Genomic DNA, 115,343 nt, shown 5'->3' with positions numbered 1-115,343 from the left:
AGAGCTGGCGGAAAAAATATCGTCCGACCAAGTAATCTGTGCTCGTTTGCTGCGCATGGCTAACTCGGCCCACTTTGGTGGTCAAAAGAGTATTTCATCCGTTAACGATGCCATCATTCGTGTGGGGATGGGGGCGGTGAAAACCTTAGTTGTCGCGTCGTTTCTATCAAGTGCCTTTCCTAAAGTCGACACGCTCGATATGGAAACCTACTGGGTGGATACCTTTGAAGTGTCCGTCATCGCGAGTAAAATTGCCGACCAAAACAACATGGACGCCAACGAAGTCTTCACCACTGGGCTCCTGCACAACATTGGCGAGCTGATGATTCACACTCTAGTACCAGATCAAGCACAGCAAATTGCCAAACGTACCGAAATGGGTGAAGACCCTATCGCCGTTCAAGAGGAGCTACTTGATACCTCAGCACCATCATTAGGGGCCATGCTAGCTAAAGCCTGGAAGTTCCCACTGACTATGGTCGATGCCATTGCGAATGCCCATGATCCTCGAAATTCAGAAGTCGCACCACAAGTCGCGACAACCTTGCACTTAGCCAAAGCGATCAATAAAGATTGGGACGATTTGAGCCAAGAGAAGAAACAAGCGTTCATTGCAAACCATCCAGACTCTAGACTCCTCAACCTCTCTGACAGCTTCGCCGCGATCATTGATGGCGTGAGAGGCAACGGACGAGAGCTTGCAGCACAATTGAATGGTTAACCTTCGCAAATAATAAAGCCATGTTTAGTTTCGACTAAACATGGCTTTTAATTATGAGCGTCCGCTACCTCTAAAATACCTACTCTAGAAAATAGGCATTACTGTATTCTCTAACTCCTTGAAGGGTCGAAAGCAGCATGATCTCTGCTCGAAGCTATTGCTCCTTCAAATTCAGCAACTCGAGCGAGAAATGCTTCTCTGTTTTCATCGGAAATCGAAGTCGCTAAAGGCAAATCAGCCTTCATTGGATCCACAGCCCGATTACGCACTAGCACTTCAAAATGTAAATGAGGACCGGTTAAGCGCCCTGTTGCCCCCGCTTTGGCGATCTCTTGACCACGTTTCACGTAATCTCCTTTCTTGACCAAGAATCGATCTAAGTGCAAGTAGCGAGTGGTATAGACGCTATTGTGCTCAATCACTAAGTACTTACCCGCATACGGGTGGCTTCTCACTCCTACCACTCGACCATCACCCGTCGAGTAAACCGGAGCGCCCACAGGCGTGGCAAAGTCGGTGCCATTGTGAGGCGTAATTCGCCCAGTTACGGGGTGTTTACGCCTAGGATTAAATGGCGATGTGATTCGACGATACTGCTTGTCAATCGGGTAACGAGTAAAAGCCCGTTCTAAACTATTACCTTCGCGATCATAGAATCGACCGTCCTCGCTAAAAATGCCGATACTATGCCGTTACTCAATTCAAAGGAGACAGCTTGAATCTCACGATTTCCAGTTGGGTGGTCGCCTAAAAACTGTTCTCGGACTAAAACATCAAAGCGATCGCCAGCGCGCAGGGTGCGAGCGAAGTCAATTTTGTCACGGAGTATGCGAGCGATGTTTCCAATATGGTTCGACGACAAACCAGCTTGATGAGCAGAAAGTGAGAAGTTGCCCCTAATTTCACCTGAATAATGACGCTCTCGCCACTCACCCTCTTGCTCTAGGAATGTGTATTCAAATTTGCCATCTTCTTCACGAACATAATCCGCTTGCTCAACCAAGCTAATGTTAAACACCAAGCGCGATAACTGTTTGGTCTCTGGCTCCAACACAAACTCTAAGTGATCTCCCGGCTTTATCGTATCAAGCTGCAAAGGCACTTGGTCGGCAATCAGTATTTCCTGAAGGTCTTGATAAGAAATACCGAGCGATGAAAAAACGCCACTTAAGGTATCGCCTACTTTAACAAAGTAGTGAACTCGGATGGGTGAAGGTTCAACGGCCGCTTCGATTGATTCAATAGCGTCAGTTACAGTCACCGTTTGTTCTACTTCAACCAAAGAATTAAATGCGGTGGAGTCGACAACAGCATCAGATTGCTGGGGATCCAAAGAGACCTGATCTTCGTTTGAAGGAGCAATAACGGATAATATAAGTGCACCAGAGAAGGCGGCAACAGCAATGGTAGCTAGGATTTTTTGAGATTGCTTCATGGACGAATTTGCTGCGAAAATTTTTGTTATGTAATAACATAATACCCAGGTTCATTCTTCATGTTATCTTTGATATTGTTCACTCAACTCCATATTTTTTATGTTCAATTTGTGACAAAGTGAAACCAAGTGAACATTCAAACTCAATAATGCAAGGAAGGAATTCGACACTATGATTAACTTTGATCAAGTGCTGCTGGTTGCGGGAACCCATGGCAACGAGCTATCTGGAATTTATATCAACAAACTGATTAAAGATGGGCTTTATCAAGCCGATCGCTCGAGCTTCAAAACTGAATCAATCTTAGCCAACCCTAACGCCATTGAAAAAAATGTCCGTTTCGTCGACTGTGATTTGAATCGCCAGTTCACGCCAGAAAACCGCGCTTTGGAACACTCTAACCAAAATGAAGTCAATGTTGCTAAAGAGTTGATGAGCAAGTACACCGATGTTGATAACCAATTAGTGATAGACCTGCACAATACCACCAGCAACATGGGCGCGACTTTAATCCTGCTCGCAACCGATCCCTTCTATACAAAAATGGGCGCATACGTAAAAGAGAAGATGCCGGAAGCGAACATTCTATTTGAAGACCGCAAAGAGTGGGCAGAGCAACCGTATCTTTGCTCCCTTGGACAACATGGCGTAATGATAGAAGTGGGCGCACAGGCGCACAGTTCATTGAAGTTTGAGACTCTAGAATTAATGAAGACGATGCTCACCCACTTATTAGACTATGTTGAGCTTCATAATCAAGGTGCTTTGGGTGAACTGAAGGGTTACGAAGGCTATTTCTATACAGAAGAAGTGACAGTGCCATTAGACTCGGATGGTATGAGAGCTGCTATTGTACACCAAGATATCTGCGGTAAGGATTTTGAAGCAGTTCAGCCAGGGCAACCGCTTCTCAAGCGATTTACTGGCGAAGACATTCTTTGGGAAGGCAGCGAACAAACTTACCCACATTTCATCAATGAAAGTGCCTACTGTGCAGCAGATAACGCAATGGCGTTAGCGGATAAAAAGTTCGTCGAAGTCGCATAGGCCAAGTAAATACCAAAGAAGCCAATTACAAAAAGAGTGTGGTTGCGACACCACACTATTTTCTATTTTTCTAGGCAGCTCAACAACCTACCTTCAAGGTCTTCGCTGATCTCCTCTGCTATCAGCTCAATCCGGCTCTCCATGCAGTCATCGAGCTCGACTTCTGTCAAACCATCGGGTGTTAGGTTGTAGCCAAACACTCCGCTCTCGGTGATGAATACACCTTTCAAGCGTTCAACTCGTAAACGCGTGAACAAGTTAATCAGGCCTGCACGACCAAACACTTTGTCAGGTGAGAATCGCCACCCCACACTTTTGAAACCTTCCCCTTGATTGGTCGCGCTCAGTACGCCGTTCTCCGGTAACGGAAGCTCTGATGCAAGCGGCTTATCTGAATGGTGATGATCATGGCTATGCTCGTGGTCATGGTCATGGTCATGGTCATGGTCATGGTCATGGTCATGGTCATGGTCATGGTCATGGTCATAAGATGGTTCCGTCGCATTGGACTGAGTCAAACCATCAAAGATTTGATGTTCGATAATGCCTTGCTCGGTAAACAGTAACTCAACACCCCTTAGACCCACTTTTTGCACAAATTCGCTCAAGCGCTCTTTGTCGCCATTTTGGTATAAATCGGTCTTATTCCCGACGACGACATCTGCAATCGCGACTTGCTGAATAAAGGTTTCGTGTTCAGTGTAGCGCTCATCCTCTAGTTTCCGAGCATCAACTAACGTTACCGTCTTTTGCAGCGACAGCACCTCTTGATAGTACTCCGAAGACAACGTCTCCAACACTTCTTTCGGGTGCCCTAACCCTGTAGGCTCAATAAGCAATCGGTCCGGTTTTGCGGTAGTAAGCAGCTGATTTAAAGCAATTTGCATTGGCAAGCCTGCCGTACAGCACATACAACCGCCCGGAACCTCACTAATAAAGACTTGTTTATCAGAGCCACCTTTACCGTCAACTTTTTCACTATCAAGCGATGCGCCATGAATCAACGCACCATCAATGCCAATTTCACCAAATTCGTTCACCAAGACAGCCCAGCGCTCGTTAGCAGGTTTGCTTTTCAATAAGTTCAGAATCGCGGTTGTTTTCCCCGCCCCTAAAAAGCCCGTTATGATATTAGTTGGCACACTTTGTATCTTGTCTTGATTCGTGCTCATGTTAATTTCCCAGTTAAGAGTGTCAGTCAGCACCATCATTCAAGCAGTGCCAAAGGCGTCAAACCCAAAGTGCGAGCCAGCAAGGCTCGCACGTTTCTTTGTTGTTAATCGTTATTGCAAACAGATATCGCTGTGAAAGTTATCGGTTAAACAGCATTCGCATGCCACCTTTAGGCTCAGCTGCCACGTTGCCATCGGCATAAACTTCTTCGCCATTCACCCAAGTAGAGACAATACGCGATCTAAACGTGTGCCCTGCAAAAGGTGACCACTGACAATGATACAGAACATTATCGTGAGTCACTGACGTCTCCCCTTCTAGATCAACAAGCACCAAATCCGCATAGTAACCTGGATTCAAGTAACCGCGTTCTTTTATAGAATAGCGTATCGCAGGATTATGCGCGGTTTTCTCAACCACTTGAGCCAATGTCATTCTTCCATGATGAGCGTGGTCAAGCAGTGTTAGCAATGCATGCTGAACCAAAGGTAAACCTGCTGGTGCTTTGTCGTAGTCTTGCACCTGCTTTTCTTCCCAAGTATGCGGGGCGTGGTCGGTTGCGATGATATCAATTTGGCCGGTTTGCAGCGCTTGAATCAGCGCCTCTCGGTCACTTTCATATTTCACCGCAGGGTTACATTTAATCAAGTTACCTTTTTCAGCGTAATCTTTGTTGCTAAACCACAGGTGATGAACACAAGCCTCGGCGGTAATGTTTTTACCTTCGATCGGGCCTGCTTCAAACAGCTCTAATTCCTTCGCCGTCGTAATGTGTAAAACGTGTAACTGGCTGTTGTGCTTCTTTGCCAGTCCCACTGCGAATGAAGAGGAGGCATAACACGCTTCATCGTCGCGAACTACGGGATGATCTTCTATTGATAGCTCGGATTTGTTCGCCAATACCTTTGCACGATTTTCAGCAATAACAGCGCCACTTTCACAATGCGTCACAATTAGGACTGGTGAATCTCTGAAAATCTCATCCAGCGCTTTAGGATCTTCGACCAGTAAATTGCCGGTTGATGCACCCATAAACACTTTTACACCACAGTGTTTCGTCGGGTCGAGCTTTCTAATCTCTTCAATATTCTCTTCTGTTGCACCCAAGTAGAAAGAATAGTTCGCCACAGAGCTATTCGAGGCAATCTCAAACTTGCTCTCAAGGGCTTCTATAGTTGTCGTCGAAGGGTTCACATTAGGCATTTCCATAAAGCTTGTGATTCCACCCGCCACTGCGGCTCTCGATTCGGAAGCTATGGTACCTTTATGGGTTAATCCTGGCTCACGGAAATGAACCTGGTCATCAATCATGCCTGGTAGCAGATGCAGACCTGTCGCATCAACAACGCGTTCGCCTTCCTTTGGCGTCAGACTCGTGGCTACTTCAGCGATACGCTCGCCTTCAATACGGACATCTTGCTGCGTAACAGCACCTTCATTCACAACAAAGGCGTTTTTAATCAATGTGGATGACATAGTGTCTCTATAAGTCCTTCTATTAACTTGAGTATCATTTTCTTGGGGGTAAGCAGGCCAAGCTTATGGGAATGGTTAGCTACGCTGGCATCTGCTTTAAACAATCATCACAAATGCAATTGATTTCGAGCTGAGGCTGCATAACGGTAAAACCATTTTTTCGAGCTTGGTTCTTTAAATCTAAAATAAGGGAGGATTCGAGCGGTTGCTCACTGATCTTGTTACATTCGGAACAGATGAGAAACTGAGGGGCTTTGTGTTCGTGGTCGCAATCAATATGCTCACAAACTATGTACTTATGGGATGAATTCAACTTATGGACGAGGCAGAGCGATTCTAGAAACTCTAAGGAACGATAAACCGACATCGCTTGGAGCTTCTTGTTGCAGTTCTCCTTTGCATAGTCGACAAGTTCATAGGCAGAGAGCGGCTTCTTTGCATGGAGCAAGGTATAAAGGACGTTACGTCTGGTCGCCGTTAGCGTTTTACCCTGCTCTTTTAGCTTCTTTTTCACCTTCTCTAGAAGCGCTTCAAAACATGTGCCCTTGCTATCCATATTGCCACTCGTAAATCTCAAATCCAATTTTGTTATGTTATAACATCTTTATTAGCATTACCAACGAGACAAGTAGCAAAGCCAATGAGGAAAAGACTCGAAAAGATAACCGATTGAAACTTCTGAGGTGATAAAACGAGAAAACCCCAGCATTTCTGCTGGGGTTTTGAATGTGGCGGTGAGTGAGAGATTCGAACTCTCGATACGTTGCCGTATACACACTTTCCAGGCGTGCTCCTTCAGCCACTCGGACAACTCACCGTATTTTGTGTTAGCGCCTTGGCTAACGAGGCGCTAATTTAATGATTCTATTGGGCTTGGTCAAGGGGCAACTGCGAAAAATCGGCCTTTTTGCGTTTATTTAGTTACTAAGTAACCAAAAAGCCCACTCTTTCAACAAATTATGCTTGCTGGTAATAACCTGGAACCTTAAACCATTTGCGGCACTGATCTAGGAAGTAGCCGTACAAAACGCCCATGCCACAAGAAACGACTGCGTTACTCGCGACAGCGGTGATGATCTGATCGGTAGACGCACCAACTGTAAATAGAATGGCTGCATATACCGGAGATTGGAACAGTACGTAAGCGACCAAATCCGCGACATTTTTCATGAAGCCAGTGTCTGAAAGGCGCTTGCCCTGTCTTAGCATGAAGTCTCTGAACATGCCGTATGGCCATGCAATTGCGATATTCACCGGAATCGACAAGGTTCGCGACGCTAATGATTGCTCAAACGTCATACCTGATATGAAGATCTCTATGATCATTCCTGTGATAAAACAAAATACTACCATCGCAAAGGTATCCGCTGCTGCGTTACGAATACAGAATGGGCCTCGGGACTTCATTTACGCCTTCTCCAGCAAAATAAATAACTACAATTAAAGTTAAATAACAACACAGAAAACTAGCGGAACAATTTAACACTAGATTTTCGCGCCATTAAATCACAACATTTATAGTTTTACTCACCAAAGATTTTATCCGGGTCTGGATTTTTGACCAAATACAAACAAAAAAGCAGTCACAACCACCAATAATGTGATTTATGACTGCTTTTCCATTAAGTTTAAGAAATTAAATTACAGTTTTCTCGGCTAACAAGACAGTTAATAGGTCCATAGTTTCACCACTCGGTTGTACTCCATTGATCAATGACTCGTTCATGCCATCGAGCAATGTTTTGAGCTCGTCACTTTGCGCGACCACACCCAAAGAAAGCATGCGAACCACCAGCTGTTGCGCGTTTGGGTAATCTCGATTTTCAACAGCAATGCAAAGCGATATCAAGGCTTCTTCTACATTGAATGGTGTGCTCGCCTGACCTTGATTCCTGCGGTATTGAAATAACTTATCCGAGTAACGGTACAAGGCGTCATCAAGTTCATTCTCGTCGATCGGTTTCGCAATAATGTAATTTGCACCCGAAGCCAACATCCTCTCTCTTGTCTCTCTAAACACATCGGCCGTACAGCCGAAAACAAGTACATTAGCTGAATCTGACGACAGCGCTCGAATGGCGGTAATAGCCTCTACACCATCCATAACAGGCATGTGGTTATCCATCAGAATAAGGTCAAACTGCTCCTCAGCGACTTTGAGTACCGCCTGTTCGCCATTCTCGACACAAGTACAATCAAAGCCTTTCCCTTTCATAAAGGTATCTATGATCAAGGTGTTCGTGCGGTTATCTTCCACAATCAACACTCTAAGTCCGTCATAGCTTAGCTTTCTTGCTACCGGAATTTCGACATGACCCGAGGAGCAAATTTCGGTTGCCACTTTCACATGGAAATTGGTGCCAATCCCAAGCTCACTGGTTACAGAAATGCTTCCTCCCATCAGCTCGGTGATTTGCTTAACGATCGCTAAACCCAAGCCAGTGCCGCCAAATCGACGAGTGGTCGACGATTCCGCTTGCTCGAACGGCCTGAATATCTTGTCTTGCGCTTCTTTAGCGATACCAATGCCCGAGTCCCTCACTCGGATCTGCAAATACGTTTGTTCGTCTTCGACTAGCTCTTGAAGGTAGACTTCCACAAAACCTCGCGAAGTAAACTTCACGGCGTTATTTAGGAGGTTAAATAGAATTTGCCTAACGCGGGCTTTATCTGTGTTGTACCAACGATCATTTGGCACTTCACTGTAGACTTTAAACTCCAGCCCTTTCTCAGCACATAAGGTGTGGTACACACTGTTTACACTGCCAATGATGGAGTCAATTGGGAACGGGCTGTTGTCGAGCTCTAGATGTCCTTGTTCGATCTTAGAGAAGTCTAAGATTTCATTAAGCAGCGCCATCATGTGGTCACCGGAATCGTAGAGGCTCTTGAGATGTTTACGCTGCTCAGCAGTAAGATCGCTTTTCAAAAGAATCTGTGCACTGCCAAGCACGCCATTCATTGGTGTACGAATTTCATGGGAAAGGGTCGCCAAAAATGCACTCTTCGCTTTGGTAGAAGCCTGCGCTTTGATCTTTTCTTCTTCAAGATAGACAGTCTTTTGGTTGAAGCTATCGATAAGCTGACGAATCTCATCATTACTGTGATACGTCATGTCGATAATGCCACCATGCTTAGAGTTATTCAGTTTCTTAGCAATGATAACGACAGGCTTGATGAGGTACTGATTTATTAGGTAATAACCAATCAGGATACAAGTCAGCATGATCGGGATGATGCCAAGCTCTACGCTGGTCACCAAATCATACACCTCTTCATTGACTAAACGTTTCGAGTTGACCACATCGACCGACCAATCAAACTCACCGAAGCGATGTGTGCTGATATAGATGTTTTCGACAATATTGAAATTGTGCTCCGATATAAGTTTGCCGTAGCCATCTTTAAGTAATACGCCCAAGTCGTACTGCTCCGCTTGCACAGCAACAAAGTCAATCAAGTCGCTTAATGCGATATCTACCGTTGCCACACCAGAAAACTGATTATTGATGTAATACGGCGATGATGCGGTAATCATCTGAACATGCGTGTAAGCATCAATATAGACTTCAGACCAAGTGACTGTTCCTTTGGGCTGGTTCGCAGCCGATGAATACCAGTCCTGCTCGTTGTAGCCACCCAGCTCTTCGTTGTTCCATGAATAGATGCGGTCAACTTGCCCATCTGATGCCCGATTGTAGAACATACTCATGTAGGGAACATTTGGATCGACTGAATATGGCTCAGGCCACAACCCTCCGCTTACTGCGACGCCATCAATGTCTTCGAAGAGTGCGAATAAAAGTACATTTTGCTCATCTTGGCTGGTTTCCGTACCCGCAATACTGACAAGCGTCTGCAACACGCCTAACGCGCGATTAATTGGCGCTTGAATTTGTGTCGAAAGAAGCTCGGTACGGATATCGAGGTTGTCTTGAAGTTTTGAACGGACGGGAGGCTCTACCACAAGGTAGCTGACTGTACCGATTGTAGTGATTAAAAAGCACAAGTAGATAGCGAGAGTGAAAAAGCTTTTTCTCTTCAGAGATGAGCGTATGTACATGAATTCACTTTATTAGTCCGTTTGTTAAAAATTATAGTGGATAACCTTGTATATCAAGCTTTTTATAGGGAAATGCTATGGTAATATGAGGCGTTTTTTATCACTTACGGTACCTATTGTGACGTTAACTGAAATACTATCCCTACCGGAGCTTGAAGGTAAGCTGCTCAATGAAGCTAAAACACGTGGTTTTGTAACTGCGATGGCTGCGGCTCCTCACCTATTACCACCGAATGAATGGTTGGCGTTTTTATGGGGTGGTGATGAAACCGCACCATTTACTGAAGGTGCTCAACTAGAGAACTACGCAGAACAAATCGTTGAGATTTGGAACAACGCGCGCCCTGCTTTGCTTTCAAACGCTTGGGTTTGGCCAGAAAACTGCGCTTTAGATGAAGAAGAGATTGTTAACGAAGCGGCTCGTGACTTCTGCGAAGGCTTCTTACAAGGCTGGCAACTTGCCCGTGACGACTGGGAAACCTTAATGCCTGAAGATAGCGAAGACAGCGCACTACTCGGCGGTGTATTGCTATCCATCAGCATGCTTTACGATCCTGAAACCTCTATTGCGACACTTGCAGAGCAAAGCATCGAAGGCCTAGAGCAATTCACAGAGATCTTTAACGCGATTCCAACTATGATCTGCGGTTTGACTATTCGTGGTTCACTGCTGGCTGACGAGCAATAAGTCTCAGCGAATATTGCTAAAAGGGGGCGTCTGCCCCCTTTTTGTTTATCTTTATCTAGCCGATTTTTGCCCAGTCAAAGAAATCTATTCGCTCATCCGCAATGTAAAAGAGCTTGTGTTTGGGTTCTACCAATACATCGAGTTCAGGGTTGAGCTCAATCCCATCTCCTCGGTCGATGCCAATCAGCGTTGATTGATAGTCTTTTTTCATAAAGTGGAACAGAGACTCCAGTGACCTATTTCTTTCACCTTCTGGGTAAACAATAGAATACTGTGTCATCCCTTTGGTTGAGGCCAATAGCTCCTGATGCAAAGCGCTCGATCCCGGGTCGACTGCCGCTTTTGCCAACATTTCCGCACCGACCGCTGGGATACATTCCGCATTCGGACAATGTTGGCTGAGCAGCGACTTAAGGCTTCATCTTTGAAATAAGCCAGTAAGTGGGCATTTGGGTTCTCATTTGCACAATAGAGCGCCGCTGAGAGCGTGATATCATCTTCTAAATTGTCGACCACAATGCAGCTAGCACTCGATAAGTTGGCATTTTTCATTTCAAGTTCGTCGGTATAGCTTGTTACTCGAACAAATCCGATCTCACCAGGTAGCGGGTTTTCGATATCAGAGCGGCTACATAACACAATCGGGCGTTTACCCGTTTCCTCATGCTGAAGCATACGAATAAGGTTCATGGTACGTTGACCATTCCAACCCAACAGCAGAATATGATTGTCCATTTTAAGCTTCCTTTTACCCAATACGCCTGCGCGCCAATAATCAATCGCAACGGTCGCGATTCTTCCCAATAGCGCCGCAAATAAGCTCAACCCACCGGGAATGATAAATAAGATGACTATCCATTTTCCTGCACTGGTTACGGGCGAGTAGTCGCCATATCCTACAGTCGAGGCCGTTACCATCAAGTAGTAAAGGAATAGCGTGATATCTGAGGTGAGTTCTTGCTCACCAGCCCAAACCAAAAGTAACCAAGAGATGATGATATAGAGCAGCAACAAAACCACTAGGTTTCGGTTATTCAACTCAAACAGCTTGTTACCCATCCATCGACGAAGTTGTAGCCAAATAGCCATTGTGTTCCCTACCGCCGCTTTATTCTTAACAACATCTTGCCATAGCTAACAAAAAAAAAGCTAGCCCCAAAGGCTAGCTTATTGATAAATCGATTAGATTCTATTTTGGGAGACTATGCGTTACCCTTCACTTTCATGTTAAGTTCTTCAGCAAACTTTAGCATACGATTCAAAGGGATAAGCGACTTAACTCGAAGATCTTCATCGACAAAGATTTCATGTTCTTTGCCCCCTTCTTTCAATGCCGCTTCGATCGCTTTAAGACCATTCATCGCCATCCAAGGGCAATGCGCACAGCTACGACATGTAGCACCCGCGCCTGCTGTTGGCGCTTCAATCAGTTCTTTTTCAGGAACCAACTGTTGCATCTTAAAGAAGATACCTTTGTCGGTAGCAACAATAAGCTGCTTGTTAGGTAGCTCTTTTGCTGCCTTGATCAACTGACTGGTTGAACCTACCGCGTCTGCTAGCTCAACTACGCTCGCTGGAGATTCAGGGTGAACAAGAATCGCAGCATCTTCGTAAACCGCTTTCATTTTACGCAGTGCATCGGCTGAGAACTCGTCGTGAACAATACACTCACCTTGCCATAGCAACATGTCTGCACCAGTTTGATTCGCAATGTAAGAACCAAGGTGGCGGTCTGGACCCCAGATAATTGGCTTATCTTCTGAATCTAACTGTTCAACGATCTCAAGAGCAATACTTGATGTGACTACCCAATCCGCACGCGCTTTAACGGCCGCAGATGTATTAGCGTAAACAACCACTGTGTGATCGGGGTGCGCATCACAAAACTCAGTAAACTTGTCGGCTGGGCAGCCTAGGTCAAGCGAACACTCAGCTTCGAGTGTTGGCATTAAGATGGTTTTTTCCGGCGTTAAAATCTTCGCCGACTCACCCATGAAACGAACACCGGCAATGATTAAAGTGCTGGCTGGATGACGATTACCAAACTTCGCCATTTCCAATGAATCGCCAACAAAACCGCCAGTCTCTTCTGCTAGCGCTTGAATCTCAGGATCGGTGTAGTAGTGGGCAATCAATACCGCATCACGCTCTTTTAATAGAGACTTAATAGACGCAAGGTATGTCTGACGCTCGTCGTCAGTCAAAGCGATGGGCTTAGGAGGAAAGGGGTATACAGTTTCGATTTTATCTAAAATGTGGCTCATTGCTCTTGCTCTACGCAACTTCTTTTTAATCCGAGCATTGTACACCCTAACGTTAGCTTGGATCAAAGGCGATTGAGCGCAAAAAGAAAGAGGTGCTTAGAGCACCTCTTCATCAACATAATAGGCGTCTAATTCATGCGGCTTTCGGCAAGCTTTGCCGAAGCGCTAGTTGGGTGCTCATCAATTACTTGTTGATAGTACTTTTTAGCGGCTTCAGCGTTGTTGTTGCGAGCGGCCAAATCACCGAGCTTAACAAGGGCATCCGCTCGCTTGTTAGAATTCTCATAGGTAATCACGGCAGCAAAACTCTTTACTGCTTCTTTGTCTTGCTTCTTAGCAAAGTGAAGCTGGCCTAGCCAGTAATGGGCATTAGGCGCAAATGCTGAATCCGGGTAGTCTTTTTGGAACTGTTGTAACGCAACAATCGCACCAGAGTAATCACGCTTGTCTAGAATCAGGTCAACGGCATTCTGGTAAGCAGTTTGCTCGTCAATGTCACTACTAAACGTTCCTTGAGGCTCTTCTACCACTTCGCTAGGAGATACCGCTGCCACTGGTGGCGCAGAACGTAGTTTATCTAACTCAATAAACAACTCTCTTTGACGTTGTAGCATTTGCTCCATGTCGAAGCTGTTTTTTTCAAGTAAGCCGCGTAACTCGCTAATTTCAAGCGACATTTCGTCGATCTGTTGCTGCATTTGCAACTGAACACGGTTACGGTTTTGTAGGAGACGTTCTAAACGTTCAACATCAGTTTCAGACCCGCTCGCACGTGTCGTTGCTGATGCTGTAGAGGAAGTTGTGGTGCTGTTGAGATCAGATACTGGAGCTGGTGCAGCGAACACATGGCTCGCTGCACTTGCCAGTAACGTCAGCGTTACAACGCGCTTGAAGTTACTGAACATGAGGTCGGTCCTCGATTAGTACACTAGAACTGCGCGGCGGTTCTTAGCGTAAACTTCTTCAGATTGACCTAGAAGAAGTGGTTTCTCTTCACCGTAGCTTACGATAGAGATTTGGTCAGCTTGAACACCTAGCGCTTGTAGGTAGTTAGCCACTGCTTGTGCACGACGCTCGCCTAGTGCGATGTTGTACTCTGGAGTACCACGCTCATCAGCGTGACCTTCGATAGTTACGCTTAGGTCAACGTTTTTGCTTAGGTATGCAGCGTGTGCAGACAGCATTTCTTCGTAATCACCAGCGATTGTTGAGTTATCAAAAGCAAAGTAAATTGTTTGAGTTTCACGAAGCGCTTGCTCTTTAAGCTCTTGTTCTGTTAGCTGTGCGTTACCGTCGATTGGTGAAACAACCGTAGTATCAACACCGTTCGCTGAACCTTCTGCTGATTGGTTAGTTTCTGCGCCAGACGCGTTTACAGCATCATCGCTTGAGCTACATGCAGTTACTGCAAGTACTGGTAGCGCAATCATTAGCCCTTTAAGAACTTTATTAAGTTGCATCTTATATTTCCTTACTATTTCTAAATTTACTTGCTATAAAAACGGAGACCATGCGGGTGCGCGTACACGCCCATTCGTGGCCGGTAATCTAGCTTTAAATCGCCCATCTATCGACACCATGGAAAGCACGTTTGTCTTGTTATAGATAGAACTGTATATGACCATACCGCCATTTGGCGCAATACTAGGAGACTCGTCGAGCAAAGTCTTAGTTAGAGTTTGTAGAGCTCCTGTCTCCAAATCTTGTCTTGCCAAATTGAAACCAGAATTACTGCGATTCACCATTACTAGGAATCGGCCATCCGGCGTAATTTGACCACCCAAGTTTTGGCTACCTTGCCAAGTTAAGCGTTTGGTCGAATTGTCGCTCAAATTTACTTGATATATTTGCGGTTGACCACCCCGATCAGACGTAAAAATCAAGGATTTACCGTCTGGATGCCAAAATGGTTCTGTATTATTTGATCTGCCGCGCGTTATCTGAGTTAACTTCTTGGTGTTTAGATCGAACACATAGGTGTGCAAGCTACCCGTTTTCGAAAGAACTAACGCTAACTGACTGCCATCAGGGGAGAATCTTGGCGCACCATTATGACGAGGATATGACGTTACCTTTTCACGTTCACCCGTATAGATATTCATAATGAAGATTTCAGCTTGACCGTTTTGGAAACTTACATAAGCCAATTTTTGTCCATCTGGAGACCATGCTGGTGACATCAGAGGTTGCTTTGAACGCAGAACTAAACGTTCGTTATATCCGTCGTAGTCAGCTACGCGCAATTGGTACGGGTACTGGTTTTCGTCCTGAACAACAACGTATGCAATACGAGTTAAGAATGCACCACGCTCGCCCGTTAGCTGTTCATAAACTAAGTCTGAAATGCGGTGAGCATATTCGCGAAGACGCGGACCAGGAACCGTAGCGCGTTTATTAAACAGTACGTGATCTTTAGAACTCACAAGCTGACCATCGCTTAAAGCTCTGCTTTGACCATTGGTCAACTGACCACGAACAACATCAACTAATTGATAGTTAATCGTGTATGAACCTTCCGCCGTTTGAGTGATGCTACCAGTAAGCAACGCGTCTACACCTAACGCTGTCCAAGCTTCAAAATCAACTTCTGACTCGCTAAATGGCGTTTGAGGCATACGGTTAACATCAACTGGGCTGAACTTACCACTGCGTTGAAGATCCGATGCAATAACGGCAGAAACATCTTGCGGCAGTTTCCCTTCACCTTCCCAACTAAACGGAACAATGGCAATTGGTCTCGCGGAATCAATACCATCGGTAATGACCAGCTCGAGCGCCGCGTTAGCGATCTGTAAGCTACTTGCTACAAAAAATAAGCAGCTCAATAGCATCCTTTTTAATGTGACTTGCTTTAACACAGGACGATTCCTTTTACTCTGGTGTTACTGTTAGGTTGATGTTTTTTAATTGCTCAACAACATCGGGCTCATTGTCTGGCAATGGAAAGGTTCGTACTTGAGCAACCGCACTTTTCGTTGCAGCGCATAGGCGATTATCACCTTCCATTACGTTGAGACTGCTCAAGATTGCGCCTGAACCCGTTGGAATCAAGCGCAGGTTAACTCGACAGGACTTTCCCCGAAAGCTGTCCTCGATTAATAAGTGCTGCTGAATCATTTGCGTATAAATCGAGCCGTAATGAGCAATTTGGTCGTTTACAAATCTCGCCCGAGCAGAGTTGTTATTCGCCGCTTCAGACTCAAGACCTGCAAAGATGTCATTTAATGCGGCTTCTTGCTCCTTACGCTCTCGCTCAATTCGCTCAAGGCGTTCTTTTTCTTTACGCGCTTTCTCTGCCGCTTCTTTGGCAGCTTTTTCCTTCGCTATACGTTCTTTTTCAGCTCTTTCTGCAGCTTCTTTTTCACGTTGCGCACGCTCAGCGGCCTCTTTCGCGGCTTTTTCACGCTCAATGCGTTCTTGCTCTGCTTTGGCAGCAGCCGCTTCCTTAGCCACTCGCTCTTGTTCTGCTTTGCGAATTGCTTCTTCTTTCTTCTTCCGCTCAGCTTCTAGCTTCTTAGCCTGCTCGCGTTCTTTACGAACACGTTCTTCTTCCGCTTTGCGCTCTTTCTCTTTTTGAACACGTTGTTTTTCAGCCTCGCGCGCCGCTTTTGCTTCTCGAGCTTGCTGCTCTTTTAGCTCGCGAATGCGCTCTTCTTCTGCACGACGATTCTTCTCAAGTTGCTCGCTTTCGCGTCTTAACTTATCAAGACGCTCTTGCTCTTTTTTCGCAGCCGCTTCGCGCTGGCTTCGAATCTGTTGAGCCTGCTTTCGCACAAGATCTGGGTCGATAACAACGGCTTGAACCATCTGCCCACTTGGCTCGGGCTTAGACATAGTAAAGTCTGTTCCCCAAAGCAAAGCGGCAATCAGTCCGGCGTGGAGGCCAAACGAGATCGCAAGTGGCTTAGTGTAGCTAGTTTTGGTTGATTTGAGGCTTTTCATAAATCCTATGAAACTACTGTCCAATATCCGTTATTTAATGTCCGTAAGAAGACCAACCTTCTCGATGCCTGCTTGGTTAAGCTCATCAAGAATCAAGACCACTTCTGCGTAAGGCGTCATCGCGTCTCCGCCGACTGCTACGGGTGAGTCTGGCTTAAGTGATAGCTCAGCACGCACGCGTACAATAATGTCTTGCAGCGAGAGTCCGCGCTGAACTTCATTGTCATTCACGCTAAGACCTAGGTTTCCGTCGCGATCGATCTCTACGATGATAAAGCTACTTTCGCTTTCACCCGCTAGGTCACTGGCTGGAGTCGAAGAGAGGTCTTTGGCAGCTCGACCTCAACGCCCTGAGTAATAAACGGTGATGTCGCCATAAAAATGATAAGAAGTACCAGCATGACATCAATGTAAGGTACTACGTTGATCTCTGCCGTCATCTTACGCTTTTTACGCTGATAACCTGCCATGCTTACTCCCTGCCAGCCATTGCTTGGCGATGAAGAATGCTATGGAACTCTTCTGAAAACGTCGCGTAGTTATGCTCAAGCTTACTTACACGGCTACTAAAGCGGTTGTAAGCCATAACAGCAGGAATTGCAGCAAAGAGACCCATCGCCGTTGCGATCAAGGCTTCTGCAATACCTGGGGCAACCATTTGCAGCGTTGCCTGCTTCACTTCACCCAGAGCAATAAACGCATGCATGATGCCCCAAACCGTACCAAATAGGCCGATGTATGGGCTGATGGAACCGACTGTGGCAAGGAAAGGTAGGTTGGTTTCCATATCATCCACTTCACGCGCCACAGCGACACGCATCGCGCGGCCTGTTCCTTCCATTACGAAATCTGGTGATGCAGAGTTTGTCTTTCTTAGGCGAGCAAACTCCGTAAAGCCTGAATAGAAAATCTCTTCAGTGCCTGAAAGCTCGTCTTTACGCTTTTTCACATCTTGATAAAGCACAGACAAGTCAGAGCCAGACCAAAACTTATCTTCAAACTCATCCGCGTCTTTCGCGGCTTGAGAAAGTACTTTGCTGCGTTTGATGATCATCGCCCATGAAACAACTGACATGCCCATCAGTATTGCCATGACCAGCTGAACTAGAATGCTGGCTTCAAGGAATAGGTCTAAGAAAGAAATATCAGCGGTCACTTGAGGTAAACTCCAATACGATTGATTGAGGGATAGCGGTAGGTCGCATTCGTTGATTATCGATACATGCTACCTTAACCATTGCTTTACACAATATTTTGCCATTAGGATTTGCGATCTCCTGACAAAATGTCAGCGAGGCCTTCTTTAATTCAGAAATTGTCGTTATTACTGTGAGGTGATCGTCAAGTCTTGCACCTTGCAGGAAATCAATGTCCATATGTCGGACAACAAACCCGATGTTTTGTTCAAGCAACACTTGTTGAGAAACTCCAATACTTCTTAAAAGCTCAGTTCGGGCGCGTTCAAAGTACTTGAGATAGTTAGAGTGGTATACGACACCGCCTGCATCTGTGTCTTCATAATATACGGTAACAGGCCAGCGAAATGTGGAATTCTGTGAGTCCAAAACAATTCCATTTAGATAACAAACAATTGGTGAATACTATACCGCAGTTTATTGGGGAGAGTGCAAGTTCTATTGACGGTTTTCCGACTAGAAAGGTAAAAAATTAGCACTAACTCATAGGAGTAGTGCTAACTTGAAAAATTTATCGCCACAGAGTGTCAATAATTGTTACGAGCTGTGTTGTTAGAGGCAAAGGTTCCCTACGTTGAGGTAAGCAAACCTAGAGTAAGTAGGCCGCCGTCAAGTACAGCAAGATGAGTAAGCTAAAGATTGGGCTAAAGAATAGTTGCCACACCCAATGTCTTGGAGTGAAACCGATGCCAAACACCATGCTTGAGCAAAATGCCCAAATCATCAGCGGTGATATGGTGCTATTAAAGCCCCCAATCGCCTCTGAGTAAACTCTAGGTTCCCACATCAGCATAGCGACATGAAAGAAACCCAAGATTAAGGATAAAGCTCGAAACAGAGCTTTATCCAAAGGCTGGTGAACCTTGGCAATCTTTTGCGCCAAGTTACTCACTATCTTTATCCATCATCTCTGAATGCTCTAGCCATAGAGCGTTAATGATGCCGAATGCACAAGCTAGAAGTACACCCAAAATCCAAGCGAAATACCACATAATTTAGCTCCTAGTACAGTGAGTTCTTGTTGTCTTCAATAAACTTATCGTTCAGACGACCAAACATTTTGTAGTACGTCCACGTCGTGTAGCCCAAGATAACTGGAACCATAACAAACGCAACGCCTGTCATCAGATTCAGCGTCAGCTCAGATGACGTCGCATCCCACATCGTCAAGCTGTGGCTTGGCTCCAAACTTGAAGGCATGATGAATGGGAACATCGCAAGACCTGCTGTAAAGATCACACCAGCATTACCTAACTCGATGTTAGGAACGCAAGGCCACACTTTTCAAAGCGAGATGCCAATACGGCTAGCAGTGGCATAACCACACCCAACGCTGGTGCTAACCACATCAGTGGGTAGGCTTCGAAGTTACGCATCCACGCGCCCGCTTCTACCGCAACTTCTTTATTTAGTGGGTTTGACGCTGCGCCAGTATCCAATGCGCTCGTGACAACGTAGCCGTCGATGTTTTGAATCCAGAAACCGGCTGCTACAAACGTCGCTACTGTCAAAAGCCCCATTAGCTGAGCAACACTGCGTGCACGCGTATGAACTTCGTCGGTTGTCTTCATTTGAAGCCAAGTCGCACCTTGTAGGATGATCATCGACAAGCTCACCACACCACATAGCAATGCGAACGGGTTTAGTAGGCCAAAGAAGGAACCATGATACGTTGGCATCAGGAATTCATTCAATTGGAATGGTACACCTTGTAGAAGGTTACCAAATGCCACACCAAAGATGATTGGTGGAACAAAGCCACTGATTGAGATACAGATATCCCAAGTGCTACGCCATTTTGGATCTTCAATTTTTGAACGATAATCAAGACCAATTGGGCGAAGCCACAATGCCGCAAGCGTTACGTACATCGCAAGGTAGAAACCTGAGAATGACATTGCGTAAACTAGAGGCCAAGCGGCGAATAGCGCACCACCAGCGGTAATTAACCAAACTTGGTTACCATCCCAGTGCGGCGCGATTGAGTTAATCATAACGCGACGCTCGTTATCCGTTTTACCGATAACAGGTACTAGGCACCCACGCCCATATCAAATCCATCTGTCACCGCGAAGCCTACTAGAAGAACACCAATAAGGATCCACCAGATTAATCGCAGAATTTCGTAATCAAACATTATTCTCTCTCCTTACTTATGCTTCTACTTGGCGGCTAACTTTGTCAGCAGCAGAGTGTTCACCTTGCTCGAAGTGGTAGCGACCGGTTTTCAGGCTGCTTGGACCTTTACGAGCAAATTTCAGCATTAAGTAAACTTCTGCAATCAGGAACACTGTGTAGAGCGCGATGATTGCAAATAGGGATGTCCATATTTGGCCAGCTGTAAGTGCAGACGCAGCAACGTGAACAGGAAGAATTTCACCTACCGCCCATGGCTGACGGCCATATTCTGCAACGAACCAACCCGCTTCAACCGCGATCCATGGGAGAGGTAAGCTGAATAACGCCGCTTTAAGAATCCATGGTTTTTGTTCGATCTTCTGACGACATGTTTGAATGAACGCCGCACCAAATACGAATAGCATGATCATGCCGCAGCCAACCATGATACGGAACGACCAGAACAGAGGCCAAACTGTTGGGATTGAATCGTCAGCAGCAAGTTGAATTTGTTCTTCTGTCGCATCTACAACGTTTTCTGTGTAACGTTTTAGAAGTAAACCATAACCTAGGTCGTTCTTCACTTCGTCAAACGCTGTCATGTTCTCTTCTGACTTGTCACCCGCACGCAGTTTCTCTAGCAATTCGTATGCGTACATACCATTGCGAATACGTACAATGTGCTCGTCACGGAGATCACGCAGACCTGTCACCTCTTCATCAAGAGAACGCGTTGCGATGATACCCATTAGGTATGGGATCTTAATGGCGTAGTCTGTTTCCATCGTTTCTTGGTTAGGAATACCAACAACGGTAAAGGAAGCTGGTGCTTCTTGCGTGTGCCACTCTGACTCAATCGCCGCAAGCTTAACGCGCTGTACATCACCTAACTCGTAGCCTGACTCATCGCCAAGTACGATAGTCGACAAGATAGCAGCCATACCGAAAGACGCAGCAATGGCGAATGAACGACGCGCAAAAGCAACATCACGACCTTTCAGTAGGTAGTAAGCACTGATACTCAATACGAACATGGCACCCGTTGTATAGCCTGATGCTACGGTGTGTACAAATTTAACCTGAGCAACTGGGTTTAGAACAACTTCAGCAAAGCTCACCATTTCCATGCGCATGGTTTCGAAGTTGAATTCAGCACCCACTGGGTTTTGCATCCAGCCGTTTGCTACAAGAATCCACAATGCAGAGAAGTTAGAACCTAGCGCAACTAACCAAGTTACCGCTAAGTGCTGACGCTTAGATAAGCGGTCCCAGCCGAAGAAGAATAGACCAACAAAAGTAGACTCTAGGAAGAAAGCAACGAGGCTTCAATCGCAAGCGGCGCACCGAAAATATCGCCTACGTAATGAGAATAGTAAGACCAGTTCGTTCCGAATTGGAACTCCATGGTTAAGCCAGTGGCAACGCCCAAAGCGAAGTTAATACCAAATAGCTTACCCCAGAACTTTGTCATGTCCTTGTAGATTTGCTTTCCGGTCATTACATAAACTGACTCCATAATGGCTAGCAAGAAGGCTAGACCTAAAGTCAGTGGTACGAATAGGAAGTGATACATCGCGGTAATTGCAAACTGCAATCGCGACAGATCAACAACATCAATCATGGTAGCTCCTATGTGTCGGCTGACAGACACGCATGTACATATGTGCATTTACGGAGTATTCATCCTACCCCTTTCAGTTGTTAAATCTATGAAACAACTGTTGCATACATGATTATTAATAGTTAGTTTTTTGTTAAGCTGTAGCTAATGTAGCTGACACTAATATTAATACTTAGAGAAATCACTTTCAAAAGTTTCGGACTGAGTGTCGCTTTGATTTAAATCAACAATTGACACGCCAAAATGGGACAAAAAACCACCAACTTGATTTAAATCAACTTAGATCTCACTTGGATTGTTACACCCATGTTTCACCATGCGTAAAGTAGGGATACTCGCACAACATCTGCACAACATTTACTCACAGCATGTTACTCATAAAGAGGTAGGCTAAATTGCAATTGCGTGATTTGGATCACAAAACATAAAAGCCAAGCAATATTGCTTGGCTTTGGAAAATGATTTTTCAAAAATGAGAAAAAGGCAAAAAAGCTACTGTTTATCGATACCGAAGTGGAGATAAGCTCTATCTGTCGCGATACGTCCTCGCGGTGTACGCTGCAAATACCCTTGTTGAATTAGGTAAGGTTCCAACACATCTTCAATCGTATCTTTCTCCTCACCGATCGCCGCCGCCATGTTATCTAAACCAACAGGCCCACCGCCAAACTTTTCCATGATCGCAAGCAGTAGCTTTCTATCCATGTAGTCAAAGCCTTGTGCATCAACGTCGAGCATGTTCAGAGCCTTGTCTGCCACGTCTGCGCAGATATGACCATTGCCTTTCACTTCCGCGTAGTCACGAACACGGCGCAATAATCGGTTGGCAATACGCGGTGTACCACGAGCTCGACGAGCCACTTCTAATGCCCCTTCCGGATCCATAGATAGGTTTAAACAGTCAGCACTACGCTGCACGATAGTTTGAAGATCGGCGATTTTGTAGTACTCAAGCCTTTGCGTGATACCAAAACGGTCACGCAGCGGAGACGTTAATGAACCGGCACGCGTCGTCGCCCCAATCAGAGTGAAAGGAGGCAAATCTATCTTAATCGAGCGCGCAGCAGGCCCTTCCCCAATCATGATATCGAGTTGATAATCTTCCATTGCCGGATAAAGGACTTCTTCAACCATTGGGCTTAAACGATGAATTTCATCGATGAACAACACATCATTTTCTTCAAGATTGGTCAACAAAGCCGCTAAGTCCCCTGCCTTTTCAAGCACAGGGCCAGAGGTTGTACGAATATTTACTTCCATCTCATTGGCAACGATGTTGGCCAATGTAGTTTTACCTAGCCCTGGAGGACCAAATATCAGTAGATGATCTAAGGCTTCATTACGTAGTTGAGCCGCCTTAATGAAGATTTCCATTTGATCACGCACATGATCTTGTCCTTGATAGTCCGCTAACTTCTTTGGACGAATCGCTCTATCAATAACATCTTCTTCTTTAAAAACCGGACTGTCCGGTGCAATTAGGCGATCTGCTTCGATCATATTGTGTTCCTAATGGGCATTCGCTAGAGGTAATAATGGATATAGTGACACTGGTGCGTACAAAGCTAAAGGTTAAACCATCGACTTCAATGCTTCACGGATCAGCATTTCGCTGGTCATCTCTGGCTTAGCGATCTGAGACACCACTTTGGAGCTTGCGTTGGTTTGTAGCCAAGCGCCAACAGCGCACTCACGGCTTCATCCACGGCGCTCTCTTCACTTGGTGCGCCGCTGTCCATTGGTGCTGCGTCTGTTGCTGGAGTAAACAGATCACCCTCGCCCCATCCTTTCAAGCGATCTTTCATCTCAACAACCAATCGCTCTGCCGTCTTCTTACCTACACCGGGAAGTTTCACCAGCGTAGAAATATCTTCTCGTTCAACGCAAGATACGAATTGCATTGCCGTCATACCGGACAAGATACCCAGACCCAACTTTGGACCTACACCGTTTGCTTTGATCACTTCTCTAAATAAAGCGCGCTCTTTAACTGTATTAAAACCATAAAGTAGCTGAGCATCTTCGCGAACCACAAAGTGAGTATAGATGATGGCCTCTTCACCAACATTTGGCAGCTCGTAAAAGCAGCTCATCGGCATTTGTACTTCATAGCCAACGCCATTCACTTCAATTAATAGTTCAGGTGGCTGTTTCTCGATAAGCGTACCGCGCAGACGTCCGATCAAAATGGAATCCTTAGTTCTAATTCTGTATTTTTAGCGATGATAATAAATAACTGGATGGATAGCCAGTAGAAGTCTATGTCGATTGACTCTCTTGAATAAAAATAAAAAAGGGCTCACACAAAGGTGAGCCCTGACATTATTTGGAATGACTTATTTGGTTGAACGTTCGTTCGACACGATTAAGCAGACTGGCTAAGACCTTTTAGCTTATCGAAGTAATCTGGGAACGTCTTCGAGGTACAACCAGGATCGTTAATGGTTACTGGAGTATCACTCAATGCGACTAACGAGAAACACATTGCCATACGGTGATCATCGTACGTGTCGATTGCTGCGTGCTGTAGGTTATCCGTTGGCGTCACCACAATGTAATCATGGCCTTCTTCAACTTCAGCGCCCACTTTACGTAGCTCTGTTGCCATCGCCGCAAGACGGTCAGTCTCTTTCACACGCCAGTTGTACACGTTACGGATGGCTGTTGTGCCTTTTGCAAACAAAGCCGTTGTCGCAATCGTCATCGCTGCATCTGGGATATGGTTGAAATCAAGATCAACCGCTTTAAGCTCGCCAACACGAGAGATAACGTAATCATCACCCCACTCGATTTCAGCGCCCATCTTCTCTAGTGCATCTGCAAATTGAATATCGCCTTGGATACTATTGCGGCCAATACCGGTCACTTTAATTTCGCCACCTTTGATCGCCGCTGCCGCGAGGAAATAAGAAGCTGATGACGCATCGCCTTCAACCAAGAAGTCGCCCGGCGCTACGTAAGTTTGGCCACTTCGAATAACGAACTCTTGATAGTCGTTATTTTCCACATCCACGCCAAATTGCTTCATGATGTGAAGCGTAATATCAATGTACGGCTTTGAAACCAGTTCACCTTCGATCTCAATCGTAACATCCGATTGAGCAAGAGGAGCAGACATCAAAAACGCGGTCAAGAACTGGCTTGAGATTGAACCATCAATCTTAACTTTACCGCCTTTTAGGCCCGTACCTTGAATTTTTAGTGGTGGGTAGTTTTCGTTTTCTAGGTATTCAACCTGAGCACCTGCCTCACGAAGCGCATCGACAAGGTGACCAATTGGACGTTCTTTCATGCGCGGTTCACCAGTAAGTACATACTCACCCGTGCCCAAACAAAGTGCTGCAGCCAGTGGGCGCATTGCCGTACCCGCATTGCCTAGAAAAAGCTCAAGCGCTTCTGGAGCAGCAAACGCTTTTCCTAATCCTTGTACTTCACAGACTGTTTTGTCTTCAGACAGTTTATATTCGACGCCAAGTAGTTTAAGCGCATTTAACATATGACGAATATCGTCACTATCAAGCAAGTTAGTTAGACGAGTTGTGCCACTTGCTAGCGCTGCCAGTAGCAACGCTCGGTTAGATACACTTTTTGAACCTGGCAAATTGACTTCGCCATTAACTTTAGAAATTGGTTGTAACGTTAGGCTTTCCATTAATGCTGTCATTCCTTGGTCATTCACTCGTCTCCGGTTAAGTGAATGATGAATAATTCTTCGTACTTGCAGACTATCGAACTTTGGTTTTTAACTCCAGACCCAATCCACGAAATAAGCTGAATATTTACTCACTTAATTTGATTACAGCTTAATCAAGGGGGTTCTAGTACGTAATGTCCACCCTTACACCATCGCTAAAGTACAAAATTCTTACTGGATTGCCTTTTTCAAACAGCATTTGATTGTCGAAATCTTGGATAACATTAACAAGCTGGCCAGATTCGGTTTCGATTAGAAGTTCCACCAGACGGTATTCCACCACTCTGTCGCGATTCCAATTGCTGCTCGCAACCGATGCCCCCGCAACCGCACCGACCGCCGTCGCTACCTCTTTGCCTGTTCCGCCACCAAACTGATTGCCTACTAAGCCACCAATAACAGCACCAAGTAAGGTGTTCCATCCATTAGTTCGAGACTCAATGACTTGCTGCTCACTGATGTAGCGAACGGAATCTACTTGACCAAATACGACTTTTTCCACCGGCCTTGCTTGGTTGCGTTGATAGGCAGCATTGGCAAACAGTGGTAAAATCAACAAGATCCAAAGCCACTTTTTCATATTTCCCTCGTTTACTATATTTATAAGCACAACTATTTATTAGCATTATGGCGATTTATCTTACCGAGCTCGATAGCCGACACGTATTCCCATCCCCTTTTGAAGCACTTGATGAGCCTAATGGCCTGCTTGCTTTTGGAGGAGACTTATCGCCTCAGCGTATTTTAGCTGGTTACCATAATGGTATTTTCCCATGGTACGGCCCAGGTGAACCTATCCTATGGTGGAGCCCAGCTCCACGCGCCGTCTTTAATCCTAAGACATTCATTCCAGCAAAAAGTCTTAAAAAATTTCAAAGAAAGCACCAATACCGCATCAGTATTAACCGAGCAACCGACCAAGTGATTGAACAATGTGGCGCTGTTAGACCGATTGAAGAAACTTGGTTGGATGAAAACATGCAATCGGCCTATCAAGAGCTAGCTCGCCAAGGGCATTGCCATTCTGTTGAAGTATGGAATGAAGAACGCCTAGTAGGTGGCCTTTACGGCATTTCAGTCGGCCAACTTTTTTGTGGCGAATCTATGTTTAGTTTAGAAACCAATGCATCAAAAATTGCACTTTGGTATTTTTGCCACCATTTTTCTGCGCATGGTGGAGAGCTAATTGACTGCCAAGTGATGAACGACCATCTGGCATCACTTGGGGCATTTGAAATTGAACGAGAGAGCTTTCTGAAATCCTTGCTATCTTTAAAAGAACAGCCTTTATCTAACGGCTGTTTTGAATCTCAATGGCTGTCATCCCCAATGAAGGAGTCACAATGATCTCTGATCTACAGCAGATAAAAATTGGTTTAACCGACAGCCATGACTGCAGTTACCTGAAAGATCGTAAAGAGCGCGTTGCCGTCGCGCTCGATGAGAGAATGCACTCTGCTTCTAGCTATGAAGTCCTTTTAGCCAATGGGTTTCGTCGCAGCGGCGATACCATCTATAAGCCTCATTGTGATCACTGCAACGCCTGCAATGCGTTGCGAGTCTCTGTGCCCGACTTTGTCTTGAGCAGAAACCAAAAACGCCTCGTTAAAAAAGCGTCGAATCTCCAATGGCAATTTAAGAGTGAGCTCGATGAAGATTGGTTTGACCTTTATTCTCGTTATATCAATGCACGCCATCACGATGGCAGCATGTATCCGCCCAATAAAGAAGTCTTTCATCAGTTTGCATTGTGTTCTTGGCTAAATACTCAGTTCATGCATATTTATGATGGAGAAAAACTCATTGGCATTGCCGTCACTGACATTCTGAGTAATAGCGCGAGTGCCTTTTATACATTTTTCGACCCCGACTACACTTTGTCTCTAGGCACCTTGGGCATTCTAATGCAGCTAGAATATTGCCAACAACAAGGGAAACAGTGGCTATATTTGGGCTATCAAATCGATGAATGCCCTGCTATGAACTACAAAGTCCGATTTCAACGTCATCAAAGGCTAGTAAATCAGCGTTGGCAAGGGTAGAATACGCCCCAACTTTACTTAATTCATTTTTGTCGACATTTTTCTTCGGCAAAAATTGTCCATTTTTAAAAGAGGATTAAATGGCTAAAGAAGACGTAATTGAGATGCAAGGCACTGTCCTTGATACTCTACCAAACACAATGTTCCGTGTTGAGCTAGAAAACGGTCACGTAGTTACTGCTCACATCTCTGGTAAAATGCGTAAAAACTACATCCGTATTCTTACTGGTGACAAAGTAACTGTAGAGATGACTCCATACGACCTATCAAAAGGCCGCATCGTCTTCCGTGCTCGTTAATCTGTGATTGCTTTACGCAGTCCGATATAATCGAACACAAACAAAAACCGGAGCCAATGGCTCCGGTTTTTGTTTTACGTTATTTACATTGAAGAGATGGCTATTTACCCAACGCCTCTTTGTAGTGCTGACGACATACCGAAACGTAACGATCATTGCCACCAATCGCCACTTGATCACCTTCTGCAATCGCTTTTCCATTTTCGTCCGTTCTGATCACCATGTTCGCTTTGCGGCCACAATGACAAATCGTTTTCAGTTCAATCAGCTTATCCGCCCAAGAAAGCAAATATTTACTGCCTTCAAACAACTCACCTAAGAAGTCTGTGCGTAAGCCATAGCAAAGCACCGGAATATTCAGCTTATCGACCACTTCAGTTAATTGGTAAACCTGCTCCTTCGACAAGAACTGGCATTCATCCACCAAAATACAGTGGCGTTTTGCTACTTCATTCAGTGTAGAGATAACATCAAACAAGTTGGTGTCAGTTTGGAAGAGTTGCGCTTCAGATTGAAGACCAATACGCGAGCTCACCTTCCCTACGCCATAACGATCGTCAAGTGCGGCAGTGAAAATCACCGGATTCATACCACGCTCTTGATAGTTAAAAGAAGATTGAAGAAGAGTTGTCGATTTACCTGCATTCATCGCAGAGTAATAGAAGTACATCTGTGCCACAGAGGGTGCCTTTCTAAATTTTTGTAAAGAAAAAGGGCTGAAACCAGCCCTTTAATATAATAATCAGTTATTTACGACGCCAAGTGGTGCCCTCTGCACCATCTTCCAGCACAATGCCCATCTCAGTTAGCTTGTCGCGAGCCATATCTGCATTTGCCCAATCTTTTGCTGCACGCGAATCGTTACGCAGTTTGATTAGCGCTTCAATTTCTGCAACTTCGTCGTCATCAGCACCAGTCGCACCACCTTGTAAGAAAGCTTCTGGCTCTTGGTGAAGAATACCGATTACGTCGGCAAGTTCGCGCATTAAGCTGCCCAGTTCACTCGCTTTTTGAACGTCTTCCGCTTTCAGGCGGTTTACTTCACGAGCCATATCAAATAGCACTGAGTATGCTTCTGGCGTGTTGAAGTCATCATTCATCGCTGTCGTGAATCGAGTCACGTACTCTTCGCCACCTGCTGCTGGAACATTCAAATCCAAACCACGCAATGAGGTGTATAGACGTTCTAGTGATGCACGTGCTTGATTCAAGTTGTCTTCACTGTAGTTTAGCTGGCTACGGTAGTGACCAGACATCAGGAAGTAGCGAACCGTTTCTGAATCGTAATGCTCTAGAACATCGCGAATAGTGAAGAAGTTGCCTAGCGATTTTGACATTTTCTCACGGTCAACCATCACCATGCCACTGTGCATCCAAGTGTTTACGTACTGGGTGCCATGCGCACAGCATGATTGAGCAATTTCATTCTCGTGGTGAGGGAACTGAAGATCCGAGCCACCGCCGTGAATATCGAAATGGTTACCTAGAATTGAAGAGTTCATCGCTGAACATTCAATGTGCCAACCCGGACGACCCGCGCCCCATGGAGATTCCCACGTTGGCTCGCCTGGCTTAGACATCTTCCAAAGAACGAAATCCACTGGGCTGCGTTTTGCTGTGTCGATATCAACACGAGCACCTGCTTGAAGCTGGTCTAGGTCTTGACCAGATAGCTTGCCATACTCATCGTACTTGCTGACTTCAAACATCACATCGCCGTTATCGGCAACGTAAGCAAAGCCACGTTCGATCAGCTTCTCTACCAGCTCAATGATCTCTTGAATGTATTCCGTCGCGCGCGGTTCTACGTCTGGGCGCTTCATGTTTAGCGCATCAAAGTCAGCGTGCATTTCGCCAATCAAACGCTCAGTCAATGAATCACAAGACTCACCGTTTTCCGCCGCACGCTTGATTATTTTGTCGTCGATGTCGGTGATGTTGCGAACAAATTTTAGATCGTAACCTAGGTAGCGTAGGTAACGAGAAACAACATCAAAAGAAACGAAAGTGCGGCCGTGACCGATGTGACAGAGATCGTAAATGGTTACCCCACAGACATACATACCGACTTTACCAGCGGTGATGGGTTTGAATTCCTCTTTCTGTCTTGTAAGTGAGTTATATATTTTTAGCATGATCTCTATCTAATACTTGGTGAAATAAACAGTGCGTCAGTATATCAAGTGTTGTTTAGATACGTAATCCCAACACAAGCAAAAAGTCAGCTTTATATCCTCTATTCCCTTGTTTCCATCAAACACACCTACCCTTTTCGGGCGGATCCACTAGGTTTCTTATATTAGGAGTTGGTCTGTAAGAATAAGTTACGTTAGAATCGCAGGCTCTAATTACAAACATCAGTAAAGGAACGCGTCATGATCACCCTTCACACAAACTTTGGTGACATCAAAATTCAACTAAACGAAGAGAAAGCACCAGAGACTAGCGCAAACTTTCTACAGTACTGCCGCGACGGTTTCTACGACAACACGCTTTTCCACCGTGTAATTGATGGTTTCATGGTCCAAGGTGGCGGCATGGAATCTGGCCTTCAAGAGAAACCTTCTCGTGCTCCAATCAAAAACGAAGCAAACAACGGCCTAAGCAACAAAGTAGGTACATTGGCGATGGCTCGCACAATGGAACCTCACTCAGCGAGCTCTCAGTTCTTCATCAACGTAAACGACAACACATTCCTAGACTTCCGTAGCGAAAGCCTAGACGGTTGGGGTTACTGTGTATTTGGTGAAGTTATCGAAGGCATGGACGTAGTAAACAAAATTAAAGGTGTAAGCACAGGTTCTTACGGCATGCACCAAGACGTTCCTCTAGAAGACGTGCTAATCACTGGCACAACAATCGAAGAGTAATTGATTAGGAGAGCATGGATATGCTCTCCTTCTTCTAAGGCCTTTATACCTCCTATGACTACGTTATTTATTTCCGATCTTCACCTCACCCCGCAAGCTCCAGAAATCACCGACTGTTTTACTCAATTTATGCGAACGGAAGCGATCCACGCCGATGCCCTGTACGTACTGGGTGATTTGTTTGAGTTTTGGATCGGTGACGATGACACTTCAGACTTTGCGCAGCAAATTCGAGATGAATTTAAACGCCTAACTGACTCGGGTGTTCCTTGCTACTTCACGCAAGGAAATCGCGATTTTTTGGTAGGGAAACGTTTCGCCCAAAAAACCGGCGTGCAGTTGCTTGGTGACGAGACGGTCATCGACCTATACGGAAGAAAAGCGGTCGTTCTGCATGGCGATACATTATGTACTCGCGATGTGAAATATTTGGAGTACCGCAAGAAGGTCCACCAGCCTTGGCTACAGTGGGTATTCAATCGCATTCCATTTTTCATTAAGAAAAGAATCGTCAGCAAGGTGCAATCTGATATCAAACAGGACAAACAATCAAAATCCCTTGAGATTATGGATGTGACACCCGAAGAGGTAGTCAGAGTTATGGCACATCATGATGTCGATTTAATGATTCATGGCCACACTCACAGGCCTGCCGTGCATGAGATTCAAAGCGAATCGGTGCCCAAACAGCGCATCGTACTTGGGGATTGGTACACACAAGGCTCAGTATTGGTCTATGATCAAAAAGGATTTGAGCTGCAAAACCGACCATTTCGCAGCAATTAGATCTTTCGTTTGAGTTTTCTTTGAATCAACTCAAAGATTAATTCCTTGAAATCACTATCATCAAACACATCAATTGGATAGATAGAAAGCACATTGAAGTATTCATATATTGCTAGGCAGCCCATTTTAGACTGCGATAAGAAAACCATCGGATATGAGCTGCTGTTCCGCGACGGGCCTAAGAACACCTTTCCTGAAATCGATGCGGATCAAGCAACGAGCAAACTGCTTTCTGATCACTTTCTGTCTACTCACTACAGCACACTAGGTGACAATTTAGGTTTCGTTAATTTCCCGTATCAAAGCTTAATCAATCGCGTGCCGACTCTCTTTCCCGCAAGCAATCTAGTGGTCGAAATTCTCGAAGATTGCCAACCGACAGATGATCTTCTTGAAGCCGTTAGGGAAATGTATCACGCGGGCTACACCATTGCGCTCGATGACTTTGTACCGAGCCCTGAGTGGAAAAAGTTTCTACCTTACGTCTCTATCATTAAGTTCGATATTAGAATCGTATCTATTGAGAAAGCGCAGCGATTTATCCAAAAACTCAAAGCCACTAAAATTGAGTTCCTTGCTGAGAAAGTGGAAACTCACGAAGAGTTTTCGCTCGCGAAGCAAGCCGGATTTAAGTACTTTCAGGGCTACTTTTTTAGTAAGCCTGAGCTGATTCAAAGTAAGTCTCTCGAGCCTTCGTTTCTTACTATTGTTCAGCTGTGTAAGGAAGTGTCTAAGAGTGAAATTGATTACCGTTCAATCGAAGAACTGGTCTCACAAGACGTTTCGCTTTCCTACAAACTGCTTTCCTTTGTGAACTCTTCAAGTCATATCTCGACTAGGATTCAATCCTTTAAGCAGGCTCTGGTTTATCTAGGCGAAGAGAAGCTAAGGAAGTTCATCTCTTTGGTCGCGATTGCCTCAACTCAAGACTCGAAACCAGATTATTTATACGGTCTGTCGATACAAAGAGCACGCTACTGTGAGTTAATCTGGTCTCAGTTTGATACCAAAGGGGAAGAAGGTTCTGCGTTTCTAACCGGAATGTTCTCGCTGCTTGATAGTTTATTAGATCAGCCACTGGATCAACTACTGCAAAAAATCGCCATCGATGAGGCGGTAAAAGACGCACTCATCGAAAGAAAAGGCACGTTGGGTCAAATCCTAGACCTTGCTATTTGCTACGAGAAAGCAGATTGGGATCAAGTGGTTAGCCTAAGTGAGGAACTTGAACTGTCAGAGCAGACTCTCAAAGATTGCTACGACAAATCCGTTCAGTGGACACAAGAAATTCTTTCTGTTGTTCACTAGATAAAAATGTACACTATGCCAAAAGTACATTTTTAGAGAATAACCATGAGCCAATGCCCTTGTGGTTCGCAACTTAGCTACCAGCAATGCTGTGAACCTATTCATGCTAACCCAACCCAAGCTCAAACACCTGAAGCACTGATGCGCTCGCGATACAGTGCTCACGCGCTTGGTTTGGTCGACTATGTTATCGAAACCTATCACCCTAGTTGCGATGCTGCTTCTCAACGCGAAGGTATTGAAGAGTCGATTAATAGTAATTGGCTTAAACTGGAAGTGCTCTCTACTGAGCCTAGTAGTCATTCAGATGAAGGCTTTGTGACGTTTAAAGCTTACTTCGCTGACGATGGTCAGGAGTATTGCATGCAAGAGCGCTCGAGATTCGTGCGAGAGAATGGTCAATGGTTTTACATTGACGGCACTTTTCCAGATTCCGAACCTGTGCAAGAGCTTGAACCTCAGCAAGCGCTTCTGAACACGCCAGTGAGTTCTATTAAGGTAGGCCGAAACGACCCTTGTATCTGTGGAAGTGGCAAGAAATTTAAGAAGTGTTGTGGCTAAGAGAAATCTCACTTTCCGATAGTAACAATAGCAACAACAAAAAGGCGCATGATGCGCCTTTTCTGTTTTTGTCTGGCTCAGCCTTACTGGTCTTTGCAGTAAGCTTCCCATAAAGACAGCGCTTTACTGTTCGCTAACTCTCGATCGTTTGTTTCAGTGAACAACAATGCGGCCATTGTCGAAACAACAGTATTAGCCATTAGCTCATTATCTTCCACAGGCGTACCCATACGGTCTCGATTCGTACTAGGCAGCTCTTCTGACATCTGCTCTTCCCAATAATGGGATTCAACGCCTTCATTATGGCTCAACCAAACGGTCTGACTCACTTTCGGGTTGTATTCTGACTCGCCAGATAGTCCTTTAAACGAGATTACACCATGGGAGGTTTTACCCATCACATTCTCAACTTCAGCATGTAACTGCTGAAAGCCTGGGTGATAACTTCCTCGGATACCCAGTTTCGCACCACCCGGATTCAACGCGCGTACAACGGTATTTATCGGCGTTCTCAAACCATAACGAGCTCGCCATGCAATCATCGTCTTCGCTTGTGGGGCAAACGCTTCCAGAGGTAAGTAGCAATGCCATCACGTTCCATGATCGCTTTCGCTTCTTCTGGCGAAGATGCCTTCTGAATACCCAGCTCTTCCAAATAGTTCACTGCGTGTTCACGATCCGATGCGCCATCATAGTATCCATGCATCAAGGTCTTATATCCTGCGTTGGCTAGGATCTTTGCCGCAAGCAAGTGCCAAGCTTACCTGCTGAAGCACGTTTACCCGCATAGCAAGGCCAATCAATATCAGCGCCTAAGTCTGGTACTCGTGATTGGAACGCTTTTACAAAGCCTGCAATCTCGGCATTCGTTTCATTCTGGACACGGATCAGCATTAGCAACATCGCCATTTGATCATCGCCGACTTGCCCATCTAAGTATTCATCCATTACTTGATAAGCCTGCTCAAAACTTAGCGGCTTCCTTCCTCGTTCACCGCGTCCTACGGTGCGAATACATTCAATGATACTGCTCATTTCAATTCCATTTATTCTCTGATGCGCCACACGCCTCGACTACTCAAGAAAGTGTGCCGATTAAGCATCGATTAATCAATAACATGTTCTATTTATTTGAGGCACAAAAAAGCCGGCGATAAGCGGCTTTCGGAACAATCAGTGATTAACCGATGTGTGTCGCGCCACCCATGTATTTCTGTAGCGCTGTTGGAATAGCAATACGGCCATCCGCTTCTTGGTTGTTCTCTAAAATCGCAACCATAGTACGACCAACCGCTAGACCTGAACCGTTTAGAGTGTGTACAAGCTCTGGTTTCTTCTCGCCTTTACGACGGAAGCGTGCCTGCATACGACGAGCTTGGAAGTCCCACATGTTTGAGCAAGATGAGATTTCACGGTACGTCTCTTGCGCTGGTACCCATACTTCTAGGTCGTAAGTCTTACGAGCACCGAAGCCCATATCACCAGTACATAGAACCACTTTACGGTAAGGAAGCTCTAGAAGTTGTAGAACTTTCTCAGCGTGACCTGTTAGTTCTTCTAGCGCATCCATTGAATCTTCTGGTTTAGTGATTTGAACCAGTTCCACTTTATCGAATTGGTGCATACGGATAAGACCACGAGTGTCACGACCGTAAGAACCTGCTTCAGAGCGGAAACAAGGAGTGTGCGCCGTCATCTTAAGTGGTAGATCCGCTTCATCAGAAATTGTGTCACGAACCATGTTGGTTACTGGTACTTCTGCCGTTGGGATCAGCGATAGACGACGTGGTTCTTCATCACTCGCCTTCTCTTCTAAAGGCTCTGTGTGGAAAAGATCTTTACCAAACTTAGGAAGCTGACCGGTACCGTATAGGCTGTCTGCATTCACTAGGTATGGTACGTACATTTCAGTGTAACCGTGCTCTTCTGTATGAAGATCTAGCATGAACTGAGCAATCGCACGGTGTAGGCGTGCAAACTGACCTTTCATTACGATGAAACGTGCACCAGTAATCTTTGTCGCGCTCGCGAAATCTAGCCATCGCCCATTTCACCTAAGTCTACGTGATCTTTCACATCAAAGTCGTAAGACTTTGGCGTGCCCCAACGAGAAACTTCTACGTTGTCTTCTTCGTCTTTACCGTCTGGCACATCGTCAGCAGGTAAGTTAGGCACAGACAGTGTGATGTCTTCAAGCTTAGTTTGAATCTCAGCCAGCTCAACTTTCTTCGCTTCAAGATCGCTACCTAGCGTACCGATCTGCTTTTTGATCTCTTCAGCACCCTCTTTGTCGCCAGCAGCCATTTTTTGGCCGATCTGCTTAGAGATGGAGTTACGAGTGGATTGTAAATTTTCAACTTCTACTTGAATGGACTTGCGTTGTTCTTCAAGTTCACGGATAGCCTCTACGTCTAGCTTAAAGCCACGACGCGCCAGTTTTGCAGCTGTTTCATCCAGCTCTGTACGAAGTAATTTAGAATCCAGCATTGTTAATCCTATGCTTTGGGGTTATTAAAAAACGGATGAAAACCTTTCATCCGTTATTGAAACTTTGTCACCGTAAAGATAACGAAAAGACGCTATTTTTCATAGCGCTTTTGTGGGCTTTTTGCGTCTAAAGTAGCCAAGTAATCTAACTTTTCGCCAATTTTGGTCTCAAGCCTCTGTTTTGAGGAATATAGTAACGAGTATCGCTCATTTCTGGCGGTAAATACCTTTCACCAGCCGCATACGCTCCAGGCTCATCATGAGCATATCGGTACTCTGCCCCATAGCCCATGTCTTTCATTAAGCTGGTCGGCGCGTTACGCAAATGATGGGGCACTTCATACTCAGGAAGGTCTCTGGCATCCCGAAGAGCTTGCTTCCAAGCGTTATACACTGCATTACTTTTTGGTGCGCACGCAAGGTACACGACTGCTTGTGCAATTGCACGCTCACCCTCTGCCGGGCCAATTCGAGTAAAACAGTCCCAAGCATCCATGGCGACTTGCATTGCACGTGGGTCGGCATTGCCGATGTCTTCAGAGGCAATAGCCAAAAGCCTGCGAGCGATGTACAGGGGATCACAACCCGCCGTGATCATTCGTGCACTCCAGTACAAAGCGCCGTCAGGGTTAGAGCCTCGGATAGACTTATGCACAGCTGAAATCAAGTAGTACCAAATATCGCCCTTGTTATCAAAGCGAGACACTTTCTCACCCGCCACTTCCGCCAGCAGCGGCAATGTAATTTGCTTAACGCCTTTTTCATCTTCTTCTGCCATGTCATACAGCAGTTCTAGATAGTTGAGTGACATTCTTGCATCGCCGTTCACCAGCTCAGCCAAGCGTTCAAGAGTATTGTCATTGAAGTGGGCTTCGACTTTACCAAGACCTCGCTCTGGGTCTTGAATCGCCTCATTCAAAGCATCGAGCACTTCTTGTGTCGATAACGAGGTAAGCTTGTAAACACGTGCTCGCGAGAGCAGTGCGTTGTTAAGTTCAAACGACGGGTTTTCGGTTGTTGCGCCAATAAACGTTACGGTGCCATCTTCAATGTGTGGAAGAAAAGCATCTTGCTGAGATTTATTGAAGCGATGGACTTCGTCTACAAACAAAATAGTACGACGGCCAGCCAGTTTATTCTCTCGCGCTCTTTCAATCGCTGCGCGAATATCCTTCACCCCGGAAGTCACAGCTGATACTCGCTCGACTTCTGCATTAGCGTAGTTGGCCGCCACTTCCGCAAGCGTGGTTTTTCCTGTACCTGGCGGACCCCACAAGATCATAGAATGAATATGGCCAGCTTGAAGCGCTTTGCGCAAAGGTTTTCCCTCGCCCAAGATATGAGTTTGACCGATATATTGCTCTATGGTCGTCGGGCGCATTTTCGCCGCAAGCGGGCGAAAATCTTCTTCTGAGCCGAAATCTAAACTGTAGTTACTCAAGATCAATTCCTTTGATCGTCAACTTCTACGCCGTCTGGAATAACAAAAGTAAATCGATCCGCTTTTGGCTTATTCAACTCTACGTTTTCAAACACAAATAGGCCACGTTGACCATCTTGCTCGATGATATTGAAGCCTTTCACCACGCCCTTCTCGTCAATATCAATTTGGAACTGACCTTGATTCGAAGACTCAGATTTGGGAGCAAGCGTGAATCGATCGTCTTGCTGTGTAACGACATAGTTTTCCCAATCACTCTCTTGATTGCGAGTCAGTAGCACAAACGGCGTTTGCTCAGCCGCTTGTTCTTGCCAAAAAATACTCACCTGCTCGATGAATGGGCTGTAATACCACAGTGTTTTGCCATCAGACACCAGTAGGTTTTCATCTGGTAACGTGGTTTCCCAACGGAACAAGCTAGGGCGAGCGATCTCGACACTTCCCTGCCCTTCCATGACAATCTCCCCTTCTGGCTGATCACCTGCTGGTCAAACGTAGCGCTGAACCCATCATTGAGCGACAAACGCTCGCTCAGTTCCTCTTTTGGCCCTGCGAATACTGAAAAACTTGCGGCCGTAATGCTAGCTACGACTAACGAGAAAACTTTGTTCATTAAATACTCCGATTAATGCACGTCGAGTAAGTGCCTCACTCGACGTCGGTATAGGGTTATCTTAGCACTTGCCGATTTAGTATCGTCAACGGATTGTTCTGATTACTTTCTACTTGAATGCTGAGTTATTTTGAAAGCAAATGAGCGAAGAAGTTCACTTACTCCCTATCTCTCATTCAAAATGACAAAGTTTGAAAATCAAGCTTTACCACAACACTGTTTAAATTTCTTACCACTGCCACATGGGCATGGATCGTTACGACCGATGTCTTTAAATGGGTTCACACTTTGGCTCTTCCCACCAACCATCAACTCGTCTGCAGCGTGCGCAACTTCTGTCACCATGACATCGATTTGCTCAACCATGTCTGCAAGGTTTGGCGGATTATCAATACCCGCTAGTTTCATCTGCTCCTGAGTAGATGCTTCATCAATCGCCAACATCAGAGTCGTGAGCAAGCCTTGCAGCATACGCATTGTGCCGTCACCAATTTGAAACTCAGACCACTGCTCTTCCACCGTCGGCCAGAGTGTCATAAAACCTTCAGCAAAGTCAGCAAGGTTCTCTTGCTTGCTATCACCTTCGACAAGCGAAAGCAGTGAGTATTCGCTGCGCTTTAGTAAGTTGAACTGTGCATGGATTTGACTCACTACCGACTCTTTCAAATCACTGGCGGAGTCACCCAACACGCTCTCTAACCAAGACTCCGGATCGAGCGGTTTCGCAGCAAAGTTTGCACACAGCACGGCCCCTTCGATGAAGAAGGTTGACTCGTTGTGTGTGTCGCTATCGAGAGAAAGAAGTTGGTAAGTCATGAAGTAGCTCTGATAAATCTATTGTAATGCTGCGCATTATACCTAACTTTAACTCGATATGTTTCTTTCAAACTTATCTAACTTTAAATTGTCTCTAGTGGATGAAGCCAAAGGTGACAATATCATCAGAACCCACTACAATCGCGCCTCCTGAGTTACACGAGCAACATTTCATGAGAGTTATATTAGGCCCGATGGAGGGCGTACTGGATCATTTGATGAGAGAGATCTTAACCGATCTCAACGACTATGATCTTTGCGTCACTGAATTTGTTCGTGTTATCGACAGGAAACTTCCCGACCATGTGTTTTATCGGCTATGTCCTGAACTTGAACAAGGCTCGCAGACCAAATCAGGTGTGCCTGTTCATATTCAGCTATTAGGTCAGCATCCTGAATGGATGGCAGAAAATGCTCTGCGTGCGGCGGAGCTGGGCGCTCGTGGCGTCGATATTAACTTCGGTTGCCCAGCGAAGCTTGTGAATCGCAGCCGCGGTGGCGCAGCCCTGCTTCAACACCCAGACATTATTCATAACGTTGTCAAAGCGTGCCGTGAAGCGGTGCCTTCTCATATCCCAGTTTCGGCCAAGATTCGATTAGGCTGGGAAAACCCTGACGACTGTTTTGAGATCGTCGATGCCATTGAAAAAGCTGGTGCAGATGAGCTGACGGTTCATGCTCGCACAAAAGCAGGCGGCTACAAAGCCAGTGAAATTAAATGGGACTACATCAATCAGATCCGTCAAAGAACCTCTTTACCTTTGATTGCTAACGGCGAGATCTGGAACTACGAAGATGGTCAAGCGTGCATTAAAACAACGGGTGTTGATTCTTTAATGGTGTGTCGTGGTGCGTTCAACGTGCCTAACCTCGGCAACGTGGTAAAACACAACCAAACCATCATGCCGTGGAAAGATGTCGTAGATTTGCTGATCGTTTATTCTCAATACGAAATGAAGGGCGACAAAGGCCTTTATTATCCAAACCGCGTTAAACAGTGGTTTGCGTACTTGAGACAGCAATACCCAGAAGCAGCTCAACTATTTAGAGAGATTCGCACCTTTAACAAGGCGCAACCTATCGTTGACTACATTGAGAAATATCGCACTGAGCTTCAGTTAGAAGCTGTCGATTAACCAAGCGGCATTTACCTAAATTGGAAACAGAATCGAAAAAGCCAGAACCGTTCGTCGGTTCTGGCTTTTTAATTCTCGCTCAATACCTTGTCACCTAACTCAGTAATAAACTGTCGTCGGCAAGCTCTTCACCACGCACCTTACTAAACATTTCTAGCAAGTCAGGCACCTGCATGTTTGCTCGTTGCTCACCAGCAACGTCTAACACCACCTCTCCTTGATGGAGCATCACTGTGCGATCGCCACACGCCAAAGCGTCTTTCATTGAATGAGTCACCATCATTACTGTTAGGTTGAACTCTTTCACGATCTTTTTCGTCAAATCGATAATAAAAGCCGCCATTCTTGGATCGAGCGCCGCAGTGTGCTCGTCAAGCAGCAGCAATTTGCTTTCTGACAGCGTTGCCATAACCAGACTAACCGCCTGACGCTGACCACCCGACAAAAGACCAATATTGTCACTCAAACGATCTTCTAACCCTAAACCTAATATGCTGATGCGCTCTTGAAAGAGCTTTCTACGCTTACTTGACAGTGAAAGCGTCCAGCCACGTCTTTTACCACGCATGTAAGCAAGAGCCATGTTTTCTTCGATGGTAAGATCGCCACAGGTTCCCGCTAGCGGGTCTTGAAACACACGTGCACACTGCTTAGCCCTTTGGTCAACGGTAAGGTGTGTAACGTCAGTTCCATCGATAAGAACTCGACCACCAAGCATAGGCGTTTCACCCGTCACAGCGCCCAGCAAAGTTGATTTACCTGCACCGTTAGAGCCAATCACGGTTAAAAACTCATGCTCCGGCACCTCTAACGACACACCTTTGAGAGCACGGTTTTCCAATATAGTGCCTGGGTTAAAGGTCACTTGAATATCTTCTAACGCGATCATTCTTTGTTACCTCCCGATGCTAAATCTTGGCTTTCTCAGCACTCGACTGAGCGCGTTTCTTAGATTGAATATTGCTCTTTATCTTGGGGGCGATCAGTGCAACAGCAACCAAGACGGCCGTAACTAGATTAAGATCAGAGGCTTGCAATCCAAACATGCCAGAGCTCAATGCAAAGGCAACCGCCAATCTGTAAAGTACAGATCCAACAATCACCGCCACAACCGCAACCCAGATTTTTCTGCCTGGGATTAAGGTTTGACCCAAGATCACCGCCGCGAGACCGACAACAATCGTACCAACACCCGATGTGACATCAGCAAAACTGTTTGTTTGGGCAAATAAAGCTCCCGCAAATCCAACAAAACCATTGGAGAGCGCCAAACAGAAATAGGTATAAAATGACGTGCTGCCGCCTTGAGCAGACACCATACGTGCATTCACACCGGTCGCTCTTAACCCCAGACCAAAATCACTGTTCAAAAGTCGAATAACGCCCCAAGCCGAGATTAATACTAAGACGCCAACCACCAGTGTGCGTATGTACAAAGCATCTCCTAACATCTCGAACGGGGTTAAGATTGTATCCTCACCTAAGAGAGCGATGTTCGGGCGGCCCATAATACGAATATTGATCGAAAACGCCGCAATCATGGTCAGAATTGAAGCCAGTAGATGAAGAATCCCGCATCGCACAGCAAGAAATGCAGTGACCCAGCCCGTCATGGCACCAGCCATAATCGCCATCGCCGTCGCCAACCACGGGTTTATGCCAGATACGATCGCTGTCGCTGCTACCGCGGCTCCCATCGGAAAGCTGCCATCAACACTTAAGTCAGGAAAATCGAGAACACGGAAAGTAAGATAGACACCTAGCGCAACTAGTCCATAAACGAGGCCGATTTCTAATGCACCAAAAAACGCAAAAGCGGACATGATAACTCCTTTACCAACAATCAAAGCCAGCAGTTACGCTGCTGGCTTCAAACATGGCTATCGCCCTACTTATTCACGGTAGTCGCACGTGAGACTAATGACTCAGGTAGTGTGATACCTAGTGATTGACTCGCACTGGTGTTAACCACCAAGTCAGAACCTTGCGCAACTTTCACATCCAATGCGCCTGGCTGTTTACCTTGCAAAATGGCCACAACATAATCTGCCGTTTGAACACCAACTTGATAGTAATCGAAACCTAAACTCGCAATTGCGCCTTTTTCAACGTAGGAAGTTGCTCCGCCGAAAACGGGTGTCTTGGATTGATTTGCCGCAACGATCATACCTTCAATCGCGCTCGCCACAGTGTTATCAGTTGGCGCATAGATAACATCAGATTTAGCGGCAATTGCTTGAGTCGCGGACTGAACATCCGCACTCTTAAGCGCTGTTCCTTCCACAACCGATAGCCCATGCGCTTTGGCGCTTTCTTTTAACAGAGCGACGAGTGTTACTGCATTCGCCTCACCTGGGTTGTAAACCACACCAATGGATTTGGCGTTTGGTAGAATTTCTTTAATGAGTTCAACGTGCTGCTCAACAGGAGAGAGATCCGACAGACCCGTCACGTTTTTACCCGGCTGCTCCATGCGCTTCACTAATTTAGCACCAATTGGGTCAGTAACTGCGGTAAAGACAACAGGGATACTGCGGGTAGATGAAACCAAAGCTTGCGCACTGGGGGTAGCAATTCCCACTAAGACATCGGGCTTCTCGCCGACAAACTGCCTAGCAATTTGCACCGCAATCGCAGGGTTACCTTGCGCCGTTTTATAGTCAAACTCTAGGTTCTTGCCCTCTTCATAACCTTGCGCTTTTAAACCATCCAGCAAACCCTGACGCGCAGCATCTAACGCTGGATGCTCTACAATCTGTGAAACCGCTACTTTCGCAGTTTCAGCGCTTACGATTGGTGAAGAAATAAGTGCAACGCCAGATAATACTGCCGCCACGATCGCTTTGCGTGCTTTCATCTTAACTCCTTGAAGTCAGCCACTATATTTAGGTGGTTCGGCAAATAGCCGTACAGATACAGTCCAATTTCTGTACAACCATTATTATCAGCAAGCTATTGCAAAGGAAAGTGAGATTTAACAAAAAAGCAACAAAGTTTGAGTTAGGTAGCCCTTCAAGACGTTTTTTCTGCGTGAATTAGGAGGTTACGTGGCGTCACTTCGCGCGAGCAGAACTGTTTAATACTGACTTGATAGCCATTTTGCTCAAGATATAGAGACTTATCTAGCGCAAGCCAAAGCTCTAATGGGCGACGGAAAATCTGCTGAACCAGGCTTAATCGCTCCATGTTCCAAAAGCGCGCTTCCGCTTTTTCTAAGTAATATTGAAAATCGACGCCAGTAAGGTTAAAACCCTTCTTTTCAGCAGCCCATAAACAAAACGCTTCAAAGCCCTCATCTAATTGCGATTTCTTGATACTTGGTACAGGTACGTACTCGGATATGCCTAACGTTTCGCGAAGTAGCAAATCGAGACCAAGACGAAACCTCATCTCTAAATTACGATGACGATGAACACGCGCCCCGCCGGTGACGGTTTCCTGAAGAGGAATGCGCAGTTCCGCTTTAGTCAGAGACAAACATGACGCTTTCGCTACATCTGACATTGGCTTGTAACGTTCTGTTTGTATCAAGTGATAGCAGCAAGGCGATAAGGTCATAGCGGGCAACTGGGCATCAACACCTTTGCTGATTAAGGAAACGTGAAGATCTCCGCAAGCATGCAGTGCGACCGCATGCTGATTGCAGTTAAACACGGCACGCGAAGTGTCTGACAACGCATCACCTTGAACAAAGGTCATATCGAGCTTCATTGCATCGGCGTCAGCCTGACCTCGCTCACATAAAGGCTGCTGAAATTCGAAACTCGTTACTGGCTGTTGAGTTTCGTGAGCAAGGATTCGCCCTAAAAAGCCTTTACCCGAGCACCATTCAAGCCACTCAGAGCCCTGATGTTGCCCGATAGCCGCGCTGCCCATTGCGACGATTTGATTCAGTTTTCGACCAGGAATGCCATTATCTAGTCCCGTCGGAAGTGCAAGATCCTCGACCTCTGCAGCCTCGACGTTGCAAATGTCATTAACGGCAACGACCTCGGGCAAAAAACCTTGAAATTGAGCGACGAGTTCCGCGGGCTCAGACTTAAAGTGTTCGATCTCTTTTGGTAAGAGATTGATTAGCCACTGACAAAGTTCAGGGTGAGTATCATGCCAAGGAAGTAAATCGAATAAGCTTTGATGGAAGGGCTCAAAACGCCAATAGTCTTGATGGTCAGATAGAAATGTATCGAGTATTTTAAATTGCTGTTTCATGCTTCCCCCACTCACTTTGCGCATTGTAGAGGGAAGCCATTAGCTGTCAATAAACAGTGACGTTCATCAACAGCAAAGTTCTCTATCGTACAGGCAAGTCGATGTCTTTAAACATCTCTTCAATCTCACTGTTTGATTTCAGGGAAATCGCTTGCTCTACGACAGGTCTTGTTAGGTGTGGGGCGAAACGCTCCATAAAATCATACATGTACGAACGCAAGAAAGTCCCGCGGCGGAACCCAATACTGGTAGTGCTTGAACCAAAGATATGGCTAGCATCAATCGCCACTAAGTCTGTATCGAGGCTTTCATCAATTGCCATGCTGGCAATCACACCCACACCAATACCCATCCGAACGTAAGTCTTGATGACATCGGCATCCGTTGCCGTAAACACGACTCGTGGCGTTAGACCTACTTTATTGAAAGCAGTATCTAGCTCCGAACGCCCAGTAAAACCAAATACGTATGTCACCAATGAGTATGCAGCCAGATCTTCAATCGATACATGGCTCTTGCGTGCAAGTGGGTGATCTTTAGGAACGACGATAGAGCGATTCCAATGGTAACAAGGGAGCATGATGGCATCTTGGTATAGATGAAGCGCTTCTGTTGCGATTGCAAAGTTAGCCGTACCTTTAGCAACAGCCTCAGACATCTGACTCGGCGTTCCTTGGTGCATGTGAAGAGAAACTTTCGGATAACGAGCAGTAAAGCCTTTAATGACGTCAGGTAAAGCGTAGCGTGCCTGAGTATGAGTCGTAGATATGTTCAGCGTACCAATCTCTGGATGAGTATGCTCGCCGGCAACGGCTTTGATACTTTCTACGCGCGACAAAATCTCTTGTGAGATTCGAATGATGTCTTCACCAGCGTTTGTAACCTGAGTTAGATGCTTACCACTACGTTCAAATATTTGAATACCAAGTTCGTCTTCCAATAATCGAACTTGTTTACTGATACCCGGCTGTGAAGTATAAAGCTCTCTGCTGTCGCCGAGACGTTCAAGTTATGGTTTACAACTTCTACGATATACTTCAGTTGCTGTAATTTCATCTTTGACCTCGTGTTCAATCCCTTGTAGAAAACTCCCAAAAAACCGCTTTATGTCTATTATCTAAATAGAAAGGTTTATGCAGATGCAATATGCCGCAATTTTTATGATAGTTTATAATTATTAGTTATAACGTGTTATACACTTAATTAACAGCGAAAAATGACTCATCTCGACAAGGATCTGCGCTCAATTTGATTCGCATAGGTATTTTTTGCAATCCAGTGCGCAATTTATTGTTTACAGTAGGGGTTTTGCTTAGAGTTAACGTCTTATCACGTAATAATAATGAAGCCCTATTTTCTGGTACTGCGTGCGCGAAGATTCGTGTATCCTTACCGATTAGCCATTCAATATAAGATACGGAATTTATGAATATTGGTTTGATCATTGCGTTAGTAGCCGTCTTGCTAGTGCTCGTCCTTGGCTACAACATCATGCTGCAATACAAAGTAAAAGTAGAAACAGCGAAGAAGCAGGAAAGCGCTAGGCATGTAGCTATTATCGATGCGACAGAAGACCTTATTGGCAACGCTCATCACATGCCATTTAGCAAGGCTCTATTGATCTGTTTGAACGTGCGAATTCTAGATGCGCTCGAAAGCATGTTTGAGCTAGATCCTAAGAACAAACAGCTGGCTCAACGCATTGAAAATATGAAGCAGCAGATCAAACAGCTTCAAGACAATCACAACGGCGCGGAAAGTACGCCTTTCAAAACACCAACCAGCGATAAGCAAGCAATCATGATGCTGAAGTTGGTGAAGCGATTAAGAGACACTATTCGCAGTGAGCACAACAAAGGCCGTTTTGATACCCAAGCCTATGTTGAAGAAAATGCTCGCTTAGAAACCATTCAAGTTCGTATTAATATCGAAAATGTTATCAAACGTGCGAAGGATGCAATCGTTCGCGGTCAACCGGGTACGGCAGTACAACTTCTGCGTAAGGGCCTTGACGCTCTAAGTACTAAAAACGACAACTACTCCAATCAGGCTCGAGAACAACTTCAGAAGATGTACGATGAACTTGAGCAAAAGCGTCAATCGAAAAGCGCAGAAGAGCTCCAACAGATGGAAGAAAAAGAGCGCGAAGACGATATGGACGCGCTATTTGGACAGAAGAAAAAGTGGTAGTCGCCCTTTAACTATTTACACCGTAATTAACAATAGCAGTAAGGCCGCAAATGCGGCCTTTGTTTTATGTGGTCAACATGCTAGAAAAATACCAAGATTTACTGACTCCTATTCATCAATTCCTTCATTGCGAAACACCCCAGAGTTGGATTGATGAAGCGAAAAAACCAAGCAACCTTAAAACCATTCTTATTGACCACTTGTTGTGTGAATTGAAAGCAGGTCAGTCAGCGATGCTGCTCATCAGAAAGTATGCTATTGCCCCTCAAAGTGCCACCACGCTTTTAGACTGGTTCAAGCCTTATGAAGACTTTGCTTATCGCAAAACAGGCAGCCTAGAAACCTTGAAGGGGAAGAGTCAGATTTCTAAAACCATTATGGCGAAGTCCGATTCACCGTATAGCCAAGATCTAATCGATAAGATGGTACTTCTGATAAAAGAAGAGTTACATCACTTCTACCAAGTATTGGAGATCATGGAAAAGAAAGGCATAGCCTATGAGCCTGTTCCGGCAAGCCGATACGCAAAAGGTATGTTATCGAAAATGGCGACTCATGAGCCCAAACACTGGTCGATAAACTGATTATCGGTGGCTATATTGAAGCTCGCTCTTGTGAGCGTTTCGCAAAACTGGCCCCACACCTAGACGACGATATCGCTAAATTCTACATTTCATTGCTTCGCTCAGAAGCACGACACTATGAAGACTATCTTTCTCTAGCACAGGAGATCGCAGGTGAAGATATTTCTGAGCGAATCGACTACTTCGGCAAAGTAGAAGCAGAGCTAATCACTTCGCCAGATCAAGATTTTAAGTTTCACAGCGGATCTCCGGCCTAACTCTGAAGTCCCCCTTTGCTTAAGCCTAGAAGCACGGTTAGACCAAGCTAAAAAAGCCAGCGACGCTGGCTTAAAAGAAGGGGGTCAATTTAGGCTAAGCTTGCATTAATCTCAGCAAGAACAGTAGCTGGGTCTGGCGCTTGCGTAATAGGACGGCCGATAACTAGGTAGTCAGAACCCGCTTGAATCGCGTCCGCTGGCGTCATGATACGTTTTTGATCACCTACAGCTGCGCCTGCAGGACGAATGCCTGGAGTGACCAGTTTGAACTCTTGGCCTAGCTCACTCTTCAGCATAGAAGCTTCCTGTGCTGAACACACCACACCGTCTAAACCTGAGTTTTTAGTTAGAGTGGCCAAGCGAATCACTTGCTCTTTCGGCTCTAAATCTAAGCCAATACCACGTAGGTCACTTTGTTCCATACTCGTCAAAACTGTCACGCCAATAAGTAGGGGACGATCTTTGCCATAAGGTTCTAGGATTTCGCGTGACGCCGCCATCATTCGCTCACCACCACTCGCGTGAACATTCACCATCCATACACCCATTTCCGCAGCAGCGCGTACCGCTTTAGAGCAAGTATTTGGGATGTCGTGAAACTTAAGGTCTAGGAAAACGGAAAACCCACGTTTGTGCAACTCTTTAACGAAATCAGGACCAAACAAGGTAAACATCTCTTTACCTACTTTTAAACGACAAGAACTTGGGTCAATACGATCTACGAATGCAAGTGCGTCATTTTGATTGTCGTAATCCAGTGCCACAATGACTTTTTGGTCGATCATTTCATCTCCTAATAGTGGTTATACGGTGAGTTGATACAAAAAATGCAGCCTATTATAAGCTGCATCGTTACTATTCTCCATCCAATCCGCGAATTGGTTTAATGGTTCCCCAACCTTTACACGATGGGCAGTGCCAATAAAGCGAATGAGTCGAAAACCCACATTTACGGCATCGATAATGCGGCTTAACCTTAAGCTGTTCGCCAACCATTTTCTGTAATGTGGTTAAACTTGCTTTCGCCCTACCCTCTTCCGCATCAGCAAGATGATAGTCCATTAGGCGATAGAAGCCTTTCATGGTCGGGTTCTTAATCAACTGGCGAGTAAGAAATTCTTGAGCCGCGGTCACACCTTCATGTTGTGCGACTATCTGCGCGAGCATCAGCTCAGTAGATACACCAGCTTTACGCGCCATACACGCCTTTAAGAACTCCAAAAGTTGGTCTTCAATACCGAGGTGATGATAGCACTCTGCTAACGTAGGAAGTACTTCACCGACGAAATCGACATCTTGCTCAAGCACACTCTCCATGTACTTGATCGTTGTTTTGTAGTCTTCAGCTTCAAGATACAACCTACCCAATGAGATACTAGCTCGAACACACTTCGGGTCTTCTTTTAATGCTTGCTCAAACTGATGTATCGCTTTTGCACGGTCGCCATCAGACTGAGACAAGATAGCCAGTTCACACCAAAAATGAGCAATAGAAAGCTTCATACGTCGCTTACCAGACTTCACCAACATCGACGCATAATGAATCGCTTTGTTCCATTCTCGAGTCTGCTGGTAAATGGATACTAACTGCTGTAAGGCTTGCTCTTTATGATCGGGCTCATCCACTAGCTGCTCAAAGATACGCTCTGCTCGGTCCAAAAAGCCGGACACCATGTAGTCTTTTGCTAACTGTTGCAGCGCAATATTTTTCTGATCAATGCTCAAGCCCGAGCGTGAAATTAGATTTTGGTGAATGCGAATAGCGCGATCAACCTCGCCTCGTGATCGAAACAGGTTACCCAAAGCGAGGTGAGTATCAATCGTTTCATTGTCGACCTGAAGCAGTTCAATGAAGTGATCGACCGCCTTGTCTGACTGATCAGATAGAAGTAGGTTTAGACCCGTTACGTATTGACGAGAAATTTGATTGGATTGATTCTGCTTATCTTGCTGAGCACTACGATTACCCATATACCAGCCATAGGCGGCGGCGATAGGTAACAGCAAGAAGAGTATCTCTAACATTCAGTAGAAAGCCTTTCGATTTTAAGCCTTGCTCTCAGCGACCACTTCTGGCCCTGAAACTTTTTTCAATTTTTTATTGAGTTTACGAACTTGATGCTGGGACTTGAGGTACAGGCTACCAAAGATAACCCAGGCCAAGACAAAACCGCTAACGAAAACAACACCCAACAGTGTTGAGAGGTGGAAGTCACCTTGAGCCAATAAGTAGTTAAATGTGACAACTGCTTGATTTTGCGAGCCTAACGCTAATGCGATAAGAAATAATGCAAGGACTACAACGATTTTTATAATTTTCATTACTCATCACCTTATTGGGTATTCCGCCTTGATTATGCAGCAAAACGCCCAAACAAACCACGATTAGAGCTAACTATCTAAGTAATAAAAAGCGGCACACTAAACTAGCATGCCGCTTTTTGTATCTAAACTGAATTAGAGGCTGTTATTAACGCGCTCTCTAAGTTCCTTACCTGGTTTGAAATGAGGAACGTACTTGCCCTCTAACTCAACCTTATCACCCGTTTTAGGGTTTCGGCCTACACGAGGCTCTCTGTAGTGGAGAGAGAAGCTGCCAAAACCACGAATCTCAATACGGTCACCCTCTTCCAAAGTTGATGCCATATGCTCTAGGATATCTTTCACTGCATCTTCAATTTCTTTGGCTGATAAGTGAGTTTGTTCAGCACAAAGCCTTTCAATTAGTTCCGACTTAGTCATAGTTTTCCTCATCGAGTATTTTTTTACTCATTATAGTAAGTAATGCTGATTCCAACAAACACTGAAAGTAAATTATTGTTAAAAATCCATCACTTGGATCAATATCAATACGATAAGTGTAGATTTAGTTAGCCGAGGTTCAAGTTTATCGGGCTAAATTAATCCGTTTATTGAGATAAGCACTGAATTTTAAGCAAAAAAAAGGAGCCTTACGGCTCCTTTTCTAAGACGTCTATTACTCGCCTTTAGCTGCTTTGAAAGCGTCAGCCATAGCGTTACCGAACGCGCCTTCTTCAGACTTGTTCAGTGAAGCCATTGCTTCTTGCTCTTCAGCTTCGTCTTTAGCTTTGATAGATAGGTTGATTACGCGGTTCTTACGGTCTACACCTGTGAACTTAGCTTCAACACTGTCACCAGCGCTTAGGATTAGAGAAGCATCTTCAACGCGGTCGCGTGATACTTCAGAAGCGCGGATGTAACCTTCAACGCCGTCAACTAGCTCTACTGTTGCGCCTTTAGCGTCAACTGCAGTTACTGTACCGTTTACAAGAGTACCTTTCTTGTTTTCAGCAACGTAAGCATTGAATGGGTCATTTTCCATTTGCTTAACGCCTAGAGAGATACGCTCACGCTCAGCATCTACTGCTAGAACAACTGCAGAGATCTCGTCACCTTTCTTGTACTCACGTACAGCTTCTTCACCTGGAACGTTCCAAGAGATGTCAGATAGGTGAACTAGACCATCGATGCCGCCTTCTAGACCGATGAAGATACCGAAGTCAGTGATAGACTTGATCTTACCAGTAACTTTGTCGCCTTTAGCTTGAGCTTCAGCGAATGACTGCCATGGGTTAGCTTTACACTGTTTCAGACCTAGAGAGATACGACGACGCTCTTCGTCGATTTCAAGAACCATAACCTCAACTTCGTCGCCAACATTAACAACTTTAGATGGGTGGATGTTCTTGTTAGTCCAATCCATTTCAGAAACGTGTACTAGACCTTCAACGCCTTCTTCGATTTCAACGAAGCAGCCGTAGTCAGTAAGGTTAGTAACACGACCAGAAAGCTTGTGACCTTCTGGGTAACGCTTAGCGATTGCTACCCATGGATCTTCGCCTAGCTGCTTAAGACCTAGTGATACGCGAGTACGCTCACGGTCGAACTTAAGAACTTTAACTTGGATCTCGTCACCAACGTTAACGATCTCAGAAGGGTGCTTAACGCGCTTCCAAGCCATGTCAGTGATGTGTAGTAGCCATCAACGCCACCAAGATCAACGAACGCACCGTAGTCAGTAAGGTTCTTAACGATACCTTTAACTTCGCTACCTTCTTGTAGAGTTTCAAGAAGCTCATCACGCTCAACGCTGTTTTCAGATTCGATAACTGCACGGCGAGAAACAACTACGTTGTTACGCTTCTGGTCAAGTTTAATAACTTTGAACTCTAGCTCTTTGTTTTCTAGGTGAGCAGTGTCGCGGATTGGACGTACGTCTACTAGAGAGCCTGGAAGGAAAGCACGGATACCGTTTAGTTCAACAGTGAAACCGCCTTTAACTTTACCGTTGATGATACCAACAACAGTTTCAGCTTCTTCGTAAGCTTTCTCAAGAACGATCCAAGCTTCGTGACGCTTAGCTTTCTCACGAGAAAGTTGAGTCTCACCGAAACCATCTTCAACAGCGTCTAGAGCTACGTCTACTTCAGCGCCGATTTCAACTTCAAGTTCGCCAGCAGCGTTCTTGAACTGTTCAGCAGGGATAGCAGATTCAGACTTAAGACCAGCGTCAACAAGAACGAAACCGTTCTCGATAGCTACTACAGTACCTTTAACGATGCTGCCTTGTTGGAATTCTGTTTCGTTTAGAAACTCTTCAAAGAGTTGAGCAAAAGATTCAGTCATTTATTTAATCTTCAATAAATTAAACGTCCACGGGTATCCTACCGCATGGGGTTATTAAATTCGCCAATCATCATCCTTGCGACCGACGTTCTGTGCTGACAGAGTATAGACTACTCTGCCAACTTAGATTCAATATATTTCAGTGCTTCTTCTACCACTTGTTCGATAGTCATCGAAGTAGAATCAAGCACGAGCGCATCCTCTGCAGGGCGTAATGGAGCACTGGGCGATTACGATCTCTATCGTCTCGCTCTTGGATCTCGCTCAAAAGGTCGTCAAATTTAACATCTAACCCTTTATCTTGCAACTGTTTAAGCCGTCTCGTTGCACGCTCATGAGCACTCGCATCTAAGAAGATTTTCACTTCAGCGGATGGGAATACAACAGTACCCATGTCTCGACCATCTGCGACTAGACCTTCACCTTCGGCAAATGCTCTTTGTCGACGTAACAATGCCTCTCGAACACGTGGAAGTGCGGCTACTTTTGAAGCCGCCATGCCCGTTTCTTCTTTACGCAACTCACGAGAGACATCTTCGCCTTCAAGAATGACTTTAACTAGGTCACCTTCTGCGACAAACTGAACATCGAGGTGTGTCGCCATAGGAACAAGGGCATCTTCTGACTCAAGGTCTAGACCGTGATGGATCGCTGCAAGCGCTAATACACGATAGATCGCGCCTGAATCGAGTAGCTGATAACCTAGCTTATCAGCTAACAGCATGCATAGTGTGCCTTTACCTGCACCACTGGGGCCATCTACGGTAACGACAGGTGTATGAGGGGACATCTTCAACTCCACGTTGTTATCAGTTGCAAAGGTACATATACCTGAGCATTTATCGACGCAGAATTATATACGTAAGCGATAGGAAGTTATACAGGCAATTCTACTGAATTGATGTTGAAAGGCGCTTAACTTCAGCGCCTCACTGAAACTTAGCAAGTGACTACAACTTAATTCTTGCTCTGTTCTTTTCAACAATTGACTCACCAATACCTTTTACATTGATGAGATCATCGGCTGAAGCAAACTTACCCACTTTGTCGCGATATTCCACAATTGCCTTCGCTTTAGAAATCCCAACACCCGATAGCAACGCCGCAAGTTCTTCTGCCCCCGCCTGGTTGACATTGACTGTAATCTCGATACCTTCCAGTTCAGGCTTAGTTGTGTTTTCTGCAGCAAATGACACCTGAGATAAACTAAAAACGATCGCAAATGCAATCAATATTCTCTTCAAAATCAATTTTATTCTCCTTATAGAAATAGATTAAAAAAGGAGCATGATTGTGAAGGTTCCATTGTTTGTTGATAAGCAGGATAACGACAAAATAAAACGAGCCGCTAATGCGGCCCGTTTTGATTAACCTGTTAATTGCAGATGCTACTGCGTATCTACAATAAAATAGTCAATGTCAGTGTTATTGCGAATGATACTCAGCAGTCCAGACAAATCTTGTTGAGCATTCATCTGCACAATTTGGTTACCGATTTGAGCCATGTATTGAGGCTCAATATCTGCAATAACTTTGTCCAGAGCAACGATGACGATGTCGCCATTCATTTCCTTCGCTTGCGCATACACCGGCTCGCCTTGCTGCGGTTTCGCCATTGCAAATACAACATCAGCGATTGCAGAGCTACGATCAATCATCTCACTTTCTGAGAAGCTCAAATCGAATTTCGTCAATGCAGAACCGTCTTGCTCTAGCGACTCCAATACTTCATTCGCAGTTGCAATCGCATTCTCTTCACCACGTAGTTGAGATAGACGCAACTCAACTTGCTCACGGACTTCCTCAAGTGGCAGTACGATTTCATCACGAGCATCTTCAACACGAACAACAATGATGTGCTCTGGTGCTACTTCGATAACTTCTGAGTTGAGGCCATCTTCTTTTACTTCTGGGCTAAGAATCGCTTGCATCACTGCTTGAGAAAGCAGAATTTGTGGTGCATCCACTTGAGAAACAAAATCCGTTACTTGAATAGGTTGATTAACCGCTTCAGCAGCATCGTCTAATGAATCAGGGTATTCAAATGCAACACGCTCTAGGTCGCTTTGTAGCTCGTAGAACTGATCAACCGCTTCTTGGTCGATAATCTCAGCGATGATTTCATCAGACACTTCTTCAAACGGTTTCACAACTGACGTTCTTACGTCATCAAGCTTGATGATATGGAAACCAAAATCAGACTGAACCACTTCTGTAATATCACCAGCATTAACCAGTGCAAATGCCGCTTCTTCAAAAGCAGGATCCATCACATCACGTTCAATCCAACCTAGTGAACCACCCTCTTCTGAGCTACCGAAGTCTTCAGATTTATCTTGAGCAAGAGTGGCAAAGTCTGCACCTGCGTTCAACTCGTCAAGAATTGCCTGAGCACTTTCAGCATCTTGAGTCAGAATATGGCTTACGCTGCGCTGCTCGTCTGATGAATATTTGTCTAGGTGCTCGTTATAGTAAGTTAGGGCTTGCTCGTCTGTTACGCTAACTTGTTTACGCAATGACTCAGCAGAGAGCTCGATGTAAGCCACTTTAACCTGCTCAGGACGCATGTAGCTTGCAGAGTTCTGTTCATAGTAGCTTGTGATTTCTTCTTCCGTTAGCTCAACCTGGTTTGCGTAATCTTCTAAAGACAGCGCAATCTTACGAACTTCTCGAGTTTGAGTAATCAACTTGCTTTGAGCTTCGACTTCACCTTCAAGCGCAAAGTCACTCGACTGAACGGCCGTTAGCAGTTGGTTGCGAATCAAATCACGGCGCAAGTATTCAGCAAAGCTCTCTGGAGAAAAACCTGCACGACGAAGCGCAGATTGATAAATGTCTTGGTCGAAAGTACCTTCGGTTTGGAACTGAGGCATTTCAAGAATCATAGTACGAATTTGAGCATCGCTTACGCGAAGACCTAGAGATTGAGCGTGTTGCTCAAGTAGCAGATCGTTAACCATGCGATCTAGAACAGAACGACGGAATGACTCTACGTAGCTTGGATCAGCAAGCAGGTTAGAGAAGTAGTCGCCAAGCTGTGATTGCATGCGATTACGTTCGTTTTGATAAGCTTGCTCGAATTCACCACGTGCAATTTCTGCGTTGCCAACTTTTGCTGCCACATTCGCGTTACCGCCAATGATGTAGCTACCCACGCCGGCAAATACAAACGAAAGGATAATTAGTCCGAGGATAATTTTTACCGCGATGCTATTCACGCCCTCGCGAATCCGTTCCATCATAGTTTTAATGCTCTCCGAAAATGAAGTTGAACACTTCTTAATTTAAAAAATTTGATTAGCGCGATGATACCAGAAAAAGAAATGCGCATCAGTAGGATGCGCATAAATTAAAAAGGTTCGAAATTTCTTTAAAACTTGTATTAGTTACAAGAGTCTTTCAGAGCTTTACCTGCTTTGAATGCTGGTACTTTTGCTTCTGCGATTTGGATCTCTTCACCAGTCTTAGGGTTACGGCCTGTACGAGCAGCACGAGTACGTACGCTGAAAGTACCGAAACCAACTAGAGCTACTTGGTCGCCAGATTGTAGAGTGTCGCCAACTGCTTCGATGAATGCATCAAGAGCACGACCAGCAGACGCTTTTGAGATGTCAGCATTTTCTGCAATTTTTTCTACTAATTGTGTTTTGTTCACTGTGATTCCCCTTAGTGCTATCTGTTGTATTTTTATTAAGATAGCGTTTCGTTCCATTCATATTTGAAAATAAGCTGAGGCCAGTTGTACCAAGGGTCTCAGCTATAGTTTGTAACGTTAGCGCCCAAAAAAAACGCTGACAAGCCTTTTTAGGCTAATCAGCGTAATCTTTTAATTATTTTTGCTGCACGTCACTATTTTTGCGCAGCGAATTCGACTCCAGAAGGGTCTCGCTCTAGTGCAACCTTAAGAACCTCGTCGATCCACTGCACTGGGATAACCTTCAGATCCGCAATAACATTGTCTGGAATCTCTTCCAAATCACGCTCGTTGTCCTTTGGAATCAGTACTGTTTTGATGCCACCGCGATGCGCCGCAAGCAGTTTCTCTTTCAGACCACCGATAGGCAGAACTTCACCACGGAGGGTAATTTCACCTGTCATACCTACTTCTGCTTTAACAGGATTACCAGTCAAGCTAGAAACCAACGCAGTACACATTGCGATACCCGCACTAGGGCCATCTTTTGGTGTTGCCCCTTCAGGAACGTGTACGTGAATGTCGCGCTTCTCATAGAAGTCTGAGTTGATACCCAGCTTTTCTGCACGAGAGCGTACAACCGTCATCGCTGCTTGGATAGACTCTTTCATCACGTCGCCAAGAGAACCAGTCTGCGTGAGCTTACCTTTACCAGGCATAGCTTCGGTTTCGATCGTAAGTAGATCGCCGCCAACTTGAGTCCAAGCAAGACCGGTCACTTGACCGATACGGTTGCTGTCATCAGCTTTACCAAAGTCATGACGCTGAACACCTAGATACTCTTTTAGGTTGTCCATCGTTACCGTAACAGACTTCAAGCTTGAATCGAGCAAGATATTCTTCACGGCTTTACGACAGATCTTAGAAATTTCGCGCTCTAGGCTACGTACACCCGCTTCACGCGTGTAGTAGCGAATAATGCCAATGATTGCAGAATCTTCGATGGTGATTTCGTTAGGCTTCAGACCGTTACGCTTCACCTGCTTATCAACAAGGTGACGTTTGGCAATGTTCAGTTTCTCATCTTCTGTGTAACCAGAAAGACGAATCACTTCCATACGGTCCAGTAGTGGTCCCGGAATATCCATTGAGTTCGAGGTTGCAACGAACATAACATCAGACAAGTCGTAATCCACTTCTAGATAGTGGTCGTTAAACGCGTTGTTTTGCTCTGGATCTAATACTTCTAGCAATGCCGATGATGGATCACCACGCATATCTGAAGACATCTTGTCGATCTCATCCAGAAGGAAAAGTGGGTTTTTCACGCCAACTTTAGACATCTTCTGAATCAGCTTACCCGGCAGTGAACCAATGTAAGTACGACGGTGACCACGGATTTCCGCTTCATCACGAACGCCGCCTAACGCCATACGTGTGTATTTACGGCCCGTTGCCGCTGCGATAGACCGACCCAGCGAGGTTTTACCTACACCTGGAGGACCAACAAGACAAAGGATTGGACCTTTTAGCTTGTTGATGCGGTTTTGTACTGCTAAATACTCAAGGATACGCTCTTTAACACGCTCAAGACCGTAGTGGTCTTCGTTAAGTACTTCCTCTGCTTTCGCTAGGTTCTTCTTAACTTTTGAACGCTTCGCCCAAGGTACACCAACCATCCAATCGATATAGCTACGAACCACCGTAGCTTCAGCCGACATTGGCGACATCATCTTCAGTTTTTGCAGTTCTTGTTCTGTCTTCTCTTTTGCCTCTTGAGGCATTTTCGACTCTTCAATCTTCTGCTTTAAAACTTCAAATTCATCAACGCCATCTTCCGACTCACCCAGCTCTTTCTGGATAGCCTTCATCTGTTCGTTGAGGTAATACTCGCGTTGAGACTTCTCCATCTGCTTCTTAACGCGACCGCGGATTTTCTTCTCAACTTGTAGAATGTCGATTTCAGATTCCATTTGGCCCATTAAGAATTCAAGACGCTCTGTGACATCCAGAATCTCAAGCACGTGCTGCTTGTCGACCAACTTAAGTGGCATATGGGCCGCAATGGTATCCGCTAAGCGAGCAGCTTCATCAATCCCATTCAATGAAGTCAGGACTTCTGGTGGGATTTTTTTGTTCAGTTTAATGAAGCCTTCAAATTGATTGATCGCACTGCGAACAATCACTTCTTGTTCTTTTTCATCAAGTTCTGGAGTCGGCAGATATTCAGCGTCAGCTAAAAAGAATTCACTCTCTTTGAACTCATGAATTTTGGCACGTTGCTGACCTTCCACAAGCACTTTAACTGTGCCATCAGGAAGCTTTAGTAGTTGAAGAATTGTCGCAACAGTACCTACTTCGAATAGGTCTTCTAGGGCTGGTTCATCGGTTTCTGCTTGTTTTTGAGCCACTAACAGAACCTGCTTATTGTTGTCCATTGCCGCTTCTAAGCAGCTGATTGATTTTTCTCGGCCAACAAATAAAGGAATAACCATGTGAGGGTAAACCACTACATCACGCAGAGGTAGTACGGGGATCTCGATACGCTCGGAACGTTCCAAGTTCATATTATTCTCTCTTCCGCTTAGTCTTATGAGCAGTATATGGGGGCTATTTAGTTGGATTCAATGAAAGAATAAAAAAAAGGAGGCATTTGATGCCTCCTTTTTTATTTTGCGATCTTTATTCAGCGCCAGCGGCTTGGTTGTCGCTATTGCTGTAGATTAATAGCGGGTCTGACTCGCCTTTAATCACTGACTCGTCGATAACCACTTTGCTTACATCGGTAGACGATGGAAGCTCGTACATGGTTTCTAGCAGTACGCTTTCTAAGATAGAGCGCAAGCCACGAGCACCTGTCTTGCGTTCCATTGCTTTTTTAGCAATCGCGCGAAGCGCATCTTCACGGAACTCAAGCTCAACGTTCTCTAAGTCAAATAGCGCACCGTACTGTTTTGTGAGTGCGTTCTTAGGCTCACATAGAATCTGAATCAGCGCAGCTTCATCAAGTTCAGTTAGAGTCGTTGTTACTGGTAGACGGCCGATGAACTCTGGGATAAGGCCGTATTTCACCAAATCTTCTGGTTCAACTTGCGTGAACAGTTCACCTACAGTCTTGGTTTCGTCTTTAGAACGAACTTCCGCACCAAAGCCAATCCCCGTACCTGTCGCTACACGCTGCTCGATCACTTTGTCTAGGCCTGCAAATGCACCGCCACAGATGAATAAGATCTTAGATGTATCAACTTGTAGGAACTCTTGCTGAGGATGCTTACGACCACCTTGAGGTGGAACCGATGCAACCGTACCTTCAACCAGTTTAAGCAGTGCTTGTTGCACACCTTCACCAGACACATCACGTGTAATTGAAGGGTTTTCTGCTTTACGAGAAATCTTATCGATTTCGTCGATATAGACAATACCGCGCTCAGCTTTCGCCACGTCATAGTCACATTTTTGCAGTAGTTTTTGGATGATGTTTTCAACATCCTCACCTACATAACCTGCTTCTGTTAACGTGGTGGCGTCTGCCATTGTAAATGGAACATCTAGGAAACGAGCTAACGTCTCTGCAAGTAGCGTTTTACCACTACCCGTTGGACCAATCAGAAGAATGTTACTCTTACCGAGTTCTACACCTTCACTGGTCGTGTCTCCATTACGTAAACGCTTGTAGTGGTTATATACCGCAACAGCAAGCACTTTCTTCGCGTAATCTTGGCCAATTACATAGTCATCAAGGTGTTCACGAATGTCTTTTGGCGTTGGTAACGCTTCGGACTGTTTCTTAGGCAGAACATCTTTGATTTCTTCACGAATAATGTCGTTACATAGGTCGACACATTCATCACAAATGTAAACGGATGGGCCGGCGATTAGCTTGCGAACTTCGTGCTGGCTTTTGCCACAGAAAGAGCAGTAAAGCAGTTTACTGCTACCACTCTCTTTGCTTTTATCTGTCATTCGCTAACCTCTTAGCCTTTACTCTCTATGTTTGAGTGTATATCAATTTAAACCGAATTGCGCTAATCAATTAAGTTATCAATTATTCGCCGCGATGGTTTAAAACTGAATCCACTAAACCGTACTCGACCGCTTGATCCGCAGACATAAAGTTGTCGCGATCTGTGTCTTTCTCAATCACTTCTAGAGGCTGACCAGTATGTTCAGCAAGAAGTCGGTTTAGCTTCTGTTTGATCGTTAGGATTTCTTGCGCGTGAATCTGAATGTCAGACGCTTGGCCTTGGAAACCGCCCAAAGGCTGGTGAATCATAACGCGAGAATTTGGTAGAACGTGACGCTTGCCTGGTGCACCACCAGCCAATAGGAAAGCACCCATCGAACACGCTTGACCCATACATACTGTACTCACATTAGGCTTAATAAACTGCATGGTGTCGTAGATTGACATACCTGCTGTCACGCTACCGCCCGGAGAGTTGATGTATAGGAAAATATCTTTATCAGGGTTTTCTGACTCTAGGAATAGCAACTGCGCTACCACTAGATTAGCCATTTGGTCTTCAACTTGGCCTGTTAGAAAAATGATACGTTCTTTCAGCAAACGAGAATAAATATCGTAGGAGCGTTCACCGCGGGAAGTTTGTTCAACCACCATTGGTACTAACGCGTCTATGATTGGCGACATTGCATTTTTTTCTTGGTAGCTCATATTCTTATGTCCCTAAAATAAATGGCCCGGATGATAAAATCATACGGACCATTGTTAGCAGAATAGTTAACGCTTAGTCAACCTTCTACGCAAGATATTGCTTATTGAGCAGGTTGTTGCTGATTCATTAGCTCGTTGAAGCTAACTTCTGTATCAGAAACTTGAGCTTTAGCAATGATCGCGTCGATTGCTTGCTCTTCTAGAGCAACGTTACGCATGTTGTTCATCATTTGCTCGTTTTGCTCGTAGTAAGCGATTACTTCAGATGGATCTTCGTAAGCAGTTGCCATCTCTTCGATGATTGCTTTTACTTTCTCATCGTCAGCTTTTAGCTCTTCAGACTTGATTACTTCACCTAGAAGTAGGCCAACAACTACGCGACGCTTAGCTTGCTCTTCGAACAGTTCACGTGGAAGTTGCTCTGCAGCTTCTGGGTTACCGCCGAAACGTTGTGCAGCTTGCTGACGTAGAGTACCGATTTCTTGGTCGATTAGTGCAGCAGGAACGTCGATGTCGTTCTCTTTCACTAGACCGTCAAGCGCTTGCTCTTTGATGCGGTTCTTAACAGCTTGCTTAAGTTCACGCTCCATGTTCTTACGAACTTCTGCTTTAAGAGCGTCAACGCCGCCTTCAGCTACACCAAACTTAGAAACGAACTCGTCGTTGATCTCTGGAAGTTCACGAGCTTCAACTTTGTTCACTTTGATTGCAAACTTAGCCGCTTTACCTTTTAGGTTTTCAGCGTGGTAATCTTCTGGGAAAGTTACGTCGATTTCGAATTCCATACCTGCTGTTTTACCAGTGATACCGTCTTCAAAACCTGGGATCATGCGACCCGCGCCCATTTCTAGTGAGAAGTTCTCAGCTTTACCGCCTTCGAACTCTTCGCCGTCGATTGAACCAACGAAATCGATAGTTGCACGAGTGCCTTCTTCTGCAGCCGTGTCTACTTCAGCCCAAGTTGCTTGTTGCTTACGTAGAGTTTCGATCATCTCTTCAACGTCTGCGTCTTGAACTTCAGTTGTTGGTTTTTCAACAGTGATGTTCTCTAGACCTTTCAGCTCAACTTCTGGGTAAACTTCAAAAGTTGCAGTGAATACTAGGTCTTCGCCCTCTTTGCTTTCTACAGGTGCAAATGTTGGCGCGCCAGCTGGGTTGATTTTCTCTTTAACGATCGCTTCGATGAAATGACGTTGCATTACTTCGCCCATCACGTCTTGACGTACTGCTTTACCGTACATTTTCGCAACCATTTTCAAAGGCACTTTACCTTTACGGAAACCATCGAAACGACGGTTTTTAGCGATGTTGCGTAATTCAGCTGTAACTGCGTCTTCGATGTTAGCAGCAGGAACAGTAATGTTAAGACGGCGCTCTAGGCCTTCTAGCGTTTCAACAGTAACTTGCATTGTTTATAAACCTCAAAAATGGCTCAGGTTAGCCTGAGCGTATGAGCCACACGTCTACTCATGTAGATCGATGTGACTGCATCCTTGTTTAGCACTCAAGGAGTACCTATTTAAATTGAGCATCGACGCCAAGTCTTACCTAGCGCCGGACTAATGAGCGATATCCTTACCTTTTTAAACCACGAGAGGTTTAAGTTTGGTGAAAAGGTATCTCCGATTAGTCTCAGGATTAAAAATTAGACGCAGCATTCTAACGATCTAAGCCTACGCTGTCGACCCAATCGACTTTAACGTTACGTACAAATTCCTAATTACTCAGTCGATCGGTTTAATTTCAACCACCGCACCGTTCGACCCTGTCAGAAATGGGGACAATAAATGCTTTTTCAAGGGAATCGAGCCTTTTTTTTTACCTAATCGGCTAAAAAGAGATCTTGCTCTTGTTTTAGTCCGCATTATCGCTAACTTTTTAATCACTCTCACTTTAAATAGTTTTACGCTATATACAGCGAGATTTAGGAGTTAAGCCGTTGCACTTAAGAAGGAACTTTGTCGGACTCATCATCGTTTACGTACTCACGTTACTGTTGGGCACGCAAGCGGTTTGGCGCTACCAATACAATCAATTGCTCACTCAACACCAAAATCAACTCGATCAGTTCTCTGGTCACATCTCGCAAAGCTCGATAAATACGCCCATCTGCCCCAACTGATCGCCCAAGATATCGAACTCATTGATGCGCTGAAAAACAGCGGCAACAGCGCTCAAATTGATATCACCAATCGCTACTTGGAAAATGTTAATGAGGTAATCCAAGCATCAGACACATACCTACTCGATGTTTACGGTACGACAATCGCGGCCAGCAACTGGAACTTAGACCGCAGCTTTTTAGGTCGCAACTTCGCATGGCGACCATACTTTCAAGATGCAATCCATGGCGATGCCAGTCAATATTATGCGTTGGGCTCAACGTCAGGCCAGCGCGGCTACTACTATTCGTACCCTATTCGTTATGCCGCCAATGTGATTGGCGTGATAGTGGTAAAAATGGATTTATCAGCCATAGAAGCCAATTGGCAGGGACAAGATAGCTATTTTGTTGCGGCAGATCCCAACGGGATTGTGTTCATGTCCAGTCGTCCAGATTGGCTCTACGCTAGCTTACAACCCATAGACCCAATAAAACTCAAGCAAATAGAGTTTGGACGCCAGTATCTTGATACTCAAGTGCGTTCGCTCAACCTCAAAGGCCGACTGGATCAAGACCATGGCGAGCTCAACAGTTCTCTGCTTCCTTGGTACAAAGGCAATTTCATTACATCGATGAAAACGCTGCCCAATGTAGAACTTACCATTCGAGTGCTGACGCCAAAAAGCAAACTAGCTTGGTCGGTGATGCGATACATCATCGTTGTCAGTCTGATTTTTTCCATCATTTATCTACTTCAGCTACTCACCCATCATCGAAAACAGAAGCTGCGTCAATTCGAGCAAATACAGAGCGAGGCCAAACAAAAGCTTGAGTTCTTAGTGCTTGAACGAACATCAGAGCTGCACGCAGAAATTGCCGAAAGGACCAAGACGGAAGAAGCGCTTCGCCAGACGCAATCTGAGTTGATCCAAACCGCTAAGCTCGCCATTTTGGGGGAGATGTCGGCCAGCATCAGCCATGAGCTCAATAACCCTCTTGCAGCAATTCGCAGTTTTGCCGACAACGGACGTCGCTTTCTGGCCTCGGATAAAATTGAGCGAGTGGATGAAAACTTACAGCGTATATCAGGGTTGACTGAACGCATGGCCAAAATCAGCGAACAGCTCAAATCGTTTGCAAGAAAAAGCACAACCAATGACCTCTCCGCACTACCGCTTTCGCCCATCGTGACCGCAGCGATTGACCTCATTCAGCCACAATTGAAGTCTAAGCAGATCCGATTTAGTTACGCCGCTCCCAGTGAAACTGTCACTTGCGTAGTTAATAACATTCAATTGGAGCAAGTGGTCATTAATCTCATTCAGAATGCGATTCAAGCACTTGAACCTCAATCTGAAAGGCAAGTGGACGTAACACTTTCCTCAGACTCAAAACAAGCCTTAATTCATATCGATGATAATGGCAGTGGTGTCAAGGCAGAAGATACCGACAAACTGTTTGAGCCTTTCTACACAACCAAGAAAAATGGGCTTGGGTTAGGTCTGTCTATCTCAGCTCAAATCGTCCATTCAATGAATGGACAGCTTATCGTTGAACAATCTCCCTTGGGCGGAGCGCGATTTACCATTGCTTTGCCAATAAACGCATTTCCAGTAGACGAAGACGAGTAGGTTACTATCCATATGTACGATGTATTTTTTATCGATGACGAAAGCGACATTAGGCTCGCGATCGAACAAAGCTTTGAACTTGAAGACCTATCGGCACAGTTCTTTGAAAGCGCAGAAGACGCTTTACTCGCAATCAAGTCCCAAGGCATGCCCAAAGTTGTGGTGACCGATATCTGTTTGCCGGGCATCAGTGGCGAGAATTTACTTAGCTCCATTTTGCATCAAGACAAGGATGTGCCCGTCATACTCATAACCGGCCACGGCGATATCTCTATGGCGGTCAATGCAATTCAGACTGGCGCTTACGACTTCATCGAAAAACCATTCGCACCTGACAGGCTGATCGAGACCGTTAATCGTGCAATTGAAAAGCGCGATCTATCACTTGAGAACGAGTCCCTCAAACGGAGTTTAAAAGCGAGCCAAGCGCTAGGGCCACGAATAATCGGCAATACGCCGTCCATTGAACAGCTTCGTCAGACCATTTCCAACGTTGCGGATACCGATGCGGATATTCTGTTATTTGGAGAAACAGGGACAGGCAAGGAGCTCGTTGCGCGGTCATTACATGAACAAAGCTCACGACGGGACAAAAATTTCGTCGCAATAAACTGTGGTGCGGTTGCCGAAAACTTACTTGAAAGTGAACTTTATGGCCATGAGAAAGGGGCATTCACCGGCGCGGATTCCAAACGAATTGGTAAATTTGAACATGCGAATGGCGGGACGCTGTTTCTAGACGAAATCGAATCTATGCCCATGCACGCACAAATACGTTTGCTTAGGGTCCTGCAAGAGCGAGTCATCGAACCCTTGGGGTCGAACCAACTCACCCCGATTGATATTCGTGTCATTGCCGCGACAAAAACCGATCTCAAGCTTGCCTCGGCAGCCGGAGAATTTCGTCAAGACCTCTACTATCGATTGAATGTCGTTACGCTAGACCTGCCGCCATTACGCCAGAGAAAAGAAGATGTTCCTACGCTTTTTCACCACTTTCTCTTAGTGGCTGCCGCTCGCTACAAGAAAACGGCCTCCGCAATAACATCAAGTGACTTGGATACGCTCATTGGACATGATTGGCCTGGCAACGTTCGGGAGCTAAGAAACACCGCTGAACGCTTTGTGTTATTAGGCAGTTTGCCCCAGTTAGGAGACGTTTCTAAGGATACAGCCGAAACAACCAGTTTGAGTGAGCGTGTCGCCGAATTTGAGAAAGAGGCGATTGAGCTCGCGCTAATCAAACATGGTGGTAGCATCAAGGGTACGATGGCAGAGCTTCAGCTTCCCCGCAAAACGTTATACGACAAAATGCAAAAATATGGACTAGAAAAAGAGAACTACAAAACTAACGAATAAATAGCTATCTCGCCAACAAAAACACCTCCAATCCCTTTGAGATTGGAGGTGTTGGTATTATCGCATTCACTGAACCTCAGCGAATTGTAGCTCGATTCAATTTAGAAGAAGTATTCCGCACTAATACCCCAGTTACGGCCAGCTTGAGTATCAATGTCTTTCAAGCCTTCATCTTCACCGCGTAGGTCATTGTATAGCCAGTATTTCTCATCCAGAGCATTGAACAGACCCGCGCGCAATGTTAAGTCCTTCATTGGACGATAGTAAGCTGTCACGTCAACGATGCTATAAGACGGTGCTTCAACGTTATCTTCTTGTTGCCATTCGTCTTTCTTAGCCACGATCTTCCAGTTAGCTAATGCACCGTACGTATCGTTCGCATCGCGGAAACCCAAACCTAGATTGGTGGTAAATGGCGCTATTGAGTCTAACTCCTTACCTGTTTTCTTATCTTCGCCGTTTGCGTAAGCCAGACCTAGACGTGCATAAGTACCTGAAGGGCCAAGCAACATTGTACTGAACTCAGCACCATAGATACGAGCTTCATCAATGTTCTTCATTGTGATGATGTCTTTATCTTCAGCTGCGTCATGGCCAATTGTGCTTTCAGCAATGAAGTTCGTGTAATCATTGTAGAAAGCGCTAAACTCGTAAGACACGCGTTCAGACTTGCCACGGAAACCCATTTCGTAAGAGATACTTTCTTCTGGCTTCAGGTTTGGGTTACCTCGGAAGATTGCACCCTCGCTGTATGAGTAGTACAAGTCATAGACGGTTGGTGCTTTAAAGCCTTGGCTAACTTGTACATAAGGGCTGAACATCGTATCGACGTGATACACCGCACCTAAACGACCCGTAAACGCATCGTTTTCGTTGCCTTCATGCTCCACTTCATAACCTTCTGTTGTCTCTGGAGACGTTTTGAATGAGTCATAACGAAGGCCGGCAGACACAACCAGTTTCTCATCCAAAAAGAAAGCTTGGTCTTGAATGAAGACACCCCATTGGCGTGTATCTGCATTTGGAAGACCTGTGCTACCCGGAGACACAGTACCGTCCGGCACACCTACTTGACCACTCTTAATCAAGTAGTCGTTGTTCTCAAGTGAGAACTTATTGTTAAGGAAGCTCGCTCCATAAGTGATCTCATGATAATGCGTTTCGCGCTCTATCAGCTTGTTCAGCTGCACATCAAATTGAACCGAGTCATCTTGAGAAATACGCTGACGGTTACGCATACGGTCATCGTAACTAGGCATGAATGGTGGCATACCAGCAAAGTTGGTCGTGTCATAATTGTCTGACTGACTTTCCGTTTGTTGGTAGCTTATTGTCCAAGCTAGGTCATCAGCCAATGAAGAGTTCACTTGCCACTCATGCTCAAAGCCGAGACGAAGACGTTTATTGTGATCCTCAACTGAAGAATCGGTATAAGCAAACCCTGGCATCATTTCATAGCCTTCTTCTGATGCTAGGAAAGAGTCATGTTGGTAGTCGAAATACTCAACAGTTGCACCCAAACGATGTCTGTCGTTTGCTTGGTAGTAAACCTTTGCTAAACCATTCATCAATTGCGTATCTGCTGGATCCGCAGCACCGCGGTCTGGGCCTAAGATATCGGCGCCATCACCGTGAGTTTGATACTCTTTACCATCAGCATAAGTAAGCATAGTGATGGTTTCCCAATCACCTTTGCGCATCGCCCAAGTTAGGGTGTTCTTAAACTCACTGTTTACTGATGAATAGCTGCTCTTGATGCCAAAGCGATGCTCGTCGCCTTCTGTCACAAGAACATCATCTGGATTCTTAGTACGGAACAGAACAACACCACCCAATGCATCTGAACCATATAGGCTAGATGACGGGCCTTTGTTGACTTCCACACCCACTAACGTATCTGTCTCGATTGTATTTGGGAATTTACGCTGCTGGCTTGCTCCTGGGTTGTATGGCACTGGCTGTTGTACGCCATCCACCATTACTTTTACGCGGCTATCTTCCATACCTCGAATATTGAAACCTGAGACACCAAAACGGCCGCTACCTTGCACGTCAACACCCGGCTCGTACTTTAGGGTATCTTTTAGGTTAGACGTCATCGTTTCATCTAGTTCTTCACGGCTAACTGTTGCAATTGAAGAAGACACATCTTCCTTGTTCTGCTCAGTTCGCGTCGCTGATACAACCACTTCATCAAACGTATAAATTTCTTCTGCCATCGTTGGAGCGGCAATAACTGCCCCCACAACTAGCGCGAGTCGTGTTTTATTAAACATGAATTTGTCCATTTCCTAGCTTGCTGTACTCAAATCTCGACGATTATGGAGTGAGCACAAATAGAGATTATTTTTTATTATTTAGTTAGGGCTTCTTTTTCTGCCTGAACATGACCTTCGGTTAAGTGGACGAAATCAAGAAGGTCATTGCCTGAGATCTCGAAAGCTTGGCCAAATCCTTTGACGTATCGGCCTGATTCAGGAACCAAACGATACAAATTGAAATCGCCTAATTGGCTTAGGTTGTCGATGATGTCACCAAAACGTGCTTTAAGCGCAGCAACACCGGCTAGCCACTCGCTTGATTGTTTCTCAACACATTCTGCTTTGGTGTCGAAGGTCAGGCGTTTACGAGCGTACATTTGCTTGCTTTCGCTTTCGTCTTCGACCAATAAAATAGAAACCTGTGGGTTAGATTTCAGGTTCTTACCATGCGCAGCAATATCGCTCACAAGGATGTAGTAACCCGCATTGTCAAATGCAAAAGGTGCATACGTCGCGTTTGGTTTACCTTGAGGGTTGATCGTTGCAAGCTGAAGCGTTTTTCGAGAATCACGGAACTCTCTAACCTCTGGCTCTAGGCGATTTTGCAATCGCTCTCTGCGTGCTTCTTTAAACTGCTCTGCGCTCGCTTCACTGCTGCTCATTTTGAGTACTCCTTTCTCATTTTCTTGAACTCTTCAATTTGTTCTGGGATTAATTGACGCTTTTTGTCGCGGCCCAGATACACTTTAAATACGCAATCACCCTGTTCAGTGAAAAAGCCAATATAGTGGCTTTCCATGCTACGGAATGGCTTACTTACGAAGCCAATATGTTTGACAAGATCTAATTTTAAATGGCCATGAAGCTCGCCTTCTTTTCCCATTAGGTTGTAGTAGCCATGTGCCACTTTGCCTTTTGGAAAACGCGCTTTTGCTTCAAAGATAGACCCAAATGAATGAACAATCGTGGTCACTTTGCCCCATTCCGGCAACTGCTCCAGTATCGCTTGAGCATGCTGACCTTCAGCACGACCTACCATCTCTTCTGGCAGTACGAAGGTAATTTCACCTTCGTTCAACCTAAGTTGTTCCGACATTTGAGAGATTGGCGATGCCAAATCTTCCGCTAACGCTTGACGCACTTTTTCTTTTGCTTGTGCTTGTGCTTGGTCACAGCTGATATACATGGTGGCTCCTAACGTGTTCACCGATTTAACAGACCCTGTTTTTGCAAACCGAGCTTTTAACTAATCGCGTTTTTATAGACCGTGTTTCTAACAAACAGCGGCTTCTACTTTGTCCTGCGATTGAATGACTGACAGTAAATTTGTTGCTAGATTGACCGACCAAAACTGGCCCGCCATCGTCAGGGAAACGGCAAAGGGTGAAATGGTCACAAGCCCTCTGTTTTCCCACTCTTTGAAAAGTGGCATAAGACGTTCAAACCACTCTGCAAAATCTCTTTTCAAAAGCACGCCTTTGTCGAAAGCGGCTTTAATCGCGCCGTTAAAGGATTCTGAGCCTTGTGAACGAAAAGCCATCGCGCTGGCGAATTCGTTGGCTTCGATTGCGGCAATATAGGTTTCCATATCTCGAGTTTGCATCGTACTGATACCATTGACGTTACCACCAGCCCCCGCACCCAGGGGCAGAACTTGTGCGTCAGTTTTGGCTAGACTGTTATAGGAGCTTCGCTCACGATTACTTGACGCCCAATGATTCACACTGAGCCTTTTTTGATGATGCATCGCCATAAAGTTAACCCCCACCTCAAACATAGACGCTTTCGCCGCTGTGTCTGCTGGCTCTGGCAACTTACCCTGTTCAACCAGGCGAGCCATAGGGAGGTTTTGCATTTCAATTAATTGATACAAATCCACGCCATCAACGCCTGATTCAAGATAACTTTCAAGATCTTCTTGCCAATTTTCAGGCGTTTGATAAGGCAACCCATACATCAGATCGATGACGATAGGCGCGGCGTTGTAACTGACCATTTTCTGCAAGGTAGCCATCACAACATCGCCGTCGTCCAAACGTTTAGCCGCTCGGCGAACCTTGGTATTGAAACTTTGTACGCCCAAAGAGAATCGGTTGAAGCCCCCTTCCAATGCCGATTCGAACTTACCCGCATCGAAGCGATTCACTCGCCCTTCAAGCGTAATTTCACAATCTGAAGTTAGGGGAAAGTGTTCACGAATCAATTTGCCCAAAGTTAGCATTTGCTCAGCACTCAAATCCGTTGGTGTTCCTCCCCCAACGTAAACCGCTTGGAAAGGATAACTTTGCGTCCAAGGTTGTGCGGCTTTGAACTTAAGCTCTTTAACAAGCGCGGCGAAGTAGTCCGCAATTAAGCTTTTGCTAGAGGCGTATTGGAAGAAGTTGCAGTAGGTACATCGAACGCGACAAAACGGAATATGGATATACAAGCATCGATTGCCTTTTTTACCTGAAAACTGGAAAGCGTCACTTAATGTCTTTTGAACAAATGGCGGTGGAACAGGTGACATAGCGCCACCTGCATGAGGTCCTCGTTTACCGCTGAACGCATAACGGAGCGGGTCTGGGGTGTGCTTACCTACAATTTGCTCATCTGAGCGATCGAAAACAACCTGATGCATACGGATAGGAACGGATTCTGTGCCTCGAATCTGAGAAAGCCTCTCAAAACAGCACTTTCATCCAACTCCCCTTGGTAATGAGTAATTGCTCGATATATTATCCAACGAAAATACAAATGCAAATGAAATTTGATCTCATTCTCATTTAATGGATAATGCACTCAACAACGCAAATTACTCAGTTATTTCTCAATTATGAAACACTCACGCTATCTCATTTCTGGCCTAGTCGCATGTTTGATACATATCTTCGTGCTGTCTTATATGCCTGAAAAAAAAGAGATTCATGTTGCCTTCGACCAAGGTGCTGATGCGGTGCAGATTCAGCTCATGGCCAGTGCTTACGCTGAGCCCATCAATGAGCCAGAGATTACTGAGAAAGTGATTGAGCAAGAAGTGAAGAAAGCGATCAAAGACCCCATCATAGAAAAAAGCGCACCCGAACCCGTTGTTTCCAAAAAAGAGCCCCCGCTCCCAAGGCGCCTACCCAAGCAACTCAACAAACACCAAAGCTTGAGACACCTAAGCTTGAAACACTTAAGCAAGATCGCCCCGTACCTACGAAGCCTGAAGTCAAAAATTCAAAAGCAGAACAGGTTGTTACTGAGAAAAAACCAACCACAGCAAAAGATGCTGATACTTCCAAAACTGCTGTTTCCAAAGCGATTACTTCTAAAGAACCCCTTTCTGAAACCAAGGTTGCGGAACAGAAACCAACGCCTACAAAGCCAAGTAACGAGAAGCCTCTCGATCAAGCAAAGCCTACTTTGGATGATCCTGCACAAATGGCCTCGGTTCCACAGCCAGCGCAACAACCCAAACTTGTCAGCAAACCAACCTTTAGCGCAAAACCCACCCCGGTGAGTTATCCCAAACTGGCGCAGAAACGCGGCTTCCAAGCAAGGCCGTGATCGAGGTATGGCTCGATGAAGATGGTAAACAGATTAAACAGAATCTCATTCAATCAAGCGGACACCAAATCCTTGATGAACGGGCACTTAAAACCATAAAAGAATGGCAATTTTCTCGCCGCCTGGAAGACGGAATCGCGGTTGCGCACCGCGTTCATATCCCAATTAATTTCAAACTAAGATAATCGCAATGCAATTGATCACTACTATTCATAGCCAACTCGGCATTATGACCTGGCCTTTGATGACACTCTCTGTGCTGACTCTCGTCATTCTTATTGAACGAACACTCTATATGCTCATGAATGGCCGCACTCACACCCATCAAATTCTCAAGCGCATCCACCAGCTAGATCTGACCAACGCGCAAGACGTCGATGACTTTATTCAAAATGAAGTCTCAGGAAAGAAGCTGATTCATCAATCGATGCGTATGCTATTGAGTCACCGCCACTTCACCAAACCACTGCGCGAAGAAGCCGTGAGTATTTGGTTATTCAAGAATCGCCAACAGTTTCGAACCGGAATTCGTTTGTTGTCGGTGATAGGCGTGGTTAGCCCACTAGTAGGGCTTCTCGGCACCGTATTAGGTTTAATGGAAATGTTCTCTGGCATCACAGATATGTCTGGTGCTATTTCGCCATCAGTATTGGCAGAGGGCCTCGGATTGGCCATGACCACTACCGCTGCGGGTTTATTGATTGCCCTACCTGCGATCACAGGGTCGCAGCTACTGACCATGTGGGTGGAAAAAACACTGGCCAAGATTGAGTACACGCTTAATCACAGCAACCTACACATTGAAGGTGTGATTATCGACCCAGACACCAAGCAGATTGCCGTGAACACGCTCACAACCGAAGAGGTCGTGTAATGATTCATTCTCAGAGTCAGTTCACCGATGAGAGCTTCAAGCCTGACTTAACACCGATGCTCGATATCATCTTCATCGTGATGGTGTTTTTGCTACTCACTGCCAACGTCTCGGTTCATACATTAGACGTTGAGATCCCTAAAGCAGAACAAGAGACCCAATTAAGCCAGCCGACGGAGAATGTCATCTCAATCGGCATTCTTAACAACGAATCTCAACCTTGGGCTATTGATGGCACTCAGTATGACAACTGGGAAGAATTCGCCTCAACATTGGCCAGTACCCATAAAGAAAACAGTGAGCGCCCTGTCGTTATCGTTGCCGATAAAGACTCTCGGGTGGAGCTCATGCTCAAACTGATTGGATTTCTTCAGCAACACAATATTCCAGCCACCAATATCGTCATGGAGCGACCACAATGAAAACTCGTCTTTTAGCCCTTATGCTCACTTTGGTTAATCTGCCTAATACGATGGCAAATACACCGGAAGAGAACCGAATCATTAGCGCAGGTTCAAGTATCACTGAACTCATTTTCGCTTTGGGTGCTCAAGATCAATTGGTTGCGGTTGATGTGACCAGTAAGTCGTTCAATAAAGAGAACGAACTTCCTCAAGTGGGCTACCACAGACAGCTTTCTGCCGAAGGTTTAATGTCTCTTAATCCTACTCACATCGTTGGATCTCATGAAATGGGCCCTGATGCGACACTCCAACTGCTCGATAGCGCAGGTATTGAAGTAGAAACGGTACCATCCGGTGATTCAAAAGTTGACCTGTTTGAGCGAATCGACGCGATTGCCTTGTTAACAGGTACCCAAGAAGAAGCAACCATCTTAAAAACTGAGTTGAAGGACATTCTTGATCGCATGAGTCAGCGCCACATTGAACAGCCTCCAAAAGTGATGTTCGCGATGCTAAGCAAAGGTCGCCCTGCCACCATTGCGGGACGCAACACCACAATCGACACCATCATCTCGCTCGCGGGCGGTACGAACCCAGCATATGACCACTTGCAGTCATACAAGCCTGTATCTGCTGAAGCTATCGTTGACATGCAACCAGACTATCTTCTTGTTACGCACCGTGCTTGGGACGCACTAGGCGGCTTTGATGGCATCATTAACGCTTTTCCTCTGTTGGCAGCGACACCAGCAGCCGCTAATCAGAACATTAAGCCGATTCACGGTAGCGCTATCATCGGCGGCCTTGGGCTTGCAAGCTTAGATTTAGCCGACGAGCTGTATAACGATTTTTCTCAACTACATCCACAAACACAACCTCAGTAATGACTGACTCATGACAACAACAAGAATTCTCAGCACACGCAGTTTATGTGTTATTGCCGCCGTACTGCTCTATGGCGCCATGATTGCGTCACTGTCGGTTGGGCCAATGAACATTAGTTTCTCAGACAGTTTGCAGTCGCTCATTCCATCTCAGCAAGACGTACTACCTCCGCATGTAGAGATGATCATTCAGCAAGTACGCCTGCCACGAACTCTACTTGCGATTGCCGTCGGTGGGATTTTGGCGATCAGTGGCGCGGTGATGCAGGGCCTGTTCCGAAACCCCTTAGCCGATCCGGGGATCATTGGTGTGTCGTCTGGTGCTGCGCTGGGCGCGGCCATTGCGATAGTTGTGTTTGCAGATTTGGCGGTCAATTATCCTCTACTACTTGTTCTTGGTACCGTGCCTGTTTTTGCGTGTATTGGCGGTATTGTAGTGACATTTCTGGTTTATCGATTAGGCAGTACCACCAATGGCACATCGGTTTCTATGATGCTGTTGGCGGGTGTCGCCATTGCCGCTCTTGCAGGGGCTGCGCTTGGGCTCCTCAACTATTTCGCTGACGATCAGGCGCTACGAGATTTGTCGCTTTGGACGATGGGCTCTTTAGCCGGCGCAAACACTAACGCATTGGGTTTGGCATTTGTCACACTCATCGTTCTCTTGATTGCCTACTACCGTGACGCTAACAAGCTCAATGCGATGTTATTAGGTGAGTCTGAAGCAAGACACATGGGTATCAATGTGCAAAATCTAAAACGCCGCCTGATTGTTTTAGCTGCCGCAGGCGTTGGGGTCACCGTGGCTCTCGCGGGGATGATTGGTTTTATTGGCCTCATCGTCCCGCACCTAGCCAGAATGTTGGTTGGGCCGAATTACAAAAGCTTGCTACCTGTCAGCTTATTATTAGGGGCATTGCTGCTTCTCATTGCGGATATGCTTGCTCGAACCGTCGTTGCCCTCTCGATATGCCAGTAGGCATTGTGACCGCACTTCTTGGCGCGCCATTTTTCATTGGTTTGCTAATTAAGCAAAAAGGTAGGCTGTAATGTTGGAGTTTTGGAATCGTTCGAAAGCAAGTGCAGTCAGTATTGCGGACTTCAAAGGAAGCTACTCAATTCAATTAGAAGATGTTGCAGCAAGAATCAACGGACGTGCAATCATAGAGAACATCACTACCCAGTTCTCGCGCGGCGAATTTACCGTTTTACTCGGCCCCAATGGTGCAGGAAAAAGTACCCTGCTTAAAACCATTACCGGTGAAGTAAACACGACGGGCAAAACCAACATTTTCGGTCGCGCAAGTGCAGATTGGCAGCCAGAGCAACTTGCAAGGCACCTTTCCGCACTGCCTCAGCACAGTTCGCTATCGTTCAACTTTAGCGCTCAGGAAGTGGTCGAGCTTGGTAGCATTGGCCTCTCTCTGGGTAAACAAGCTCTAGAGCTGGTAGTCAAAAGCAACATGGAAGCGGTAGGCGTTGATAAGTTAAGTGATCGTAGTTATCCGAGTCTCTCTGGCGGCGAGAAACAGCGAGTGCACTTTGCTCGTGTGCTGACTCAAACGGCGCAAAGTGGTGACAACAAAATCTTGCTACTCGACGAGCCGACGTCTGCGCTGGATTTGCAGCATCAGCACAGTACACTGTCCCTCGCTAAAAAGCTGGCTCGCGAAGGCGCTACCGTCATTGCGGTTCTTCATGATTTAAACTTAGCCGCGCAGTATGCTGATCGCATCATGATCCTCAACCAAGGCGAGATTGTTATGGATGGTCGCCCAAGCGATGCCCTGACCAGTCAAACTATCGCGGAAGTTTATCACCATGAAGTGACGATAATGCCCCACCCTCAATCTCAACGTCCGGTGGTGGTCTCCAATTAATCCTGCTCTACTGCACGCTCTAACAATATTCTAAAAAAACAGAAAGCCCAGCAAATGCCGGGCTTTGTCTTTGATGGGGAATTTTTCTACTTGGTGATGATCTCTGGTCCCATGAGCAAGGTAGGTAGCCAAGTCGATACCCAAGGAACATAGGTCACGATGATTAAGAACAGGAACATGACACCCACCCATGGCAGAGCGGCTTTCACCACATTCATCATCGACATTTTGGCAACCCCAGCGGTTACGAAGAGGTTGAGCCCTACAGGTGGCGTGATCATACCGATCTCCATGTTCACCACCATCATAATACCGAGGTGAATCGGGTCGATACCCAGTGCAATCGCGATAGGGAAAACTAACGGCGCAACGATGATCAACAGACCAGAAGGTTCCATAAACTGGCCGCCAATCAATAGCAGTAAGTTCACCACAATCAAGAAAGTGATTGGCCCAAGCCCTGCCGACAACATTGACTCGGTGATCATCTGCGGGATACGCTCTTCGGTCAGCACGTGCTTAAGGATCAACGCATTCGCAATGATAAATAGCAGCATGATGGTGAGCTTACCTGCTTCATAAAGTGTGTGCTTAGTGTCTTTATGAAACAACGTTTGAAATGCTTTAATCAATGCAGGCTTACGATTCTCTTTATCCGCGAACGGCCCCATATCTTTGTATATGAAGTTCGCGATAAAGAACGAATACACAGCAGCCACGGCAGCCGCTTCCGTTGGCGTGAAAATACCGCCGTAAATACCACCTAGAATAATGACGATGAGTAGCAAACCCCAGCTTGCGTCTTTCGCAGAAGCAAATACCTCACCCCAGCCAACAAACGGTTGAGCGGGAAGGTTCTTAACGCGAGCTGCGATATAGATAGCAATCATCAACATCACACCCGCGAGCAAGCCTGGAATGACCCCACCAAGGAACATACGCCCAACCGACACATCGGTTGCCGCGGCGTAAACCACCATAACAATGGATGGTGGGATCAAAATGCCTAAAGTCCCCGCATTACAGATAACGCCAGACGCGAACTCTTTGGAGTAACCATTTCGCACCATACCTGCAATCACGATACTACCAATTGCAACCACGGTAGCCGGAGACGAGCCGGATAACGCGGCAAACATCATACACGCCACGACTGAAGCCATGGCCAATCCGCCACGGAACCAACCGACCATCGCAATCGCGAAACGGATAATTCGCTTAGCAACACCCCCGGTAGACATAAAGCTTGATGCCAGTATGAAGAATGGAATCGCCAATAAGGTGTAGTGGCCTGCAAAGGCGTTAAACAAAGTCTGCGCGACGGATGCAAGGGAGGCATCAGAATGCATCATCAAAAACAGCATGCTCGAAAGGCCGAGCGAGATGGCAATTGGCACACCAATCAGCATGAAGCCAATAACCATGATAAATAACAGCAAAATATCCATTTAGTTACGCTCCTTGTTTTGGCCTGACTTATCCATAATGTCGCCAACACCGCTTTCCACGTCGGCTTTAAGCGCTTCAAGATCTTCTTCGGCTTCGTGCCCTGCAATCATGCGATCTATCTTGCCCGTGAAAATCTGATGAGCAATTTGAGTGAATCTAAACGTCAGCAGAGCCATACCAATTGGGAGTGCCATGTAAGGGATGAAGCGGGGCATTTTCTCGTAACGCTCACCTTCATTGAGCCAGTCAGAAAGGAACTGTAGAATTTCAGGCATTGGAATATCATCGGTTTCGTACCAAGCTCTCTCGGTGACAAATGGGTACCAGTAGTTCCATGAACCAATCAGCAGCAGCACGGAAAATGCTAAACAGCTGATAACAGCAGCGATAGCGTAGGCCTTTCTGAGCTTTTCAGGTGCCATATTAATAACGACATCGACACCAATGTGGAAGTGGCGTTTTACACCGTAAGAGGCGCCCACCAGCACCATCCATGCAAACATAAACACCGTGAGTTCTAGTGCCCAAAGTATGTTGTCGTTGAAGACGTAGCGAGACACCACATTGGCAAAGGTCAATAACGTCATACCACCAAGGAAAAAGGCAATCAGCCCCTCTTCAATGGCATCCGTTACTTGACCGACCTTGGCAAGAATCGACTTTTCCATAAGTTACTTCACTTTCTATTGTTCTAGTTATCGAGGGCTGGCTACTTCTAGATGTCAGGAGCAACAAACTAAAAGCAGCCAGCTTTTGAGGGAGCGTTACTGGTTAGAAGCCAACGCAGCTTCGATGAGATCGGAACCGATATCTTTTTCGAACTGCTTCCATACAGGCTGAAGCGCAGTGACCCATTGCTGACGCTGCTCTGGAGTCAGTGATCGAACTTCACCACCGGCTTCAATGATGTTGTTCTTATTCGCAAGGTTCACTTTGGTCGACTCTGCGTTACGTGTCGCGGTCACTTCAGTGATGATGGTACTAAGCTGCTCGCGAACATCATCTGGTAGGCCTTTCCAGAAATCATTAGAAGTCACAACTAAGTAGTCCAAAATACCGTGGTTGGTTTCAGTAATACCATCTTGGACTTCGAAAAACTTCTTACCGTAGATGTTTGACCATGTGTTCTCTTGACCATCGATAACTTTGGTTTGCAGGCCGCCATACACCTCTTTGAAGGACATTTTCTGCGGGTTTGCGCCAAGCTGCTCAAACTGTGCCACCAATACATCGGAAGCCTGAACACGGAACTTCAACCCTTCTGCATCTGCTGGTGTTAACAATGGCTTGTTCGCCGACATTTGCTTCATGCCGTTATGCCAAAATGCTAGGCCTTGAAGACCACGGCGCTTCATTGCATTTTTGAGCTTCTCACCCGACTCAGAGTTTTGGAAACGATCGACAGCATCCACGTCTTCAAATAGGAACGGTAAATCGAAGATGCGGTACTTTTTCGTGAATTTTTCAAACTTTGATAGTGAAGGGGCTGCTAGCTGAACATCACCATTCAGCAGTGCTTCCAGAACCTTGTTGTCATCGTACAACGTCGAGTTTGGAAACACCTGCATACAAGCCGTTCCATTCATCTCTGTGTTTACACGCTCTTCAAGCAGCGAAGCGGCAATGCCTTTAGGGTGTTTATCTGTGTTAGTCACGTGACTAAACTTGATAACAATCTCACCAGGATCACAGTTAGCGGCAGCATTGAAACTCATTAGTGCAAGCGTTGAGACAGACAGTAGGGTAAGTGGCTTAAACATTATTATTCTCCTTGTTAAACAAAGCAGCCCCATCAATGGAGACTGATGCTTATCTAGAGCAAGGAGCAGACCAACTCTGAAAACTAAAATAACTCATTGATTTTTAGTTACTTTACATTAACTCACTAAAACCAACGTTCTACAGGCGAAAAAAATGGGTCATTAATGACCCATTACTTAAACTCGAATTGGCGGAATACCACCCAAAAATAAATACACCGCTGTTAATAATGTCTTAAACACGTTAGAAAAAGGCTGAAGCTGTGAAGGAGGAACAGCTCCAACCCTCTTCTAATCGTCTTTTGCCGAGCCGACTTAGCTCGTAATCAAGCGAAACTGCGCACTTCTCCGTTCTCAAAAGTCTAGAGTTGCTGTCCCTAATAACTATTCCCTAATAACACCAAGTAAGCGCAACGCTACTAATAGGTTTAGCTCTTATTATTAGATTTATCATTAGGACTTTTTTGCCCTTTTTAAAAAAAGAGCGAAAAATTGGTAAAATATCACCTTGTGAGATGCCTTAAATGTGCCGCAAGGTGATAAGCGCTACCGTATGAAAGAACAAGGTAATTAAGAATAAGGGAAAGCGCACCTTGGTTGGCTTGCGTTCCATGAGCCAACATCGCCTCCCCCGAGAGCGTCAGCGCCTACTTAAGATATGTTCCCTACGAGCATAAATGAGGCGCTGCAATGAGATGCGCTTTCAACTTTGTATATAGGGTCAATTAACCCTAGTGAATCTCCATTCGTTGCTCAGTTTGGGCATCAAAGAACACGGCTTTGGATAGATCGAAATGAAGTGAAGCCGTATCCCCCACCGACACTTCATATTCTGGCGACAATCGGCAAGCCACCTCTTGATCGTTCACTTTGATCATCGCAATCGTGTCAGGGCCAGTGGGTTCTAATACCTCTAGCTTCATATCGAGCTGAGTGCTAGCCGATTGATCTTCACTTGGCGTTTCACTGATATGCTCTGGTCTTAAGCCAATCACAATTCGTTTGCCATCTTGCGAACGCATCGTATCCGGCAGCTTAATGTGATGCTCTTGGTTATTGCTGCCCGTCACTTTAATCACAGGCTTTTCATTGGCATCCAGGTCCACCATAGTTTCGATAAAGTTCATCGATGGTGAGCCCATGAATCCGGCTACAAACATATTGTTCGGCTTGCTGTAGATCTCTTGGGGCGTGCCTAACTGCTGCAAAATACCGTCTTTCATCACTGCGATTCGATCTGCCAATGTCATCGCTTCAATTTGATCGTGCGTTACATAGACAATGGTGGTGTTCAATTTCTGATGAAGCCGTTTAATTTGGTGCCTCATCTCGACACGAAGCTTGGCATCAAGGTTAGACAGAGGCTCATCGAACAGATACAACTTCGGCCTGCGTGCTAATGCGCGCCCCATCGCAACACGTTGGCGCTGACCACCAGAAAGCTGTGAAGGCTTACGATCAAGCAGATGGTCAATCTGCAGCATTTCAGCAACGCGATTTACTTCAGCATCAATCTGATCATCGGGCATTTTGCGGATCTTCAAACCAAACGCGATATTGCCTCGCACCGTCATGTTTGGGTATAGCGCGTAAGATTGGAACACCATCGCGATATCACGATCTTTTGGCTCAACCGCGGCGACATCGCGCCCATCAATCACAATCTCACCAGAACTGATGTTTTCTAGCCCCGCGATGGTATTCATCAGGGTCGATTTACCGCAACCTGAAGGGCCAACGAGAATCAGGAACTCCCCTGAATCAATGCTGATATCAATCCCTTTCAACGTTTCTTGATCCGCTTTCGGGTAGGTTTTTCGGATCTGTTTTAATTCTAAAGTGGCCATGTGGTTATCCTTTTACCGAACCTGCGGTCAATCCGCGTACAAAATATTTTCCTGCAAGAACGTAAACCAACAAGGTTGGTAACGCTGCGATAATGGCTGCTGCCATGTCGACGTTATACTCTTTCACACCGGTACTGGTGTTGACTAAGTTATTGAGTGCCACGGTGATAGCTGAGTTTCTGAGCCCGAATACACCACGCCAAAGAGGAAGTCGTTCCAGATTGCCGTGAACTGCCAAATCACAGTCACCATGATGATAGGGGTTGAAAGCGGCAGTAAGATTTTAAAGAAAATGGTAAAGAAACCTGCGCCATCCAGTTTTGCCGCTTTAACCAGCTCATCGGGTACGCTGATATAGAAGTTACGGAAGAATAGAGTGGTAAACGCCATACCATAGATTACGTGCACTATCACAAGACCAGTGGTGGTATTCGCCAATCCTAACTTCCCAAGCACAGCTGCCATCGGTAATAAAACGACTTGAAACGGAATGAAACAACCAAACAACAAAGCGCTGAAGAAGAAGTTCGACCCGCGGAACTGCCACTTGGTCACAACGTAACCATTAAAGGCACCCAGTAACGTTGAAATTGCTACGGCAGGAATCACCATCTGGAATGAGTTCCAGAAATAACCTTTTACCCCTTCACATTTCACACCAGTACAGGCGCTATCCCATGCCTTGTACCATGCATCAAACACCCATTCCTTTGGCAAGCTCATTAAATTACCCGCTTTGATGTCAGGCAGCGTTTTGAATGAAGTCAGTACCATGACAAACAGTGGCATCAGATAAACAAGGCAGAAGAATACCAACCCTGCATAGATGAACATGCGAGAAAAATTCATTGTACTGCTCATGACTTTTTCTCCCTAAGTTCTGAGTAAAGATACGGCACTAAAATCGCCAGGATCCCAGCTAGCATCATCATGGCACTGGCGGCACCTAGGCCAATTTGGCCACGGGTAAACGAATGCGCATACATAAATAGTGCAGGCAAATCTGAAGAGTAACCTGGGCCACCCGCCGTCATGGCAGTCACCAAATCAAAGCTCTTAATCGCGATATGAGAGGTGATGATCACCGCACTGAAAAATACCGGTCTTAAGCACGGCAGAATTATTCTTAGATAGATGCTTGGTAGACTTGCACCGTCAATTTGCGCAGCTTTGATAATAGATGAGTCGATGCCTCGTAGCCCCGCTAGGAACATTGCCATCACAAAGCCGGATGATTGCCAAACTGCCGCGATCACAAGGGTATAAACCGACATCTCTGAGTTGACCAACCAGTCAAACTTGAAGCTGGTAAAACCCCAATCATGCATCAGCTTTTCAATGCCTAGACCTGGGTTGAGGATCCATTTCCAAGCCGTACCTGTAACAATGAAGGAAAGGGCCATCGGGTAGAGATAAATGGTACGAATTGCGCCTTCTTGGCGAATATTTTGATCAAGCAAAATCGCCAAACCTACACCAAGCACAATCGCGACAAGCATAAACAAGCCGCCAAACAGGCCTAGGTTAGTAATTGAAGTAATCCAACGGTCGTTCTCCATCAACTTTTCATACTGAGCCCAGCCGACAAACTTAAAACTAGGTAGGAAACGAGAGTTGGTCATCGATAGCGCAGCTGTCCAGAAGATGTATCCATAAATGCAAACAACGGTCATTAACATCGTTGGTGCAAGAACAATCTTTGGTAGCCAGTTCTGTAGCCTATCGGCGAAGCTAGGCTTGGCGGATGGCTTAGTCGTTGAGCGAGACAAAACGTGCTCCATAACAAATCCTTGTTGTTAGGGTGAGTTAACCATTCGAGGTCAACACACCCCACTAATACTTTGCACACTCACCCCTTGCGCGTAGCAATAGAGAGAGATTTAACAAACAAGAGATAGTGGAAGTAGGTAGCGATATGTTGACAACACGCCACTACCTACTTGTTTGATGAGGCTTAGATAGCCGCTTTTACTGCTTTAGCCAGTTTCGATGCGGCTTCTTTCGGGTCGGCATTTGCGTCATTGAAGAAGTTGGTCACAACATCGTAGATCGCGCCTTGAGCGTAGCTGGTTGTTGATAAGCCATGAGCCATACTCGGAACCAGATCACCTGTCTCAGCACTTGCTTTGAAGGTGCTCATTGAGTCCAATGCACATTGGTCAAACTTGCTCATGTCCATATCTAAGCGAACTGGGATAGAACCTTTATTCAAGTTAAACACTTCTTGGAAGTCTTTGGTCAGGATGGTGCGTGCAAGATCTTGCTGCGCTTGTTGGTTGGCAGAATCACCTAGCTCGAAGAAAGCAAAACTGTCGATGTTGAAGGTGAACTGACCATTGGTGCCCGGTGCTGGTGCACAGATGTAATCTTTACCTGGGACTTTGCCCGCTGCGGTAAATTCACCTTTCGCCCAGTCACCCATGATTTGCATCGCCGCTTCACCATTAATAACCATTGATGTGGCTACGTTCCAGTCACGGCCTGGTGAGTTAGCATCAATGTAGTCATGCATTTTCTGGAACTTAGTGAACACTTCCACCATTTTATCGCCAGACAGAACGTCCATATCTAGGTCAACAAACGCCTTGTTGTAGTCTTCGCTACCCAATACGTCCAGCGCAACCGCTTCAAACACAGTAGCGTCTTGCCACGGCTGACCACCATGAGCGAGAGGAATGTAGCCCGCCGCTTTAATCTTATCGGCAGCAGCGAAAAATTCATCCAACGTGGTCGGTACTTCAACGCCTGACTTTTTGAAGACTTCTGGGTTAGCCCATAGCCAGTTTACACGGTGAACGTTAACCGGTACCGCAACATATTCGTCTTCCCACTTCATGACTTTAGTCACGACAGAAGGCAGAATATCATCCCATTGCTCTTGCTTCGCCGTATTGTCTAGCGTCGTTAGGAAGCCTAATCCGCCCCACTCTTGAATATCGTGACCTTTAATCTGTGCGGCAGAAGGAGGATTGCCCGACACTGCACGAGTCTTAAGTACCGTCATCGCACTCTCACCGCCGCCACCAGCAACCGCAAAGTCTTTCCAGCTGTGGCCTTGCTGCTCTAGCATGTCTTTTAGAACAGCGGCAGATTTCGCTTCACCACCAGCAGTCCACCAGTGAAGCACTTCTACTTCCCCCGCTTGAGACAGCGAAGCAGCAGATAGAAGGGATAAAGTCAGTAGGGTTTTGTTGATTTTCATTGTAATTATCTTCCATGTATTGGATTAGACCATAGTGAGCAAATTGCTCTTGTCACTACTGAGTCTATCCATTGAGATAATTTTGACCGAAACAAAGAGTAACAACAATGTAACATATCAGTTACATTACACTTCTAAACCTGTAGGAATAAGGATCTTAGCTTCTAAGCCTCCTACTTCACGGTTACGAATAATGAGATCTCCACCATGCCCATGAAGGATATTTCGGCTGATTCCTAATCCTAAACCGTGGCCTTCATCGTCATTGGCCAGCCGATAATACGGTTCGAAAACCGCATCTAGTTGACTCTCTTCAATACCCGGCCCCTCATCAGTCACCACGATGGTTATCCAATCATCGTCAAAGTCCATTGCAATGTTGGCTCGATTTCCATACTTAACAGCGTTATCGACAACGTTGGTCAACACGCGCTTGATGGCCAAAGGTTTTGCGACGATAGGCTCAAGCGCTGCCGGTTGAAACAAGACATTTTGCGTTTTTCGGTTGTGATACTCAATCACTGAAAAGATCATCTCATTGAGGTCGATAATCGCATTGTTTTCATGAAGATCCGTATCTCGAACACACTGCAAAGCGCCTTTAACCATCATTTCTAGCTCATCTAAATCGCGATTAAATTTTTCACGCTTCACATCACTTTCAAGCAGCTCCGCTCTCAATCTCAAACGGGTAATCGGCGTTTTCAAATCATGTGAAATAGCCGAGAAAAGATGCTCTCGGTCGGCAACATAACGCCTGATTCGTTGCTGCATTCGGTTAAATGCTCTTGTTGCGGTCACAAGCTCACTCGCCCCTTCTTCTTGAATCGGCTGTTGTTCGACATCCATACTCATCTCATTGGCAGCTCTTGCGAGTCGTTTCAGCGGTTTAACCTGCCGACGAATCATTAAATAAGTCAGGGTCAACAAAATGAATGTCGATATGACCAAAAACAGCACCTGTTCTCGCCCTATAATCGTGTCGTCTAGCGTGACATAAGGGGCGGGAAGCAGTGCGGCAATGTAAACCCACTCATGATTAGAAAGCTCAATTTGCACCACCAGAATGGGCGGATTAATCGGTGCTAAGGTCAACGTATGGTGGGCCCAAGATTTAGGTAAGTCGTGCAAGTAAATATCATTTTTAAGTAAACGTAGATTATCAGGGTGCGAGAAATCTACGGATATTGAGGCCACTTTGTTGAGCTTACTGTCCAACACACTTTCGATGGCTTCAATCGATGCCAGCTTCAGTGGGGTATCAGGGATAGGCTCGACTTGGAGTTTCTCTCGGTTAAATGAAACGAAAAAGCGCGTGCCGCCCATATTACGAATTTGGTCCAACACGATATGGCGATAACGCACGGGTAGAGACTGAAAAAAAGTCACGGTTGAGGCGAACATATTGGCCATGCTCGATGAGGCCGATTGGATCCCTTCCAACTCTTTTTGCTTTGATTCACTGTACCAAATCGCGGTAGCGATACCTTGCGCACAGACGACAGCAAGTAAGGTCAGCCAAAGAGTGCGAGCAACTAAAGAGTTCGGTCGAAGTCGTTTTAGCATAGGCTAGCTTTCACCCTAGTCTAACTTTCATAAGTTACAGGCACTGCCAAGACGTAACCATTGCCGCGCATGGTTTTAATGTAGTGAGGAAAACGCGCACTGTCTCCCAACCGCTGACGCAGGCGGCTTAGCTGAACATCGATGCCTCTTTCAAAAGGGAGCGCTTCACGGCCACGGGTCTCCATAGAAATGGTGTCGCGATCAAGCACTTGATTTGGCCGATTTAAAAACAGCATCAGCAAAGTAAAATCACTGCCCGAAAGATCATGCTGTGCGCCTGTTTCTCGGTTAAGAATACTGTGCGCGAGCGTATCGAGCTGCCAATCGCCAAAGAGAATCTGTTTAGGTAGTGTGTTCGCTGATGCTTCGTCGTTAGATTGAACACGACGTAGGACGGCTTTAATGCGAGCCATGAGCTGGCGTGGGCTAAACGGTTTAGCGATATAATCGTCAGCACCAATTTCTAAGCCGATAATCTGATCCGTTTCATCTGAGACCGCAGTAAGCATAATGATCGGAACATTCGATGTTTTTCGGATTTGCTGGCAAACAGTGAAACCATCATCTCCGGGCATCATAACATCCAAAAGAATGAGGTCCGGAGTCCCTTTCATTTCTAGATGTTGATGCAAGTGAGCACCATCTTCGACACTGTCGACTTCAAATCCTGCTTTCGATAAATACTCCTCAAGAAGCTCTCGAATTTCCTCATCATCATCGACAACCAAAATGCGATTACCCAGCTGCATCACCCTTCCACACCACAAACTATTAACAATTAATTAAAGTTTAGTGTAAAGAACTTGAGATTTGTTGGTTATTGATAATTTTGTGAAATTTGAATCATGAATGCATGAAGTTCACAAAATTACTGCTAGCAAATCAAATTTCGATGTAAGGCGTAAAAAGACGTAGGAAGTAGTGGTGAAATAGAGAATAGAGGCAATGAAAAGCGTTCTTGGGCCTGGGGCACGCCTATCTAATTCGAATCAAACAAGATAGGACTCCCCAGCTTTTAACCCTTAAATTACAGCGATAACTGCAACGACGACAAGGAAAGAAAAAAGGCAGGTACGGCTGATAACGCCGAGTTGGGTAGGTTGGATCATTTCTTGATGCTGCATAGGCGAATCTCACTTTTATTACAATGTAATTACAATATGATGAATTTCGACTGAGATCTCAATGCATATAAAGATTAAATTTTTATGACAGTCGGGCAAAAAAGTACAATTATTCTTATCTGCCCGACATTTTGCTTCTAGGCTATCGTTTCTTTAGCTTTACTCCGATTTAAGTATGGCTCGATATCCACATCGACCGCCTGACCTTCTGGTAGATAGAGTTCCGCATACTTCTTGTGGATGCCACTTTCTAAGAACAACTCAAACAAATCTCGGTCTAGGTGGTTGTCTTCCACCATCTTACTCATGATATCAATCGCCACATTCATCGGTTTCGCATTTTTATATGGACGATCAGACGCGGTTAGCGCTTCAAAGATGTCTGCAATCGCCAATATTCTCTCAGGAACAGACAGCTCATGTGCCGACAGTTTTCTCGGGTAGCCGCGTCCATCTAAGGTTTCATGGTGAGTGGAAGCATAGCGTGGTACGCGCTTTAGTTCTTCAGGGAACGGCAAGTTCTCCAGCATTTTAATTGTACTAATGACATGTTCATTGATCTTAAAACGATCCTCGGCTGTGAGCGTTCCTCGTTCAATGGTTAGGTTATATACCTCACCAAGGTTATAGAGTGACTTAGGTACATCCATTTTTATACCAAAACGTTCATCCAACGCGTAAGGGCGCTCTCTTTCAATCACGTGCTCTGGTTTGTCGCTTAAGAGTTTCTCAACCGTTGGCAATGCGGTTTTCGTCGGGCGGCTTCGCCTTGTTTCCAACGGCGATAATCCAAGTTTGTCGTCAAAATTTCTCACCCAAGTTCGGTTGGCGATGTCGCGAATCTGTTGTTTCTTATCATCGCTCATATATTCATTGCCGACGTTAGCTGTCGCTACCGCTGTGAACTCTTGCTGCAATTGTTCACGTTTGGTGGCGAGCTCGGTTTCAAACTGGCTGCGCTCGTCGGGGTTTTCAAGTGTTTTCCTCAAACACTCAATTTCCGCATCGCGCCACAGCACTTCAAAGCGGGTGCGAATCTCGTGAATTCGGTTGTAATTGGCTTCTAACTTACTGCCTTTATCGACAATATGTTCTGGCGTAGTGATCTTCCCGCAATCGTGCAACCACGCAGCAATCTCAAACTCACGTTTCTCCTCTTTATTCGCAAATGAGAAACCCGCCAACGGTCCTTCTTTCATGTTGTGAGCGGCATCTGCCAACATAAAGCCCACTTCTGGCACTCGGTTACAGTGTCCTGCAGTATAAGGAGACTTGTCATCGATCGCCTGTGCGATCAGTTTGATAAACGCATCCAGCAGTTCTTGCTGACTTTTCTCGTGCTTAGCCAATGAGGCGGCCATATCTTCCACTGCATTGGATAGCTGAGAAATCTCCAAAACCCGTGATGGCACACTGTGAATTTCACCATATCGACGAGTTTTGATTTTTTCGGTCTCTTTCTCAAGCAAAAGGATAGGTTTGACAATTGGCGAGCCTAACCACCAAGCGATTGGCAATAACAGTAATATTAGGATAGTGGTCGCAGCTAAAGACAGCACCACTTTGTTTAGCGCTTCTTTAAACACTAAAGATTGGGGAATAACGACACCAAAATACTCGTTTTCATTAAGCTGAGAGACATAAAAATAGTGCTTCTCTCCACTACTCTCTCCTTCAACCAAGCCCCCTTGTAGCTCTCGCTGAGAGGAGATATCCAGTAATTGTTCATAGGGAATGGTCGAGTATTGCGTGGCAGAAGAGTCATTAGAGAAATAATCGAACCATTTGTTGTTAATACTCACACGCACATCATTGGGTATTGACGCGATCGCTCTATTAATCAACGGTATTAGAGTCGCAAACTCTGGTTGAACCATAAGATGAAACTGTGGAGTCATAGTGCGATCGTAAATTTCCACATCACTATGCAGCACAAGACCTTGTACAAAGAATCGTTCTAAGGTGTGTTTTAAGATCAGTGTTGAATCGATTCCCGCGTCAACCTCTCCGTTAACCACCGCCTCAACCACTTCTTGCGGCGTCGAGAATATTGTGATCGTCATAGATGGAAAACGCTCTCTTAGCGACTGAGTAATTTCCCATCCTTCCAATATTCCAACTCTGGCCGATTGCAACTGCTCTACATTGGTAATCGACTCCCCATTGTCCTTTGTCACCACACCAAAAGGGAGTTCATAAAGGGGCTGGCTAAACTTGGCTATTTGCGCTCTTGGATCGGAATACAATACCGAATGAAGCACATCAATTTGGCGGCGTTCAAACTGCTGGGTTAGCTCCGACCAAGTCAGTCCATTGATGTACTCGAACCTAAGTCCGGTTTGCGCACTGATCGCATCGAGAATATCGATTGCTAATCCTTTTGGCTCTCCAGATACCGCATAGTCTATTGGTGCCCATTGCATTTGGTTTGATACTTTCAGCACCGGCATAGTTTCTACGAGCTTTGCCTCGTAAGGACTCAAAGTCATCGGCTCTAACTTTATGGTTTTGACAGCTTCTGCACTTTCATGGTTGGACGCGATGACGTTGCCGTTAGAGCTGAAAATGAAGGCTTGTTTCCCCGTTTCCCCAGCGACACCCAAGGAAGATTCGGTCAAATAATGAGAAATGGAATCAATCACCACGTCTACACCAAGAATGGCGTTAGAGTTAGGGATCTGGATAGAATATGTTTGCCCAGTAAGTTTTAGGTGCTGGAAGAGATACGGCTCTGTTTTATATGGCTGTTGAGAGCCTGCATCTTCATACCACGGGCGCTGCGAAGGGAAATAGCTACTGCTCACCGTCTCTACTCTCTGACCATTGTGGTCATAGTCAAGGAAGGTGGTCTCTTTAACTCGGCCATTCTCGCCATTGAACACTTTGTTCAGCACCCATCGCTCGCCAATATGAGCATCGGTCTTATCACGTACTTTGGGGTCGGAATCTAAGTTGATTAGTTGGAAAAAATAGTCGTCACCCACGGCATAATAGAGGCTGTAAATATGCGGGTGTGTCTCCATCGTCTCTGTAAAGAGATCAATCAAGGCTCGTTCGTTCTCTAGCCCGCGGTATCGCTCCGTTGACCCTATCTTCGCGAGCAGTTTTGTAACTGACAACGAGTCGGCATCAGAACCTTGAATTCGAGCGCCAATTGAGCGCGATAGGTCAGAATAAGAGCTAAGGGCATGTTCGGTAGCAAGCTGCCTGCCGAACGAGTATTGAAACCCGATGGCAATCGTTGAAGTTAGCACTATTGCAAACACGAATAGACTTGCAATGGTAAATCTTATGGTTATTTTTCTATTAGTTTTTGTATTCACTGACGTTATCTCATTCCTTGAGAGATGAAATAAATATATCACGCCGTAAAAATATCGCCCTGATTTGCAATGATATTCATATGAATTTTTGACCTCATTCTGCATCGAAGTGTCACTCAATGAACCCACCCAAACAGGGGTTACAATGTAAGCCAATGATATTTATGAGCAATTGCTTTTAACATCAAGATGAACTGAGTAACGTGTGTCTGAGTAATCCTCTTACAAGTTTTAATCCAATGAGCCAATGAATGTTGCGGTGGTTCAGGTATAATGAATATTGACTAAAACGACTATCAATATCATTAAGGTTTTATTTTGAATCTATTTGTCAAAGCGCTTACTGTCATTGACTCTTCATACCTTTGCGACAAACGCGGTATGGTTGGTGAAAGTTGGATTTTGGACGTTACCCTATCAGGCCAACTCAATGAAATGAGCATGGTGCTTGATTTTGGTAAGGTAAAATCGCAAATCAAGCGCCTTGTTGATCAATACGTTGATCATCGCTTGCTTATACCTAGCCGCAGCTCTTTAATCAAAACGAGTCAGACAAAAGCGGGTTACCGCACCGTTGATCTTCTTCGTGAGGACAAAAGCATTCACCTGCATTGCCCTGATGAGTCTTTTTGCTTCGTAGATACCGATGCCATCACTATTGAAAGTGTCACAGAGCATGTCCTTCAACTTCTCAAAGGTAACCTGCCAAGCAACGTAGAGGGCATTGAAGTCACTCTGCGAACAGAGAACATCGAAGGTGCCTACTATCATTACTCACATGGCTTAAAGAAACACGACGGAAACTGTCAGCGAATTGCACACGGCCACCGCTCTCCGATCGAACTCATTGTCGACGGCCAAAGAGACACAGCTCGTGAAGCAGAGTTTGCTAAACGCTGGGAAGACATCTATTTGGGTTCAGATGAAGACAAAGTGGATTTAAATACACTTTCTTTAAGCGAACATGCGAATGTCGTTAACGACGACACGCACCATGGATTTCGTTACACCGCCCCTCAAGGGGAGTTCGAGTTGGCGATTGCGAAATCTGAGACAGAAATGCTGCAAACTGACACGACCGTCGAGCTCCTTGCATGGCATATTGCAAGGTGGTTCGCGAAAGCCTATCTGAAGAGCAGTCACTCAAAGTAATCGCCTATGAAGGGGTAGGAAAAGGCGCAACCGCTTTCCATAATTGCTAACCTTCGACTCTCATAATTTGGTGTTAAACCCATAAAGCCTGATAACTTACTATAGTATCAGGCTTTATTTTTGCGATCAGATTGTCATTAAGCTTTTCTTACTCACGATCCAACTACTTGTGCTTTAAGCTAACGAGTATAGTGTGACAAATCACTTTTTGAGCACAAATCGTTATGAATCATAAAGATGAATCAAATCGTCGCCCGCTAGCCACGCGAAACTTGTCTGTTATGAAGCGCATTGCGAAATGGTTATCTAACCGCAATGTCACCCCCAACCAAATTTCACTTGCGAGTATCGCATTTGCCAGTGTTGGTTTTTTTTCGGGCGTCAGTTATTCCTATTATCCTTCATGGGTATGGTTGCTGCTCTTCTTGTTAGCCATTCAGATGCGCTTGCTGTGCAATCTTTTCGATGGGATGGTGGCAATTGAAGGGAGTAAAAAGACACCAGCTGGCGAACTGTTCAATGACGTTCCTGATCGAATTGCTGATCCTTTATTAATCGTTGGCGCAGGTTTTATCGGCGCTTCATCAGTGGCTTTGGAGTTGGCTTGGGTGGCAGCAATTTTCGCGGTACTAACAGCTTATGTACGTGTGCTTGGCGTCAGCATGGGATGCGATGCTGATTTCCAAGGGCCAATGGCCAAACAACACCGAATGGCGCTCCTTACTTTAACCAGCATCGCTTTACTCGTTAGCCAGTTTTTTTCTATTTGGCCTCAATACTCTCCGTATTTAATGGACGCCTCTCTTTCCATTATGATCTTGGGTAGCTTGCTTACCACTTGGAAACGGCTACGAACAATCTACCTTGCTAAACAGTCAACACCTACCCAACCAGCCGAGTAATCCTAATGTTGAGCATCCCTATTCATTCTTTACACATCATGGCCATCATTTTATCTTTGCTGGTTATTGGTACCCTTTGTTATCTAGTCATATCGAGAAGGCATCCCGATAAGGATCACACTGAGCTTAAGCTTCGCATTCGCTCATGGTGGTGGATGATAGGGATTGTTTTCGTAGTCTTATATCTGCCTCAGAACTATTCACTACTCTTTTTCGGTTTCTTGAGTTTCATGGCACTCAAAGAATTTCTTTCTATTGTTCCTACAAGAATGGCAGACAGACGAGTGATCTTTTGGGCATATCTGTCCATACCTTTTCACTACTACTGGCTGGCGATCGGTTGGTATGGCATGTACATCATTTTCATACCTGTTTATATGTTCCTTTACCTTCCTATGGTCGCAGTATTAATAGGTGACACCAAAGGGTTTATTCGTTCTGCTGGCACTATCCATTGGGCGTTGATGCTGACTGTCTTCTGCTTAAGTCACATGGCCTACTTACTCGTGTTACCTAGCCTAAACCCTGATGCCGGTTCCATGGGTATGCTGCTATTTTTATTGGTTTTCACTCAGTTCAATGACGTTTGCCAATATGTATGGGGCAAGACATTTGGAAAACATAAAATTGTTCCCAAGGTCAGTCCAAACAAAACTTGGGAAGGTTTTTTAGGTGGCGCTGCGACAGTCATTATCGCAAGTTACTTCGCTTCACCCTACCTAACACCGCTCTCTTCATACGAGGGAGTTGTAGCCGGTGCTATCATCGCGTTTAGTGGGTTCATCGGCGATCTGGTGATATCTTCAGTTAAGAGAGATCTGAAGTTAAAAGACACAAGCCAGTTAATACCTGGCCATGGTGGGCTCTTAGACCGAATAGACAGTCTAATGTTTACCGCGCCACTCTTCTTCCACTACATCTACTATCTATATTACTAGGCTCCTGTCGATGAAGTTATTCAAATACGTCTTCGTTTTATTACTGGTTAAGCCCTTAGTGTTTGTCGCGCTTGGGCTCAATATTATTCAGCGGCAAAACCTACCAGAAAAAGGCCCTGTCGTTATCGCCGCCAATCACAACAGTCATTTAGATACCTTGGTTCTATTGGCGCTCTTTCCCATCAGCATTATTCATAAGATTCGGCCAGTAGCTGCTGCCGATTATTTCTTAAAAACAAAATTGACCGCTTGGCTATCACTCAACGTCTTGGGCATTATTCCAATCCAACGCTCCCCATCAAAATCAGAAAGAAATGCCATGTTCGATGAGTGCCATCAAGCACTAAAAGATGGTGATATTTTGCTGATCTTCCCTGAAGGCAGCCGAGGTAGCCCAGAGGTAATGAGCGGATTAAAGAAAGGGATTTATCATTTAGTAAGAAAGCATCCCAATTGCCCAGTTGTCCCTGTAGTAATGCGTGGGCTTGGGCGCTCACTACCAAAAGGAACCGCCATGTTTGTGCCATTTAACTGCGATGTTGTAATTGGAGAAAAGCTCGATGACTTTAAGGACTCCGACGACCTTATTGAGAAGATGCAATGCGAATATGACATGCTTGCAGAAAAGTGCATTGTTACGAGCTTCGACGAAGAAGGCTAAGCACTAACTCTAGTAGAGGATCTCTATGAAAGAGCTGACACTCGCCAATGAACCCTACATCAGTAACGTAACCCTGCCCAGCGGCGACACTGCAGCTTGGTTTTATAACCCCGATACGACGCTAATCGCCCGATTTGCTACCAAAGTAGTGTTCCTTTCTGACCAAGGAAATGAAGAGTACACCTATATTTTGCTTCTGCCGGAAAATCACATCGACGAAGCTTCGAAAACGAAGGCATGGTCCATCGCTGAAGACTTAGGCTCGGTAAGCAATCAGACACTCTCACCCCACTATTCGGGCAACATCTACTCTATCGAGGAATGTGAGATCAGAAGTTTAAAAGTTAGGGGTTGATAAAAGAATAAGCTAACGCTGAAGGGTCATAACAAGGGACGAGAAATTTCTTTTGCTCACAAACGACGAAAGCCTGATAACAAAGTTATCAGGCTTTCTGAATAAATGGCACGCCCTGAAGGTATCTCTTTTTGATTTTAATCTCGTTTAATTAAGCTAAATATTGCTTTACTATCATTAAGTTATTGTCCAAATAATCGAATTGTATATTTAACCAAAATAGCCAAAAATAGCTCTAAATTGATGTCATCGGCACCACAGAGGCACCACAGAATTTGAAGGTAAGTGAGTATGGATACTGGATTTAACTTCACAAAACGTGCGCTAGAAAGCATAGAAAAACCGAAGAGTCGTGTTACCTATCGAGACGTTGGAAGTAGCAAAAGCGTTCAAGGATTGGTACTTGATGCGTTAGTTTCTGGCACAAAAATCTTTCGTTTTCAGCGTAAGGTGAACGGGAAAAACATCAAGGTTAAGTTGGGTGAGTTCCCAACGATGACGGTTGAGCAAGCAAGGGAAATGGCTCGAAATACGGCTGCCGACATTGCTAATGGCATTAACCCCAATCAGCAAAAAAGGGAAGCCAGAGAAAGCCAGACCTTTGATGACTTATTCGACATCTATGTAGCGTCATTTCAGCTAGATATTAAGGCCAAAAAGCGCCGTGCTAGCAGCCTCAAATTAAGTCAAACTTTATACCGACTGCACTTAAAGCCTAAGCTAGGTAAAAAAGCCATCAATGACTTTGATGCTGAAAAAGCAAGAACGTTTATGCAAGGCATATTCACCAAGGACGGCTACAGCAAACACAATCATTCCTTAACATTGCTAAAATCGATGTTTAATAGAGCCTATATCGATTCCAACCCCTTTGCCAAAATTAGCAAGATTGATGAATCACTTTTTAGGCGAGAAAGAACCCTATCCAAAGAAGAACTCGTACAGTTTTTCGATTCGCTCAGACAAGAGAAGCAGATTTATCAAGATTGTATATCCATGCTTTTACTAACTGGTCAGCGTAAATCGATGGTTCTCTCTATGCGTTGGCAAGAACTCAATCTCGATAGCCGCTTATGGGTTATTCCAATCAGCAAAACAAAGAGCAAAAAGCCGCACTCTGTGCCTCTTCCCAACGAAGCGATGAAAATCTTAATCCGACGTTCAAACGAAGCTGAACTTAACCAAGAGTTTGTATTTCCAAGCGCTAGAAGCAAGAACGGGCATATAACAGATAAAAGCGGGAAAGGCGGTTTCTGGCAAAGAGTTACAAACCGTATAGGCATGTACGCACCCAATGATCCAGAAAAACATCTGACGATTCACGACTTAAGACGCACTCTAGCAACCTTTCAAGTGACGTCAGGTGGTTCAATACAAGCGACAAGCAAGCTACTTGGACACTCAAACATTGGCATAACTAATGATGTCTATGCCCATTTGTCGGATGACAGCGTGAGAGAGACTTTAGAAAACACCGTAACCTATATGCTTGGAGACTCTTTGCAAAGCAAATTAGAGCGAATCAAACAAGAGATTGATACTCTTCCTTTCGAAGCAAAACAGGAGCTAACCAGCTTTTTAGAAAGGTCGGTAGATTCAGAGATAATTACGGCTTAAGCCATGGGAAGCCTTGGTTTTATTGGCTTAAGCGTTTTTGGTTAGCCATAACTAGCTGGCTACATAGCCAGTTAGCCAAAACCTAATAGGTAGGATACAAAGCCTAATCTTCAATATTTCTTTAACCCATTAACCACCTATTGGTTAGTGGGTTAAAGAGAATAGACAAATCAGTCGGAGATACGAACTGAAACGGGTAATCGATAGAGGGTCGCGTTTGATCTTCCGGTTTTGGACTCAATGGCTTTTTCCTCTTGTGCTAGTCGCTTCAATTCTTTACCCACGATTCTGTTTTTGTCGATGTGAGTATTGATAAGCTTACATACCTCTGAAGCCGTCACCCACTCCCAGATATACTTATCAGGGTCATCAACTAGGAAGCGGTCAACGATAGCTTCATAGTAAGAACTTTTAGCATTATGTTCATTGTTAACTTTTGCCGCTAGCTCTAGCTCTGTGTCTGTGAGATGCCATGATTCACCAGACTTGTATAGCTCATAGACCTGAAGCCAAAACTGCTTGAGTTCGATTGGATTTTGGTGGCTAAGCCTGCCATTGTCGTAACACCAACCAAGAGTTTGGTTAACCGACTCCATATCAATAGGAGCCTCAAGTTCAATCACTGCGTATCGACTAGAGCCAGTTTCATCACGTAGAAAGCCAGTCACGTTAACGGTAGCAATAAACGAGGTTTGACGTGGCTTCTTGATATCTTTGGCCCCATAAGGTGGCCTAACGGTATCGACCTCTTTAGTGATGAATGCCTTTAGGCTTCCTTGGCTATTTCGTGAGGTACGCTCTAGCTCACCTAGCTCAACAATCAGGCTATTAATGCAGCTAATTACCGAATCTTTAGAGTCAGGGTTAATCTCTTGACCTTCTAAAAATGCACCTTCAAATACAGTCGCAAACCGTTTGATAAAGGCGGTTTTCCTGAATGACTGTCCACCTTGAAGAACAGGTATGAGCTTAGAGCTAAAGGGCGTTTCAAATACTGACGCCACTACTGCAATAAAGAACTTTCGCATCACGCAACTCGCAAGCTCTTTATCTTTTGCGTTCATGGCATTAATCACAGGGCTTATGCGATCGATACCGTCCCACTCATTTTCATTAAGGTAGTTTGCAAAGGGGTGATAACTATTATTCTCGGCTAATGACATTAAATGGTCAGTAAGAATCTCTTTCTTAAGCCCACCTCTAAGACAAACATCAATTAGCAAACTGCGTTTTTGGTCGGCAGTTTTGTTTAACATTTTGCCATCGATAGAGAGTTCGACTTCCATGTTCATTTTATTCACTACCACATCAATACGATTACCTTTCAGCAAAGCTTGTAGGTTTCTCGATGTAGGCAGAGGATTGAACCTAGCATCCAGATCAGGATAGTTAGGCGTTGTCGTTTCATGAGAGTGCCCCACTCTTTCAGTAATACATTCCATAGCCACCCCTTATGCTGTTTGCGTGTGAACGCGGCTTTCTAGAAATGCGTCAAGGTCAGCGATTGTATAAAACACCTTACGCCCTACTTTGATAAACGGGAGACTGTAGCGCCCTGTTGATGCCCAAACAGCAAGCGTACCCTCTGTTACACCCAAATACTCTGCTGCTGATTTACGGTTTAGCTTTTTGCCATACTTTGAATTTTCTGTGTTACTCATACTTAATCTTCCTAGTTTATAGATATCCCAATTGGATGAACTCAGATTAAGAATGATGAGGTTTAACAGCAATCAGATTGGGGGAACGGATTTTCGTGAATTGTTTAGAGCTCAGACAGTCAGCCCTTTATTTAAAAGGGGTGATGGAGGAACGGGCAGCGCTAAGGAGTAGCTGTTTCCAGAATAAGCCGAAACAGTAAAAAGCACACACCAAATAAAGGATGGTCGTTTGGTGATCACACACTAGCGGCAAGTCTAAAACAATTTTAGACATTTATTCGTTACTAGAAATCGAACATTAACAACTCATGAATACTTTTTTAAAACGCGAAGTTATAATTTTATTAAAATTGAATGTAGAATGAGTATTGGGGAAACAGCAGAACTTTGCTTTTAAAAGAGCGAGAACAATCAAACAATGGGACAAGGGTTACGATGTTCCAAAATAATGTTAGAGACTTATGAGATACCAGAGTCGATTAGAATTCACTGATAACGAGGATTGGCAAAATTTCAGAATCAATATTGAAAAAATTAGAACTACCTACAGGACAACAAGTATCGCCCCAGTAGACACTAGTGTGTATTGGGTTACTATAAACAAACTCCGAACTGGAAATAAAACACCCACTAGGCTAATAAAACCAGCTCGGAAAATTAATAATTATCAAATACAAGTAATGTTTAGCAATGAACGTAAATTGACTCAGTTCTAGAAATTAAAACACTTTCCAAATCAATCAAGCCGTCGCGAGTAAAAAATTAGTAATGGATAGTAAAATAATGACCGAACGCGCGGCCACTATTACAGACAAGTTAAAAACGAGAAAATAAATAACAGTATTCGTCAAGTTTAATTCCATTATTATGAGCTATTGTCTGCTTCACATAAGATTCTTTTGCATTGGCGACATCCTTCAATTTCTCTCTTTCAATCCCCCAAGCCTCTGATAAACAGTCAGTAACCATAGATAATGGCTGGTTATTGTATCGATCTTCGATGTCTATGAGAGCACTAGCTCTTGAACCGAAGTACAAACTAGCATACGAATGAATATCAATGAAAAATATATCATCTTCAATTATCAAACTGTCAAAATCAGTAGCTCTACGCAAAAAGAAGTTGTCAGAAATTCTAAGCTGGTTTAAACCTTTAGTTAAATCAACGAACTCATCTATAGTATATGAGCGCTCTTTGCAACAAATAAATGGAAAATCTCTAAGTTTAGCATTCTGTATTTTTATGCATCCACTCATAGTTAAAAGCTTATCTTTAGATAAAGACTGATTAGCAATCTTAAACTGTTCAGTAGACCATCGCCCTAATTGTTCGTCAGTTGCAACTAAAACGCAGCTATCTCTTGCTGCATTTAAGTTTTTACCTAGGAAGAAGCCAGACATATGCCTTAGCTTGCTTTCTGAGAGTCCATTACATAGCACCAATCCCGGGGTCGAAGACATATATGCACTAGCTGTGAGCCATCCACGTCCGATTATCTCTCCATTATCATCGTACATAAACCTAACTGCGTTAATCGCATGACCGCGATATTTTTCTGTGAAATGCACAAACTCCTCTTGATATAGGGACATGTAGTAAGTTATGAACTCCTCATCATCACATGTTTTCCAATAATCTAAAGGAATTATTCTGTCTACGCTATTAATATAGTCCTTAGCTGAAATAGTAATGTCTAAAGCCGGAGCAGCAGACACAATTAGATCGTGTAATGATAGAGGTAATTCTCTACTCTCTTTTATCAGTTGTTTATAAATTTGGGGTTCTAGTAACAGCTCAACTATAGTTCCACCATCTATTAATGTAAGACACTCCTCGCGAGAAGCCGCTCTTATGATAGGACGGTTATTAAGGCCATTATTGAAATCAAGAACATGCGTGTCTTCAAGGGCGTCTGTACACTTACGCGTGGTTATCTTTATGTTATCGGACAACATGAAGATTGAAAAAAAACCTATCCCATATTTTCCTGTATGAAGAACATTCTTTGATATCAACCCTGGAAATTCCTCTTGCATTAAGTCAGAGTTCCAATAACTTTTTCCGAAATCGAATAAGTAGTCTTTGATCACATTCAAGGACATTCCAGTTCCGCAATCTCGAACCCTTAGATATATTTGATTTTCTCTCTCTTGCAAACTGACTTCAATTTCCCCCAATCGCTTGAGCGACCCTCTAGGTTACGTCTTGCTCTTATTGCATCAGAACAATTCTGAATAAGCTCTCTCAATGGTACTAAGAGGTTGTTACCATATAGTTCGTGCCCACCAAGTGTTTTTATTATCTTGGGTATGTCACCAATATGGACATTTGCGTCTATCGGTTCCCAGCCCTCTGTAGCAACTATACTACGAAGTCTATCTGGCGATTCGACACCAAATACACGCTTGGCCTCAAACCTAGGCATTTGCTTATCGGATAGCAACGCATCTACTTGGCGTAGTTCTTTGTCAATCATCTTGAGCGCGTCGACACACAACCACCAAGCAGAGGTTTCTTCAACCGTAAATGAACTTGCTGAACTGTAATAAAGAGTTTCATCTCTCAAGTAGGGAGTGGAGAGTTTTTCTTGAAATGTCCAATGGCCATCAGAATAATGATTTAGCTTCCTAATTGTTCGTAGAAAACTTGGTGCCCTGCGAGAGTCTATATGTGTAGCATCTGCAGCACGCAAAATACAGGCTATCTTCAGTGTGTCAATTTTCCATGACCTGTCACACCATCCAGGAGCACCTATCGAGCGCGCGAATTCCTCCTCTAGCTTGTCTATACCCCACCAATGACTATGAGCGATTTTTCCGATTACTTTGCCCAATGAAACTCGGATTTCCGGATCATTAATTAAATAAACTTGTGAGTCATCTGCTTTAAACCTCCATGATTTACTGACTATTTTTTCGGCAGATTCGGCATGAAGTTTCCGAAGAAGAGTTGAAACTGTGTAATTCCTTAAATCTGAGGATAAATCAGCCGATCTGAATGAAGATGGAGGGTTAATTCCAAGTTGATAACATCTTTGAACTACAGTATCAGACCATAACTCCAGAGCCTCAAGGTCTTGAAGTCCATTTGGGTATGCTTGGATCGACATTGCTACATCATGTAATAGAAAGGCTCCTCCAAGAATGAACCCTTCAACTGGATTTAGTGGATAATCCTCTCCACAAACCACGTCAGCCATTTCCCACAATGAGTCTATGTGGGTAATATCATGCACGGTAAAATCTGGTAATGATGCTCCTATTTCGTTAGCTAAGTGCGTAACTTTTTCTCGCATATCTTCAAATATGGAAGCCAGTCTTTTTATTGCATCCGCATGATCACTGTCATCAAGGCCTAGAGAATTTTTCCAAGTGTAAGTATTTTTGTAATTTGCCATATCCAACTGATATTTAATAAATTAAGAAAGACTAATTATTATATGGCATTAGTTTTATTTAACCATTACCCATACCTAAAGACGTGATCATTAATACTTTCTCCCCACATTACATCTCGGAGATTACCAGCGAACAGAATGAGAACAATGGATAGCATTTAATATTGCAAAAGCACATGAGCAGGGAGTCAATGAGTAAATAGTCTAGCCAATAATTGAGCCGATCTGAGCTAGCTCGATAATGGGCAAACAAGCTTTAATAAATAACTACCTTTACCCCCTGATGATTACATGTATTTATAAGTTAACCTTCATACCCATCAAGAGCTTGAAGCAATAGCGGCTTAATCGAAGCGTAAATCTGGTTTAAGTGCAATTGATAGAAATCGAAAGCATCTTTCCAAAACTCTTCGCTCATCCATTCGAGCGTGAGTGTAGAAAACTTGATTTGCAGCTTATCGGGCACAAATTCAGCTCCCTCTGGCAATAACGGCATCAGCGCATCCTGCATATTATAGAGATACTCAAACAAATAATGGCCCAGAGCGTCCTTTCTAAACCTCACGAAGACCCCAATTGTATTCGGCTTTAGGCGATATATGGTAATCCAACTCTGGTAAGCTCTTGGCGGCAACTCAAACCATAAACTGCCCTTTGTTGATGGTGTTGGCAATCTGACACTTACATCATCAAGCACTAAATACTCTAACAACTCATTCCAGTATTCATAAGTCTGCCCGGAGTCTTTTTTGATTCTCAATTCACCCTGACTGCTATTGGACTCAAGCGTCTCAGCAATACCTCCGTTCACTTGATCAACCGAGATCACTCGACGTTCAGTAATTTCCGTTTTGTGCATAACTTGAGGATTCACCAGAAGTTGGTTATCAGGCATATGGAAAACCTGCATCTCAAGCATGGCAAACGAAAATTCCATTGAGGCATTCATATTTAAAAAATCCTTTATCTCAAAGGCACCTTCTCGTATGCCATCACCAACCACTAGCAATAAGAAACGGCCTTTCGAGAGGTTACGCTGAACCGCGTCGATGAACGAGCCTCCGGCAATTCTTGACCACTAGCCTCGATAGCCTCATATAACGACTTACCTCCATTGGCACCACGAACCTTTGAATCAAGCTCATCATAACTCCAGTTCACAAGGTCTTTTGCGTAATCCAATATTTGCCCAATGACCTCTCGACGAGATTGGGGGTTTCGATAAAGTTTAGTCTCAGCAATCACCAATCGGCCTGAAGACGTTATATAAATGCAATCAACTCTACCCGACTTGGTTACAAGTTCCATACATACCGGCACAGCACCGGCATAATCAGCATCAATCCCGTACAACGGCAATAGGTCAGCATTATCAAAGATCAGTTGTTGCAACCACTTCTCATCGTAGAAGCCAGTCGCCTGTAAGTCGACACGCTGAAGTCTTTGAACACTGTTTTCAGAAGAAACGATGATTGGACCACTACTCATGAGAATTCCACTCCTAAACAAAGAAGTTAATAATAAAAACACCTGTTCACTAGACACTACACTGATAAGAAAAAGTAGGTCAATTACCTATCCATAAAGTATGACGGATAAACGCGCTGGTTTTGAATGCGGCAAAGATATGTTTTTCTTCCTTACTCCAAGCAAGTTTCCTGCACAATTTTCTTAATTGAACCCGTATGGAAAACCCCATCCTTATAATACTTTTGCAAACAGCCCGAACAAATTAGGTTATCTATGTAGCCAGCTTTGTTCTTACGGCACCTTACACACAACTCGCCTGCTACTCGCTTCAGTTCTGGCTCGGTTGCCTTATAAGCATGTGACTTTCTGGTCTTCTTGTAAGGCTTTTGCTCAATCGCTTCGATAAGAGGTGATCGGGGTGGTTCATTTATTGGGGGTTCTTGATTGGATTGTTCTAGGAGTGACTGTAATTTTAAATTCAACTTTTCGTATCTTTCAGCGTGACGAACATGTCTCACCCAAGCTCTTTCACCGCTGTTCAACACGTAGTCCATTACGAGGGTTTTGAAAGAGTCATGGGCCTTGTTATCGAAACTAGCGTAAAGGTCTTTTAAGGGTTCTAAGTCGATATCGATAATAGAAATATCATTGCCCAACCCTTCGTTTCGACCATCCCCTACCTTCGTAGCTAAAGTGCAAGCCAACCGGATAACCGTTTATTCGACATAGGACATCTAGCTCTGAATAGCGCTCCGAAGGCTCAACCTCAAACTCTGAGATGTGTGGTTTGCTCTCGTTGGTCACATATCCTGAAACTCTAACTTCTCGTTCGTAGTCGTCTGATTCGACAAACTCTAGTTTCCATTCAGGAAACCTCATTTCGAAATCACTTAACTCTCTAAAACACTGTTTAATCACTAGCCTAGCGACAACACAGAAAGAATACTCACACTCAACTGATTCCTCGCTGTCATCTTTCGCTTTTTTATCATGAGCAAAGTGATGAATCATTTTATCGGGGTTTGGGCCTTTCTTAGCGACAAGATTCTGACTACAGCTTGGACAAATGCATCCACATGCCCTCCCTCGCTTTACCTCACTGATATCTAGGTATTTACCGTCTTTTAGGCCGAATGGTATCAACATCTCTTAGTTTCCTTAGCTTTTGAGGTAATAAGGATTCACTAACTACGTTCACTCATTAATTGACTTATGGATTCTGACAGACCATTCAACTTCGGAGCTTTCAAGGTCGCCTTAATGGTTTTCCCATTTTTCATAGTCACCTCAACACCATAAACGTCAGACTCATCTTTGGAATCATCAGGGGCTTGATCAACTACCTTTTGCCCCAGAAAGTACCTTAGATAGTGATTTCTAACACTGGCTACACCATGAAGAGAAAAGTTGCCTTTGAGGCATATCGTAAGAAAGGATAAGAATTCAGACTCTTTTGAAGTCTTTACTTCTTTACCCCAAGAAAGCCAAAGATCCGTAAATGCTTTATATCGATGGTAATCTCTGCTTTCAGGAGTGTTAGCTCGCGTGACTTGTTCATTGGTGGAAGTATCCACCTCTGCAACAAAAACCCCTTTCTGCTGTAAACGAACACCTTCGAGCGTTTCTGCCGCTATTCCAAGTATTGAATAAGACCAATCCAGCTTCTTATTAAGCTGCTGCTCTATTTCTTCATAGAAACGAGGGTCATCTTTCCTGATGTCATCAAAAGCTGATTGTGCTTGATGCAACAACTTAGTTAGTCTCTCGACTGCCTTAAGATCCATTTTTTGGGGGATTTGGGTCAATATATTTTCGCAAGCACTGATCTGATAGTCATCAAGCCCAATACTTTTCAACTCATCACTCTGTTTTTGGCTTAGCCTCGCCACTCTAAACCTCATGCAACTGGTTACGTAATATCCTAGTTACAGAAGGTATCATTTCATGTAGGCGGAATTCGCGATCGACTATACAAACATTGGACAACGTTTCGGAAAAAGCGAAGAAAGGAAATAGGAGGGAGTTTAATAAAAGTTACTAAAAATAGATTTCAGCGGCACCACAGAGGCACCACAGAAAAACGAAAAGCCCGCTAACTCATTGAGCTAGCGGGCTTTTATCGAATAAATGGCACGCCCTGAAGGATTCGAACCTTCGACCACATCCTTAGAAGAGATATAAGTGCCGAATTATCGTGAAACACAAAGAACCAGAATTAAACAAATAGTGCTATACTTACAATAGGATAGATTATTTATCTTGTTTCACGAGAGTTCAGGGGATCTCTTAGTTATTTGACCCTACTTGACCCCGTACTTGACCCCAAAACGCATCTAAATAGCAGAATTTGGAGATTGTTAATGCTTACAGTCGTGGAAATCACAAGCTTACAGGCCAAAAAAAGCGCCTATTATACTTGGGATAAAACTGCCGAAAGGGGCAAAGGTCGCTTAGGTGTAAAAGTTACCCCAAAAGGTACAAAGACCTTCACATTCCGCTATTTTAAAAACTCTAACCCCTCGTTTATACGTATTGGCACATTTCCTCAGATTTCGTTGGCAAAAGCTCGAAAAGTCGCAGAGTCATACAGCAATTTACTAGACTCTGGAACCGATCCGATCGAGTACCTAGAACAAAAAGAAGTAGAACAAAAGCTACTAGAACGACAACTTGCACAATCTGGTTCACTCGAGCAGCTAATTGAAGCATATACGAAAGATAAAAAAGACAGAGGTAAACGTAACTATAAGGAAGACAAAAGGAAAATTGAGCGATACATCTATCCCTACATCGATCCAACACGCAAAGCCAAGGACTTTGAAGCGACAGACTTTCTGGAAGCCTTAGCCATTCCTATTCGCGAAGGCCATGGCCCCAAGAGTAATAAACTACGCTCCTTTCTACATGCAGCTTTTGAGTTTGGGTTAAAAAATGACAATAACCCCGCGTTTACTAATACTGAAGTAAAATTCGGCATAAAATACAACCCAATTGCTTCCATCCCTAAACAAACTCATGCGGAGAAAACCGGAGAGCGTTTTCTAAGCTTAGAAGAACTAATAAAACTATTGCACGACATGGATCATCGCTATGACGACCTGAACCTAGCTGCTGCTACACGTCGTTTTATCAAGTTTTGCTTTTATGCTGGTGGGCAACGACCGTATGAGTTAGCCAATACATTGTGGCGCGATGTAAATTTCACGGAAAGAACTCTTACCATTCGTCCTGAAGTTTTTAAAACTGGCCGAGCGCACGACGTACCTCTTACAGATACTGCTTTAAACATTTTGGCTGAATGCCACAAAGATAATACGTTCAATAGTCCATATGTATTTCACAAACGCACAGCCCCTAATGAACCAATGCCCACTAACACTCTTGCTCAAGCACTGCTCTCTTACAAAAAAGTTACCGATATCGAAAACTTTATTGGGCGGGATTTTCGTCGAACGTTCAAAACGCTTGGTGGACTTTTTAAGATAAGCAAAGAAATCCGTGACCGAATCCAAGGGCATGCGATTAGCGATGTCTCTGGGAGGCACTACGATAGATATCAATACCTAGACGAAAAAAGAGAAGGGCTAGAGGTTTGGGAAAAGGCTCTTAATCAAGAGTTGGACAAGTTTCAAAATGATTAGCTGGACAAACGTTAGATCGAATGTATCAAAACAAACTAATAGCCTTCTTAGAGCTAAAAAGTAATACAGGGTAAACGGTGAACAGTAAACGGTGAACGAAGCTAAGAAGGTTCTGGACATTTCTGAGTTACGAATGCCATCAGTGTCTGCCTTGTTCGTATAAATAAAAATATGGGAAAACTCTATATCAGTGGCCAAATTCACCCAGCAACTATAAGCACGTTATCTACGATAAACTAATCTAGTCCACTGAGTGAAATTCATATCTATCAATTAAGATATTTGCTTTTGTTTCATCAATCTCAGCTTGATCTCTAATCAAAACAGAATTGTCAGCAAAGTTTAGTATAAAAGCCCTAAAAAAGTAGTTCTTATTAGCTTCAAGTTTGACAGGAATAAATTGACTAAATAGTCCACCGGATAGCTTATATTCATAGTCACCCGGTGGAATTTCAAAATAACCGTACTCACCAGTGTTTAACGACAACTCAGGGTAGCCTTTAATCTCAAAATTAACATCAGAACCAGCACCGAGTACCCCGGTTTTCCATTGATAAACATAAATACCAACCTTACCGTTAGTTGGTAAGTTGAAGTTTGAAGTTGTATCTAAATTTAAATCCTCATAAGGTACAGAAGCACACCCTGTGAACAATATAGCACTAAATATAATAAACAATAGTCTCACAACAAAATCCTTTTATTTGAGTAGATATCTTAGTTGATTATAATCAACTAAGATATCTACTAATTATTGGTAAGTCCATGATCTATAGCACCAAATAGAATTAAACCTAGAATAATATATTATTGCTTTCATTGCGTAGACATCAAAGCTACACAAAGCAGCCAACGCTGAGTTTGGAATTTTTTTGCATTAGAATTAAACAATCTCATGGTCTAATTAATGCGGTTCCTCATATAGAAAAGACTCCATAAATCCGAGCGCTTATCCTCAGGGAGTTTTGATTGCCGAAATAGGCGATTAAATCGATTTTGCATCTGTGAGTAACTGTCATATTTCCTTGAACAGTTTCTTGTCAACTCTTCCCTTGCTTGACTTGGTGTCAACCCGAACAATCTATCACTGATATTAATCAATACTGAAAAAATTGGTGAGAAAATTGGAACGCCAATTATTATTGAAAGCAAAAACAATATAGGAAATATCGATATACCACCAAAAAGAATAAATTGCATCATATTAAATCACTCTTCATCATTCTATAAATCTTTATAACAACATTAAGCTAATGTCGAACGGACGAACTAAACATTATTTAATAACACCACAATCTTGGAAGCGATAAACTGGTTATGAATTTCCAAACAATATCAACTAATCACCAAACTCAACGCATGGTAAAAATACCACGAAATTACCTTAAAGCGTTAGGTTTTGACCCCGACATACCATTCCTGATTATTTAGATATTTTTCAAGATTCCGACTATGATGGACAAAGTATTCTTGTTTGATCTCTGATATTTTTATATTGAGTTCTTGAGAACTAACGTTCATAGCTGTTGCATATTCTCTTGCATAAATTAAATCGCACTTCAGTTTTAACAAATCATGCCGTTCTATAAAATCGAGTTCTTTGCGTTGCACTTCAACTAATTCTGATGTTTCATTTTCAATACCCTCAGAAACTTTAGAGTAGATATCAATTTGTGTCTTTGTTGGGATTCCAAAGAAGTAATTAAGCATCAATCTAAACATCGAACCACCACAAACCATTTAAAAAATCAGTGTGTTGTACAAATCTGCCACTAATGCCAACTTAAGTGGCCAGCAATGCCATGAGTTGTGAGTCAACTTCCTAATTCAAAATCAGTAACCTAATCGAGTGACAAAATGCTCATCCACTCTCCCCCGATCATGATTCACTACTCACGATGTTTGTGTTTTCTTTGTTTTTCTTGCCAAACAATAAAATGGAAAAGCCAACGAAAGGGGACAAAAATGTGCCGAGAAGTACCCAAATCAACGGTGAACGGTTCTTTATCCTTGCGATTTTAAACAATGTAAAATAATAAGCCCCTAAAGTTAGAATAGCAAAAATAGGAATAACTGGGGTATTGGGTGCAACAACTTTTATCGTGTTAAAAACCAGAACGAAACAGATACTTATAAATATTGCCAAGATGTATTTAAACATCCTTACTAGGACTTCTTTCATTTTTTATCCTTTATGATTTTGTTGATTAACCTAGCCGACCATACGCCAAGTCAGATTAAATCTACTTTTTACGTCATTAGCATCTAACATTAGAAAGTGTTGGTCAATATGGTCGTAATTGTTTAGTGAGGAGCATCTACTCTACGCGATTTTGGGGCAAAGGTGAGTCAGTCGCGCTATAAGTAATTTTTAGCTATGAACTCACTATTCATTACGCCAAACTAGTGACTGTTCAATGACCCTAAGAAATTCGTCACCGCTAAATCCATTGTGGTACAACGAACTTTTCACTGTTCGAAATCCATCTTGTTTATCTGAATCAAATGAAGATGACAGCATTTGTTCTTGGTTACATAAATAATGGGCGTTGTCTGCTAATGCAATTAGTAACTCTTCAATCGAAACCTTCGTAAAACCATTAAAAAGATCATGATCGAACTCAGTTGATGTATCCGCTATCCAGCCAACAACCTGCGGTGAGTCAATTGTTACTTGTAACCTGTGTCTAAAGGTTGTATCGATTTCCAGTTCGGTCTTGACTGCATCGACTTTCTTTCTGACCTGAATACCAGCCTTTCTCAACGTTTTATCACGATGATAAAACACTTCTTTCTTCGTTGTTCGGTAAAAGGTTGATTTAACTTCGATAACAATGACAATGTTATTAAGGGCACAAATCAGGTCAATTTCTCCAGCGTCCGAACCGAATGGACTACCAGCCGTGAAATTTCTAACGACAGTAAAACCTTTTTTCTCAAAAGCATCACCTAATTGATTCTCGATTCGTGTAGTTTCATCTTTTAATGACTTTCTTTGGTTACCAAACCGTCGCAAGTTATTGACTGAGTTAAGCGACGTTATCTGGGTAGACATTAACCAAGGTAGTAAAATACAGTGATTACCAATTTTTATGATTGGGCGCTCGGTGAGCTGTTGATGATCAATTGGAAGGCCATCAATTAACTGCTTGCTGAATTTTTTCATATCAAGCTCCCAAAATGCCAAAATAGATTTAGCAGTGTTTATATTTCCACTAGGAAAGTCATTAGATACGGTCCAGCCCAAAATACTCCTAACTTTTTCATTCCATAAGGACCAAGTAATTGGAAATCGATTTTGTCCTTTAGCTGCACCTTTCATTGCAACTAATCCTGCAGCCTGCTCCCAGTTTTGTACTTCAGCATATTCTTCATAAAATGCTTCAACGTAGTCCTTTATATAAAAAGCCACCATTAACTCTTGAGCCAACAGCGCTTGAAACAAGTCTACCTTAAACCCATTATTTAACGTTACAAACTCCGAAAGGCCATAGTGTAGTGGCATAGTGAGTTTGGCCACCTGATTAGAGGTGTTAAGATACACCTCATAGCATGACAGGTGAAACTATGACTAAGCGTACCCGACGCACTTTCAGTGCGGAATTCAAACTCGAAGCAGCGCAACTTGTTCTCGACCAAAACTACACCGTTGTTGAAGCCGCCAAAGCCATGGGTGTGGGTAAATCGACAATGGATAAGTGGGTAAGGCAGCTCAAACAAGAAAGAAAGGGAGTAGCTCCTCAAGCTTCACCTATGACACCAGAGCAAATTGAGATAAGAGAGCTGAAGAAGAAACTTGCTCGCCTTGAAGAGCACAATGAAATATTAAAAAAGGCTACAGCTCTCTTGATGTCGGACTCACTGAACAGCTCTCGATAATCGAGAAACTCAGGCAGAGCTTTAAAGTAACAACCCTGTGTCATGTGTTCAGTGTCCACCGCAGCAGTTACAAATACTGGCGTTGTCGCCTTAAGCGTGTTTCTCCAGAGTTGGTGAAGCTAAAAAGTCTTATTAAAGAAGTTCATACGGCAAGCAACGGCTCTGCGGGTGCGAGAAGCATTGCCGACATGGTAACGGCCCAAGGTATAAAACTGACACGTTATCGAGCATCTAAGATGATGAAATTATTAGGGTTGGTAAGCTGCCAAACACCGAAGCACCGTTATCGAAAGGCATCACAAGAGCACGTAGAGATCCCCAACCATCTATCTCGCCAATTTGCCGTTACCACTCCCAACCAAGTCTGGGTCGGTGATGTAACGTATGTCTGGACGGGACAGCGCTGGATGTATCTTGCTGTTGTCATCGACCTGTTCGCGAGAAAGCCAATTGGTTGGGCGATGTCAGTATCACCTGATAGTAAGTTGACAGGAAAGGCACTCTCTATGGCGTTTGAATCACGAGGTAAGCCCAAAGGCGTGATGTTCCACAGCGACCAAGGAAGTCATTACACCAGTCGTTCTTATCGACAACTGTTGTGGCGTTATCAAATCAAGCAAAGCTTATCTAGGAGAGGTAATTGCTGGGACAACAGTCCGATGGAACGGTTCTTCAGAAGCTTAAAGACAGAATGGATACCAGTGTCGGGTTATCGAAGTTTTAGCGAAGCGAGAGAGCATATAACTCGATACATCACGGGCTACTACAGCCAACTCAGGCCCCATCAATATAATGGTGGCCTAACACCCAATGAGTCTGAACGACTGTATTGGGAAAACTCTAAAACCGTGGCCAATTTTAGTTGACCACTACATAGACACTTACTAGTTCTAATTTGCAGGCCAAAGCCTTTACATAAGCTATCTGATTTTGCTCATGATTCTCCAAAGATCCAATTTGTTTATCTCCTAGCCCCGACAATATGAAAGCATCCAAAGCCATATTGAACCAATAGCCTCTGAGCATAGTTTTCCTGTTGCCATTGCGCACCCAATTGTCGGCACTAGATCTATCGACGTGTTCCATTTGTAATCTCTCATTTTTAACTGAGAAATACAGTGAGTCATCAAAGCAGAATGGGTGAACACTTCTTGAAATGAACTCGTCAAGTTCCACTTGTGCTTGCATTAACTCTTCAAATTGTCTTAGTAGTGCATTCGCTGCAATACGATTTTTATCAGAAGGTAAAATTAATGGGATATGGTACTTTGCGAGTGATTGTATAATCACACTCTCGTTAAGCATGAATTCACCGTCAGTCGCATGTTCGAGTTTCCATTGCACTAGATTAGTTAATGCTCGAACCTGAGAGCTTGTACTGATAGTACTACCATCGTAATCAACCGCTGGTTCAACTAGGTGACTAAAGGAATAAGCTGCTGAAAAAGATAAAAACTCGAATAAGGATAATAGTTTAAATGGTTCAGAACTTTTTCGTACTAAATCCAGCCTCTCTAGATGAGCGGCTTGGAATACCTTACTCGTAGCTATCAAATCATCTAGAATATTTGGGCATTGAACCGCCAATTTATGGATTTCATCCCATTTAGCGTGACTTTTGTTAAGGACTAATTCAGAGCGACGAATCGCAATTACGATGGATTCTGGAGCTTCAACTAGCACATTAGCGATGATTTGAAAATTTGTTGCCGCTTCTTGAGAGAAATAGGTGGTTAGTGCGAGGATGAACTCATCAGTTTTATATAGGGAATGTGGAACTTCAGAAATAACGAGTGAATTCCAAAATAACTCATGCTTATTTGCTTTCTTTACTACTTTTTTATGAGTATAAGCCTCAATAACAAGTTGGTAAGAGCAATCATTCAAATCCTTATTACTCAATCTAAGAAATAAATCATCGAAGTAGTTAGAGGCACTTTCTGACATGGAAACCTATTTCTAATATATTCAATAACGAGCGCCACTTTTTATTACGGGCTGTTTAAACATGCTCAACAAACTAAAACCATAATGGGTTATTTGTTTTAATGTTATCTGTTAACTTATAGACATGAGCAAAAGTAAGTCAAATGATTACACGAAAAACTGGGATACTGGATTGCCTCAACTCACTATGGGGCACTTTCGTGTTTGAAAGTGCTAACTGTATCGGTTCTGGACAATTCTGAGCTACAGCGTTTGCTAAATTAGTGAATCACGGATTATTTGGGGTAGGACAAAGCCTCAAATTTTAGTGGTCAATTTCACTTATCCACTACAAGCATTAATAGGAGAGAATTCGCTAATCACAACTATCAGATTATGTGTTGCCGAGTAACCTGATAGCTGTGTTAGTCGGACATTACTCTTGAAAAGGCATTGGAGAAGACTCTCCTTTACCATCAAAGAGAACAACGACATCAGTATGCCCAGTTGGCGACTTAACTACCCACCTTTGTGGGTTGCTATTTTCTGCAGGTGCACAATCATCATAAGGCTCATGACATTTCTTAGTAAACATTACCTGAATCCGCTCCTCATCAACCACTACCTGCATAACACCATTTTTCCGCTCATGGTTTTCATAGTAGTTTTGCAGAGTTCGCATTTTTTTCTCAGCCAATTCAGAGTCAATAGGCGCATCAATACGGAAATAGGTAATTTCATCTTCGTCATACCAACCTTTACTCCATGTTCCTTTAATGTGAGTAGGAACGCCCATTTTGCCAATATCTGCGCTCGCACCAGGATAGCCATTGACCGCACCATAACCAAAGCCTGCCCAACCCCCTCCGACAGTTTGTATTGATACGTCACTGATAATATAGAAATCACTAATACTGCCTGCATTGCCAATGGTCGCCGATATCAAAGGGGGTCTTGTTTACAGCCAGTTAACACGCTCAGGGTTACCGCCAGTAAGACAAATACATGTTTATACATTATCCCAAATTCTCCGCTCTGGCTTTTCACCGGTTTCCATCACGGATTGAATACAGGGATTAGTCAAAAGGCACAGGAGAAGATTCACCTTTACCATCAAAGAGAACGACCACTTCTGTCACCCCTTTTTGTGGCGATCGTTCAACCCAACCTTTTGGGTCACTGTTTTCTCTTGGTGTGCAATCACGAGTCCTTGCTACGCAGGCAAAAGTGTACATCACCTGGATCCGCTCTTCATCAACCACCACTTGCATTGACCCATGAGTAGGTTCGTAATACTCATAGTAATCTTGCAGGGTTCGCATTTTTTTCTCGGCTAAATCAGAGTCAATAGGCGCATCAATGCGGTAGTAAACTAACTCGTCATCATAGTTCCAACCCTTACGCCACGTCCCTCGAATGTGAGTAGGAACGCCCATTTTGCCAATATCTGCGCTCGCACCAGGGTAGCCATTGACCGCGCCATAGCCAAAGCCCGTCCAACCACCACCAGTGGTTTGTATTGCGACATCTCTTATTCCATAGAAGCCACTAATGCTGCCCGCATTGCCAATGGTCGCCTGTATCAAAGGTGGCTCTTGTTCACAGCCAGTTAACACACTCAGGGTTACCGTCAGTAAGACAATTACATATTTATACATTATCCCAAATTCTCCGCTCTGGTTTTTCACCGGTTTCTATATCTGTTGTAATGCTACTAACAATGGTTTCCATCAGCGTCTTATACGGTGGATTGATTACCGTGTCATGTGAACGATGAATATACTCATCAAAGTTGGGCGTAATCTCACTTTGCCAATCACAAGCTGTAATCGTGCCTAATGGCTTCTCTGAAAGCTTACGCCATAACTCCTGACAGAAGGTATCGGTTTTATAATCAGGGGTTAAATTTTGAATGTAATCAACCTCAGTCCAGACAATACCAGCAGCTTCGGATTGCTGTTTCATTCGCTCAAGGGAAACCCCAGCAATAGCGTTACTGACTCGTAAATAGTGATAAAAATAGAACACGCCTTTATGCAATTTCACTTCGCCATGGTCACCATACTGCGCTAGGCAGTCACGCTTCCACGCCGCAGATTTCTCATCAAGCTGAGCTTGAATCTCTTTCGCTCGGTCATGCCCAGGCCCTAAGTAAGGCGCTATCAACGGCTCCGTTTTAATTAATTGTCGATTATAGGTATAGTCAGTTGGGGAGCCGACATACTCGGGTAGCCCTTCCTTTTCGTACTGCTCTATCGATGGGTAGCCCCCGCCGACATCACTGTGACAACCGGGAAAACACTCTTGATAGAAATTTGACGGCAGCCAATTATCTCGAGCAAGTGATGTTAGGGGGAAATTCTTACGATACTCGTGCTCAGCAGTCAGTTGCAATACTGTCGTCGCCATCGTTGGCTCAATGCCTAACTGGAAGTTGCCTTCATTGTCATTACCCGCAAGGTAGAATGATGCCACGGTATCAAACAACCCTAAGAAACGCACACTCACGCCCTTAGTATTATCTCGCTCATAACCACCCGACGAAGAAAATTTTGAATGGGTTTCATTACCCAGTAAATGTGGCGTAATTGTCACGTCCTTTAACTTACCTGACACGGGCTTGGTGTAGTCGGGTAATCCTTGATAAAGCGCATTCACAAAGTGGCGCGACAACGCAGCACCTCGACTAAAACCGATAACATCGAAGACTATGTGAGTGAAACTATCATATTCCTCTCCCATCAATTCTATCTCTCTGCGCAACTGCCCAAGTAAACTCTGCCACTTATAAAACGCCCCATTTTCACCATCCACATAGTTCAACAGCGCCATTGCTCCGGGGTTAAAACCAAAAGCGAGGGCGGCTTGAAAGTCTCCACCAAAGGTCTGCTTAGCATTGACTCCAAACGCTTGCTCCAGTTGGGTTTCATCTTTTTGAGCATCGATGATGACCGGCCGCTCACTGTCGTCCTTTATGTCGACCGTTCCGACACCAGAAATATAGAGTTTTGCCGATTCACCTTGAATCTGTGGATAGGCGGCAAATAGACGCGCAACGTTACTTCGTGACTTGTTCCCGCGTACTTCTTTGTATGCATCGTTCTTGTCATTATTGCCAGTACCATCAAAGAAAACCCCTATGCGAAAGAGTTTTTCAGGGCGTAGGTTCACTATCGGAATGCCTTTAGCCACCATATTCGGGCTGTTAATGGCAACAATCTCAGTGCCATGCAGTAGCCGACCAGGATGTTCATAAGGAGAAGTGAGGGGCGCATGGAGTCGTTCATTGTCGTTGTCATGACCAAGGCCCGCGTCAATAAGCTCAGCTATATTGAGCGCTAAGCCATGCTCATCGAGCCACGCGGCATCCACAGTATTCAATTGCTTCTGGGAGAGTTTGCTCGGTAAATAGAGTAGATGTTGATTATCAAGCAGTTGCCCCTTCACTCGCCAATGCACGGGGATAGCACTTTGCCAAGCCGTGGGGCGAAGCTCATCACTGAGTGAATGTTCATCGGAATAGGTCAGGCAGAATCGGCAATTGCCCTTTCCAATAATTTGATATTCCTGAACAAGCTTCCCTTCATTAAAGTGATAGTAATAACCTTGGGTTGGCAGCCCTAAACGCTCTCCAAACTGCACTGCAGGCATGATGGCCATAATCGCTTCATCCAGTGGTGTTTCATCTTTCGGTTTTGCGATAATGTTGGGAATACTGAGGGGGACTGACGCCCCTTTAGATGAAAAGGCCAATGCTCTGGGCACATCCACTTTAGTTTTGGCATTCAGACGTACACCACTTTCAGTGGCTTCCTCATTCCAACTGCGGTTATTGGGCTCATCGCCCGCTTTAGTGAGCACGCTATCCCACCCAACATGCTCTCTAAATGCTTTTATATTGCATGACAGCTCAAAGGCGTACTCAAGCTCAGGCCTTTTATCAATCTCGGTGTCGGTTACGGTGGTTTGGGAGCTGCTTAGCTTAGGCTCGTGATGGAAGTTGGGATAATAAGCACTTTTATACGCGGGAGCCGCGACATTCGAACCCGCTCCCTTAATCGCTGTCCATTTTTCCGATTTTAATTGGGCCTTTAATGCGTTGACGTACGTGCTTCTCGACCCTTTGGCAAAAGGGACTAAGGCTCGTTGCAGCTCATCAGGTAAGCTATCGTGAAATGAAGAGAGTTCGCTCCCACTGGAGATATAATGAGAAAGCTCATCGATTGAAACACTTTGGCTTTCTTGACCCTGTTCAAACTCGACAATTTTGATTTCAGACACACCCAGCACTCCCTAATTCAGCGAATATCAACCTTGTTCATTGATGAACAAATGAGCGTATTTTACTGAATAATTGACCGAGAGTGTGCCGTTATTGCCTGTCATTATGCCTGAATTTATTGCACGTCTATCACAGTGACTGGGCTATTAGAATAACTAAGTAAAAGTCGATGATTAGAATATGAATGAGTATTTGATCTAAACAGTTTCGGGGCATTTTTGATTTTGACTGATTTGTGCAACAGGTTGTTGCACAATTGGGAAACGGCTTA

Annotated in this window: 90 protein-coding genes, 2 tRNA genes and 18 pseudogenes (1 of these 110 running past the window's edge); 30 read left to right on the top strand and 80 right to left on the bottom strand. The window is 44.6% G+C overall.

Features of this window, described 5'->3' with window-relative positions; translation table 11 throughout:
* A protein-coding gene (locus tag UA76_RS05510; protein ID WP_047043875.1) for an HDOD domain-containing protein crosses the window boundary here: on the top strand, nucleotides 1-721 show its 3' portion. 104 nt of this gene lie to the left of the window's left edge; the window shows 721 of its 825 coding nt (coding positions 105-825); the start codon falls outside the window, past its left edge; it ends in the stop codon at nucleotides 719-721.
* 110 nt (nucleotides 722-831) lie between these two features.
* Here the strand turns inward: UA76_RS05510 and UA76_RS05505 are convergent.
* A pseudogene (locus UA76_RS05505) lies at nucleotides 832-2,156 on the bottom strand (peptidoglycan DD-metalloendopeptidase family protein).
* Between the two features lie 172 nt (nucleotides 2,157-2,328).
* Between UA76_RS05505 and UA76_RS05500 the strand changes: the two are divergent.
* Nucleotides 2,329-3,204, top strand: a complete 876-nt coding sequence (locus UA76_RS05500; protein ID WP_047043848.1) for an aspartoacylase — start codon at nucleotides 2,329-2,331, stop codon at nucleotides 3,202-3,204.
* Nucleotides 3,205-3,266: 62 nt separating this feature from the next.
* Here the strand turns inward: UA76_RS05500 and UA76_RS05495 are convergent, their stop codons facing one another.
* The 6 genes from UA76_RS05495 to UA76_RS05470 form a co-directional block, all read right to left on the bottom strand.
* A complete protein-coding gene (locus UA76_RS05495; RefSeq protein WP_047043873.1) occupies nucleotides 3,267-4,376 on the bottom strand; it encodes a CobW family GTP-binding protein in 1,110 nt (369 codons plus the stop codon).
* Between the two features lie 139 nt (nucleotides 4,377-4,515).
* Nucleotides 4,516-5,853 (bottom strand): dihydroorotase, encoded by a 1,338-nt coding sequence (locus tag UA76_RS05490; protein WP_047043846.1) that lies wholly within the window; start codon nucleotides 5,851-5,853, stop codon nucleotides 4,516-4,518.
* 79 nt (nucleotides 5,854-5,932) lie between these two features.
* Nucleotides 5,933-6,409, bottom strand: a complete 477-nt coding sequence (locus tag UA76_RS05485) for a Fur family transcriptional regulator (protein ID WP_047043845.1) — start codon at nucleotides 6,407-6,409, stop codon at nucleotides 5,933-5,935.
* Nucleotides 6,410-6,582: 173 nt separating this feature from the next.
* Nucleotides 6,583-6,670 (bottom strand) — tRNA-Ser (locus UA76_RS05480).
* 140 nt (nucleotides 6,671-6,810) lie between these two features.
* Nucleotides 6,811-7,260, bottom strand: coding sequence for an L-alanine exporter AlaE (locus tag UA76_RS05475; RefSeq protein ID WP_047043844.1), 450 nt, complete (start codon nucleotides 7,258-7,260; stop codon nucleotides 6,811-6,813).
* Nucleotides 7,261-7,489: 229 nt separating this feature from the next.
* On the bottom strand, nucleotides 7,490-9,916 hold the full coding sequence (locus tag UA76_RS05470; RefSeq protein WP_047043843.1) for a hybrid sensor histidine kinase/response regulator: 2,427 nt from the start codon (nucleotides 9,914-9,916) through the stop codon (nucleotides 7,490-7,492).
* A gap of 118 nt (nucleotides 9,917-10,034) precedes the next feature.
* Between UA76_RS05470 and UA76_RS05465 the strand changes: the two genes are divergently transcribed.
* Nucleotides 10,035-10,604 carry a UPF0149 family protein gene (locus tag UA76_RS05465; protein WP_047043871.1) on the top strand — a complete coding sequence of 190 codons (570 nt, stop codon included), beginning with the start codon at nucleotides 10,035-10,037 and terminating at the stop codon, nucleotides 10,602-10,604.
* A 55-nt stretch (nucleotides 10,605-10,659) separates the two neighbouring features.
* Here UA76_RS05465 and UA76_RS05460 read toward each other — a convergent pair.
* The 17 genes and pseudogenes from UA76_RS05460 to UA76_RS05380 form a co-directional block, all read right to left on the bottom strand.
* Nucleotides 10,660-11,693 (bottom strand): annotated as a pseudogene (locus tag UA76_RS05460) (potassium channel family protein).
* A gap of 113 nt (nucleotides 11,694-11,806) precedes the next feature.
* Entirely contained in the window at nucleotides 11,807-12,868 is a 1,062-nt protein-coding gene (gene nadA, locus UA76_RS05455; RefSeq protein ID WP_047043842.1) for a quinolinate synthase NadA, read from the bottom strand.
* Between the two features lie 128 nt (nucleotides 12,869-12,996).
* Nucleotides 12,997-13,773, bottom strand: coding sequence for a tol-pal system protein YbgF (gene ybgF / locus UA76_RS05450; protein WP_047043841.1), 777 nt, complete (start codon nucleotides 13,771-13,773; stop codon nucleotides 12,997-12,999).
* Nucleotides 13,774-13,788: 15 nt separating this feature from the next.
* A complete protein-coding gene (gene pal, locus UA76_RS05445; protein ID WP_047043839.1) occupies nucleotides 13,789-14,328 on the bottom strand; it encodes a peptidoglycan-associated lipoprotein Pal in 540 nt (179 codons plus the stop codon).
* A gap of 33 nt (nucleotides 14,329-14,361) precedes the next feature.
* Nucleotides 14,362-15,699 (bottom strand): Tol-Pal system beta propeller repeat protein TolB, encoded by a 1,338-nt coding sequence (tolB, locus tag UA76_RS05440; protein ID WP_047043837.1) that lies wholly within the window; start codon nucleotides 15,697-15,699, stop codon nucleotides 14,362-14,364.
* Nucleotides 15,700-15,739: 40 nt separating this feature from the next.
* A complete protein-coding gene (tolA, locus tag UA76_RS05435; protein ID WP_047043835.1) occupies nucleotides 15,740-16,810 on the bottom strand; it encodes a cell envelope integrity protein TolA in 1,071 nt (356 codons plus the stop codon).
* 30 nt (nucleotides 16,811-16,840) lie between these two features.
* Nucleotides 16,841-17,280: pseudogene (locus tag UA76_RS05430) on the bottom strand (ExbD/TolR family protein).
* Between the two features lie 2 nt (nucleotides 17,281-17,282).
* Nucleotides 17,283-17,966 (bottom strand): protein TolQ, encoded by a 684-nt coding sequence (tolQ, locus tag UA76_RS05425; protein WP_047043833.1) that lies wholly within the window; start codon nucleotides 17,964-17,966, stop codon nucleotides 17,283-17,285.
* On the bottom strand, nucleotides 17,956-18,375 hold the full coding sequence (gene ybgC / locus UA76_RS05420; RefSeq protein WP_047043831.1) for a tol-pal system-associated acyl-CoA thioesterase: 420 nt from the start codon (nucleotides 18,373-18,375) through the stop codon (nucleotides 17,956-17,958). The genes tolQ and ybgC overlap by 11 nt, the downstream gene beginning before the upstream one ends.
* Nucleotides 18,376-18,595: 220 nt before the next feature.
* A complete protein-coding gene (ybgE, locus tag UA76_RS05415; protein ID WP_047043828.1) occupies nucleotides 18,596-18,898 on the bottom strand; it encodes a cyd operon protein YbgE in 303 nt (100 codons plus the stop codon).
* Complete coding sequence (cydX, locus tag UA76_RS22895) at nucleotides 18,891-18,998, bottom strand: cytochrome bd-I oxidase subunit CydX (RefSeq protein ID WP_000270284.1); 108 nt, start codon at nucleotides 18,996-18,998, stop codon at nucleotides 18,891-18,893. The genes ybgE and cydX overlap by 8 nt, the downstream gene beginning before the upstream one ends.
* Nucleotides 18,999-19,008: 10 nt before the next feature.
* A pseudogene (gene cydB, locus UA76_RS05405) lies at nucleotides 19,009-20,143 on the bottom strand (cytochrome d ubiquinol oxidase subunit II).
* A 16-nt stretch (nucleotides 20,144-20,159) separates the two neighbouring features.
* Nucleotides 20,160-21,745, bottom strand: a pseudogene (cydA, locus tag UA76_RS05400) (cytochrome ubiquinol oxidase subunit I).
* A gap of 492 nt (nucleotides 21,746-22,237) precedes the next feature.
* On the bottom strand, nucleotides 22,238-23,245 hold the full coding sequence (gene ruvB / locus UA76_RS05395) for a Holliday junction branch migration DNA helicase RuvB (protein WP_047043815.1): 1,008 nt from the start codon (nucleotides 23,243-23,245) through the stop codon (nucleotides 22,238-22,240).
* Between the two features lie 72 nt (nucleotides 23,246-23,317).
* A pseudogene (gene ruvA / locus UA76_RS05390) lies at nucleotides 23,318-23,931 on the bottom strand (Holliday junction branch migration protein RuvA).
* Nucleotides 23,932-24,110: 179 nt separating this feature from the next.
* Nucleotides 24,111-25,397 carry a 3-phosphoshikimate 1-carboxyvinyltransferase gene (gene aroA / locus UA76_RS05385; protein WP_047043813.1) on the bottom strand — a complete coding sequence of 429 codons (1,287 nt, stop codon included), beginning with the start codon at nucleotides 25,395-25,397 and terminating at the stop codon, nucleotides 24,111-24,113.
* A gap of 166 nt (nucleotides 25,398-25,563) precedes the next feature.
* Nucleotides 25,564-26,019: an outer membrane lipoprotein gene (locus UA76_RS05380; protein ID WP_047043811.1), complete on the bottom strand. Its 456-nt coding sequence runs from the start codon at nucleotides 26,017-26,019 to the stop codon at nucleotides 25,564-25,566.
* Between the two features lie 47 nt (nucleotides 26,020-26,066).
* Between UA76_RS05380 and aat the strand changes: the two genes are divergently transcribed.
* From aat to infA, 3 genes are all read left to right on the top strand, one after another.
* Nucleotides 26,067-26,786 (top strand): leucyl/phenylalanyl-tRNA--protein transferase, encoded by a 720-nt coding sequence (aat, locus tag UA76_RS05375; protein ID WP_047043808.1) that lies wholly within the window; start codon nucleotides 26,067-26,069, stop codon nucleotides 26,784-26,786.
* Nucleotides 26,783-27,481, top strand: coding sequence for an arginyltransferase (locus UA76_RS05370; protein ID WP_047043807.1), 699 nt, complete (start codon nucleotides 26,783-26,785; stop codon nucleotides 27,479-27,481). Before aat ends, UA76_RS05370 begins: the two co-directional genes overlap by 4 nt.
* Nucleotides 27,482-27,561: 80 nt before the next feature.
* Entirely contained in the window at nucleotides 27,562-27,780 is a 219-nt protein-coding gene (infA, locus tag UA76_RS05365; protein WP_001040192.1) for a translation initiation factor IF-1, read from the top strand.
* A 100-nt stretch (nucleotides 27,781-27,880) separates the two neighbouring features.
* On the opposite strand, the gene UA76_RS05360 is transcribed toward infA, so the two are convergent.
* The gene (locus UA76_RS05360) at nucleotides 27,881-28,459 is read right to left on the bottom strand and encodes a thymidine kinase (RefSeq protein WP_047043803.1); all 579 of its coding nucleotides are present in this window, start codon (nucleotides 28,457-28,459) and stop codon (nucleotides 27,881-27,883) included.
* Between the two features lie 67 nt (nucleotides 28,460-28,526).
* Entirely contained in the window at nucleotides 28,527-29,915 is a 1,389-nt protein-coding gene (cysS, locus tag UA76_RS05355) for a cysteine--tRNA ligase (protein ID WP_047043801.1), read from the bottom strand.
* Nucleotides 29,916-30,155: 240 nt separating this feature from the next.
* On the opposite strand from cysS, the gene UA76_RS05350 reads away from it, so the two are divergent.
* The 4 genes from UA76_RS05350 (at nucleotide 30,156) to UA76_RS05335 (ending at nucleotide 33,305) form a co-directional block, all read left to right on the top strand.
* The gene (locus UA76_RS05350) at nucleotides 30,156-30,650 is read left to right on the top strand and encodes a peptidylprolyl isomerase (RefSeq protein ID WP_047043798.1); all 495 of its coding nucleotides are present in this window, start codon (nucleotides 30,156-30,158) and stop codon (nucleotides 30,648-30,650) included.
* A gap of 54 nt (nucleotides 30,651-30,704) precedes the next feature.
* Entirely contained in the window at nucleotides 30,705-31,436 is a 732-nt protein-coding gene (gene lpxH, locus UA76_RS05345; protein ID WP_047043796.1) for a UDP-2,3-diacylglucosamine diphosphatase, read from the top strand.
* Nucleotides 31,437-31,529: 93 nt separating this feature from the next.
* Nucleotides 31,530-32,744 (top strand): EAL and HDOD domain-containing protein, encoded by a 1,215-nt coding sequence (locus tag UA76_RS05340; protein ID WP_047043794.1) that lies wholly within the window; start codon nucleotides 31,530-31,532, stop codon nucleotides 32,742-32,744.
* 45 nt (nucleotides 32,745-32,789) lie between these two features.
* On the top strand, nucleotides 32,790-33,305 hold the full coding sequence (locus UA76_RS05335) for a YchJ family protein (protein WP_047043792.1): 516 nt from the start codon (nucleotides 32,790-32,792) through the stop codon (nucleotides 33,303-33,305).
* Nucleotides 33,306-33,388: 83 nt separating this feature from the next.
* Here UA76_RS05335 and UA76_RS05330 read toward each other — a convergent pair.
* The 5 genes and pseudogenes from UA76_RS05330 to UA76_RS05310 form a co-directional block, all read right to left on the bottom strand.
* Nucleotides 33,389-34,340 (bottom strand): annotated as a pseudogene (locus tag UA76_RS05330) (glycosyl transferase family protein).
* A gap of 145 nt (nucleotides 34,341-34,485) precedes the next feature.
* Nucleotides 34,486-35,792, bottom strand: a pseudogene (gene serS / locus UA76_RS05325) (serine--tRNA ligase).
* A 92-nt stretch (nucleotides 35,793-35,884) separates the two neighbouring features.
* A pseudogene (locus UA76_RS05320) lies at nucleotides 35,885-37,239 on the bottom strand (replication-associated recombination protein A).
* A pseudogene (gene lolA / locus UA76_RS05315) lies at nucleotides 37,236-37,846 on the bottom strand (outer membrane lipoprotein periplasmic chaperone LolA). The pseudogenes UA76_RS05320 and lolA overlap by 4 nt, the downstream one beginning before the upstream one ends.
* Before the next feature lie 198 nt (nucleotides 37,847-38,044).
* Nucleotides 38,045-38,662, bottom strand: a complete 618-nt coding sequence (locus tag UA76_RS05310; RefSeq protein ID WP_047043790.1) for an SEC-C metal-binding domain-containing protein — start codon at nucleotides 38,660-38,662, stop codon at nucleotides 38,045-38,047.
* Between the two features lie 173 nt (nucleotides 38,663-38,835).
* On the opposite strand from UA76_RS05310, the gene dusC reads away from it, so the two are divergent.
* Nucleotides 38,836-39,798 carry a tRNA dihydrouridine(16) synthase DusC gene (gene dusC, locus UA76_RS05305; RefSeq protein WP_047043789.1) on the top strand — a complete coding sequence of 321 codons (963 nt, stop codon included), beginning with the start codon at nucleotides 38,836-38,838 and terminating at the stop codon, nucleotides 39,796-39,798.
* A 94-nt stretch (nucleotides 39,799-39,892) separates the two neighbouring features.
* Here dusC and UA76_RS05300 read toward each other — a convergent pair whose 3' ends face one another.
* From UA76_RS05300 to cysB, 5 genes and pseudogenes are all read right to left on the bottom strand, one after another.
* Nucleotides 39,893-40,687 carry an ABC transporter ATP-binding protein gene (locus tag UA76_RS05300; RefSeq protein WP_047043787.1) on the bottom strand — a complete coding sequence of 265 codons (795 nt, stop codon included), beginning with the start codon at nucleotides 40,685-40,687 and terminating at the stop codon, nucleotides 39,893-39,895.
* 19 nt (nucleotides 40,688-40,706) lie between these two features.
* Nucleotides 40,707-41,621, bottom strand: a complete 915-nt coding sequence (locus tag UA76_RS05295) for an ABC transporter permease (RefSeq protein WP_047043786.1) — start codon at nucleotides 41,619-41,621, stop codon at nucleotides 40,707-40,709.
* A 65-nt stretch (nucleotides 41,622-41,686) separates the two neighbouring features.
* Nucleotides 41,687-42,655: an ABC transporter substrate-binding protein gene (locus UA76_RS05290; RefSeq protein ID WP_047043785.1), complete on the bottom strand. Its 969-nt coding sequence runs from the start codon at nucleotides 42,653-42,655 to the stop codon at nucleotides 41,687-41,689.
* Nucleotides 42,656-42,810: 155 nt separating this feature from the next.
* Nucleotides 42,811-44,007 (bottom strand): methyltransferase, encoded by a 1,197-nt coding sequence (locus UA76_RS05285; protein WP_047043783.1) that lies wholly within the window; start codon nucleotides 44,005-44,007, stop codon nucleotides 42,811-42,813.
* 82 nt (nucleotides 44,008-44,089) lie between these two features.
* Nucleotides 44,090-45,063, bottom strand: a pseudogene (gene cysB / locus UA76_RS05280) (HTH-type transcriptional regulator CysB).
* A 369-nt stretch (nucleotides 45,064-45,432) separates the two neighbouring features.
* Here cysB and UA76_RS05275 point away from each other — a divergent pair.
* Nucleotides 45,433-46,197 carry a hypothetical protein gene (locus UA76_RS05275; protein WP_047043781.1) on the top strand — a complete coding sequence of 255 codons (765 nt, stop codon included), beginning with the start codon at nucleotides 45,433-45,435 and terminating at the stop codon, nucleotides 46,195-46,197.
* A 77-nt stretch (nucleotides 46,198-46,274) separates the two neighbouring features.
* A pseudogene (miaE, locus tag UA76_RS05270) lies at nucleotides 46,275-47,038 on the top strand (tRNA isopentenyl-2-thiomethyl-A-37 hydroxylase MiaE).
* 89 nt (nucleotides 47,039-47,127) lie between these two features.
* Here the strand turns inward: miaE and pyrF are convergent.
* The 13 genes and pseudogenes from pyrF to tig all read right to left on the bottom strand — a co-directional run bounded on the left by pyrF (nucleotide 47,128) and on the right by tig (nucleotide 61,400).
* Entirely contained in the window at nucleotides 47,128-47,823 is a 696-nt protein-coding gene (gene pyrF / locus UA76_RS05265; RefSeq protein WP_047043780.1) for an orotidine-5'-phosphate decarboxylase, read from the bottom strand.
* Nucleotides 47,824-47,893: 70 nt separating this feature from the next.
* Nucleotides 47,894-49,063, bottom strand: coding sequence for a lipopolysaccharide assembly protein LapB (gene lapB / locus UA76_RS05260; RefSeq protein WP_047043778.1), 1,170 nt, complete (start codon nucleotides 49,061-49,063; stop codon nucleotides 47,894-47,896).
* Between the two features lie 21 nt (nucleotides 49,064-49,084).
* On the bottom strand, nucleotides 49,085-49,360 hold the full coding sequence (locus UA76_RS05255) for a LapA family protein (RefSeq protein WP_047043776.1): 276 nt from the start codon (nucleotides 49,358-49,360) through the stop codon (nucleotides 49,085-49,087).
* Between the two features lie 135 nt (nucleotides 49,361-49,495).
* Nucleotides 49,496-49,780 (bottom strand): integration host factor subunit beta, encoded by a 285-nt coding sequence (gene ihfB, locus UA76_RS05250; protein WP_047043774.1) that lies wholly within the window; start codon nucleotides 49,778-49,780, stop codon nucleotides 49,496-49,498.
* A gap of 235 nt (nucleotides 49,781-50,015) precedes the next feature.
* A pseudogene (gene rpsA, locus UA76_RS05245) lies at nucleotides 50,016-51,685 on the bottom strand (30S ribosomal protein S1).
* 110 nt (nucleotides 51,686-51,795) lie between these two features.
* Nucleotides 51,796-52,475, bottom strand: a pseudogene (cmk, locus tag UA76_RS05240) ((d)CMP kinase).
* Nucleotides 52,476-52,635: 160 nt separating this feature from the next.
* Nucleotides 52,636-52,902: a ComEA family DNA-binding protein gene (locus tag UA76_RS05235; protein ID WP_420340899.1), complete on the bottom strand. Its 267-nt coding sequence runs from the start codon at nucleotides 52,900-52,902 to the stop codon at nucleotides 52,636-52,638.
* Nucleotides 52,903-53,073: 171 nt separating this feature from the next.
* On the bottom strand, nucleotides 53,074-54,927 hold the full coding sequence (ppiD, locus tag UA76_RS05230; RefSeq protein WP_047043770.1) for a peptidylprolyl isomerase: 1,854 nt from the start codon (nucleotides 54,925-54,927) through the stop codon (nucleotides 53,074-53,076).
* A 140-nt stretch (nucleotides 54,928-55,067) separates the two neighbouring features.
* Nucleotides 55,068-55,340 carry an HU family DNA-binding protein gene (locus UA76_RS05225; RefSeq protein ID WP_047043768.1) on the bottom strand — a complete coding sequence of 91 codons (273 nt, stop codon included), beginning with the start codon at nucleotides 55,338-55,340 and terminating at the stop codon, nucleotides 55,068-55,070.
* Between the two features lie 194 nt (nucleotides 55,341-55,534).
* On the bottom strand, nucleotides 55,535-57,886 hold the full coding sequence (gene lon, locus UA76_RS05220; RefSeq protein WP_047043766.1) for an endopeptidase La: 2,352 nt from the start codon (nucleotides 57,884-57,886) through the stop codon (nucleotides 55,535-55,537).
* Between the two features lie 115 nt (nucleotides 57,887-58,001).
* Nucleotides 58,002-59,282: an ATP-dependent protease ATP-binding subunit ClpX gene (gene clpX, locus UA76_RS05215; RefSeq protein WP_047043764.1), complete on the bottom strand. Its 1,281-nt coding sequence runs from the start codon at nucleotides 59,280-59,282 to the stop codon at nucleotides 58,002-58,004.
* Between the two features lie 82 nt (nucleotides 59,283-59,364).
* Nucleotides 59,365-59,991, bottom strand: a complete 627-nt coding sequence (gene clpP / locus UA76_RS05210) for an ATP-dependent Clp endopeptidase proteolytic subunit ClpP (protein ID WP_047043762.1) — start codon at nucleotides 59,989-59,991, stop codon at nucleotides 59,365-59,367.
* A gap of 101 nt (nucleotides 59,992-60,092) precedes the next feature.
* On the bottom strand, nucleotides 60,093-61,400 hold the full coding sequence (gene tig, locus UA76_RS05205) for a trigger factor (RefSeq protein ID WP_047043760.1): 1,308 nt from the start codon (nucleotides 61,398-61,400) through the stop codon (nucleotides 60,093-60,095).
* 530 nt (nucleotides 61,401-61,930) lie between these two features.
* On the opposite strand from tig, the pseudogene UA76_RS05200 reads away from it, so the two are divergent.
* Both UA76_RS05200 and UA76_RS05195 read left to right on the top strand, forming a co-directional pair.
* Nucleotides 61,931-63,726, top strand: a pseudogene (locus UA76_RS05200) (sensor histidine kinase).
* Between the two features lie 12 nt (nucleotides 63,727-63,738).
* Complete coding sequence (locus UA76_RS05195; RefSeq protein ID WP_047043758.1) at nucleotides 63,739-65,085, top strand: sigma-54-dependent transcriptional regulator; 1,347 nt, start codon at nucleotides 63,739-63,741, stop codon at nucleotides 65,083-65,085.
* Between the two features lie 101 nt (nucleotides 65,086-65,186).
* Here UA76_RS05195 and UA76_RS05190 read toward each other — a convergent pair whose 3' ends face one another.
* From UA76_RS05190 to hutW, 4 genes are all read right to left on the bottom strand, one after another.
* Entirely contained in the window at nucleotides 65,187-67,361 is a 2,175-nt protein-coding gene (locus UA76_RS05190; RefSeq protein WP_047043869.1) for a TonB-dependent hemoglobin/transferrin/lactoferrin family receptor, read from the bottom strand.
* 77 nt (nucleotides 67,362-67,438) lie between these two features.
* Nucleotides 67,439-68,008, bottom strand: a complete 570-nt coding sequence (hutZ, locus tag UA76_RS05185; RefSeq protein WP_047043756.1) for a heme utilization protein HutZ — start codon at nucleotides 68,006-68,008, stop codon at nucleotides 67,439-67,441.
* Nucleotides 68,005-68,532: a heme utilization cystosolic carrier protein HutX gene (gene hutX, locus UA76_RS05180; protein WP_047043754.1), complete on the bottom strand. Its 528-nt coding sequence runs from the start codon at nucleotides 68,530-68,532 to the stop codon at nucleotides 68,005-68,007. The genes hutZ and hutX overlap by 4 nt, the downstream gene beginning before the upstream one ends.
* 87 nt (nucleotides 68,533-68,619) lie before the next feature.
* Nucleotides 68,620-69,966: a heme anaerobic degradation radical SAM methyltransferase ChuW/HutW gene (gene hutW, locus UA76_RS05175; protein ID WP_047043752.1), complete on the bottom strand. Its 1,347-nt coding sequence runs from the start codon at nucleotides 69,964-69,966 to the stop codon at nucleotides 68,620-68,622.
* Nucleotides 69,967-70,230: 264 nt separating this feature from the next.
* Here hutW and UA76_RS22320 point away from each other — a divergent pair, with 264 nt between their 5' ends.
* The 7 genes and pseudogenes from UA76_RS22320 to UA76_RS05145 all read left to right on the top strand — a co-directional run bounded on the left by UA76_RS22320 (nucleotide 70,231) and on the right by UA76_RS05145 (nucleotide 74,919).
* On the top strand, nucleotides 70,231-70,830 hold the full coding sequence (locus tag UA76_RS22320; protein ID WP_052771957.1) for a hypothetical protein: 600 nt from the start codon (nucleotides 70,231-70,233) through the stop codon (nucleotides 70,828-70,830).
* Nucleotides 70,831-70,873: 43 nt separating this feature from the next.
* The gene (locus UA76_RS23370; RefSeq protein WP_052771956.1) at nucleotides 70,874-71,062 is read left to right on the top strand and encodes an energy transducer TonB; all 189 of its coding nucleotides are present in this window, start codon (nucleotides 70,874-70,876) and stop codon (nucleotides 71,060-71,062) included.
* A gap of 5 nt (nucleotides 71,063-71,067) precedes the next feature.
* Nucleotides 71,068-71,751 carry a MotA/TolQ/ExbB proton channel family protein gene (locus tag UA76_RS05165; protein ID WP_047043750.1) on the top strand — a complete coding sequence of 228 codons (684 nt, stop codon included), beginning with the start codon at nucleotides 71,068-71,070 and terminating at the stop codon, nucleotides 71,749-71,751.
* A complete protein-coding gene (locus tag UA76_RS05160; RefSeq protein ID WP_047043749.1) occupies nucleotides 71,751-72,173 on the top strand; it encodes an ExbD/TolR family protein in 423 nt (140 codons plus the stop codon). Before UA76_RS05165 ends, UA76_RS05160 begins: the two co-directional genes overlap by 1 nt.
* The gene (locus UA76_RS05155) at nucleotides 72,170-73,039 is read left to right on the top strand and encodes a heme/hemin ABC transporter substrate-binding protein (RefSeq protein ID WP_047043747.1); all 870 of its coding nucleotides are present in this window, start codon (nucleotides 72,170-72,172) and stop codon (nucleotides 73,037-73,039) included. The genes UA76_RS05160 and UA76_RS05155 overlap by 4 nt, the downstream gene beginning before the upstream one ends.
* 10 nt (nucleotides 73,040-73,049) lie before the next feature.
* Nucleotides 73,050-74,089, top strand: a pseudogene (locus UA76_RS05150) (FecCD family ABC transporter permease).
* Nucleotides 74,089-74,919: a heme ABC transporter ATP-binding protein gene (locus UA76_RS05145; RefSeq protein WP_047043745.1), complete on the top strand. Its 831-nt coding sequence runs from the start codon at nucleotides 74,089-74,091 to the stop codon at nucleotides 74,917-74,919. The pseudogene UA76_RS05150 and the gene UA76_RS05145 overlap by 1 nt, the downstream one beginning before the upstream one ends.
* A gap of 86 nt (nucleotides 74,920-75,005) precedes the next feature.
* Here UA76_RS05145 and UA76_RS05140 read toward each other — a convergent pair whose 3' ends face one another.
* The 10 genes and pseudogenes from UA76_RS05140 to UA76_RS05095 form a co-directional block, all read right to left on the bottom strand.
* On the bottom strand, nucleotides 75,006-76,367 hold the full coding sequence (locus UA76_RS05140; RefSeq protein ID WP_047043743.1) for a TRAP transporter large permease: 1,362 nt from the start codon (nucleotides 76,365-76,367) through the stop codon (nucleotides 75,006-75,008).
* Nucleotides 76,368-77,036: a TRAP transporter small permease gene (locus UA76_RS05135; RefSeq protein WP_047043741.1), complete on the bottom strand. Its 669-nt coding sequence runs from the start codon at nucleotides 77,034-77,036 to the stop codon at nucleotides 76,368-76,370.
* A 96-nt stretch (nucleotides 77,037-77,132) separates the two neighbouring features.
* Nucleotides 77,133-78,128 carry a TRAP transporter substrate-binding protein gene (locus tag UA76_RS05130; RefSeq protein WP_047043739.1) on the bottom strand — a complete coding sequence of 332 codons (996 nt, stop codon included), beginning with the start codon at nucleotides 78,126-78,128 and terminating at the stop codon, nucleotides 77,133-77,135.
* Between the two features lie 731 nt (nucleotides 78,129-78,859).
* Complete coding sequence (locus UA76_RS05125; protein ID WP_047043738.1) at nucleotides 78,860-79,975, bottom strand: ABC transporter ATP-binding protein; 1,116 nt, start codon at nucleotides 79,973-79,975, stop codon at nucleotides 78,860-78,862.
* Nucleotides 79,976-79,979: 4 nt separating this feature from the next.
* Nucleotides 79,980-80,836: pseudogene (locus UA76_RS05120) on the bottom strand (carbohydrate ABC transporter permease).
* The gene (locus UA76_RS05115; protein ID WP_047043736.1) at nucleotides 80,833-81,756 is read right to left on the bottom strand and encodes a carbohydrate ABC transporter permease; all 924 of its coding nucleotides are present in this window, start codon (nucleotides 81,754-81,756) and stop codon (nucleotides 80,833-80,835) included. The pseudogene UA76_RS05120 and the gene UA76_RS05115 overlap by 4 nt, the downstream one beginning before the upstream one ends.
* 173 nt (nucleotides 81,757-81,929) lie before the next feature.
* Nucleotides 81,930-83,177 carry an ABC transporter substrate-binding protein gene (locus UA76_RS05110; RefSeq protein ID WP_047043735.1) on the bottom strand — a complete coding sequence of 416 codons (1,248 nt, stop codon included), beginning with the start codon at nucleotides 83,175-83,177 and terminating at the stop codon, nucleotides 81,930-81,932.
* A gap of 126 nt (nucleotides 83,178-83,303) precedes the next feature.
* Nucleotides 83,304-84,743, bottom strand: a complete 1,440-nt coding sequence (locus tag UA76_RS05105; RefSeq protein WP_047043732.1) for an ATP-binding protein — start codon at nucleotides 84,741-84,743, stop codon at nucleotides 83,304-83,306.
* Nucleotides 84,744-84,763: 20 nt separating this feature from the next.
* Entirely contained in the window at nucleotides 84,764-85,492 is a 729-nt protein-coding gene (locus tag UA76_RS05100) for a response regulator (RefSeq protein ID WP_047043730.1), read from the bottom strand.
* 512 nt (nucleotides 85,493-86,004) lie between these two features.
* Nucleotides 86,005-89,133: an HD domain-containing phosphohydrolase gene (locus tag UA76_RS05095; protein WP_162198934.1), complete on the bottom strand. Its 3,129-nt coding sequence runs from the start codon at nucleotides 89,131-89,133 to the stop codon at nucleotides 86,005-86,007.
* 375 nt (nucleotides 89,134-89,508) lie between these two features.
* On the opposite strand from UA76_RS05095, the pseudogene UA76_RS05090 reads away from it, so the two are divergent.
* The 6 genes and pseudogenes from UA76_RS05090 (at nucleotide 89,509) to UA76_RS05065 (ending at nucleotide 94,815) form a co-directional block, all read left to right on the top strand.
* Nucleotides 89,509-90,392: pseudogene (locus UA76_RS05090) on the top strand (6-pyruvoyl trahydropterin synthase family protein).
* 174 nt (nucleotides 90,393-90,566) lie between these two features.
* Nucleotides 90,567-91,244, top strand: a complete 678-nt coding sequence (locus UA76_RS05085; RefSeq protein WP_047043726.1) for a CDP-alcohol phosphatidyltransferase family protein — start codon at nucleotides 90,567-90,569, stop codon at nucleotides 91,242-91,244.
* A gap of 5 nt (nucleotides 91,245-91,249) precedes the next feature.
* Nucleotides 91,250-92,182 (top strand): phosphatidate cytidylyltransferase, encoded by a 933-nt coding sequence (locus UA76_RS05080; protein WP_047043724.1) that lies wholly within the window; start codon nucleotides 91,250-91,252, stop codon nucleotides 92,180-92,182.
* A gap of 10 nt (nucleotides 92,183-92,192) precedes the next feature.
* Entirely contained in the window at nucleotides 92,193-92,843 is a 651-nt protein-coding gene (locus UA76_RS05075) for a lysophospholipid acyltransferase family protein (RefSeq protein WP_047043722.1), read from the top strand.
* 25 nt (nucleotides 92,844-92,868) lie between these two features.
* The gene (locus tag UA76_RS05070) at nucleotides 92,869-93,198 is read left to right on the top strand and encodes a hypothetical protein (RefSeq protein ID WP_047043720.1); all 330 of its coding nucleotides are present in this window, start codon (nucleotides 92,869-92,871) and stop codon (nucleotides 93,196-93,198) included.
* Between the two features lie 291 nt (nucleotides 93,199-93,489).
* Complete coding sequence (locus UA76_RS05065; protein WP_052771955.1) at nucleotides 93,490-94,815, top strand: tyrosine-type recombinase/integrase; 1,326 nt, start codon at nucleotides 93,490-93,492, stop codon at nucleotides 94,813-94,815.
* A 170-nt stretch (nucleotides 94,816-94,985) separates the two neighbouring features.
* Here UA76_RS05065 and UA76_RS05060 read toward each other — a convergent pair whose 3' ends face one another.
* From UA76_RS05060 to UA76_RS05015, 9 genes are all read right to left on the bottom strand, one after another.
* A complete protein-coding gene (locus UA76_RS05060; protein ID WP_052771954.1) occupies nucleotides 94,986-96,257 on the bottom strand; it encodes a VapE domain-containing protein in 1,272 nt (423 codons plus the stop codon).
* A gap of 9 nt (nucleotides 96,258-96,266) precedes the next feature.
* Nucleotides 96,267-96,476 (bottom strand): helix-turn-helix domain-containing protein, encoded by a 210-nt coding sequence (locus tag UA76_RS05055; protein ID WP_047043716.1) that lies wholly within the window; start codon nucleotides 96,474-96,476, stop codon nucleotides 96,267-96,269.
* A gap of 816 nt (nucleotides 96,477-97,292) precedes the next feature.
* Nucleotides 97,293-98,633: an ATP-binding protein gene (locus UA76_RS05045; protein ID WP_047043713.1), complete on the bottom strand. Its 1,341-nt coding sequence runs from the start codon at nucleotides 98,631-98,633 to the stop codon at nucleotides 97,293-97,295.
* On the bottom strand, nucleotides 98,603-99,874 hold the full coding sequence (locus UA76_RS05040) for an HD domain-containing protein (protein WP_047043711.1): 1,272 nt from the start codon (nucleotides 99,872-99,874) through the stop codon (nucleotides 98,603-98,605). Before UA76_RS05040 ends, UA76_RS05045 begins: the two co-directional genes overlap by 31 nt.
* 304 nt (nucleotides 99,875-100,178) lie before the next feature.
* The gene (locus UA76_RS24450) at nucleotides 100,179-100,877 is read right to left on the bottom strand and encodes a hypothetical protein (RefSeq protein ID WP_238322190.1); all 699 of its coding nucleotides are present in this window, start codon (nucleotides 100,875-100,877) and stop codon (nucleotides 100,179-100,181) included.
* Entirely contained in the window at nucleotides 100,877-101,362 is a 486-nt protein-coding gene (locus UA76_RS24445; protein ID WP_238322189.1) for a hypothetical protein, read from the bottom strand. Before UA76_RS24445 ends, UA76_RS24450 begins: the two co-directional genes overlap by 1 nt.
* 627 nt (nucleotides 101,363-101,989) lie before the next feature.
* On the bottom strand, nucleotides 101,990-102,490 hold the full coding sequence (locus UA76_RS05025) for a competence protein CoiA family protein (protein ID WP_047043707.1): 501 nt from the start codon (nucleotides 102,488-102,490) through the stop codon (nucleotides 101,990-101,992).
* 38 nt (nucleotides 102,491-102,528) lie between these two features.
* The gene (locus UA76_RS05020) at nucleotides 102,529-103,200 is read right to left on the bottom strand and encodes a hypothetical protein (protein ID WP_157617571.1); all 672 of its coding nucleotides are present in this window, start codon (nucleotides 103,198-103,200) and stop codon (nucleotides 102,529-102,531) included.
* A gap of 272 nt (nucleotides 103,201-103,472) precedes the next feature.
* Nucleotides 103,473-103,540, bottom strand: a tRNA-Ser gene (locus UA76_RS05015).
* A gap of 164 nt (nucleotides 103,541-103,704) precedes the next feature.
* Here UA76_RS05015 and UA76_RS05010 point away from each other — a divergent pair.
* A complete protein-coding gene (locus UA76_RS05010) occupies nucleotides 103,705-104,985 on the top strand; it encodes a tyrosine-type recombinase/integrase (RefSeq protein ID WP_047043703.1) in 1,281 nt (426 codons plus the stop codon).
* Nucleotides 104,986-105,226: 241 nt separating this feature from the next.
* On the opposite strand, the gene UA76_RS05005 is transcribed toward UA76_RS05010, so the two are convergent.
* The 4 genes from UA76_RS05005 to UA76_RS04990 form a co-directional block, all read right to left on the bottom strand.
* Nucleotides 105,227-105,673 carry a DUF2846 domain-containing protein gene (locus UA76_RS05005; RefSeq protein ID WP_047043702.1) on the bottom strand — a complete coding sequence of 149 codons (447 nt, stop codon included), beginning with the start codon at nucleotides 105,671-105,673 and terminating at the stop codon, nucleotides 105,227-105,229.
* A gap of 704 nt (nucleotides 105,674-106,377) precedes the next feature.
* The gene (locus tag UA76_RS05000; protein ID WP_047043700.1) at nucleotides 106,378-106,707 is read right to left on the bottom strand and encodes a hypothetical protein; all 330 of its coding nucleotides are present in this window, start codon (nucleotides 106,705-106,707) and stop codon (nucleotides 106,378-106,380) included.
* A 157-nt stretch (nucleotides 106,708-106,864) separates the two neighbouring features.
* Nucleotides 106,865-107,167, bottom strand: a complete 303-nt coding sequence (locus UA76_RS04995; protein ID WP_047043698.1) for a hypothetical protein — start codon at nucleotides 107,165-107,167, stop codon at nucleotides 106,865-106,867.
* A 204-nt stretch (nucleotides 107,168-107,371) separates the two neighbouring features.
* Entirely contained in the window at nucleotides 107,372-108,490 is a 1,119-nt protein-coding gene (locus UA76_RS04990; protein ID WP_052771953.1) for an NERD domain-containing protein, read from the bottom strand.
* A 62-nt stretch (nucleotides 108,491-108,552) separates the two neighbouring features.
* Between UA76_RS04990 and UA76_RS04980 the strand changes: the two genes are divergently transcribed.
* A protein-coding gene (locus tag UA76_RS04980) for an IS3 family transposase (RefSeq protein ID WP_157617570.1) occupies nucleotides 108,553-109,730 on the top strand; the annotation gives its coding sequence in 2 pieces (ribosomal slippage) (nucleotides 108,553-108,820 and nucleotides 108,820-109,730; 1,179 coding nt in all).
* Here UA76_RS04980 and UA76_RS04975 read toward each other — a convergent pair.
* From UA76_RS04975 to UA76_RS04960, 4 genes are all read right to left on the bottom strand, one after another.
* A complete protein-coding gene (locus UA76_RS04975; protein WP_052771952.1) occupies nucleotides 109,723-110,811 on the bottom strand; it encodes a hypothetical protein in 1,089 nt (362 codons plus the stop codon). The genes UA76_RS04980 and UA76_RS04975 overlap by 8 nt on opposite strands.
* A gap of 415 nt (nucleotides 110,812-111,226) precedes the next feature.
* Nucleotides 111,227-111,736: a hypothetical protein gene (locus UA76_RS04970; protein ID WP_238322188.1), complete on the bottom strand. Its 510-nt coding sequence runs from the start codon at nucleotides 111,734-111,736 to the stop codon at nucleotides 111,227-111,229.
* A gap of 130 nt (nucleotides 111,737-111,866) precedes the next feature.
* Nucleotides 111,867-112,448 carry a hypothetical protein gene (locus UA76_RS04965; protein ID WP_047043694.1) on the bottom strand — a complete coding sequence of 194 codons (582 nt, stop codon included), beginning with the start codon at nucleotides 112,446-112,448 and terminating at the stop codon, nucleotides 111,867-111,869.
* On the bottom strand, nucleotides 112,441-115,077 hold the full coding sequence (locus tag UA76_RS04960) for a DUF2235 domain-containing protein (RefSeq protein ID WP_047043860.1): 2,637 nt from the start codon (nucleotides 115,075-115,077) through the stop codon (nucleotides 112,441-112,443). The genes UA76_RS04965 and UA76_RS04960 overlap by 8 nt, the downstream gene beginning before the upstream one ends.
* Nucleotides 115,078-115,343 lie beyond the last annotated feature (266 nt).

It is taken from the genome of Vibrio mexicanus (assembly GCF_001012815.1).
In the GTDB taxonomy this organism is placed as follows: Bacteria; Pseudomonadota; Gammaproteobacteria; order Enterobacterales; family Vibrionaceae; genus Vibrio; species Vibrio mexicanus.
The sequence above is the reverse complement of the archived record's forward strand: the minus strand, read 5'-3'. Positions and strand labels throughout refer to the sequence as shown.

Bases quoted from the DNA above. Each gene is read 5' to 3' on its own strand.
- UA76_RS05500 (WP_047043848.1), top strand. From the start codon at position 2,329: ATGATTAACTTTGATCAAGTGCTGCTGGTTGCGGGAACCCATGGCAAC.
- UA76_RS05495 (WP_047043873.1), bottom strand. From the start codon at position 4,376: ATGAGCACGAATCAAGACAAGATACAAAGTGTGCCAACTAATATCATA.
- UA76_RS05490 (WP_047043846.1), bottom strand. From the start codon at position 5,853: ATGTCATCCACATTGATTAAAAACGCCTTTGTTGTGAATGAAGGTGCT.
- UA76_RS05485 (WP_047043845.1), bottom strand. From the start codon at position 6,409: ATGGATAGCAAGGGCACATGTTTTGAAGCGCTTCTAGAGAAGGTGAAA.
- UA76_RS05475 (WP_047043844.1), bottom strand. From the start codon at position 7,260: ATGAAGTCCCGAGGCCCATTCTGTATTCGTAACGCAGCAGCGGATACC.
- UA76_RS05470 (WP_047043843.1), bottom strand. From the start codon at position 9,916: ATGTACATACGCTCATCTCTGAAGAGAAAAAGCTTTTTCACTCTCGCT.
- nadA (WP_047043842.1), bottom strand. From the start codon at position 12,868: ATGAGCCACATTTTAGATAAAATCGAAACTGTATACCCCTTTCCTCCT.
- ybgF (WP_047043841.1), bottom strand. From the start codon at position 13,773: ATGTTCAGTAACTTCAAGCGCGTTGTAACGCTGACGTTACTGGCAAGT.
- pal (WP_047043839.1), bottom strand. From the start codon at position 14,328: ATGCAACTTAATAAAGTTCTTAAAGGGCTAATGATTGCGCTACCAGTA.
- tolB (WP_047043837.1), bottom strand. From the start codon at position 15,699: ATGCTATTGAGCTGCTTATTTTTTGTAGCAAGTAGCTTACAGATCGCT.
- tolA (WP_047043835.1), bottom strand. From the start codon at position 16,810: ATGAAAAGCCTCAAATCAACCAAAACTAGCTACACTAAGCCACTTGCG.
- cydX (WP_000270284.1), bottom strand. From the start codon at position 18,998: ATGTGGTATTTCGCTTGGATTTTGGGTGTACTTCTAGCTTGTGCATTC.
- ruvB (WP_047043815.1), bottom strand. From the start codon at position 23,245: ATGATCGAAGCAGATCGCCTAATTGCACCGGACAGTCCGGTTTTTAAA.
- aroA (WP_047043813.1), bottom strand. From the start codon at position 25,397: ATGGAAAGCCTAACGTTACAACCAATTTCTAAAGTTAATGGCGAAGTC.
- UA76_RS05380 (WP_047043811.1), bottom strand. From the start codon at position 26,019: ATGAAAAAGTGGCTTTGGATCTTGTTGATTTTACCACTGTTTGCCAAT.
- aat (WP_047043808.1), top strand. From the start codon at position 26,067: ATGGCGATTTATCTTACCGAGCTCGATAGCCGACACGTATTCCCATCC.
- UA76_RS05370 (WP_047043807.1), top strand. From the start codon at position 26,783: ATGATCTCTGATCTACAGCAGATAAAAATTGGTTTAACCGACAGCCAT.
- infA (WP_001040192.1), top strand. From the start codon at position 27,562: ATGGCTAAAGAAGACGTAATTGAGATGCAAGGCACTGTCCTTGATACT.
- cysS (WP_047043801.1), bottom strand. From the start codon at position 29,915: ATGCTAAAAATATATAACTCACTTACAAGACAGAAAGAGGAATTCAAA.
- UA76_RS05350 (WP_047043798.1), top strand. From the start codon at position 30,156: ATGATCACCCTTCACACAAACTTTGGTGACATCAAAATTCAACTAAAC.
- lpxH (WP_047043796.1), top strand. From the start codon at position 30,705: ATGACTACGTTATTTATTTCCGATCTTCACCTCACCCCGCAAGCTCCA.
- UA76_RS05335 (WP_047043792.1), top strand. From the start codon at position 32,790: ATGAGCCAATGCCCTTGTGGTTCGCAACTTAGCTACCAGCAATGCTGT.
- UA76_RS05310 (WP_047043790.1), bottom strand. From the start codon at position 38,662: ATGACTTACCAACTTCTTTCTCTCGATAGCGACACACACAACGAGTCA.
- dusC (WP_047043789.1), top strand. From the start codon at position 38,836: ATGAGAGTTATATTAGGCCCGATGGAGGGCGTACTGGATCATTTGATG.
- UA76_RS05300 (WP_047043787.1), bottom strand. From the start codon at position 40,687: ATGATCGCGTTAGAAGATATTCAAGTGACCTTTAACCCAGGCACTATA.
- UA76_RS05295 (WP_047043786.1), bottom strand. From the start codon at position 41,621: ATGTCCGCTTTTGCGTTTTTTGGTGCATTAGAAATCGGCCTCGTTTAT.
- UA76_RS05290 (WP_047043785.1), bottom strand. From the start codon at position 42,655: ATGAAAGCACGCAAAGCGATCGTGGCGGCAGTATTATCTGGCGTTGCA.
- UA76_RS05285 (WP_047043783.1), bottom strand. From the start codon at position 44,007: ATGAAACAGCAATTTAAAATACTCGATACATTTCTATCTGACCATCAA.
- UA76_RS05275 (WP_047043781.1), top strand. From the start codon at position 45,433: ATGAATATTGGTTTGATCATTGCGTTAGTAGCCGTCTTGCTAGTGCTC.
- pyrF (WP_047043780.1), bottom strand. From the start codon at position 47,823: ATGATCGACCAAAAAGTCATTGTGGCACTGGATTACGACAATCAAAAT.
- lapB (WP_047043778.1), bottom strand. From the start codon at position 49,063: ATGTTAGAGATACTCTTCTTGCTGTTACCTATCGCCGCCGCCTATGGC.
- UA76_RS05255 (WP_047043776.1), bottom strand. From the start codon at position 49,360: ATGAAAATTATAAAAATCGTTGTAGTCCTTGCATTATTTCTTATCGCA.
- ihfB (WP_047043774.1), bottom strand. From the start codon at position 49,780: ATGACTAAGTCGGAACTAATTGAAAGGCTTTGTGCTGAACAAACTCAC.
- ppiD (WP_047043770.1), bottom strand. From the start codon at position 54,927: ATGATGGAACGGATTCGCGAGGGCGTGAATAGCATCGCGGTAAAAATT.
- lon (WP_047043766.1), bottom strand. From the start codon at position 57,886: ATGAACTTGGAACGTTCCGAGCGTATCGAGATCCCCGTACTACCTCTG.
- clpX (WP_047043764.1), bottom strand. From the start codon at position 59,282: ATGACAGATAAAAGCAAAGAGAGTGGTAGCAGTAAACTGCTTTACTGC.
- clpP (WP_047043762.1), bottom strand. From the start codon at position 59,991: ATGAGCTACCAAGAAAAAAATGCAATGTCGCCAATCATAGACGCGTTA.
- tig (WP_047043760.1), bottom strand. From the start codon at position 61,400: ATGCAAGTTACTGTTGAAACGCTAGAAGGCCTAGAGCGCCGTCTTAAC.
- UA76_RS05195 (WP_047043758.1), top strand. From the start codon at position 63,739: ATGTACGATGTATTTTTTATCGATGACGAAAGCGACATTAGGCTCGCG.
- UA76_RS05190 (WP_047043869.1), bottom strand. From the start codon at position 67,361: ATGTTTAATAAAACACGACTCGCGCTAGTTGTGGGGGCAGTTATTGCC.
- hutZ (WP_047043756.1), bottom strand. From the start codon at position 68,008: ATGAGCAGCAGTGAAGCGAGCGCAGAGCAGTTTAAAGAAGCACGCAGA.
- hutX (WP_047043754.1), bottom strand. From the start codon at position 68,532: ATGTATATCAGCTGTGACCAAGCACAAGCACAAGCAAAAGAAAAAGTG.
- hutW (WP_047043752.1), bottom strand. From the start codon at position 69,966: ATGCATCAGGTTGTTTTCGATCGCTCAGATGAGCAAATTGTAGGTAAG.
- UA76_RS22320 (WP_052771957.1), top strand. From the start codon at position 70,231: ATGCCTGAAAAAAAAGAGATTCATGTTGCCTTCGACCAAGGTGCTGAT.
- UA76_RS05165 (WP_047043750.1), top strand. From the start codon at position 71,068: ATGCAATTGATCACTACTATTCATAGCCAACTCGGCATTATGACCTGG.
- UA76_RS05160 (WP_047043749.1), top strand. From the start codon at position 71,751: ATGATTCATTCTCAGAGTCAGTTCACCGATGAGAGCTTCAAGCCTGAC.
- UA76_RS05155 (WP_047043747.1), top strand. From the start codon at position 72,170: ATGAAAACTCGTCTTTTAGCCCTTATGCTCACTTTGGTTAATCTGCCT.
- UA76_RS05145 (WP_047043745.1), top strand. From the start codon at position 74,089: ATGTTGGAGTTTTGGAATCGTTCGAAAGCAAGTGCAGTCAGTATTGCG.
- UA76_RS05140 (WP_047043743.1), bottom strand. From the start codon at position 76,367: ATGGATATTTTGCTGTTATTTATCATGGTTATTGGCTTCATGCTGATT.
- UA76_RS05135 (WP_047043741.1), bottom strand. From the start codon at position 77,036: ATGGAAAAGTCGATTCTTGCCAAGGTCGGTCAAGTAACGGATGCCATT.
- UA76_RS05130 (WP_047043739.1), bottom strand. From the start codon at position 78,128: ATGTTTAAGCCACTTACCCTACTGTCTGTCTCAACGCTTGCACTAATG.
- UA76_RS05125 (WP_047043738.1), bottom strand. From the start codon at position 79,975: ATGGCCACTTTAGAATTAAAACAGATCCGAAAAACCTACCCGAAAGCG.
- UA76_RS05115 (WP_047043736.1), bottom strand. From the start codon at position 81,756: ATGGAGCACGTTTTGTCTCGCTCAACGACTAAGCCATCCGCCAAGCCT.
- UA76_RS05110 (WP_047043735.1), bottom strand. From the start codon at position 83,177: ATGAAAATCAACAAAACCCTACTGACTTTATCCCTTCTATCTGCTGCT.
- UA76_RS05105 (WP_047043732.1), bottom strand. From the start codon at position 84,743: ATGCTAAAACGACTTCGACCGAACTCTTTAGTTGCTCGCACTCTTTGG.
- UA76_RS05100 (WP_047043730.1), bottom strand. From the start codon at position 85,492: ATGCAGCTGGGTAATCGCATTTTGGTTGTCGATGATGATGAGGAAATT.
- UA76_RS05085 (WP_047043726.1), top strand. From the start codon at position 90,567: ATGAATCATAAAGATGAATCAAATCGTCGCCCGCTAGCCACGCGAAAC.
- UA76_RS05080 (WP_047043724.1), top strand. From the start codon at position 91,250: ATGTTGAGCATCCCTATTCATTCTTTACACATCATGGCCATCATTTTA.
- UA76_RS05075 (WP_047043722.1), top strand. From the start codon at position 92,193: ATGAAGTTATTCAAATACGTCTTCGTTTTATTACTGGTTAAGCCCTTA.
- UA76_RS05070 (WP_047043720.1), top strand. From the start codon at position 92,869: ATGAAAGAGCTGACACTCGCCAATGAACCCTACATCAGTAACGTAACC.
- UA76_RS05065 (WP_052771955.1), top strand. From the start codon at position 93,490: ATGGATACTGGATTTAACTTCACAAAACGTGCGCTAGAAAGCATAGAA.
- UA76_RS05060 (WP_052771954.1), bottom strand. From the start codon at position 96,257: ATGGAATGTATTACTGAAAGAGTGGGGCACTCTCATGAAACGACAACG.
- UA76_RS05055 (WP_047043716.1), bottom strand. From the start codon at position 96,476: ATGAGTAACACAGAAAATTCAAAGTATGGCAAAAAGCTAAACCGTAAA.
- UA76_RS05040 (WP_047043711.1), bottom strand. From the start codon at position 99,874: ATGGCAAATTACAAAAATACTTACACTTGGAAAAATTCTCTAGGCCTT.
- UA76_RS24445 (WP_238322189.1), bottom strand. From the start codon at position 101,362: ATGAGTAGTGGTCCAATCATCGTTTCTTCTGAAAACAGTGTTCAAAGA.
- UA76_RS05025 (WP_047043707.1), bottom strand. From the start codon at position 102,490: ATGTTGATACCATTCGGCCTAAAAGACGGTAAATACCTAGATATCAGT.
- UA76_RS05010 (WP_047043703.1), top strand. From the start codon at position 103,705: ATGCTTACAGTCGTGGAAATCACAAGCTTACAGGCCAAAAAAAGCGCC.
- UA76_RS05000 (WP_047043700.1), bottom strand. From the start codon at position 106,707: ATGTTTAGATTGATGCTTAATTACTTCTTTGGAATCCCAACAAAGACA.
- UA76_RS04995 (WP_047043698.1), bottom strand. From the start codon at position 107,167: ATGAAAGAAGTCCTAGTAAGGATGTTTAAATACATCTTGGCAATATTT.
- UA76_RS04990 (WP_052771953.1), bottom strand. From the start codon at position 108,490: ATGCCACTACACTATGGCCTTTCGGAGTTTGTAACGTTAAATAATGGG.
- UA76_RS04975 (WP_052771952.1), bottom strand. From the start codon at position 110,811: ATGTCAGAAAGTGCCTCTAACTACTTCGATGATTTATTTCTTAGATTG.
- UA76_RS04965 (WP_047043694.1), bottom strand. From the start codon at position 112,448: ATGTATAAATATGTAATTGTCTTACTGACGGTAACCCTGAGTGTGTTA.